The sequence below is a fragment of the Lentzea xerophila genome (genome assembly GCF_051094245.1).
In the GTDB taxonomy this organism is placed as follows: domain Bacteria; phylum Actinomycetota; class Actinomycetes; order Mycobacteriales; family Pseudonocardiaceae; genus Lentzea; species Lentzea xerophila.
On the sequence record NZ_CP194934.1, the window covers coordinates 5,625,296 to 5,740,638 of the forward strand.

The 115,343-nt window shown below is 68.7% G+C and carries 96 protein-coding genes and 7 pseudogenes (1 of these 103 cut by a window edge); 41 read left to right on the forward strand and 62 right to left on the reverse strand.

What is annotated here, in order from left to right:
* Positions 1–758, forward strand: partial view of a putative adhesin gene (locus ACRSBM_RS26845; protein WP_434447230.1) — the 3' end only. Its footprint begins 835 nt before the window's first position; 758 of the gene's 1,593 nt are visible here — the last part of the coding sequence; the start codon falls outside the window, past its left edge; the stop codon is at positions 756–758.
* On the forward strand, positions 698–1,063 hold the full coding sequence (locus tag ACRSBM_RS26850; protein ID WP_434447232.1) for a hypothetical protein: 366 nt from the start codon (positions 698–700) through the stop codon (positions 1,061–1,063). The genes ACRSBM_RS26845 and ACRSBM_RS26850 overlap by 61 nt, the downstream gene beginning before the upstream one ends.
* Before the next feature lie 11 nt (positions 1,064–1,074).
* Here the strand turns inward: ACRSBM_RS26850 and ACRSBM_RS26855 are convergent, their stop codons facing one another.
* Positions 1,075–1,485, reverse strand: coding sequence for an SsgA family sporulation/cell division regulator (locus tag ACRSBM_RS26855; RefSeq protein ID WP_434447234.1), 411 nt, complete (start codon positions 1,483–1,485; stop codon positions 1,075–1,077).
* 233 nt (positions 1,486–1,718) lie between these two features.
* Between ACRSBM_RS26855 and ACRSBM_RS26860 the strand changes: the two genes are divergently transcribed.
* Positions 1,719–3,014 carry a putative adhesin gene (locus ACRSBM_RS26860; RefSeq protein ID WP_434447236.1) on the forward strand — a complete coding sequence of 432 codons (1,296 nt, stop codon included), beginning with the start codon at positions 1,719–1,721 and terminating at the stop codon, positions 3,012–3,014.
* 4 nt (positions 3,015–3,018) lie between these two features.
* Here ACRSBM_RS26860 and ACRSBM_RS26865 read toward each other — a convergent pair whose 3' ends face one another.
* On the reverse strand, positions 3,019–5,901 hold the full coding sequence (locus ACRSBM_RS26865; protein WP_434447238.1) for a non-ribosomal peptide synthetase: 2,883 nt from the start codon (positions 5,899–5,901) through the stop codon (positions 3,019–3,021).
* A gap of 218 nt (positions 5,902–6,119) precedes the next feature.
* On the opposite strand from ACRSBM_RS26865, the gene ACRSBM_RS26870 reads away from it, so the two are divergent.
* The gene (locus ACRSBM_RS26870) at positions 6,120–7,112 is read left to right on the forward strand and encodes a PAS domain-containing protein (protein ID WP_434447240.1); all 993 of its coding nucleotides are present in this window, start codon (positions 6,120–6,122) and stop codon (positions 7,110–7,112) included.
* A 10-nt stretch (positions 7,113–7,122) separates the two neighbouring features.
* Here ACRSBM_RS26870 and ACRSBM_RS26875 read toward each other — a convergent pair whose 3' ends face one another.
* From ACRSBM_RS26875 to ACRSBM_RS26890, 4 genes are all read right to left on the reverse strand, one after another.
* Entirely contained in the window at positions 7,123–7,974 is an 852-nt protein-coding gene (locus ACRSBM_RS26875; protein WP_434447242.1) for a hypothetical protein, read from the reverse strand.
* Between the two features lie 148 nt (positions 7,975–8,122).
* A complete protein-coding gene (locus ACRSBM_RS26880; protein ID WP_434447244.1) occupies positions 8,123–9,379 on the reverse strand; it encodes a sensor histidine kinase in 1,257 nt (418 codons plus the stop codon).
* Positions 9,380–9,394: 15 nt separating this feature from the next.
* Positions 9,395–10,081 (reverse strand): response regulator transcription factor, encoded by a 687-nt coding sequence (locus ACRSBM_RS26885; RefSeq protein ID WP_434447246.1) that lies wholly within the window; start codon positions 10,079–10,081, stop codon positions 9,395–9,397.
* 211 nt (positions 10,082–10,292) lie between these two features.
* On the reverse strand, positions 10,293–11,711 hold the full coding sequence (locus tag ACRSBM_RS26890; RefSeq protein ID WP_434447248.1) for a sigma-70 family RNA polymerase sigma factor: 1,419 nt from the start codon (positions 11,709–11,711) through the stop codon (positions 10,293–10,295).
* Positions 11,712–12,435: 724 nt separating this feature from the next.
* On the opposite strand from ACRSBM_RS26890, the gene ACRSBM_RS26895 reads away from it, so the two are divergent.
* The 4 genes from ACRSBM_RS26895 to ACRSBM_RS26910 are packed head-to-tail and all read left to right on the forward strand — an operon-like array spanning position 12,436 to position 17,249.
* Positions 12,436–13,437: a 3-oxoacyl-ACP synthase III family protein gene (locus ACRSBM_RS26895; RefSeq protein WP_434447250.1), complete on the forward strand. Its 1,002-nt coding sequence runs from the start codon at positions 12,436–12,438 to the stop codon at positions 13,435–13,437.
* Between the two features lies 1 nt (position 13,438).
* Positions 13,439–14,338: a hypothetical protein gene (locus ACRSBM_RS26900; protein ID WP_434447252.1), complete on the forward strand. Its 900-nt coding sequence runs from the start codon at positions 13,439–13,441 to the stop codon at positions 14,336–14,338.
* Positions 14,335–16,218, forward strand: coding sequence for an AMP-binding protein (locus ACRSBM_RS26905; protein ID WP_434447254.1), 1,884 nt, complete (start codon positions 14,335–14,337; stop codon positions 16,216–16,218). Before ACRSBM_RS26900 ends, ACRSBM_RS26905 begins: the two co-directional genes overlap by 4 nt.
* Positions 16,215–17,249, forward strand: a complete 1,035-nt coding sequence (locus ACRSBM_RS26910; protein WP_434447256.1) for an NAD-dependent epimerase/dehydratase family protein — start codon at positions 16,215–16,217, stop codon at positions 17,247–17,249. Before ACRSBM_RS26905 ends, ACRSBM_RS26910 begins: the two co-directional genes overlap by 4 nt.
* A gap of 17 nt (positions 17,250–17,266) precedes the next feature.
* Here the strand turns inward: ACRSBM_RS26910 and ACRSBM_RS26915 are convergent, their stop codons facing one another.
* Both ACRSBM_RS26915 and ACRSBM_RS26920 read right to left on the reverse strand, forming a co-directional pair.
* Positions 17,267–17,956, reverse strand: coding sequence for an ABC transporter ATP-binding protein (locus ACRSBM_RS26915; protein WP_434447258.1), 690 nt, complete (start codon positions 17,954–17,956; stop codon positions 17,267–17,269).
* A complete protein-coding gene (locus tag ACRSBM_RS26920; protein WP_434447260.1) occupies positions 17,953–19,047 on the reverse strand; it encodes an ABC transporter permease in 1,095 nt (364 codons plus the stop codon). Before ACRSBM_RS26920 ends, ACRSBM_RS26915 begins: the two co-directional genes overlap by 4 nt.
* Before the next feature lie 237 nt (positions 19,048–19,284).
* Between ACRSBM_RS26920 and ACRSBM_RS26925 the strand changes: the two genes are divergently transcribed.
* Entirely contained in the window at positions 19,285–19,590 is a 306-nt protein-coding gene (locus ACRSBM_RS26925) for a hypothetical protein (protein ID WP_434447262.1), read from the forward strand.
* A gap of 5 nt (positions 19,591–19,595) precedes the next feature.
* Here ACRSBM_RS26925 and ACRSBM_RS26930 read toward each other — a convergent pair whose 3' ends face one another.
* Positions 19,596–20,309: a response regulator gene (locus ACRSBM_RS26930; RefSeq protein WP_434447264.1), complete on the reverse strand. Its 714-nt coding sequence runs from the start codon at positions 20,307–20,309 to the stop codon at positions 19,596–19,598.
* Complete coding sequence (locus ACRSBM_RS26935) at positions 20,306–22,561, reverse strand: sigma-70 family RNA polymerase sigma factor (RefSeq protein ID WP_434447266.1); 2,256 nt, start codon at positions 22,559–22,561, stop codon at positions 20,306–20,308. Before ACRSBM_RS26935 ends, ACRSBM_RS26930 begins: the two co-directional genes overlap by 4 nt.
* A 251-nt stretch (positions 22,562–22,812) precedes the next feature.
* Between ACRSBM_RS26935 and ACRSBM_RS26940 the strand changes: the two genes are divergently transcribed.
* On the forward strand, positions 22,813–23,436 hold the full coding sequence (locus tag ACRSBM_RS26940) for a LuxR C-terminal-related transcriptional regulator (RefSeq protein WP_434447268.1): 624 nt from the start codon (positions 22,813–22,815) through the stop codon (positions 23,434–23,436).
* Between the two features lie 18 nt (positions 23,437–23,454).
* Here ACRSBM_RS26940 and ACRSBM_RS26945 read toward each other — a convergent pair whose 3' ends face one another.
* From ACRSBM_RS26945 to ACRSBM_RS26975, 7 genes are all read right to left on the reverse strand, one after another.
* Positions 23,455–24,990, reverse strand: coding sequence for a hypothetical protein (locus ACRSBM_RS26945; RefSeq protein WP_434447270.1), 1,536 nt, complete (start codon positions 24,988–24,990; stop codon positions 23,455–23,457).
* 291 nt (positions 24,991–25,281) lie between these two features.
* Entirely contained in the window at positions 25,282–27,309 is a 2,028-nt protein-coding gene (locus ACRSBM_RS26950; RefSeq protein ID WP_434447272.1) for an APC family permease, read from the reverse strand.
* Between the two features lie 198 nt (positions 27,310–27,507).
* The gene (locus ACRSBM_RS26955) at positions 27,508–28,104 is read right to left on the reverse strand and encodes a response regulator transcription factor (protein ID WP_434447274.1); all 597 of its coding nucleotides are present in this window, start codon (positions 28,102–28,104) and stop codon (positions 27,508–27,510) included.
* 14 nt (positions 28,105–28,118) lie between these two features.
* Positions 28,119–28,547, reverse strand: a complete 429-nt coding sequence (locus ACRSBM_RS26960) for a pyridoxamine 5'-phosphate oxidase family protein (RefSeq protein WP_434447276.1) — start codon at positions 28,545–28,547, stop codon at positions 28,119–28,121.
* Positions 28,548–28,551: 4 nt separating this feature from the next.
* A complete protein-coding gene (locus ACRSBM_RS26965) occupies positions 28,552–28,818 on the reverse strand; it encodes a hypothetical protein (protein ID WP_434447278.1) in 267 nt (88 codons plus the stop codon).
* A 119-nt stretch (positions 28,819–28,937) separates the two neighbouring features.
* The gene (gene melC2, locus ACRSBM_RS26970; protein WP_434447280.1) at positions 28,938–29,768 is read right to left on the reverse strand and encodes a tyrosinase MelC2; all 831 of its coding nucleotides are present in this window, start codon (positions 29,766–29,768) and stop codon (positions 28,938–28,940) included.
* Positions 29,765–30,148 carry a tyrosinase family oxidase copper chaperone gene (locus ACRSBM_RS26975; RefSeq protein WP_434447282.1) on the reverse strand — a complete coding sequence of 128 codons (384 nt, stop codon included), beginning with the start codon at positions 30,146–30,148 and terminating at the stop codon, positions 29,765–29,767. Before ACRSBM_RS26975 ends, melC2 begins: the two co-directional genes overlap by 4 nt.
* Before the next feature lie 254 nt (positions 30,149–30,402).
* Between ACRSBM_RS26975 and ACRSBM_RS26980 the strand changes: the two genes are divergently transcribed.
* Positions 30,403–31,998 (forward strand): M4 family metallopeptidase, encoded by a 1,596-nt coding sequence (locus ACRSBM_RS26980; protein WP_434447284.1) that lies wholly within the window; start codon positions 30,403–30,405, stop codon positions 31,996–31,998.
* A 47-nt stretch (positions 31,999–32,045) separates the two neighbouring features.
* Here ACRSBM_RS26980 and ACRSBM_RS26985 read toward each other — a convergent pair whose 3' ends face one another.
* The 5 genes from ACRSBM_RS26985 to ACRSBM_RS27005 form a co-directional block, all read right to left on the reverse strand.
* Positions 32,046–33,191 (reverse strand): hypothetical protein, encoded by a 1,146-nt coding sequence (locus ACRSBM_RS26985; RefSeq protein ID WP_434447286.1) that lies wholly within the window; start codon positions 33,189–33,191, stop codon positions 32,046–32,048.
* Between the two features lie 96 nt (positions 33,192–33,287).
* Positions 33,288–34,418, reverse strand: coding sequence for a hypothetical protein (locus ACRSBM_RS26990; protein ID WP_434447288.1), 1,131 nt, complete (start codon positions 34,416–34,418; stop codon positions 33,288–33,290).
* 106 nt (positions 34,419–34,524) lie between these two features.
* Positions 34,525–35,676, reverse strand: coding sequence for a hypothetical protein (locus tag ACRSBM_RS26995; RefSeq protein ID WP_434447289.1), 1,152 nt, complete (start codon positions 35,674–35,676; stop codon positions 34,525–34,527).
* A 487-nt stretch (positions 35,677–36,163) separates the two neighbouring features.
* Positions 36,164–37,729 (reverse strand): RING-H2 finger protein, encoded by a 1,566-nt coding sequence (locus tag ACRSBM_RS27000; RefSeq protein WP_434447291.1) that lies wholly within the window; start codon positions 37,727–37,729, stop codon positions 36,164–36,166.
* A gap of 102 nt (positions 37,730–37,831) precedes the next feature.
* On the reverse strand, positions 37,832–38,956 hold the full coding sequence (locus tag ACRSBM_RS27005) for a hypothetical protein (RefSeq protein ID WP_434447293.1): 1,125 nt from the start codon (positions 38,954–38,956) through the stop codon (positions 37,832–37,834).
* 157 nt (positions 38,957–39,113) lie between these two features.
* Between ACRSBM_RS27005 and ACRSBM_RS27010 the strand changes: the two genes are divergently transcribed.
* From ACRSBM_RS27010 to ACRSBM_RS27020, 3 genes are all read left to right on the forward strand, one after another.
* Positions 39,114–40,409 (forward strand): sigma-70 family RNA polymerase sigma factor, encoded by a 1,296-nt coding sequence (locus tag ACRSBM_RS27010; protein WP_434447295.1) that lies wholly within the window; start codon positions 39,114–39,116, stop codon positions 40,407–40,409.
* A gap of 266 nt (positions 40,410–40,675) precedes the next feature.
* Positions 40,676–41,335 (forward strand): discoidin domain-containing protein, encoded by a 660-nt coding sequence (locus tag ACRSBM_RS27015; RefSeq protein ID WP_434447297.1) that lies wholly within the window; start codon positions 40,676–40,678, stop codon positions 41,333–41,335.
* A gap of 1,494 nt (positions 41,336–42,829) precedes the next feature.
* The gene (locus ACRSBM_RS27020; RefSeq protein WP_434447299.1) at positions 42,830–43,669 is read left to right on the forward strand and encodes a PrsW family glutamic-type intramembrane protease; all 840 of its coding nucleotides are present in this window, start codon (positions 42,830–42,832) and stop codon (positions 43,667–43,669) included.
* Here ACRSBM_RS27020 and ACRSBM_RS27025 read toward each other — a convergent pair.
* The 3 genes and pseudogenes from ACRSBM_RS27025 to ACRSBM_RS27035 all read right to left on the reverse strand — a co-directional run.
* Positions 43,666–44,118: a hypothetical protein gene (locus tag ACRSBM_RS27025; RefSeq protein WP_434447301.1), complete on the reverse strand. Its 453-nt coding sequence runs from the start codon at positions 44,116–44,118 to the stop codon at positions 43,666–43,668. The genes ACRSBM_RS27020 and ACRSBM_RS27025 overlap by 4 nt on opposite strands.
* A gap of 172 nt (positions 44,119–44,290) precedes the next feature.
* Complete coding sequence (locus ACRSBM_RS27030) at positions 44,291–47,530, reverse strand: DUF7507 domain-containing protein (protein ID WP_434453228.1); 3,240 nt, start codon at positions 47,528–47,530, stop codon at positions 44,291–44,293.
* A gap of 36 nt (positions 47,531–47,566) precedes the next feature.
* Positions 47,567–47,920 (reverse strand): annotated as a pseudogene (locus tag ACRSBM_RS27035) (DUF7507 domain-containing protein); the annotation flags it as partial.
* 283 nt (positions 47,921–48,203) lie between these two features.
* On the opposite strand from ACRSBM_RS27035, the gene ACRSBM_RS27040 reads away from it, so the two are divergent.
* On the forward strand, positions 48,204–48,947 hold the full coding sequence (locus ACRSBM_RS27040) for a hypothetical protein (RefSeq protein ID WP_434447302.1): 744 nt from the start codon (positions 48,204–48,206) through the stop codon (positions 48,945–48,947).
* A gap of 83 nt (positions 48,948–49,030) precedes the next feature.
* Here the strand turns inward: ACRSBM_RS27040 and ACRSBM_RS27045 are convergent, their stop codons facing one another.
* Complete coding sequence (locus ACRSBM_RS27045; RefSeq protein ID WP_434447304.1) at positions 49,031–49,747, reverse strand: glycosyltransferase; 717 nt, start codon at positions 49,745–49,747, stop codon at positions 49,031–49,033.
* Positions 49,748–49,902: 155 nt separating this feature from the next.
* Here ACRSBM_RS27045 and ACRSBM_RS27050 point away from each other — a divergent pair, with 155 nt between their 5' ends.
* On the forward strand, positions 49,903–50,337 hold the full coding sequence (locus ACRSBM_RS27050; protein WP_434447307.1) for a GNAT family N-acetyltransferase: 435 nt from the start codon (positions 49,903–49,905) through the stop codon (positions 50,335–50,337).
* 203 nt (positions 50,338–50,540) lie between these two features.
* Here the strand turns inward: ACRSBM_RS27050 and ACRSBM_RS27055 are convergent, their stop codons facing one another.
* Positions 50,541–52,121, reverse strand: coding sequence for a D-arabinono-1,4-lactone oxidase (locus tag ACRSBM_RS27055; protein WP_434447309.1), 1,581 nt, complete (start codon positions 52,119–52,121; stop codon positions 50,541–50,543).
* Positions 52,122–52,471: 350 nt separating this feature from the next.
* On the opposite strand from ACRSBM_RS27055, the gene ACRSBM_RS27060 reads away from it, so the two are divergent.
* The 5 genes from ACRSBM_RS27060 (at position 52,472) to ACRSBM_RS27080 (ending at position 56,658) form a co-directional block, all read left to right on the forward strand.
* Complete coding sequence (locus ACRSBM_RS27060) at positions 52,472–53,368, forward strand: hypothetical protein (RefSeq protein ID WP_434447311.1); 897 nt, start codon at positions 52,472–52,474, stop codon at positions 53,366–53,368.
* 354 nt (positions 53,369–53,722) lie between these two features.
* Positions 53,723–53,908 carry a hypothetical protein gene (locus ACRSBM_RS27065; protein ID WP_434447313.1) on the forward strand — a complete coding sequence of 62 codons (186 nt, stop codon included), beginning with the start codon at positions 53,723–53,725 and terminating at the stop codon, positions 53,906–53,908.
* A gap of 146 nt (positions 53,909–54,054) precedes the next feature.
* A complete protein-coding gene (locus tag ACRSBM_RS27070) occupies positions 54,055–54,684 on the forward strand; it encodes a hypothetical protein (RefSeq protein WP_434447315.1) in 630 nt (209 codons plus the stop codon).
* Positions 54,685–54,719: 35 nt separating this feature from the next.
* Positions 54,720–55,019, forward strand: a complete 300-nt coding sequence (locus ACRSBM_RS27075) for a hypothetical protein (RefSeq protein WP_434447317.1) — start codon at positions 54,720–54,722, stop codon at positions 55,017–55,019.
* A gap of 526 nt (positions 55,020–55,545) precedes the next feature.
* Positions 55,546–56,658: a hypothetical protein gene (locus tag ACRSBM_RS27080; protein WP_434447319.1), complete on the forward strand. Its 1,113-nt coding sequence runs from the start codon at positions 55,546–55,548 to the stop codon at positions 56,656–56,658.
* A 604-nt stretch (positions 56,659–57,262) separates the two neighbouring features.
* Here the strand turns inward: ACRSBM_RS27080 and ACRSBM_RS27085 are convergent.
* On the reverse strand, positions 57,263–58,549 hold the full coding sequence (locus tag ACRSBM_RS27085) for a hypothetical protein (protein WP_434447321.1): 1,287 nt from the start codon (positions 58,547–58,549) through the stop codon (positions 57,263–57,265).
* Between the two features lie 548 nt (positions 58,550–59,097).
* On the opposite strand from ACRSBM_RS27085, the pseudogene ACRSBM_RS27090 reads away from it, so the two are divergent.
* A pseudogene (locus ACRSBM_RS27090) lies at positions 59,098–59,794 on the forward strand (IS3 family transposase); the annotation flags it as partial.
* 157 nt (positions 59,795–59,951) lie between these two features.
* On the opposite strand, the gene ACRSBM_RS27095 reads toward ACRSBM_RS27090, so the two are convergent.
* On the reverse strand, positions 59,952–61,304 hold the full coding sequence (locus ACRSBM_RS27095) for an FAD-dependent oxidoreductase (RefSeq protein ID WP_434447322.1): 1,353 nt from the start codon (positions 61,302–61,304) through the stop codon (positions 59,952–59,954).
* Between ACRSBM_RS27095 and ACRSBM_RS27100 the strand changes: the two genes are divergently transcribed.
* Entirely contained in the window at positions 61,287–62,306 is a 1,020-nt protein-coding gene (locus ACRSBM_RS27100) for a helix-turn-helix transcriptional regulator (RefSeq protein WP_434447324.1), read from the forward strand. The two genes, ACRSBM_RS27095 and ACRSBM_RS27100, sit on opposite strands and share 18 nt — an antisense overlap.
* 209 nt (positions 62,307–62,515) lie before the next feature.
* On the opposite strand, the gene ACRSBM_RS27105 is transcribed toward ACRSBM_RS27100, so the two are convergent.
* On the reverse strand, positions 62,516–63,514 hold the full coding sequence (locus tag ACRSBM_RS27105) for an alpha/beta hydrolase (RefSeq protein ID WP_434447326.1): 999 nt from the start codon (positions 63,512–63,514) through the stop codon (positions 62,516–62,518).
* A gap of 35 nt (positions 63,515–63,549) precedes the next feature.
* Positions 63,550–63,891: pseudogene (locus ACRSBM_RS27110) on the reverse strand (MFS transporter); the annotation flags it as partial.
* 54 nt (positions 63,892–63,945) lie between these two features.
* On the opposite strand from ACRSBM_RS27110, the gene ACRSBM_RS27115 reads away from it, so the two are divergent.
* Positions 63,946–64,821, forward strand: coding sequence for a helix-turn-helix transcriptional regulator (locus tag ACRSBM_RS27115; RefSeq protein ID WP_434447328.1), 876 nt, complete (start codon positions 63,946–63,948; stop codon positions 64,819–64,821).
* A 112-nt stretch (positions 64,822–64,933) separates the two neighbouring features.
* On the opposite strand, the gene ACRSBM_RS27120 is transcribed toward ACRSBM_RS27115, so the two are convergent.
* Both ACRSBM_RS27120 and ACRSBM_RS27125 read right to left on the reverse strand, forming a co-directional pair.
* A complete protein-coding gene (locus ACRSBM_RS27120; RefSeq protein WP_434453526.1) occupies positions 64,934–65,158 on the reverse strand; it encodes a hypothetical protein in 225 nt (74 codons plus the stop codon).
* A gap of 437 nt (positions 65,159–65,595) precedes the next feature.
* Complete coding sequence (locus ACRSBM_RS27125) at positions 65,596–67,185, reverse strand: alanine/glycine:cation symporter family protein (protein ID WP_434447330.1); 1,590 nt, start codon at positions 67,183–67,185, stop codon at positions 65,596–65,598.
* A gap of 841 nt (positions 67,186–68,026) precedes the next feature.
* On the opposite strand from ACRSBM_RS27125, the pseudogene ACRSBM_RS27130 reads away from it, so the two are divergent.
* Positions 68,027–68,110 (forward strand): annotated as a pseudogene (locus tag ACRSBM_RS27130) (ATP-binding protein); the annotation flags it as partial.
* A 51-nt stretch (positions 68,111–68,161) separates the two neighbouring features.
* Here the strand turns inward: ACRSBM_RS27130 and ACRSBM_RS27135 are convergent.
* The gene (locus ACRSBM_RS27135; protein WP_434453528.1) at positions 68,162–68,587 is read right to left on the reverse strand and encodes a hypothetical protein; all 426 of its coding nucleotides are present in this window, start codon (positions 68,585–68,587) and stop codon (positions 68,162–68,164) included.
* Between the two features lie 994 nt (positions 68,588–69,581).
* On the opposite strand from ACRSBM_RS27135, the gene ACRSBM_RS27140 reads away from it, so the two are divergent.
* Positions 69,582–70,502 carry an SDR family NAD(P)-dependent oxidoreductase gene (locus tag ACRSBM_RS27140; RefSeq protein ID WP_434447332.1) on the forward strand — a complete coding sequence of 307 codons (921 nt, stop codon included), beginning with the start codon at positions 69,582–69,584 and terminating at the stop codon, positions 70,500–70,502.
* 1,098 nt (positions 70,503–71,600) lie between these two features.
* Positions 71,601–71,825: a hypothetical protein gene (locus tag ACRSBM_RS27145; protein ID WP_434447334.1), complete on the forward strand. Its 225-nt coding sequence runs from the start codon at positions 71,601–71,603 to the stop codon at positions 71,823–71,825.
* On the opposite strand, the gene ACRSBM_RS27150 is transcribed toward ACRSBM_RS27145, so the two are convergent.
* The 13 genes from ACRSBM_RS27150 to ACRSBM_RS27210 form a co-directional block, all read right to left on the reverse strand.
* Entirely contained in the window at positions 71,782–73,221 is a 1,440-nt protein-coding gene (locus ACRSBM_RS27150) for a dihydrolipoyl dehydrogenase family protein (protein WP_434447336.1), read from the reverse strand. The two genes, ACRSBM_RS27145 and ACRSBM_RS27150, sit on opposite strands and share 44 nt — an antisense overlap.
* Positions 73,222–73,223: 2 nt before the next feature.
* Positions 73,224–73,790, reverse strand: a complete 567-nt coding sequence (locus ACRSBM_RS27155) for a hypothetical protein (protein WP_434447338.1) — start codon at positions 73,788–73,790, stop codon at positions 73,224–73,226.
* 33 nt (positions 73,791–73,823) lie between these two features.
* Positions 73,824–74,348, reverse strand: a complete 525-nt coding sequence (locus tag ACRSBM_RS27160; protein WP_434447340.1) for a TetR/AcrR family transcriptional regulator — start codon at positions 74,346–74,348, stop codon at positions 73,824–73,826.
* 29 nt (positions 74,349–74,377) lie between these two features.
* Entirely contained in the window at positions 74,378–75,820 is a 1,443-nt protein-coding gene (locus ACRSBM_RS27165; RefSeq protein WP_434447342.1) for an aldehyde dehydrogenase, read from the reverse strand.
* A gap of 221 nt (positions 75,821–76,041) precedes the next feature.
* Positions 76,042–78,360 (reverse strand): hydantoinase B/oxoprolinase family protein, encoded by a 2,319-nt coding sequence (locus ACRSBM_RS27170; protein ID WP_434447344.1) that lies wholly within the window; start codon positions 78,358–78,360, stop codon positions 76,042–76,044.
* A complete protein-coding gene (locus tag ACRSBM_RS27175) occupies positions 78,357–80,474 on the reverse strand; it encodes a hydantoinase/oxoprolinase family protein (RefSeq protein ID WP_434447346.1) in 2,118 nt (705 codons plus the stop codon). The genes ACRSBM_RS27170 and ACRSBM_RS27175 overlap by 4 nt, the downstream gene beginning before the upstream one ends.
* Positions 80,475–80,493: 19 nt before the next feature.
* Positions 80,494–82,134 (reverse strand): FAD-dependent monooxygenase, encoded by a 1,641-nt coding sequence (locus ACRSBM_RS27180; RefSeq protein WP_434447348.1) that lies wholly within the window; start codon positions 82,132–82,134, stop codon positions 80,494–80,496.
* On the reverse strand, positions 82,131–82,919 hold the full coding sequence (locus tag ACRSBM_RS27185) for an alpha/beta fold hydrolase (RefSeq protein ID WP_434447350.1): 789 nt from the start codon (positions 82,917–82,919) through the stop codon (positions 82,131–82,133). Before ACRSBM_RS27185 ends, ACRSBM_RS27180 begins: the two co-directional genes overlap by 4 nt.
* A gap of 67 nt (positions 82,920–82,986) precedes the next feature.
* Complete coding sequence (locus ACRSBM_RS27190) at positions 82,987–84,300, reverse strand: MFS transporter (protein WP_434447352.1); 1,314 nt, start codon at positions 84,298–84,300, stop codon at positions 82,987–82,989.
* A gap of 379 nt (positions 84,301–84,679) precedes the next feature.
* Positions 84,680–85,246, reverse strand: coding sequence for a hypothetical protein (locus ACRSBM_RS27195; protein ID WP_434447354.1), 567 nt, complete (start codon positions 85,244–85,246; stop codon positions 84,680–84,682).
* 596 nt (positions 85,247–85,842) lie between these two features.
* On the reverse strand, positions 85,843–86,607 hold the full coding sequence (locus ACRSBM_RS27200) for a 3-hydroxybutyrate dehydrogenase (RefSeq protein ID WP_434447356.1): 765 nt from the start codon (positions 86,605–86,607) through the stop codon (positions 85,843–85,845).
* Positions 86,604–87,470: a VOC family protein gene (locus tag ACRSBM_RS27205; RefSeq protein ID WP_434447358.1), complete on the reverse strand. Its 867-nt coding sequence runs from the start codon at positions 87,468–87,470 to the stop codon at positions 86,604–86,606. The genes ACRSBM_RS27200 and ACRSBM_RS27205 overlap by 4 nt, the downstream gene beginning before the upstream one ends.
* 108 nt (positions 87,471–87,578) lie before the next feature.
* Positions 87,579–88,007, reverse strand: a complete 429-nt coding sequence (locus tag ACRSBM_RS27210) for an organic hydroperoxide resistance protein (protein WP_434447360.1) — start codon at positions 88,005–88,007, stop codon at positions 87,579–87,581.
* A 204-nt stretch (positions 88,008–88,211) separates the two neighbouring features.
* Here ACRSBM_RS27210 and ACRSBM_RS27215 point away from each other — a divergent pair, with 204 nt between their 5' ends.
* Together ACRSBM_RS27215 and ACRSBM_RS27220 are read left to right on the forward strand one after the other, a co-directional pair.
* Positions 88,212–88,826: a chorismate mutase gene (locus ACRSBM_RS27215; RefSeq protein ID WP_434447362.1), complete on the forward strand. Its 615-nt coding sequence runs from the start codon at positions 88,212–88,214 to the stop codon at positions 88,824–88,826.
* Positions 88,816–89,223: an SDR family NAD(P)-dependent oxidoreductase gene (locus ACRSBM_RS27220; protein WP_434447364.1), complete on the forward strand. Its 408-nt coding sequence runs from the start codon at positions 88,816–88,818 to the stop codon at positions 89,221–89,223. Before ACRSBM_RS27215 ends, ACRSBM_RS27220 begins: the two co-directional genes overlap by 11 nt.
* Before the next feature lie 73 nt (positions 89,224–89,296).
* Here the strand turns inward: ACRSBM_RS27220 and ACRSBM_RS27225 are convergent, their stop codons facing one another.
* The 7 genes and pseudogenes from ACRSBM_RS27225 to ACRSBM_RS27255 form a co-directional block, all read right to left on the reverse strand.
* A complete protein-coding gene (locus ACRSBM_RS27225) occupies positions 89,297–89,467 on the reverse strand; it encodes a hypothetical protein (protein ID WP_434447366.1) in 171 nt (56 codons plus the stop codon).
* Between the two features lie 236 nt (positions 89,468–89,703).
* Positions 89,704–90,291, reverse strand: coding sequence for a TetR/AcrR family transcriptional regulator (locus ACRSBM_RS27230; RefSeq protein WP_434447368.1), 588 nt, complete (start codon positions 90,289–90,291; stop codon positions 89,704–89,706).
* Between the two features lie 174 nt (positions 90,292–90,465).
* Positions 90,466–90,579: pseudogene (locus ACRSBM_RS27235) on the reverse strand (IS982 family transposase); the annotation flags it as partial.
* Between the two features lie 37 nt (positions 90,580–90,616).
* Positions 90,617–91,486, reverse strand: coding sequence for an alpha/beta fold hydrolase (locus ACRSBM_RS27240; RefSeq protein ID WP_434447370.1), 870 nt, complete (start codon positions 91,484–91,486; stop codon positions 90,617–90,619).
* A gap of 224 nt (positions 91,487–91,710) precedes the next feature.
* Positions 91,711–93,315, reverse strand: a complete 1,605-nt coding sequence (locus ACRSBM_RS27245) for an alpha/beta hydrolase (RefSeq protein WP_434447372.1) — start codon at positions 93,313–93,315, stop codon at positions 91,711–91,713.
* 228 nt (positions 93,316–93,543) lie between these two features.
* Positions 93,544–93,864, reverse strand: a complete 321-nt coding sequence (locus tag ACRSBM_RS27250) for a hypothetical protein (protein ID WP_434447374.1) — start codon at positions 93,862–93,864, stop codon at positions 93,544–93,546.
* A 142-nt stretch (positions 93,865–94,006) separates the two neighbouring features.
* Entirely contained in the window at positions 94,007–94,630 is a 624-nt protein-coding gene (locus ACRSBM_RS27255) for a helix-turn-helix domain-containing protein (protein WP_434447376.1), read from the reverse strand.
* On the opposite strand from ACRSBM_RS27255, the gene ACRSBM_RS27260 reads away from it, so the two are divergent.
* Together ACRSBM_RS27260 and ACRSBM_RS27265 are read left to right on the forward strand one after the other, a co-directional pair.
* Entirely contained in the window at positions 94,631–95,668 is a 1,038-nt protein-coding gene (locus ACRSBM_RS27260; protein WP_434447378.1) for a polyprenyl synthetase family protein, read from the forward strand.
* A 10-nt stretch (positions 95,669–95,678) separates the two neighbouring features.
* Positions 95,679–95,984: a hypothetical protein gene (locus ACRSBM_RS27265; protein ID WP_434447380.1), complete on the forward strand. Its 306-nt coding sequence runs from the start codon at positions 95,679–95,681 to the stop codon at positions 95,982–95,984.
* A gap of 82 nt (positions 95,985–96,066) precedes the next feature.
* On the opposite strand, the gene ACRSBM_RS27270 is transcribed toward ACRSBM_RS27265, so the two are convergent.
* Together ACRSBM_RS27270 and ACRSBM_RS27275 are read right to left on the reverse strand one after the other, a co-directional pair.
* Complete coding sequence (locus ACRSBM_RS27270) at positions 96,067–96,702, reverse strand: TetR/AcrR family transcriptional regulator (RefSeq protein WP_434447382.1); 636 nt, start codon at positions 96,700–96,702, stop codon at positions 96,067–96,069.
* Between the two features lie 241 nt (positions 96,703–96,943).
* On the reverse strand, positions 96,944–97,279 hold the full coding sequence (locus tag ACRSBM_RS27275) for an FAD-dependent oxidoreductase (protein WP_434447384.1): 336 nt from the start codon (positions 97,277–97,279) through the stop codon (positions 96,944–96,946).
* Positions 97,280–97,314: 35 nt separating this feature from the next.
* Between ACRSBM_RS27275 and ACRSBM_RS27280 the strand changes: the two genes are divergently transcribed.
* Positions 97,315–97,944 (forward strand): radical SAM protein, encoded by a 630-nt coding sequence (locus ACRSBM_RS27280; RefSeq protein ID WP_434447386.1) that lies wholly within the window; start codon positions 97,315–97,317, stop codon positions 97,942–97,944.
* A gap of 254 nt (positions 97,945–98,198) precedes the next feature.
* Here ACRSBM_RS27280 and ACRSBM_RS27285 read toward each other — a convergent pair whose 3' ends face one another.
* Positions 98,199–98,912, reverse strand: coding sequence for a GntR family transcriptional regulator (locus ACRSBM_RS27285; RefSeq protein WP_434447388.1), 714 nt, complete (start codon positions 98,910–98,912; stop codon positions 98,199–98,201).
* A 13-nt stretch (positions 98,913–98,925) separates the two neighbouring features.
* Between ACRSBM_RS27285 and ACRSBM_RS27290 the strand changes: the two genes are divergently transcribed.
* The 3 genes from ACRSBM_RS27290 to ACRSBM_RS27300 are packed head-to-tail and all read left to right on the forward strand — an operon-like array spanning position 98,926 to position 103,393.
* Positions 98,926–100,293 (forward strand): FAD-dependent oxidoreductase, encoded by a 1,368-nt coding sequence (locus tag ACRSBM_RS27290; protein WP_434447390.1) that lies wholly within the window; start codon positions 98,926–98,928, stop codon positions 100,291–100,293.
* Positions 100,294–100,320: 27 nt separating this feature from the next.
* Complete coding sequence (locus tag ACRSBM_RS27295; protein WP_434447392.1) at positions 100,321–102,036, forward strand: dihydroxy-acid dehydratase domain-containing protein; 1,716 nt, start codon at positions 100,321–100,323, stop codon at positions 102,034–102,036.
* A gap of 28 nt (positions 102,037–102,064) precedes the next feature.
* Complete coding sequence (locus tag ACRSBM_RS27300) at positions 102,065–103,393, forward strand: MFS transporter (RefSeq protein WP_434447394.1); 1,329 nt, start codon at positions 102,065–102,067, stop codon at positions 103,391–103,393.
* Between the two features lies 1 nt (position 103,394).
* Here the strand turns inward: ACRSBM_RS27300 and ACRSBM_RS27305 are convergent, their stop codons facing one another.
* On the reverse strand, positions 103,395–104,426 hold the full coding sequence (locus ACRSBM_RS27305; RefSeq protein ID WP_434447396.1) for an Lrp/AsnC family transcriptional regulator: 1,032 nt from the start codon (positions 104,424–104,426) through the stop codon (positions 103,395–103,397).
* 170 nt (positions 104,427–104,596) lie between these two features.
* On the opposite strand from ACRSBM_RS27305, the gene ACRSBM_RS27310 reads away from it, so the two are divergent.
* Both ACRSBM_RS27310 and ACRSBM_RS27315 read left to right on the forward strand, forming a co-directional pair.
* Positions 104,597–105,934 (forward strand): MFS transporter, encoded by a 1,338-nt coding sequence (locus ACRSBM_RS27310; RefSeq protein WP_434447398.1) that lies wholly within the window; start codon positions 104,597–104,599, stop codon positions 105,932–105,934.
* Positions 105,931–107,424 (forward strand): M81 family metallopeptidase, encoded by a 1,494-nt coding sequence (locus ACRSBM_RS27315; RefSeq protein ID WP_434447400.1) that lies wholly within the window; start codon positions 105,931–105,933, stop codon positions 107,422–107,424. Before ACRSBM_RS27310 ends, ACRSBM_RS27315 begins: the two co-directional genes overlap by 4 nt.
* 122 nt (positions 107,425–107,546) lie before the next feature.
* On the opposite strand, the pseudogene ACRSBM_RS27320 reads toward ACRSBM_RS27315, so the two are convergent.
* A pseudogene (locus ACRSBM_RS27320) lies at positions 107,547–107,690 on the reverse strand (transcriptional regulator); the annotation flags it as partial.
* A 152-nt stretch (positions 107,691–107,842) separates the two neighbouring features.
* On the opposite strand from ACRSBM_RS27320, the gene ACRSBM_RS27325 reads away from it, so the two are divergent.
* Positions 107,843–108,850: a LacI family DNA-binding transcriptional regulator gene (locus tag ACRSBM_RS27325; protein WP_434447402.1), complete on the forward strand. Its 1,008-nt coding sequence runs from the start codon at positions 107,843–107,845 to the stop codon at positions 108,848–108,850.
* A gap of 159 nt (positions 108,851–109,009) precedes the next feature.
* On the opposite strand, the gene ACRSBM_RS27330 is transcribed toward ACRSBM_RS27325, so the two are convergent.
* Both ACRSBM_RS27330 and ACRSBM_RS27335 read right to left on the reverse strand, forming a co-directional pair.
* Positions 109,010–109,828, reverse strand: a complete 819-nt coding sequence (locus ACRSBM_RS27330; RefSeq protein ID WP_434447404.1) for an enoyl-CoA hydratase/isomerase family protein — start codon at positions 109,826–109,828, stop codon at positions 109,010–109,012.
* Complete coding sequence (locus ACRSBM_RS27335) at positions 109,815–110,993, reverse strand: CaiB/BaiF CoA transferase family protein (protein WP_434447406.1); 1,179 nt, start codon at positions 110,991–110,993, stop codon at positions 109,815–109,817. The genes ACRSBM_RS27330 and ACRSBM_RS27335 overlap by 14 nt, the downstream gene beginning before the upstream one ends.
* 406 nt (positions 110,994–111,399) lie before the next feature.
* On the opposite strand from ACRSBM_RS27335, the pseudogene ACRSBM_RS27340 reads away from it, so the two are divergent.
* Positions 111,400–111,876, forward strand: a pseudogene (locus ACRSBM_RS27340) (MFS transporter); the annotation flags it as partial.
* Positions 111,877–111,952: 76 nt separating this feature from the next.
* Positions 111,953–112,684: an MFS transporter gene (locus ACRSBM_RS27345; RefSeq protein ID WP_434453231.1), complete on the forward strand. Its 732-nt coding sequence runs from the start codon at positions 111,953–111,955 to the stop codon at positions 112,682–112,684.
* Positions 112,685–112,963: 279 nt separating this feature from the next.
* On the opposite strand, the gene ACRSBM_RS27350 is transcribed toward ACRSBM_RS27345, so the two are convergent.
* On the reverse strand, positions 112,964–113,563 hold the full coding sequence (locus ACRSBM_RS27350) for a TetR/AcrR family transcriptional regulator (protein ID WP_434447408.1): 600 nt from the start codon (positions 113,561–113,563) through the stop codon (positions 112,964–112,966).
* A gap of 94 nt (positions 113,564–113,657) precedes the next feature.
* Here ACRSBM_RS27350 and ACRSBM_RS27355 point away from each other — a divergent pair, with 94 nt between their 5' ends.
* Entirely contained in the window at positions 113,658–115,166 is a 1,509-nt protein-coding gene (locus tag ACRSBM_RS27355) for a carboxylesterase/lipase family protein (RefSeq protein WP_434447410.1), read from the forward strand.
* Positions 115,167–115,343 lie beyond the last annotated feature (177 nt).

Below are 115,343 nucleotides of genomic sequence, written 5' to 3' on the forward strand. Positions count from 1 at the left end.
TCGACGGGCTGGCGCCCCGCGAGCGCGCCGCACTCGCCGCCGGCTGGCCCTCCCTGGTTCAGGTCCTGGAACAGTGGGCAATCGCGTTCCCCACCGGCCTGACCGCGGAGGTGTTGTGCGACATGGCGTTTGAGCACAACGCGGAAGTCCTGGCCGCGATGATCTCGGATGTCCGCCTCCCGTGCGCCGTCGGACCGGACGTGGTCGTGCTGGCGCCGCAGCTCCTGCGCACCGGCACCGAACACTGGCACCAGGTGCTGGCGCGGGCGATCGAGGACTGGCCGGTACACGATCGGCACTGCGTGGTCGCTGTCCTCCCGGACGGGCTGGAGCTCAGCGGCGCCGCCGTGCGCGCACATCCCGGATCATGGTCCGCCTTCGCCGCGGCACATCCCTCGCTGGGCATCAGAACGACCACCGCACGGCGCAAGCCGCTGGATGTGCGCGACCTGGGGCCTCTCGTCGAACCAGTCGCCCTGCGGGCCGATGCGAGAGCGATCGTCGATGCGGTCGACCGGCTGAACGCGGCGGCCGACGCGCCGGAGCGGAAGCCGCCATCCGTGCCGTGCACACCGCGATGGACGGGTGCGACACCGGGATGCGGCGCGTGTGCCATCTCCTCATCCCCTCGCCGCTGCTCACCTTCGAACTCTGGCGTGGTGGCATCGCCGGTCTGCTGGAGGCCTGCGCGACCGTCGTGGACGAGTTCGGCGAGGAAGGCTTCACCCTCCCGGAGGTCTCCGCACTGCCGGATCTGAGCGACTTGCGCCGCCTCGCCCGCTGGGTCTGTTCGCCCACTTTCGACCGGGCGCTCGACGGCATGGCCGACATCGAGCACCGCGCGGTGACGGTCTACCGCATGTTCGGCGACCTCATCGGCTCGCCTGTCTCCGACGAGACGTACGACCGGCTCACCGCGCTCGTCGGTGAGCTGGAGGAGGCCTGCGAGCACACCGCCGGCCACACGACCGAGGTGGAGGAGGTGCTCGAACGACTCCCCGGCTGGATCAGCGGGCTCCCCCATGCCCTGTCCACTCTGTCCCGCCGGCTCCGCCAGCTCTGAACAGGCCCCGGTCAGTCCGCTCCGGACACGAGCTCGGCGATGTCGCGATCCAGCTCCGCGACGACGTCCTCGGCACCGTCGGCCACGAGCTCGAAGGTCCGGTCCAGGAAGTCGGCCACGACGAGCAGTCGTGCGACGAAGTCGATCGCGCCGAAAGGGGTGGCCAGGCTCAGCAGCACGCGGGCGCCGTCGCCGGACAGCGGGCGCAGCCGCACGTCGCCCTCTCCCACTGGACCGATCAGGCCGGCGGCGAGGAGGTCACGGGCGAAGGTCCACGAGACCTCTCCCCCACTGCCGTGGCAGACCACCGCGACGGCCAGCGGGTCACGCGTCGAATAGCGGAGGTCGGCCGCGACCGGCTTGTGCCCGCCGTCCGGGCACACGAGGCGGAAGGTGGTCGAGCATTTCAGGTCGGTCGGCATGTCGGCTCCCACGGGATCGCCGGCCGGACGCCACCGCCTCCGAACGCTGCTGGCGAGCTCTCCCGGCTTCTGGTCCTGACTCGTCGAGCGTCGCACCTGGTGCCACACCGCGACCTGTGCGCGGGGGAAGCCGACCGGGTGCATCGGGCAGTCCCCCGGTGCCCTCGGTGAGGCCCCCAAGGGCACCTCGGCGCACGTAACGTCGGAGGTGACACGGACGTGGAGGTGCGCGCATGGTCGCCTATGTCTTCGGGCACGGTGAACGCGCTCTCGGCCGGTCCGGCACTTTCGTCCCTTCTGGACGGTCGCTGGCGTTCCTGGCGCCACCAGGAGACTTCGCGACGATGGCCAGAGCGGCTGAGGTGATCTGGTCCGGCGGTGACACAACAGGTTTGGACGTCGTCACGAGCCGGGTGGGAACACCCTGCGCGCCGATCCCGAACTACACGCTGTCGCCTCTCGCAGACCACGAGCGGGCGGTGCTGACTCGTGTGATCGCCGAAGCACCTGGTGCGGCCAACGCCGAGTTCTACTGGGTCGGCGCCGATGTGCCTGCGGGGCCGTACTGCACGGCACGCTGCCGTGCAGCCGAGCGCGAGCACCGCAAGGATTGCCACGGATTCTTCAACGTCGTGTCCGAACCGGACGTGATCACGATCAACTGCCGGGCCGTGCGCGTGAGAGAGGTACTCGGCGCCCTCGTGCCTTTCGTCGCTCCGAATGCAAGGCAGCCGGACGCGTACGACGACGTCCGCGCCGCGGCGCAGGAGGTCCGGCGCTTGGTGGCGCAGCGCCGGCATCTCGACGCATGGCAGGCGTTGCAACGGCTTTCACCGGCAGCACGAGCGCTCGTGGAGGCGTCCGACCACACCGTGGCTGAGTTCGTGCGAGCGATGTCCGAGCGCGCGGCCCATGCCACCGGCTGGATGCCGGACCATGACCAGGTCGGCGTCGAGCCGTTCCGTCAGGGCGAGGTGTGTGGCGACCTCGAGGTCGCGTGGACGAACTACCACTCCGGGACACGGGCGACGCCTCCGCTGCCCGCGGGGCTCACCGACTGCCTCGCAGCGTGGCAGAACGTCTTCCTGGCCTGGCTTCAGGACTCGTCCGACACGCCACTGGCGCTGTACCACCTGGTGCTGCTCGCAACCTCAGAGCGCCGGGCGGCCCTGCACGCACCGCACCTCGACGAGGACGCGAGCACGCCCGCGGCGTTGTACGCGCTGAGCGGCTATGTGGACGACGTACACCGGCTGTGGTGTGGTCCGGGCAGCGAGACGGTGCTCGTGCAGCTCGGCCTCGGTCAGCTGACGCGCTATCCGGACGAGCTCGGCGCATTGGTCGACGAGCTCACCGCGCGATGGGCAGGCTTGCACGAGGACAGCGGTCTGGCCGAGGCGTACTTCGAGGGGTTCGCGATGAGCCGGTCGTTCGTCGACCACGCCCACGACATGCTGCTGGCCGCCTTCGACGAGCACGTCGTGCCGCTGTTCCGCGCGGCGCTCAGCGTGACACCGCGCATCGGATAACCGATCAGGCGGAACAACGATCCACGACCGATGCGATGGTCCGGGGCGTCGGCACCCGCACCATCTCCCTCAGCTCCGCCATGAACGCCGCCTCCCGCTCGGCTCCCACGACGTCGACGGCGACGGCGGCCAGGACCTCCAGCAGCGCCACGGAGGTACCACCGATGCGGACGAAGTCGGTGTCCGCGGTGACCGCACAGGGGTCGACGCCCAGCACCTGCGACCAGATGCGGATGATCTCCAGCAACGTCGGTGACCGCAACGCCTCGACGTCGGTCTTGCCGCTGACGGTACGTGGCAGTTCGTCGACCAGCACCATCAGCTGGGGGACCATGTGCCACGGGAGCAGCTGCGCGAGATGCCGGCGCACCGCCGCCTCGTCGAAGGACGCGGACGCGATCACGTGCGCCTGAAGCACCGGCTCTCCTCGCGACTCGACGGCGGTCACGACGGCACGTGCGACCGCCGGGTGCTGCTCCAGCGCCGCCTCGACCTCGGCGGGCTCCACGCGAAGCCCTCTGAGATTGATCTGCCTGTCCACCCGGCCCAGGTACTCGTACTCCCCCGTCGGCAGTTCGCACACCAGGTCTCCGGTGCGGTATCCGCGTTCCCCGGAGGGCAGCTGTTCGAAGCGCGCGTTCTCCTCCACGGCGCCGAGGTAACCGTTCGCCACCTGTTCGCCGGTGAGCAGCAGTTCCCCGTTCTCGACCTGGATACCGGTGCTCCCCTGTGGACGCCCGATCGGAACCACCGTCCCGCGGTGGCGTTCCTCGTCGTACTCGGCGACCAGGCACTCGACGGTCGCCTCCGTGGGGCCGTAGGCGTTGAAGATCCGGCATTGCGGGCCGAACGAGTGCTGGGCGCGCAGAGCCACGTCGGTGCGCAACTGCTCGCCACCGACCACGAGCAGACTGATGCGGCCTGGCAGGAGCCGCAGTCGGTCGATGAGGCTGAGGTGGGTGGGGGTCAGCTTCAACGCCGTGGCGCCACAGCCCTCGACGACCTCCCGCAGTGACACGTGGTTCACCTCGTCGGGCACCATCGCCACACTGCCCCCCACCAGCAGCGGGAGGTACAGGCCCGTCACCGTGAGGTCGACCGCGAGCGAGGTGAACACCGCGAACCGCGTCTGCGCGCCCACTCCGTACAGGGGCACCGCCCAGTCCGCGTAACTCGCCAACGCCCCGTGGCTCACCACCACCCCCTTGGGCGCGCCGGTCGACCCGGAGGTGAAGATCACGTACGCCGGGTCCGGCGCCGCCGGCCGCCGGCGGAACTCGACCGGCTCCGACGGCCACACGTCCTCCAGCACCAACACCTCGCACGGTGCGTCCACGCGACAGCTCTGCATCCGCTGCGCGAGACACAGCGTGACCCCGGCGACGGTCAGCGTGGAGTTGATCCGGTGTGCCGGGTGCTGGGTGTCGAGCGGCAGGTAAGCTGCACCGCTCTTGAGCACGCCCCACAGCGCCACGACGGCCGCCGCCGACCTCTCGGCCAGCACTCCCACGAGCGCTCCTTGGCCGGCGCCCGCTGCTCGGAGCGCCTGAGCCACGGCATCGGAGCGGCGATCCAGCTCCTCGTAGGTGAGCGTCTGGTCCCTGCCGACCACGGCCACCGCTTCCGGCGTGCGCCGGGCCTGCGCGCAGAAGCGGTCCACCACGGTGGCCTTCGCTGCCGGTGAAGGCCGTGCCGGGGTGTCCAGGGGCACGGCCTCTCCGATCTGGTGCAGCAGAGCCCTCGCCGCCCTGGTGCCCTCACCCGGAGCCGGCCGGCAGGCGAGTGCAAGCTCGGTGCGGCCGTCTGTCTCGGTGACGCACAACGAGATCGGGCTGACCGGATCGTGCACCGGGAGCGAGTACGCCGATGTCGCGATGAATCCCGGCGCGGACATCTCGGCCAGGTCGACATGGCCGACATGCGATACGACCGCTGAGCACAGGTAGCCCTGCTCCGCCGTCCGCGCCGCGACGCGCGAGAGCAACGGACGCAGCGCGCTCAACGGCATCCGCCGGAGAATGCTCCACCACGTGGACGGCACGGCGAGCTCACGCCGTTCGGCCAATGCGGCGAGGAGTTCGCTGTGGACGGATCTCCAGTCCGCACCGGACCGCACGTCCAGCAGCACGGGCAGCGCGAGGTTCGCGGTCGACCGCGCGTAGGTGTGCCTGCGCAGGTCGACGGGGATGATGATCCGCGCCGTGTCCCCGTCCCCGACCGAAGCGAGTGCGGTGGCGATCCGGGCCACGGCACCGGCGTGGTTGCCCGCGATCGTGTGACGCACCCACACCGGGTCGCCCGAACCGTCGTGCGGGCGCCCGGCTCGCAACGGAGCCGGCCACGCGAACCGCAACCGCGGCGATTCGGCGCTCGTCGTCCTCTCGGCCAGAACCGCGGCCTCCGTGTCCGGTGACGGTGCTCCGACAGGCGCCTCACCTCGCAGGACACGGAACACGTCTCGGGCCCAGGCGAGCACGCCCCTGCCGTCCATGACGCCGTGGAAGGCGCGGAACACCACCGAACACCTGCGTCCCCGGACCAGTTCCACCTGGCACGTCGGTCCGCTCACGGCGTCCACGGTCTCGGCGAGGAACGGCAGGTCGGCCAGTGGGTCGGCTTGTCCCGCACCCGCCAGCACCCGCACCGGCGGCGCACTGCCGCTGTCCACCCACGTCCGGCCGCGCCGCACGAGCCTGCTGCCGGGGCACGCATCCGCCGCCACGCGCACCGCGGCCACCACGTCGGCATGGCGGAGATCCCCTCGGCCCTGCACGACGAACTGGATCACCAACGGTGTGGAGGGTCCGGCGGTAGCGACGTAGAGGCGCTCCACGGGAGACAGCGGGCGCTGGAACAGATCATCGCCAGTGCGGCTGTGGTTGGGCATGGGTCCTCGGTTCGGCTCGGGTGACCCAGTTCTACGGAAGGTGCCTACCGCGCGGCACTACCGATCGGGCACACCGGTGTCCTGATGTCGATCAGCTGAACACCGTGCCGATCAGGCAGACGATCGCGACCCGGTGCGGACCGATCGCCGCACGCGCCGGCACCCCCGCCGGTCCGAGCATGAACGGTGATCTGGATCGAACCTGCCGGGGAGACCGAGTGGACCGCAGCAGACCCACCGACGAACGCGTGCTCGCCACGGTTGTGCGAGCGTCACCGTTCCCTGCCTTCCTGCGCGAGGCGACGGGCAGGTACCTCTGGGTCAACGCCGCCTTCGCCGCTCTGCACGGAATCGCCTCGCCCGCCGAGATGCTCGGGAAGCGAACGTGGGAACTCAGCCCTGCCGACGTGGCCGAGGAGCAAGCCGCGGCCGACCGCGCGGCCCGGCGCAGCGGGCATGCACTTCCCCATTCGCTGACCGTGGAGTGGGACGGTCGCCGGTTCGTCCTGCCCGGTCACGTCTTCCGCGTCGCGATGCCGGACGGGGAGGTCGTGGTGGGAGGGATGTACGTCGACACCGCGGCCGCCCGCGTAAGAACACCCAAGACGGGAAACACCGCACCAGCACAGGAGCCGGAGGTGACCACGGCCGCGCCGTGGCGGGCCGCATCCGCGGCGATCGCCATCGTCGACGACGACGCCGTGGTGGTCGACGCGAACGAGGCCTGGCTCGCCCTGCTGGGCAGGGAGGCTGACGAGGTGCTGGGGCAGCCGCTCGGACGTCTCCTGCACGGATCTCACCCCGCGTCCAACCCGTCGTTGCTGGACCACAGCCGCTCGAACCGGCCGTTGGACGCGCAACTGGTCCATCAGGCAGGCACCCTCGTCCCGGTCGAACTGCACATCGTGAACGCGACGCCCGAGCGCTATGTCGTGTGCGCGAGCCAGGTCGGCCCCGCCACCAGCAGTCCGCACGCACTCACCGAGCAACAGGCCAGTGTGCTGGAGCTGCTCGCGGTCGGCAGCGACAACGCTCAGCTGGCGAAGCGAATGGGACTGTCGAGGCAGGGGCTGGACTACCACATCCGGCAGCTGCGCGCCGAGATGGCAGCCGCGAGCCGAGCGGAGATCGTGGCGCGGGCCTACTTCCACGGGGTGCTGGACGTGCGCACCTGGCCGCCGCGAGTGCGCCCTCGCCACGTGCGCGGATGACCCCGCGACGTCACTCGGCGATGCACATGCCGACGACGCGCTGGGGGAATCCGTCTGGCCCCGCGGACGAACGTCCGATGACGCGCACCCAGTTGCCGTGGTGGTCAGGCAGGAACTGGAACCGCTCGTCCATCGGCTTCCCGTGGCGGACGAGCTCGAGCCACGCCGGCATTCCCGAGTCCACGGTCTCGGAGCTCACGATGGCGAGCGCTGCGTCGAAGTTGGGCGGTGTGGTACCACGAGCGATGCCGAAGAGGTCGTACATGCCGTCGGACCACACGATCTCCCCTGACACGAGGTCGACGGAGAAGACACCGATGCCGCTTCCGGCCAGCAGGTCCACCGCCGCGGCGACGACGAGCCGGTCGGCGATCGGCACCTGTACCCCGTCCTGCTCGACGCTGTCGTGCCCGGCGAACCAACTGACCAGAACGAGGGTGCCCGCCGGTGTGGCCCGCACCGAGACAAGCGGCCCGCCGACGAGATCGGTGAGCGGATCCGGTGCGAAGACGTCGGTGGTGATCTTGGCGCCAGCGCGCGTCGCGCGGTCGGCGAGCAGAGCGACATCACGAGCCGTGTCCTCGGCGAACAGGCCACGCAATGCCCCACCTACAGCCCCACCTTCCGCGCGGCGCAGGTGGCGAGCGGCTTCGGCGTTGTGGGCGACCAGGACGTACGCCCCGCGGAGTTCGGCCGGAGCGGTGTTGCGCAGCAGAATCGCCGGCTGGTGCATCAGGTGCATCGCCCGCAGCGCCGCCGCTTCGTCCTCGGCGGCGTGATCAGCGACGCCCGCCTTCCTCCCAGACCGCTCGTCGAGCCTGGTCCGAGCAGGAGGGACGCCCGTCGGATCGTCCTTGTTCACAGCGCACCCTTCACTCCCCCAGCCCACATCCGGCGTCAACCGCCAGTAGAGCGTACTTCCAACCAACATTGTGCAGCAGGGGCTATTCGGCCGATTCGCGGCTTGTCCCAAACTCTACAAGTTCACCACAAAGTGGCTATACCACGCCTCACAGTTCTTTGACGTCACAACCAGTCAATCGCATTTCAGCTCTCTCCGCCTCACCTGGGTCTCCTTCCGGATTGTCGGCGCGGAAGCGATCGCGCCCGATCGGAAGGACGACCGTCGCCTCGGTGCCGCCGCTCGGGCGACGCACGACCGCGAGACGACCTCCCGCACCCTCCACCCGCAGTATGTGGCTGGCCAACCCGACATGACCGTCGGCGAGCTTGCTGGTGATGGCCTCGGGGCGCACGCCGATGCCGTCGTCCACGACCTGTAACCACAGGCGGTTGTCCAGCTGGAACAGGTGCACCGTCACCTTGGTGGCGCCGGAATGGCGTGCGGCGTTACGCATCAGCTCGCGTGCGGCAGAGTAGAGCAGGGACTCGTGCTCACCACCGCGCAGGTCCTCCAGGTCGTAGTCGATTCGCAGACCGGAGCGCGCAGAGATCTGGTCTCCGAGTCCTCGCAGCGCCGCGGGCAGGCCGAGCTCCGACAGAATGCGCGGGTGGAGTTCGAACACAGCATCCCTGAGTTCCCGCAATGTCGTGACCAGCAGCTGTTCGAGTCGTTCCCGAGTCGGCCCCGCGGGCAGATCCTCGAGTTCGAGTTTTGCCGCCAAGAGGTTCTGAATTGTGCTGTCGTGCAGTGAATCAGCGAGTGCGGCCCTCTCACGTTCTTCGGCAGACACCGCGTCGGACAACAGCTGCTCCCGTTGTTCGAGGAGGTGACTGATGCGTTGACCGCGTCGCCGCAACGCAGCGGTCAGGGTCGCGCACACCGCGGTGAACCACAGCAGGTATCCGCAGTAGGTGACCGCTCGGAGAACGTCGTAGACGCCTCCCCGGTGCGGGTCGAGGTTGTCGAAGTCGGCGCTCGTCAGCGGAAACACGGCGAGCAAGCCGTACGCGCTGGTGGCGACGGCGCCGACCGCCGCGGTCGTCCAGGCCTGATAGAGCGGTATCGCCGCGACCGGGAGGAGGAAATACGCATAGCTCACCTCGGCTCCGGCGCCACCCGAGTACCAGGACAGCAGCGTGATGCAGAGCAGGTCCACCCCGATCGGTACGAGGACCCTCCCGGTCTGGTCCACGGCGGGTCCGCGGGCCCACTGGAACCAGCACACGTTCCACAGCGCGTACGCCGCCAGAACCAGGACCAGCACGCGAGGGTGCATGGTCTCGGAGTCGAGCAGACTCGCGCTCATCGGCACCAGAACGCCTAGCCTGGTCCACGCGGCCATCCGGTATTCGGGGTGCTCCACCCGCCCAGCCAACCTTCAGTCCCCGGTGTCGCCGGCCAGCCGATCGGGCAGGAAACCGGCTTCCGCATGTACACCGATCGTCCTGTCAGGCCGCAGCGCGCGGGCGACGAGGAGCGCGGTCTCATGATCTCGGAGCTTCCGCAGCGCGGTGCGGAGATTGCGGCGGACGCTGTCGTCGCTGAGCCCGAGCCGATACGCGATCTCGCTGTTCGGCAGGCCTTCGGCACACAGCCGCAGCACTTCGAGCTGCTGCCGGGTCGGAGGCGGCTTGCGCAAGTCGGTCACAACGTTGTCCTGGCGGTGTCCGGCGGCAGCGAGCAGGTCGAGAACCGCACTCACCTCGCAGTCGCGTGGCACGAGGTCCGCGCATCCGTCGGCGAACACGCGGTCGAGCTCCCGCTTCGCTGATCCTCGAGCCGGGAGCAGCGCCGTGACGCGAACCTCGCGGAACATCCCCGCCAGCAGCCTGCACCCGTAGGTGCCGACATCGGAGTCGAGGTCGACGACGAGCACGTCGACGTTGCACACGATGCACAGTTCGATGGCACGTCGCACGTCCGGCACGACACCCACCCACTCCAGCCGGTGGTCCGCTGCCACCGCCTGTGCCACGCCGGTCGCGAGCAACGGGCAACTCGACAGCAATCCCACTCGCTTGCCGCCGGCATCGCCCCGAGACCTGGCCACGCCGTCCGCCCGCATGGCTACCCCTTCCAACGCCGGCGACGCACGAGGCCGACCGGCAGGCGCCGCGAGAAGTGCGCCGCCAGTGCAGAAGACCTGGGGGGCACGGATGCCTTACGGGCATTGGGCTGCACGTTCGCACCGTTCAGACAGCCGCGCGGCTCTTGTCCACAGCCCTGCGCGGCTGGGCAACCAGGCACTGTGCGGCGGTGGGCACGGCACGAGGACGTCACGCGGCGGAAGGCTGCTCCGCCGTGGCTGCTTGTGAATCAGCGGACTGGTCAGCGTCCGGGTCGGAGCCAAGCTTCAGCGGGGACACGACCACGATACCGCCGGCGAGCTCGACAGAGACTCCGCCGTCGCAGATCTCGCCGGGTACCACGGGCGCCTCGGCGGAGGTCGACGGCGCTTCGGCGACCGGCATCCCGGCCTCCTCCACCTCGACATGTCCGTCCGGCATTGATTTCGCCTCACTGTGGGCGCCGACCGGAACAGGCTCAGGAGACGGGGACACGGGCCGGACGCCAGGCGCCGTGGGCGTAGAGGTTGCGAGGACAGGCTGCGCGGCAGGCACGGAGAGCGCGATCCACGCCGACGTCGAGGACGTCACCGCAGAGCGCCTGGTGACCACCGCGTCCACTTCGGCATCGGGTGCAGGCCGCGCCGCGTTCGCTCCGCCACCAGGCTGCCTCGCCCCCCACGACGTGCCACCGAGGACCGGAGCCGCGAATTCGGCGTCGTCGATGTGCGCAAGCACCGGCCCCACAGCCTTCACCGACCACAGCAGCGCGAAACCCGCGGCGAGCGCGAGAACGCCCAGCCCGGCCAGCTTCCGCGACCGAGGAGGACGGACGATCTCCTCGGCGGGAGAGACGGGCCTGGGCACGGCGGACACGAACCGGCGCATCTGGTTCAGAAGATCGGTCAGCTCGGTCACCGCATCCCGGCACGCGGCGCACCCCTCGAGATGCTCCGCGACACGCGCCCGCTCCGCACGCGCGAGTCTGCCGCACAGCCACCGAGCCAGTTCGCTCGCGGGTTTGCGGCACTCCGCCGGACGCAAGCCGCTGATGTGCAGCTGGAGGTAGGCGAGCCGGAGTCCGTCACGGGCGCGGAACGCGAGAGCCGACACGGCGTTCGCCTTGATGCCGAGCGTCTCCCCGACCGCCTCGGTACTCTGCTGCTGGACCTCGAGCAACCAGAGGACGTGCTGCCAGCGCTCGGGCAGGGAGGCGAACGCCTTCGACGCGAGTTCGAAGTCCAGCTTGTCGACCACGCGCTCCGACATGCCCTGCTCATCGCTGGCGACCTCGTCGAACTCGTCGCAGTGCGAGTAGCGCTTCTCCACCGCGCTGCGCTTGTAGAACGTGGTCCGCACGGTCGCGATCAGGTAGGCGCGGAAGGCCGACACCTGACCGCGGCCGACCGTCATCCGGTCGAAGATCTTCACGAAGGACTCCGCCACGAGGTCGTCGACCTGCTGCCACGATCCCACCAGGACGCGTGCATACGCACGGGCGGCGTCCACGTGTCTTTCGTACAGCATGGCGAACGCCTGTTTGTCGCCCATGGCAACTCTGCCCACCAGCTCGTCATCGGTGACGTCGGACGAGGCGGACTCGTTGTCTTCCCCAAAGGCAGCGGCCATCGCGATCTCTCCACTCCACCAACCCACGCGACCGGCCAGAGCGCTGTTCCAGCGGCGCGAAACACGTTTCGACAATGCCCGATGATGCATAACATCGCGAATGACCATAAAAACGTTACACGGCCATCCAAACGGTTTGTCGCTCTGTTCTGAACGACAACAAAGACGCAGGCCAACCCATCAACCACGACCCCGAAGATCACTTCCAGAAGCCATTTAGGACTATAGCTGCTCTTTCCCTCGATGGCACTAGCGAGAAGTAATCCAAATGGCTTCGATTCATCCCGTGACCAGCATGACACAGACCGTGACAGCGGCCCTGATCGGCGGTTTTCCCGCACAGCAGGCCACCGAGCAGCAACACGGCGTCCACACCGGATCGGAGGGCAGGCCAGAGTGGACAGACGGAATCCCTCCGACGACCACTTGCAGTAACAACGCCAGAACGGACCGCATCACACTTTCGGCCACCCTTGAAGTGTCACGCCGGCGATAACACAAAGGGCGGCCGAGCTGCCGCCAGCCCGATGGCAGCAAACATGAATTCAGCAGGCCTGCACTTCGGGATCTGCCCGATCAGCCATGCCAATCGGGCATCGAGCCAGGTCTGGCCGCAGGCCGATGAGGCAATGCGCCGACTGCGCCGGCCGCGGAAACGTTGGCCGGACCAAAGATCTTGACTTAGGAGCGCCGTGTGACGTTTTCCCGTTTGGAGTCTGTGGGGGTGCACCTTCCACCGAACCTCAGGACGACGGCCGAACTGCTGGAGGCGATGAGCGTTCCTCCGCCGTTCGACCTCGCCGGTGTGACCGGGATCGATGAGCGGCGCGTGAGCACCGAGGACTCCGTGGAACTCGCCGTCAGGGCCGCGCACGACGCGCTCAGCCGCTCTCGTCACGCAGCGGCCGACCTCGACGTCGTCATCTCGTGCTCGATCTCGCGCTTCCACAACGGCACGGAACTGACCTTCGAACCCGCTCTCGCGACTCACGTCGCGCGCCGGATCGGCGCCTCCACCGCGATTCAGTTCGACGTGTCCAACGCCTGTGCGGGCATGATGACCGGCGTCCTGGTACTCGACCGGATGATCCGCTCGGGCGACGTGCGCAACGGACTGGTCGTCAGCGGCGAACGGATCACGCCGATCGCCGACACCGCGGTCCGCGAGATCGATTCGCCCGAGGACCTGCAGTACGCGTCGCTCACCGTCGGCGACTCGTCGGCCGCGGTCGTGATGGACGTTTCGCCCGATGGGAACGACCGGATCCATCATCTGGAAATGATGTCGTGCGCCGAGTACGCCGACTTGTGCGTGGGCATGCCGAGCGACCGCACGCAGGGCGTCGCGCTTTACACGAACAACCGCAGAATGCACGACAAGGACAGGCTGCGGCTCTGGCCTGACCTGCACCGCCTCGTGCTGGACAAGCACGGCACGACCTTCACCGAAGAAGGCTACGACCACGTCATCCACCACCAGGTCGGTTCGGTCGCCGTCCGGAACTTCCAGCGGTGCGGCACACAGGCGTTCGGCACGCCCATGCCGCAGTCACTCGCGGTGTTCGACCGCTATGGCAACACCGCGAGCACCTCACACTTCGTCGTCCTGCACGACCACCTCCGGAGGGAGCCGCTGATCCGGCCCCGCAAGTACCTGTTCATCCCGGCGGCCTCCGGTCTCGTGACCGGGTTCTTGTCCGCCACCGTCACGAACCTGGAGGTGTGAGTTGGGCGTCGTCATCGCACACGTCGGGGTGAGCGAGAGCACCGAACCGCAGGGGTCCACCGCCCATGCCGCTGTGGCCGTCGCACGAGCGTTGGACGGGCTGGGGGTGGCACGCCAGGAGATCGATGTTCTGCTCGACGTCGGCGTGTACCGAGACTCCAACGTCGTGGAACCCGCCAACGCGGCACTGGTGCAGAAGGCCGCGGGCCTCAATCTCGACTTCCCGGTCGCCGCACGGCCCATGTTCTCGTTCGACCTCATCAACGGTGCCTGCGGCCTGCTCAACGCCGTGCAGGTGGCCCGGAGCCTGACGGATTCCGGCACTGCCGAACGCGTGCTGGTGGTCGCCGCGGACGGCCACCCTTCCGGGCAGCAGCAGATCGAGGTGGAAGGTTCGGGGTTCGCACACGCACCCGCCGCGGCCGCTCTGGTGCTCGAGCGTGCGCCTGACGACCGCGGGTTCGGCCCCATCGCCGTCCGCACAGCAGACAGCGACCACGCGGCATCGGGCCACGTCGACATCGCCACCATGGGCTCCGCCGGTCGGTCCACGCTCACCGTGCGGCACACCGCGGCGGCCGAGCGAGCTCAGCTCGAACTCGCCACCGACCTCGCGATCGAACGAATGCGCGAGGAGCAACTGTCCCCGGACCGCACGTTGCTCCTGGCGGGCACCCCGTTTCCCTCGTTCGCCAACGAGCTGGCCTGGCGCATCGGTACGCGGCACTGTCAACCGAGGCTCGCTGGTCCACATAGGACTGTCCACACGGCGGCGCTCGGGTGCGCGTACGACGAGGCGTTGCGCCGCGGCCTGCTCGACGAGTTCGACCACCTGCTCTTCGTGACCGCGGGCGCGGGAGTGTCCGCCGCCTGCGGCTCGTACCGGATCGGCCCGTCATGACCGGCACCCCCACCCGTGGAGGCGTCGCGGCCCGGTTCCACGCTGTCGCCGGCGCGCAACCGGACAAGGCGGCGCTCGTGTGCGGAACCGTCAAGGTGAACGGCGTGGTCGAGTACACGACCACCACCTATGGCGAGCTCGCGGCCACGGCACACCGCTTCGCCGCCGCGCTGACGAAAGCGGGAGTCCGCAAGGCGACGAAGACAGCCCTCGCCTGCCCTCCCGGGCGCGACCTCTTCGCTGTCGTCTTCGCGCTTCTCGACGTCGGTGCGGTTCCGGTGGTCGCCGACCCCGGACTCGGATTGCGTGCTTTGACCCGCGGTTTTCGCCATGTTCGCCCGCAGGCGCTGCTGGGCGGCCCGCAGGCCCACGCTCACGCCAGGGCGAACAGGTTCGCGTTCGGATCGGTCCGGACCTGGCTGACCACCGCCGCCACACCCTGCCCCGGTGCCCGATCGCTGGTGTCGAGTGCCGGGGGCCGGGCGGCGCCGGCGAAGATCGAGCCGGACGACCTCGCCTCCATCGGGTTCACGACCGGCAGCACCGGTCCCGCTCTTCCGGTCGAGACGTCCCATGGCGGGTTGTCCGCCACCGCCGACCTGGTCGCCGAGGTGCACGGTCTGTGCCCGGACGACGTCTCGCTGGTGCTCTCGCCCTTCCTCGCTGTCCTCGACCTGATGAACGGGCTCACCTGTGTGCTGCCACCGGTTCGTCCCGCCGCGCTCGCGTCAGCCGACCCCGCCGTGCTGGCCGACGCGATCAACCGGTTCCGGGTGACCACGTTCTTCGCCTCCCCTCCGGTGCTGGACGCGCTCACCGGATGGCTGCGCGCCAGCGGGACGCGGGTTCCCTCAGTGCGCAAGGTGATCACCGGTGGCGCCCCCGTCCCGCCCGCGTTGCTCGACAGCGCTCGTCCTCAGTTCCACCCGGCGGCGCGGTTGATCACCACCTACGGATCGACCGAGGCCCTGCCGATGTGCTCGTTCGACCAGGCAGGTCTCGCGGCCGACCGATCCGACTGGGGCACGCCGCTGGGCAGCCCCGTACCGGGCACCGAACTGAGACTCGTGGCACCGGACGACGGCCGGCACGGCGATCCGCTCACGCCGGTGGCGACCGGTCAGGTCGGCGAGATCGTGGTCACGGGGCCGCAGGTCAGCACCAGATACCACCGTTCGCCCGAGTCCGACAGAGCGCGCAAGATCGAGCGCGAGGGGCGGACGTGGCACCGGACGGGCGACCTGGGCCGGATCGACGAGCAGGGCGTCGTCTGGTTCCAGGGCCGGATCAGCCACGCCGTGCCCACCAGGTCCGGCCTTGCACTCACCGCGCCGTGGGAGCGCCTCTTCGACGAGCACCCGGCGGTTCGCCGTTCCGCACTGGTGGGCGTGGCCGGGCAGCCGGTCGTGTGTGTAGAGCTGCAACGCGACACACCTCGCTCCGACTGGCCCGCTCTGCGCGCAGAGCTCCAGGCGCTGGCGCAGCGCCACGAGATGACGCGCCATGTCGCGCATTTCCTGCCGCACCGCGGCTTTCCCGTCGACATCCGGCACAACGCCAAGATCCGCCGTGATCTCCTGTCGAAGTGGGCGGCCGAGCAGCTGGCCGGTCGCGGCCCACGGCTGCGCACCTTCCTGCTGCGGCTCGTGCCGGTGGCGGGCTGGATCTACTTCCTGGCCGGTCTCGTCCGGCCCTTCGAGGACCGGCGGCTCAGGGCGCTGTGGTGGTTGGTCGGCCTGCTGTCGACGGCAGGGCACGGAGCACAGCTGTTCGTGGTGCTGCCGCGCGCACGGCGGCTCGGTATCTCCCGTCGTCGTGCGGCCGCCGCGACCATGCTTCTCGGCGCCACGTGGCGCCCCGGCCGGGGAGAACGACGATGAGAGTTCTGATCACCGGCGCGAGCGGGTTCCTCGGTGGTCACGTCGCCGAGGCATGCCATGCGACGGGTGACGAGGTCCGAGTGCTCGTGCGAGAAACCAGCGACGTGAGGCACCTCGCCGTTCTCTCCGGTGTCGACCTGTGCGTCGGCGACCTCACCGACCGCGCCGCCGTGCGGAACGCGGTGCGGGGCGTCGACGTGGTGCACCACGTCGCCGCGCTCGCCACCGGCGCGGGCACGGCTCGTGACCACTGGGACGTCAACGTGGCCGGCACGCGGTCGCTTCTGCTGGAGTCGATGGCGGCGGGAGTGCGTCGGTTCGTACACGTGAGCAGCCCGAGCGTGGTCATGCGGGACGAGGACGCGCTCGGCGTCACCGAGTCGGCGCGCTATCCCGGCCGGTTTCTCAGCGAGTACTGCCGGACGAAGGCCGTCGCGGAACAGATCGTGTTGTCCGGCAACGGTCCTGGGTTCACGACTGTCGCAGTGCGACCGCGGGCGGTGTGGGGGCCCCGGGACCGGAACGGGTTCCTGCCGCGCTTGCTCCGCCTGATGCGCACGGGCCGGCTGCCCGATCTCTCCGGTGGCAGGCGCGTGCTGGCGTCGACCTGCCACTGCCGCAACGCCGCACTGGCGTGCGTGCAGGCGGCGCACGCCAAAGCCGATGCGGTCGGCGGCAAGGCGTACTTCATCACCGACGAGACCGATGTCGACGTTTGGGAGTTCCTCGCCGAAGTCGCGGAACTGTTCGAGGTGTCACCACCAGGACGCCAGGTTCCGCTGTCGCTCATGCGGCCGCTGGCGCGAGCACTGGACCTCGTCTGGCGCCTTCCGCGGCTGGCACGACGCGGTGCGCCGCTCTCCCGCTATTCGTTGGCGCTGCTGACCCGGCACGCCACCTACGACACCAGCGCCGCGAGGACTGAGCTCGGGTACCAGCCCGTCATCACCCGGAGCGAAGGGCTCGCCGAGCTCAGTGACTGGGTGCGCGAGCTGGGCGGTCTGGACGAGCTGCTGCACACGACTCGATGACGAGCGCGGGCGCTTCCTCATCCGGCCGCGAGGTCCGCGGGGGACAGACGGCCATCCTCCATCCGGTGCAGACTGTCCACTTTGGACAGATGCGTGAGGTCGTGGGTGACCATGACTGTGGCGAGAGCCCGCTCGTGCGTGAGCTCCGCGAGCAGTGTCACGATCTGCGCGGCGCGGTCCTGGTCGAGTGATGCGGTCGGCTCGTCCACGAGCAGCACCGCCGGATCGCCGACGAGTGCGCGAGCGATGTTGACGCGCTGCCGTTCGCCGCCGGACAGCTCGTGCGGCCGTCTCCGCAGCTGACCTCCGGCCAACCCCACGGCATCGAGCAGCGCGCGGGCGCGGTCGGCGCGACCGCGGCGTGGTGCGCCCCTCAGGTGGCTCGCCAACTCCAGCTGCTCCGTCGCGGTGAGCGCCGAGATCAGGTTCGACTGCTGGAACACCAGCCCGACGCGGTCGCGCCGCAGCCGCGCACGAGCCTCGGCGCCGAGACCGCGCACATCGGCACCGTCGACGAGCACCTCGCCGTCGTCCGGAGCGAGCAGAGTGCCCGCGACGGCGAGCAGGCTCGATTTGCCGGACCCGGATCGGCCTACGATCGCGGTGAACTCGCCGGGACCGACTACGAGGCCGACGTCGTCGAGCGCCCGCAGCCGAGAGCCCCCGTCGGGGTAGGTGAGCGTGACGCCTGTCATGTGGAGGCTCATCGCGCGGCTCCCAAAGCGATCAACGGATCGACTGCCGTGATGCGCCACACCGCGAGCACGGCGCCGACCAGTCCGAGCGCCACCATCACCGCCATCGGCAGCAGTGTGGTGGTCACGTCAACGGAGAACGGGACGGTGCCGCGGACGAGCAGCCCCAGGCCGAAGCCGGCGGCGCCGCCCGTCCCCACCCCCGCGCAGAGCACCACGAGGGCTTCACCCAGCGCGTCCCGGAGCAGGTAGCGGTTCGACGCCCCCAATGCCTTCAGCACGGCAATGTCCGCACGGCGCTGCACGGTCCAGATCGCGAGGAACGCGCCGACCACGAGGGTCGAGATCGCGAGGAGGAATCCCTGCATCGTGCGTAGCGACCCGTTCTCCGCACCGTAGGAGGAAATCGCCGACGGCGCGTCCGCTCGGCTGAGCGTGCGCGTGCCGATCGCGCGGTCGGCCGCGGCGATGTCGGCGTCACTGGTCGTCAGGTCGATCGCCGTGACGCCCGCACGCGCGCCGCCGCTGCTCCCGCCCAGGGTGTGCCAGACGTCGATGGTGACCCAGACGACCGGAGTGTGGCTGTAGTGGCGGTCCGCGACAGTGCCGCTGACCACGAGCCTTCTCCCTGCGAGCACCACGGCCTCACCGACCGTCAGCCGCGACTTCGCCGCGAGCCCCGCACTCAGCACGACCTGGCCGTCGCCGGGTTGCCGCCCGGACGTCAGCGGCGGCAGCAACGCACTGCCGGGGCGCACGCCGAAGGCACTCACCCCGGTACCCGCCGCGTCCTCCTCGACGAGCCGGACCTGGGCGATGCCGAACGGCTCCGCCCTCACCACTCCGGGCGTGCCCGCCCACCGGGTGACCTGATCGTCGCTGACAGCACTGCTCTCGAAGGTGGGACTGGCGCCGTCCGCGGTGGGAGAGTCGAGCACCACGTGGTCCCCCGGCATCGACGTGATGGCGGAGGTGCTGTCGACCGACAACCCGGACGTCAGCCCGGACAGCAACACGACCAGCAGCGCGACGAGCGCGATCACGCCGGCCATGAGCGCGAACCGCCCTCTGGCGAAGCGGATGTCCCTCACCGCGAGGTACATGGCGATGGCTCCGTATCTCGACTGCGTCGACCGGCACCGGGCATATCGGAAGACCCTGCGTGCCCCGATTCCTTACGCACGGCGGCGATGGCTGGGCCGGATGACACAAGATCGGGTGAATTCTGCGGGAATCCACACTGGAAGCAGGTTCGTTGAGGCATATGCCTGAATGCCTGTCTGTCAATGGCCCTGCTAATCATTGCCCGCTGAACTGACCCCCCTCCCGAAGGTGATGCGTTGAACGACCGCGATGGCGACGGCCCGTCCCTCGAGAATCTGCCGGACGGCGAGTTGCTGCGACTCGCCCGCGCCGGGCACGCAGACGCGCTCCCGGAACTCGAGTCCCGGCACCTCCAGAGAGCTTTCGGCCTCACCGAACAACTGGCCCCCAAGGCCGACCGGGCGGCGATCGTACGCACGGCCGCCGATACGGTGGCGCAGCGCCTGCTCTCGGGCGGAGGTCCCGACGACAACTACGGCGACTACCTGTGCGCGGTGGTGCGCTGGGTGGTGGTGGGCAGTCCCGACGGCCACTTGGAGTAACGGGTTCACTCGATGTAGCCGCGCCGCATCGCCTCGGCGACGACCGCCGCGCGGTCGGAGACGCCGAACTTCTCGTACAGGCGCAGCGCCTGGCTCTTGACGGTGCTAGGACTCAGGTACAGGTTCTTTGCCACCTGCGGGATGCTCAGTCCCGCTGCGAACGACCTCAGCACCTCGCGTTCCCGGTCGGTGAGCACCGGTTGCTGCTCCGACGCACGCATCCGGATCTGGCCTGCGATCGCACTCGCCATGTCCGGCGGGAGGATCGTCTCGCCTCGCGCGGTGCGCAACACCGCGTCGCGAATCTCGTCTCGGCCGACTTCTTTGCTGAGGTACCCGGCCGCACCGCGTTCCAGCGCCCGGTACACCACGGCACCGTCGGTCACGGCCGAGATCAGCAGAACCCGGCAGTCCAGCTTGTCCCGCAGGATCGCCGCGGCCACCTGCCCACCGTCCATGTCGGGCAGGTTGTAGTCGACCAGCAGCACACACGGTGCGTGGACGCGCGCCGTCTCCAGCGCCTCTCGTCCGGTGGACACCTGGGCCACCACCTCGACTTCATGACCCCAGCCGAGGGCACGGGCCAGTCCGTCGCGGTAGATCGGGTGATCGTCGACGACCACGACCCGCACCTTCACGTTCGTCCCTTCCAGATAACCCTTCGCCGGGTCGGCTCCCGCCTCCCGGACCGGCGAAGGGCGTTCGTCCCATGTGGTCACGGAGTGCCCTCGAGGACGAGCGGTCCTATGTGCACAGTGGCCGAGGCGAAGCCGGCGTGCTCGAAACGCAGCTTGTCACCGTTCTGCATGGGCAGTCCCGGTAGTTCGGCCCACAACCGGGTCGTCCCGAAGCCACGGGTGCCGGCCGGCACAGCGGCGGGCGGGCGGTCCTTCAGGAAGTCCTCGTGCCAGGACAGCGGCCACCCGGCCACACTCCACCCGCCACCGCTACGCCCGATCGGCTGCGTCTCCCAGAGGGCGAGCCCAATGCGGGGCGACGTCACGGAGACGAGCCACGGGAGCGCCACCTCCGCGGAGGGCTGTGCCACGCGGTGGACGTCGAGCACTGTCATCTCGCGCACCGGCGCGCCTGCCCTGCTCGTGACGACGTGCAACATCCACCCGGCGCTGACTCCGGTTCCCGTCGCCGAGTGCACGTCGGCGACGGTCACGCGTCCCCCTGCGGATACGAGGTCGGTCACGTCCCGGTAGGCCGAAAAGGCGTTCCCGCTCCTGCTGACGTCCGCCTGCTCCGCCGCGATGACCCGGAGCACGTCCTCGGGTCCGCCGAATCGCACCCGCTCGACGGGGGCGCCTGGTGGCGCAGCCGACGCCGCCCAGAACAGGCCGGCCCAGACCACCCGCTCGTCCGGGGACAGCACGAGGTCGGCCTGGCTCGAGTTCGTCGTGTCCACCACGTCGCGGCGGTGCACCATCGGGAGTGCCGTGCCCTCGGGCACGGCGTCACCGGCCAGTGCGGCACCGCACCGGGAGTCCGCACGGTCGCAGGTCAGCGAACCGTTGCCGACGGTGTGCACCTCGCCGCGCGCGATATCCGCGTACAGCGCGGACGCCGCTGAAGGCGAGGGCGTCACCGGCAGCCGCGTGACGCGCTCGGCCGACAACTGCCCGGGCGAACTCGCGGTCGCGGTGATCCGAACACCCGTGGCAGTCCCGTCGACCCGCAGACGCACGAGGAACGTGCTGTCTCCCGGCACCGCACCGGCCGCGGTGCACCGCACCGCTGGTTCACCCAGCCGGCAGCGCCACGCTCGATCGCCGGACACGGCGACGTCCCGGACGTCCTGAACCGTCGCGCCCTCCAGTGCCAGCGTGAACAACACCGACGCGTCGGGATCTCCCTTGTGGACCAGTTTCTGCACAACCACGCCGATCCGCCCCGGCCGGAGATCGGCGTGCTTCTCGGCGGCCGGAACGACGAACGGGGACCCCGGCTCAGCCGCCACCGCGGGAGGCGTGCGCAAGGGATCTCCGGGGAGCGCCGACCCGCTCGGTGGAGATCCCGGCGGTGTCGAGCTCATTGGTTCTCCTGGATAGACCCCCAGCAGGAGGACGGTGGAGATCGTCGCCAGTACGCCGAGCAACCACGGGAGCCGGGCAGGGGCGACACCGGCTTCTGTCCATGACATGCGTGCGGCCAGCAGGTACTTCGACGCACCCGACGTCCGGAGGTACTGCGCGGCGACCGCCGCACCCCCGAGCAGCGCTGGCACGAGGACAGCACGCATCTGGCCGTTGACCTCGCGGACCTCGTCGGCGAGTTGCGCGCAGTCCGCACAGTTCGCGACGTGCTGGTCGACCGCGGCCGCCTCACTCTTGCCGCTCGCGCCGCGTACCCGTGCGACGAGCTTCGGGCGGATGGCGGCACAGTCACCCGCGACGCCGTCCTTGATGTGCTCGGCCAGATAGGCTCGGCGCAGCCCCTCCCGCGCCCGGAAGGCGAGCGCGGCGACGGCGTTGGCCTTGATCCCCAGCGCCTCAGCCACTCTGGCGAGTGGTTCGTCTTCGACAACCGTGTGCCAAAGCACCGTCTGCCAGCGCTCCGGCAGCGAGCGGAACGCACGGGTGACCGCTCCCCGCTCGAACTCGCCGACAGCGGCGTCCGTCGGGAACACGGCCGCCATGAAAGGTTCGAGGTCGTCCTCACTGGACTCCCGCTTGGCCCGCTCGAACCGGTTCATGCAGATGTTGCGGACCGACATCAGCAAATAGGGGCGAAAGGCACCCGTCGGTCCGCCGCCCGCCAAGAGGATCTTCAGTACGCGCTCGGCCGCCTCCGAGACGACGTCCTGGGCGTCGTGCCTGTTCCGCATCAGCACGACGGCGAGTCTCACCGCCGCGTCGCGGTGACGTTCCCAGAGCCGGCCGTACGCAAGCGTGTCTCCGCGCTCACGCACGGCCTGGACGAGCTCGGTGTCCCCGAGCTCGTCCAGGCCGAGCGACACCGTCACGCCGTCCTCCCACTCGCTGGGCCGCGCTGGACGAGTCGCGTCACAGCAAAGCCCTCACGCGTCACGTACCGACCGCGCCGCAACGGTTCTCACTCCTGCTCACCAGCCCACGCTAAGAGAGCCGCCAGGACCATCGCCGCGCCGAACGGGCAACCCCCCGTGCAGATCTCGGTGAAACTCATTGGCGAACCGCCCGTAAGCACTTCCCTCGAACGCTGTCTTCACCGATGAAACGAGGGCAGGAGGCACCCATGGACCGCATCCCAGTACACGTCCAAAGCATCGACGCGATCTCCAAACTCGGAGTGAGCGCCACGTTGCGCTACGAAAACGCGATCCGGCTCGTCGACGAGCACGAGATCGACGAGCAGACAATTATGATCATCGTCGGCGAGCAGCTCGACGAGAACCTGGAAAGGCTGCTGCGGCGGGCGCACAGCAGCACCCGCAGCCGGATCATCCTGGTGGTCGGCGCGTTGCACGAGGACGAACTCCTGTCCGCCGTCAGCTACGGCGTCTGCGCGGTCGTGTGGCGTCACGAGGCCACCCCTACGCACCTCGTGAACACGGCCACAAGAGTCGCCGCCGGTCAGGCCGCGCTGCCTCCGGACATCATCACACGGCTGTTGCGGCAGATCACCACCATCCAGGGACGTACGACCGCACCGCACCTGCCCTCGACCGCCGGTCTGGACGAGCGCGAGATCTCCGTGCTGAAGCTCATCGCGACAGGCCTCGACACCAAGGAGATCGCGCTGGAACTGTCCTATTCGGAAAGAACGATTAAGAACGTGCTGCACGACATCACCCGCAGGTTCAACCTGCGCAACCGCGCACACGCGGTGGCCTATGCGATGCAGCAGGGTTACCTGTGAGCACCGCGGCGACCACGGTCACCAGCTGCCCTCCGCCGCGGAGTGCAGCCGGGCGTCGATCTCGGTCTGGAGGCGCCGGTCGTCATCGGCCGCCTCGCGCAACAGGACCGGCAACGCGCGGAGCACCTTCGTGCTCGCTTCCACGGGGCCGATCGCGCGGTCCGCCAAGGCACTCAGCGTCGCCTGGGTGCCGGCAGCACGATGCAGCACATCGGCCGCGTCCGAGCCTGACCCGAACTCGTCCCAGCTGCGGTGGGCGGCGTGGTCGATCTCGGCGAGCTCAGCCACACCTGTCAGCAGTTCGGGGTGGTCCACGAGCGCGGCCAGCTCCGACAGGTCCGGCAGCACAGGCAGCGGCGTATGTCCACCCTCACAGGAGATGAGCCCCTGCCGCCAGTCGTCGAGCCGGTCCGCGCATTCGTCCAGGGCGGCGTTCTCAAGGATCCTCGTCCGGTCGACACGAGCGGCGACCGCGGCCACGATCCGTTCCAGCGCCTCGTACGCCCTGGCGTCGGCAGGCCACTGGACCAGTTCGTGGAACCGTTCCACCGCCCGCACGACGGACGCGCTGAGATCACGCATGAACTCGGGTTGGTGCACGGTGCGCAGCGGTGCCAGGTCAAGGGGATCCAGGAGGACACCCACCACCACATCATCGTGCTCCGCCGTGAGCCGGCGCCAGAAGGACCCTTGAGCCAGTACCTCCGCACCCAGCAACAGACGCCGGCCATCCGGAAGGACACGGACCTCGACCGAGTTGGCTTCCACCGGCCATCCGGAGATCACCCGGTGCAGGATCGGATCGTCCACCGCGGACGGGTCCAGCACGTCGCAGGAGGTGCCACGGGCGACGGTGAACGTCTCGTCACTCACCACCGCCCTGATCCGCGCCAAGCACCACCGCGCCACGAGCTCGAGCGCCACGTCGTCGGTGAGCCCGTCGGGATAGAGCTGTGCCCCTTCCTCCACAGCGTCCAACAGCTCAGGACGCTGTTGCCGCAGCACGGCGCGATCGAGATCGTCCAGTTCGGACAAGGCTTTGCTCGCGTCGACCGCGAGCCACGTGCCGTCATCCCACCGCCGGACCCAGTCCAGGGGCGCACGGGTTTCTTCCGGTACGGCGTCGGTCACGACGACGTGCCACTCGACCGCATCCGGGAACAGGCTCAGCCAGCCTCCGCATTCATGACTTCCCCGGCTCGCGCAGTCGGCCGGTTGCTCGCACAGGTCCCGCACCCGGTCATCCAGGTTGTAGCGGGGGTCTCCGGCATGGACCACGACGGTGCCGATCGGGACGTCGGAGGGCAGGACGTGAACGGGCATCACGGAAAGACGGGCATTCGGACAGGTTTCAGGAGCTCCGTCCTGCCCCGACACGAACGAACGGCCGGCACCGGCAGCCCCCAGCGCGGCGTCCGCGATCCGGTGCACGAGCTCGCGCACGTCTGGTACGGACGGCGTGCTCAGATGCAGCGCCCGTCCGGAAGGAACCAGCACCTCGACCGAGGGATCGACGCGTCCCACACCGACCAGCACGACTCGACGCGTGTCCATCCGACGTCCTCCCACCTCACGACATCGCTGCCCGATTCGACGCTAGGAGACGAGACCGTCGCGGAGCTTGCTCGTTCGTGCAGTTCGGCGCGCAGGTGAAGCCCCTGCGCGCCGCGTGGAAGTCGGACGCGCCGCCTGAAGCGTCGGGTCGCCCCAGGCCGGGTCGCTCCGACAACGGTCAGCGGATGAGCCGGCTGTGGCCGGGTGATCAGCACACGTTCGCGCGTCACCGAGCACAGCCAACTCGCGTCGCCTTCGACGACACGCTTCCCGCGAACCTTCGCCGTGGACCTAGCTGATCGGTCCCTCGTCTTCGACGTTGGTGCCGCGCGCGATGCCCAGCCTCAGGTCGCCGGGCCGAGGACGTTCGACCGGGCGGCGCGCGCTCGGTCTGAGGTGCCAGGGCACGTTCGTCACCATGACCCCGCGCTCGAACAACAACCGGCCCTTCAGCCGCAGCGCGCTCTGGTTGTGCAGCAATGCCTCCCACCACCGGCCCACCACGTACTCCGGCAGGAACACGCACACCAGATCGCCCTCGTGCTCCGCACGGAACCCGCGGACATAGGCCACCAGCGGTTTCGCCACCTCCCGATAGGGCGAATCCACCACGACGACAGGAACGTCAGGCACGACCGCCGCCCACTGCTCCCGCAGTGCCTCCGTCGCCGCCGCATCGGCTGCGACGGTCACGGCGGTGATCGTGGCGGGCCGGATCGCTCTGGCGAACGCGAGCGCGCGCAGCGTGGGCTTGTGGATCGCGGCGATGGGAACGATCGCGTGCACGCGGCCCACCGGCCGGTCCTCCGTCCCATCAGGACGCAGCTGCTCGCCCACACGGTCGTAATGCCGCCGAACGGCCGCCATCGCCGCGTAGCACAACGGGATGGCGATGACGACCAGATACGCGCCGTGGGTGAATTTCGTCGCGACGACCACGATCAGCACGACTCCGGTCAGCAGCGCGCCGAAGGCGTTGACGAACCTCGCTCTGCGCAGCCGCGGGCGGTCCGGTCTCGCCGCGGTACCGAGCAACGAGGTCCAGTGCCGGACCATGCCGAGCTGGCACAGGGTGAACGAGGTGAACACCCCGACGACGTAGAGCTGGATGAGGTGCGTCGACGAGCCGTCGAACGTCAGCACCAGTGCGCACGCCACGCCCGCCAGCAACAAAATCCCGTTGGAAAGCGCGAGCCTGCCACCGCGGGCACTGAGCTGCCGGGGCAGGTAGCTGTCCTTCGCGAGGATCGACGCGAGGAGTGGGAATCCGTTGAAACCGGTGTTGGCGGCGAGCACCAGGATGAGAGCCGTGCTCGTGACGACGTAGTGGTACAGCACTGTGTCATGACCACCGAACACCGCGGCTGAGAGCTGGGCGATCACTGTTCGCTGTGGTTCGGACGCGCAGTCACTCGCCAACCCCACCAAGTCGCAGGTGTTCTGCACGTAGTGCACGTCCGCGACGACGGCGAGCGCGGTCACACCGGCGAAGAGCACGACCGCGATGACGCCCATCATCGTCATGGTGCGCGCGGCGTTGAGCGCCTTCGGTTCGCGGAACGCCGGCACGCCGTTCGAGATGGCCTCGACGCCGGTGAGCGCGGTGCACCCGGAGGAGAACGCACGCAGCACCAGCAGGATCACCGCGACGGTGTTGAGACCGACGAGCTCGGGCCGGATCCCGTGTCCCGCGCTCTCGGCGACGGGCGGGGCATCCACCGCCATCCGCACGAAACCGACCGCGATCATCGCGATCATGCCTGCGAGGAACAGATACGTCGGTGCGGCGAACACACGGCCGGATTCCCGGACCCCGCGCAGGTTCACCACGGTCAAGGCGGCGATGATGCCGACGTCGAGCAACACGCGATGCTCGTGCAGCGAAGGAACCATCGAGACGATGTTCTCGACGCCCGCGGTCACCGACACCGCCACGGTGAGCACGTAGTCGACCATCAGGGCACTCGCCACCACAACACCCGCTGACCCGCCGAGGTTGCGGGACACGACCTCGTATGACCCGCCACCGCCGGGATAGGCGCGCACGACCTGCCGGTACGACGTGACGACAACGATCAGCAGGACTACGACACCAACGCCCACCATCGGTGCCAGGTGCAGGAAGGCGAGGCCACCGAGCGTGAGGATCAGCAAGATCTCCTGCGTCGCATAGGCCACCGACGACAACGGATCGCTCGCGAAGATCGGCAGCGCCAACCGTTTCGGCAGCAGCGCTTCCTCGTGCCGGTCGCTGCGCACCGGGCGACCGATCAAGAGCCGTTTGAGACGCGGGCCACCGGTCGTGAACGTTCTGATCACAGTCACCTGCCCCGGTAGCGGCGTAGTGCGGCGGGAGAGCGATGCCGCGACCCCTCAGCTGATCACCTACCGCGGCCGGCGCGCCCACGTCGTCGCGCGGTACCCCCCGCACCTGCTCTCCCGCCAGAAGCCACCGTAGCGACGCGGCAGCGGGTACCTCGTGCCCGTTCGCGCAGCCTGGGGCGCAGCGGCGCCGCATCACCAGGCAACGGCGGAAGCCTTCTCCGCCACCGGGATCAGCCCACGGGCGCAGGCGAGCGCCACGGCGTGCGGCCGGTTCTGCGCACCGAGCTTGGTCAGGAGGTGCTTGACGTGTGTGCGCACGGTCTCCGGACCGACCATCAGCAGGCGCGCCATGTCGAGTGTGTCGTACCCGCCTGCGATCAGCTGCAGAACCTGTGACTCCCGGGGCGACAGCACGTGTGGTCCGTGCGGCGCGATGTCGCGGATCAACTCCACCAGATCCGACCTGGACCCGCGCAGCGAGAGCACGGCGCGGACTCCCCGCGGCACTTCGACGTCGTCCGGGAGATCCGCAAGTCCTTGCAGCAACACCACTTCGGGACGGCGGCAGGAGTTCACCAGCAACTCACACACGCAGAGCTGCGGGTCCGCGCTGACATCGATCAGAAGGAGATCCACCTCACGACGCGCCACCAAGCGGAAGAGGGCCGACGCGCTGTCCACGACACCGCACCACTGCGCGCCGGCGATCACGACGGCCGTCGCGAGGCCGTCCGTGCCAAGCGAAGGCGTGCCGAAGCACAGTGCCCGCACAACGCCAGATCCGCTCATCGCGTTTCCTCCGCTCAGGACGCTGTGCGGTACCCCGGCCGATCGTCGCCCGGCAGTACGTACCCCTTCATCCAGGTGACGTTCATCGTGAGCAGCAGGTGATCATCCACCGGCGCGTCCTCGTCGACCAGCCGCACCCGGCCGAGTGCGGTGGCCCACCAGCCGAAGCCTCCCTGCCCCGTCAGGTCGTCCGCCTCGAACGTCGTCGTCTGTTCGGCACGCGCGGCGGCCACCAGACCGGGATGGGGCGGACACCGCATCAACAGTCCAGCTCCGTCCACGACGTGCTGGACGACCGACACCGCCGGGCGCCCGCCTGAGGTGAAAGTCAGCCTGCCGACCGGTACGTGTGCCAGCAGGTCGAAGAGCCTCGCCGGCTGCAGAGCGTCCCGCTCCGTCAGCGGCCAGGGAACGTCGTGGTCAGCTCGCCATGCCCGAGGCACGTCCCTACCGCCTCTCCCGCAAGGCTGAGGCGACGATCGTCACGACGACCACGGTCACCTGCAGCAGCGCGAGCGCGGTCAGCAGGCCACCGAGGACAATCACGACCATCTCCAGAGTGGACCTCGCGTCCGAGTACGGTCCGGCCAGGAGGCTCACCGCGACCACGATGGTGAATGCGAACACGGCGGCAACGGTGAGGACTCGGCCGACCCGACGGCAGACCTGCTCCGTCTGCGATGGATCCACGTCCAGCTGGGTCAGGGTGTCCAAGGCGTACTCCTCGACGGCGGAATCGGCTGGTTCGCCAGTGCAGACCAGCCGTCCACAAAGCCCTTACGCGCGGGACCCGAGGAATTCCGCCCCGTCCCGCGCCGCCGCCGTCACCTCACTCAGCCGTCGATGTCATAGGCGTAGAACTGCCGGTGATCCAGCATGTCGATCGGCCTGACGTCGTCCCACGGCCTCATCGTGTCGGTCAAGCCCACAACACCCGCCTCACGCCGTCCCGGCTCGTACTGACCGACATCCCCGTGCTCGGCCTGCCACCGCGCCCACAGCAGGTCGATGAAGCAGTGGTGCAGCCAGAAGACCGGATCGTTCGGGGAGGCGCCGGTCGCCATGTGACCCCCGACCCACACGTGCACGCGGTTGTGCAGGTTGGGTCCGCGCCAGCCTTCGATCATGTTGCGCAACCCGGACGCCGACGAGCTGTTCCACGGTCGCGCGTCGTACCGCGTCGCCGCGAGTGCTGTCAGCACGTCCTGGGCGCTGGGCAGAGTGGCTCCGCGCGCCGCGATCGCCCGGCAGAGGAACCGGCGGCTGTCCGTGCGCACCGTGATCTCCCAGTCGCCGGCGTCGCCGGCGAAGGGACCGGTCAGCACCTTGCCGTCGGACGGCCTGCCGTTGCCCCCGAGGAAGTCCGGCGCCCACAACGACGACCGCGGTGAACTGTCCGCGGTCCAATCCCAGTAAGGCAGCGTCACCCCGGCGTCGATCGACTGCAACGCCTGCTCGAAGTCCAGGAGGAAACGGCGGTGCCACGGGAGGAACGACGGTGCCCGATGCGCGACCCGGTCGCCGAAGTCGTTGTCGTTCATGACGAACTCGTTGTGGGTGCGCACGAACTCGTCGTACCTGCCCGACCGCTTCAGCTCGATCACGGCTTCGACGAAGCGCGTCTTCTCCTCGGCGGTCAGACTCGCCTGGTTCTTTCGCGTCACGCCATCGCCTCCACGCTCGCACCCTGCAACGACTCCGCGGCCGCCCGCGCGGCGGCAAGCAACGTCGGGAAGCGTTCGTAGTGGTTGGACGCGGTCGAGTAGCTGCCGTCCGCGTTGCGCACCACATGCAGCGGCACGCCGTCGATAGCGATCACCGGGAAGTGGTGGTGTCCGATCATTCCGTGCTCCTGCCGCTCCAGTTCCTCCTGCGCTCCGGGGCCACCACCCGCGATCCAGCGGCCCTGGTACCGCTCGGCGAACGCCCGTTCGCCCGCTGTGGCTGCCTCGGCACGGTCCAGGTGGTGCACTCCGAGCGCGGCCAGGCCCGCCGCACCGGCGATGCCGCCGACCACCTGCACGATCACCGATCGGCGACTCATCCTGCGTTCCACCGATGTCCTCCACCCGCTGTGACAGCCCGTCATGTTCCGATCACTCTCGGCCTTCTGGCGTCCTCGATCACCGGCCGTTCCGGCCATCACCCCGGTCACCGCGACGCGGTCCGATCGGTTGGCCGATCGGACCGGAGGCACACCGTGTGAGACGACTCGATCAGCTGGTATCGGCGCTCGGCAGCGCCGCGTAGAACTTCGGTCCAACGAGGCCGAACGGCCCGATGATCGAAGGAACACCCTTGCCACACTTGATGAAGCGGCCACTGCTGTCGCTCTCCTGCATCGCGCTCACGGCCTCGCTGTGCACAGCGACGGCACCCGCGGCCGGCGCGACCGACCTGATCACGGACTCCGACCAGCACCACGTCGTGACCTCGCTGAGACCGCACACGGTGAAGGCGACGTCAGCTGATCCCGAAGTCGCGGCCGCACAGCACCTGCCCGCCGTCACGTCGGGCTTCCACGCCGTTCCCGGCACGCTCCACCAGGTCTCGGTCCGCACGCTGGATGGGGGTAGCGCCGTGCGCTACCGGCAGCAGGTGGACGGTGTGCCCGTGCTCGGCGCGGAAGTCGTTCAGCTCCTCGACCGCAGCGGTGCGCTGATCTCCGCCCAGGGCCGGAGCAGCCGAGCCGTGACGGGCGCGTTCAGGAACACGGACCTCGGTGCCGTCGCCCGCGCCGCGGTCACGACCGTCGCCGCTCGGGCAGGGGGCGACCTGACGAAACTGGTCACAGAGCCCGCGCGACGCCGGTGGTACGACGCGACCTTGCTCGGCATTTCGGGAGACGGCGTCGCGCGCCCGGCACACCTCGTCACCGTCCGCGGTGCCGGGCACGGCCAGCGCTGGGAGGTCGTGGTGGACGACGCCACCACGACCGCCGTGACCGCATGGGAATCAGCCGAGTCGGTCAACAACCGCGTGGTCTGCGACGCCCGGCAGAAGGAGGTGTTCACCTGGTTCACGACGCAGGAGCGCCTGCAGGCCGACGTCCGGTGCGGCACCTCGTTCCAGCCGACCCGCGCCGAGGACGACCAGCCGAGCGGCGAGACCGACGTCGACAACGTCTACGACTACCTCGGGCAGACGAGCGCCCTGTACGCCAGGCATCTGCGGGTGGACCTCACGTCGATGCTCGGCGTCGACGTGGGTGACGGCAACGGCAAGGCTTTGCGCGCCACTGTGCGCCTGTGCAGCTTCGAGGAGGGATGCCCCTACCTCAACGCGTTCTGGGACGGCGAGCAGATGGCGTTCGGCGAGGGCGTCACCACCAAGGACGTCACCGGGCACGAGGTCACCCACGGTGTCACCCAGAAGATCTCCGGTCTGCTGTACCGGGGCGACAGCGGCGCCATCAACGAGGCTCTGTCCGACATCTTCGGCGAGTTCGTCGACCAGGTCGGCGCCGGCAAGCCCGCGAGCACGCGCTGGCAGATCGGCGACGGTTCGTCCATCGGCGTGATCCGCGACATGGCCGACCCCCGCAAGTACCGGCAACCGGACCAGGTCAACGGCGAGTTCTGGGTGACTGACTCGAACCCGCACCTCAACAGCGGTGTCGCGAACAAGGCCGCACAGCTCATCACCGACGGCGGTTCTTTCGCGGACGAGCGGATCAACGGTCTCGGACTGGACAAGTCGATCGCGCTGTGGTGGGCGGTACAGAACCAGCTGACCCCCGCCTCGACGTTCCGCGACCTCGGCAGGGCATTGGGCACCGCCTGCTCGCTGAACGCCAGGGCAGGCGTCGCGGGAACCACGGCCGCGGACTGCGACCAGGTGCAGAAGGCGGTCAGGGCCACCCGCATGGACGAGCACCCGAAGCCGGCGGTCTGAGTGACGTGGTGAGTGCTCTCGATCGCCAGAGCGGCCAAGAGCACTCACTACAGCGGGTCGAGGTCGAGAACCTGCCTGGCGGCGTTCATCTGGTCCCGCAGGTAGTAGTTCTCCGTGCGCTGCAACGACAACTGCCACATCACTTCATCGATCTTGGCGAGGTTGGCGGTCACGCCGTTCTTCTCGTCCTCGATCTCCTCCAACATCGCCCGCGCGCGTCTTCTCCGCTCCTCGACGGGATCGGCTGGGACAGGCCTCTTCAGGTACTCCCACATCTCAGCCAGGAAGTCGTTGAACACGCGGATCTCACCGGCCGTGGTGAACCACGTCGTGTCTCCGAGAGTCTCCCGCACCGATCCAAGTTCGGGCACGGGTATCTGCGCGCACGGTGTCTGCATCAACGTCTCCCACGCCGGGAGCACGTCGTCCTCCACACCGAACGCGACTGCCCTGCAAGCGTCGGTCATGGCGTCGACGTGCCGGGCCGCGTTCCTCAGCTGCGGGTCGACCGCCGTCACGAGCGTGCCCACCGCCGCCCTGCGCTGGGCGTTCCCGATGACGAACCCGGTGACGACGTCCATGGCGTGCACGAACCGCGCCAGGTCGTCCGCACTCGGCTGAGCAAGCTCGCCGAGCTGTTCGATCAGGTCCCGGTACGCGTCCACGCCCTCGGTCAGGTTCCTCCCCGCCGCCTCGACGAAACCCCGCATGTCCTCGTTGATCACCGTGGGGATGGTCGTGTCCACCAGGTCGGGCAGTCGGTCGAGCAGGGCCTCGACCAACTCCACCTCCACTGTGTCCACTGCCTGTACCGGTTGCGCCGGGGCCTGCTCGCCCGGCAGCGGCTGCCCGGAGTACGACATCCAGGCATGGCCGGGGTAGCGCACGTAGGTCTGCGAGCGGTCGACCGCGAAGGCGACGTCGAGCAGGTCCGCGCTCACGTTCAGCGCCTCCAGGTCAGCGCGGGAGTAGGCGCCGCGGCAGAACGGGCAGCTGATCGACTGGGACAGCCTGCCCACCTCGTAGTCGGGATGGCTTTGTGTGGGCTTCGGCACGGTCGATTCGCGCACCATCTTGGTCAGGCACGGCAGGCACGCTTGCTTGCCGCAGCGGTGGATGACCAGAAGTTGCGCCTTCGGGTCGTAGCAGAAAATGCACTCCGGCACGTCTTCCTGCTGGTTCGGCATCGTCAACGGGTACCTCCTGGGCGGGAGTGGGCCGTACTCCGGCGATTCTCGCCGCGTTCCGTCGCGAGGGGCGTGCCCAAACGGGCATTCCAACGCTCCCCCTCACACCGGGAGGACCGCGTCGTCGATTCCCAGGACCTGACGGGCGAGGGCCACGCGACCGCACAGCGCGGCGTCTTCGTGGCGCACGAGCAGGCAGTACCAGAGCTTGTTCTCGAGCGCTTCGACACAGCCCAGGAAATCGGTCTCGGTGAGGACGCCGAGCACGGCCCGCGCCCGCGTCCGGCGTTCGGCGACCGGGTGTGCCTCAGGCAGGAAGGGCGTCCCGGTGACTTCCGCCCAGACGTCCGCGACGCGGTGGTTCACCGCCTCGATCCGCGCGGCGAGATCGAACCACCACGTGCCCTCACCCAGGCTGGCAGCCACCGACCGCAGATCCGGCAGCGGTATCCGCACACACGGCGTCTGCGTCAGCAACTCCCAGGTAGGAGGCAGTTCGTCCGCAGTGACCGTGGTGACCTTCTCGCACACGAGCCGCATCGCCGCGAACGACTCGCGGCACGCGGCGGCCATGCCCTCGGGATCGGCGCCGGCCACGGACGTCACAAGGTCCACGACCAGCTCTCTGGCCTGGCACAGCACCGCGATCCGCTCGGTGACGGCGTCGGCCTCACCGAGGAACTCGTCAACCTCCCATCCGGCCGGTGGCGGCAGTGCCTGCACCCTGGTCCCCATCTGCTCGATCAGGTCGCGGTACCGGCGAACCTCCGCCGCCAGCTCGGCGCCCACGTGCTCGATGAAGCCCGTCGCGCGGCTGAGCGAAGGGAAGTGGTCCAGCTCCAACGAGGGCACCTCGTCGAGGATCAGGGCGAGAGGTGACGGCTCGTACGGCTGCCAGTCCTGCCCGGCGTAGCGGACGTAGGGCCGGGAGCGGTCCACCGCACACGCGATGTCCAGCACCGACGCTGACACGTTCACCCGTTCCAGGGCCACGCGGTCCAGCTCACCCCGGCAGAACGGGCAGGTCACCCCCGCAGGCAGCTCGCCCCAGTCCCACTCGTCGTTGCTCACCACCGCGTTGACCGTCGGCACGGCCGACATGAACACCACGTCTTCCAAGCACGGCAAGCAGGACCGCTGTCCACAGAGGTCGATCACCACCGCCGGTCTGCCACCGGCGTACAGCTCGCCGCACAGCGAACACCACCCGTCTTCACCGTTCGGCGCTGCCAACGGGATCCTCCTCGACGAGAACCGGCCCACGTTTGTGATCTTGGGAGGATCGTCGCCGGAAGTCCTGCCCGTACGGGCACCCGCGAGGTTCGAGCCTGTCGCGTGCCTATCCGAGGGCAGGCAGGCCGAACAGCTGTCTTGCGGTGGCCATCTGCTCGTTCAGGTAGTTGTTCTCCCGGCTCACCGTCTCGGCGTGTTTCAGCACCTGGTGCAGTTTCCGCGCGCACTCGCCGAACTCGGTCTGCGCGATGCGCGTCGCCGCACCGTCCGCGCGCCGCCGTCGCTCGTCCACCGAGTCGGCGTCGGGACCGAACGGCTTGGTGGTGATACGCCACACCGACTTCAGCGCTTTGTTGGCGTTGTCGATCTCACTTGCCAGAGCGAACCAGCTCGTATCGGATCCGAGGACCGCGCTCAGTGGGCTGAGGTCGTGCACGGGCAGCACCGCGCACGGCGTCTGCATCAACGTCTCCCAGGAGGACAGCACATCGTCGCCGTTGCGCAGCACCGCCTCGCACGCCCCTCTCATGTCCACGAAGGCGTTCGCCGCACCGATCAGATCGTCGGGCGAAGGCAGGAGGAACAGGACCTCCGCGCGGTGCCGGCAGAGTTGGAACACCTCCCTCGTGACCTGCTCTACGTCGGGTACGAACCGCGCCGCCCAAGTCTCCTCCGAGCCCACCGGCATCTCCGCGAGGCTGTTCACCATGTCGGCCACCAGCCCCTGGTAGGTCCTCAGGGACACGACCAGCCGGGTATCCGCCTCGACGATCAGCCGGACGCCGTCCGCTCCGGCCAAGGCGGGAAGTTCACCGTTGTCGATCCTCGGCAGCCGCGAGAACAACGCTGTGATTCCGTTGTCGTCGTCGTTCTCATCGTCTTCGCTCTCGTCACCGGATTCGTCTTGGATCTCCCAGGGGCCATCACTCTCGTAGCGGACGTACCAGCGCGTGCGATCGACAGCGAAGGCGGCCTCGATGTCGTTCGGCGGCACCTGCGACGCGTCGAGCACCTCACGTGTCAGCGCACGGCGGCAGAAAGGACAGCGGATCTCCGGAGGCAGCCTGCCGAGCTCATAGCCCAGCCCTACGCCGAGAACGGGTTCGACGGTCGGCGTCGAACCCGTCCTCACGATGGAGACCAGGCACGGCAGGCACAACAGGCGTCCACACTCGTCGAGCGTCCTGACCGGCCGCCACTCGTCGGACGTCTCCGCGCACAGATCGCATCGCGCGACGACATCATTCGGCTGGGTCATCGGTCCTCCTCGGCGCACAACACGATTCCGGGCGATTGTCACCACGGCGTCCTCCCGCACACCTGCCCGAAGAGGCAGTCCGGCGGGGCGTTGTCATCGGCGCTCGCGTGCGACGCGCAACCGGCACCTCACGTTCGACGCTCGCCCGCTGACCGCGGCCGGCGTCCCGGCCACCGCGATTCCCAGCGCTGCCCGGCGGGTGGTCGGCGCTGAAGTCGTCGGTCATCTGCCACCGGGCACGGCGCGCGTGTCCATGCCGGACATCAACGCCATCAGGAGTCACCAGATCGACGAACGCGCTGCCACCGGCGTCCACATCGAGGCCGATCACGGCGACGCCGAGATCCCGGCCGTGACCGCGAACGTCAGCTCAAGGGCGCCCGTTCACCGACAACAACAGGCCACCGCCGGGCCGCGCGAGCACAGACCGAGGCACCGCACGCTGATCCTTTCGGCGCCGGCGCCGGATCCCGTCATGCCGGCCGGGTCACGCCTCGCCGACGTGAGCCATCACCGCGGCGTGATCGTCCTGGAGAAGCGCCGAGTACCGGATGAGCGGGGCGAGTTCCGCCTTCGCCGCAAGGGAGATCTGCCTCAAGTGCGCCACCGTCAAGGCGACCTGCCCGCCATCGGGTGGTGCGGCGGCTGACGCCAGGGCGTCGGCCATCTCCCCCACCGCCGCGAGGAGGATGCTGAGCTTCGGTACCACGTACGCGAGCTCATCGTCGAGTTCGGACACCAGCCTCAGGCCAATGCGCACCTGTTCCAGCCGCCGCTCGAGACCGGCGCGCTGGCGGTCGACTTCTCCGAGTGCCATGACGTCCCCGGCAACCACGGCCGTCCACCAGTCCTGCACGGTCCCGATGACGGCGTCGAGCGTCTCGCCCCAGGACGTGAGGTCCTGCGTCGCCACCACACCCAGCAACTCGTCGCGACGTTTGACCGCGCGGCGCACCTCCTCCGCGGCCGCCGCGCGACCGTTCGCCCGTGCAGCGCCGTACCTGCCCACAGAACACCGGACCTCCGCGGCCGACTCCCGTCCGGCAGGCGTGTCCGGCCAGGCCACGTACAACGTCTGCCGCTGCTCCGGAGGGAAATGCTCACGGACGTAGGGTCCGTCGGCGCCGTAGCGAGCCGGAACCTCTTCGAAATCCGGAGCGTGGTCGTCCACGCTGCTCATTCCCAGCGCCGCCGAGTCCACCGGCTGTCCCGCGCGGCACTGCGGACACGTACCGCTCACGGAGAGCCACGCCTGCACGCACGTGTCGTGGTAATGGTGGGCGCACGCCAGCCTGCGCACCATTCCCTCCGACAACGACTCGCAGCAGATGGCGCAGGCCGACTCGGCGATCCGCGCCAGCTCCCCGGCCGGACGCACCAATGCGGTGTGCAGCGCCACCGCGCAGTCACGCAGCTCGGTCGCGTCGTCCCGCAACCCCACCACCTCGGCCAGCACGGACGTCGACAGCCGGTCGGCTTCGGCCGCCCACACGCGGGTCTGCGCCACCACCGCCGCCAGTGCCTCACGCACCTGTTCCTGATCGGCGGCCTCGGCCAGGCCCACGTCCGTGGGCCAGTCACCGGGAAGCTGACGCAGCACGTGCAGCGCTTCGAGATCGGCTGCGGCGGCGGTGCGGCCCTGAGCGGTCAGTGCCTCGGCGACTCTCTGCGATCCAGCGAGGACGGGCAGGCCCCACCGCCCGAACACGACGTCGAAGGAGAGCAGCATGTTCTCGACCGACACGTCGCAGTCGAGCACGACCGCGAAGTGCCCGACCCGCTCTGCCTTTGCGCGCAGCTCGTCGCACCACTCCCCCAGGGCCACGGCGAACCCGTCGAAACACCTGCCCAGCACGTCCGAGTTCTCGTGCAGCACCTGGTTGTGCCGTGCCACCTCGTCCAGCAACCGCTGCGCTTCGCCGACGGAGACTCCACGTTCGCCGACCACCGCGTTGTACGCGGCCGTGGCGTCGACGAGTGCCTGCCGCTCAGAACGAAGTGATGCGGCCGTATAGATCACCGGCCATTCGGCAAGATCCATCTGGAAGGGCATGAAAACCTTTCTCGTCGTACCGGGCGGTCTCTTCGCCGTTCTGTCCCGGTGGGAACAGGCGGCAGGCGAGGTGGTGCGCCGCCGGGTGACCGGCGACCGGGCTCATACCGGCAGCGCCGCGGGGTGCGCCAGACCGAGAACCTCACGGGCGTACGCGATCCGGCCGGTGATGTGCTCGTTCTCCTGCCGCATCACCACGCAGCACCAGAGCGTGTTCTCCAGGTCCGCCATGCACGACCGCACGTCGCTCTCGTCGATCGCCCTCAGTGTCAGGAGAACGTGCTCGGTGTCGCTCTCTCTCGTCCACCCCTCCGCCTGGGCACGCAATGCCGTCCACACCTCCGCGAGATACGCGTTCGTGGCGTGGATGCGTTCGGAGATCTCGAACCACACCGACGTCTGCCCCATCGTCTCCCGCAGGGAGAGCACGTCCGGCACCCACACCTGCAGGCAGGGCACCGCGGCCAGGGTGGCCAGCGCGCCGGGCAGCTGCTCTTCCACACTGAGCTGCAGCTGCATGCAGGCGGAGCGCATGGCACCGAGACCGTTGTGGTGGGCGATCGCGACGTCGTCCGGGTTCTCAGCCCCCGCCACCAGGAAGCGGTCCACCACCTCCGAACGGGCCGCGCAGAGCGAAGTGATGCGGCACGTGAGCGCGTCGAAGTAGACGCGCAACTCCTCGATCTCGGACTCGTTCAACGGCGGCGAGATCTCCATCGACGCCCGAAGCTCCCGCACCGCGCTGTTGTAGGCGTCGAGTTCCCCGCGTAGCGCCGAGTTGACCGCGGGCATGAACACGGTGTCGCCGCCGTACACCGCGGGGAGCACTCCGTCGTCCATCAGCGGCATCTGCTCGGCCTGGGCGGTGAAAGGCCGTGGGACATATGCCTGCCACGCCTGCCCCGCGTAGCGGTAGTAGTGGTGGGAGCGGTCCTGAGCGAACGCGGTGTCGAGCAGGTCCCTGCCGATGCCGAGGCGCGCGAGGTCCGCCTGGTCGAGTTCCGCGCGGCAGAACGGGCACGTCACCCCGGCGGGCAGCTGTCCCCACTCGACCTCGTCGTCGCTCGCAGTGGTCACGACCGTCGGCACGCAGGACTGCCGCACCAAGTTCTCCAGGCACGGCAGGCAGGTCTCCGCGGAGCACCGGGGGTCGACGCGGACCCTGGGCCTGCGCTCACCGTACGGTTCAGCGCAGACCAGACAGGTCAGTTCGTCGGGCGTGGTCAACCGGTACCTCCACAGGATCGCCGCCAGTGGCTCGTCACGGATTGTGGACCGGTGCCCACTCGTCACACGTGCCCGAAAGGGCATCGCCGAGGTGCGTAAGCGGACAGCGAGTCGCTTGTGTGCACTCCGGAGAACCGGCATCGGCGACGAGGTGATGATGTCCACTGCAGATCTGGTGAGCGAAGCGCACGAACCATCCGACGCGGAGCTGATCGCCGCGGTGCGAGCGGGCCGCACCGCCGCGTACGGGGTGCTCTACCAGAGGTACGTGGGAGCCGCCCGCCGCACCGCCGCGGCGATCGGCTTCAACGGGACCGACCGTGACGACCTGGTGGCCGAGGCGTTCACAGCGACGTTGCGCGCGTTGCGGCGTGGCGCGGGACCTGCGGACTCCTTTCAGCCTTATCTGCTGCGCGCCGTGCGGAACCTCGCGATCAACCACCGGCGCTCCGCCGCGAAGATGATCCCGCACGACGACGTGGCGTTGCTGGAGCAGCCGCTCGAACAGGCCGACCCGGTGGTCGAGAAGTGGCACAACGACCTCGTCGCCCGTGCCTTCAGCACGTTGCCCGAACGGTGGCGCCAGGTGCTGTGGCACACCGAGGTGGAGGGCAGCAGCCCCACCGAGGTCGCCGAGGTCATCGGCGGCACGGGAAACAGCGTCGCGGTGCTGGCGTTCCGGGCCCGTGAAGGACTGCGGCGGGCTTATCTACGGGAACACCTGCCAGAGGTCGAGGACCGCCGTTGCCGCGCGGTCATCTCGAAGCTCGGGGCGTACGTCCGAGGCGGCACCCGTGCCGGGGACACCCTTCGCGTTCGGACACACCTCGATGAATGCGCGCGATGCGCCCAGCTGGCGGCCCAGCTCGACCAGCTCAACCACGGGCTCAAAGCCGCGCTTCTGCCGGCGGTGCTGGGTGTTCCGGCATTGACGTCGTCGGTGTTCGGAGGCACACATGGCACATACGCAAGCGTTCTGGGCGCGATGAAGACCGCTGCGGTGGCCGCGCTGGCCGTGACAGGCCTCGCGGTCTGCGGGGGTGCGGCGAAGGTCGACTCCGCTCAGCCGCCACAGCCCCGCGCACAGGCCGTGGCCGGTTCGACCGCCGAACCGGTTCCCGGGCCTCCGGTGAGCAGCGTGGCCGACGACTCGCCGGGGCCCGGAGAGGTCCAGTCGACAGCTCCCTCTCTCCCTCCATCCGGAACGCCGACGAGCGCGATGGCGCCGACCACCACAACCAGCCAGCCAGTACCGCTGGCGAGCACCGGGTCGCCGCCGCCGGTCACCCTGACAGCGCAGGAGGAGACACAACCTGCCGAAAGCACAACAACGACAACAACAACGGAGGTGGACACATCGACGCCGACGCCAACCACGACAACACGGCCGTCCTGCTTCCTCGTCATCGAGACGCCCGGCGGCCCGCTCCTATGCCTGCCCAGACATCGTTGAGGCCCAGTGGCGAAAGGGCAGTTCCCTCTCGGGCAGGCCATGTTCCCCAACTGCACGGCATCCGAGGAAGCCGCGACCTCCGCTGTCTGAGCACGCGTGTCGCCGAACGAGGACGGCCGTGAGCCCAGTGCTGCCTCCAGCTTGCGGCTGCCGCCGTGCGGCCATCAGACCCTGCACGCCGGGCCGGGGAAAGTGTTGTCCCATCCGCGTAAGAAAACCCTCCGAGCGGTGTGTTCCGTGCTGACACCGACCAACGGGAGACAACCGTGACAATCATCGCAAAGGCCATGTCGACTCGTGTGCTGACCACCGCGGCGGTCATGATCAGCGCTATTGGAGGCGCCGCGCTCATGACGGTCCCGGCCGTGGCGGAGCCCGCGTCCGCACCCGTGATCACCATGTCCAGTTCGATCGAGAACTGGGGCTGGAGCGCACGGCACCTCGTCGACGGGCAGACCGGCTCCGGACCGGAAAGCATGGGGTGGAGCAGCGCCGGACACGACCAGGCCACCGCGAGCGAATCGCTCAGCCTCTCCTGGTGGACACCGCGCACCGCCGACCGGCTACGCTTGTATCCTCGGCAGGACGCTCCCGCAGGTGTGATCAGCGCGGGATTCCCCCGCGACTTCACGGTCAAGGTCCTCACGGACGGGGGCGGCTGGACCACCGTCGCCGACGTCCGTGATCTCGCGCCGCCGGCCGGCGGGACGCCGTTCGTCGTGGAGTTCGCCGCGCTGAACGTCCGGTCCGTGCAGATCGACATCACGGAGCTAAGCCCGGTGCCCGAAGGAGACCAACTCGTTCACCGGGCACAGTTCACCGAGGTGACACTGGACACCGCGGGCAAGACATCACCGGAGACGGGCGGGTACTGCGGCGGTGTTTTCGGCCAGCGCTCGCTCGCTGTCAACCGTCAGCCCTGCTGACTGCGCGCCTCGGACCCTCCCGTGCGCCGGTACGGCCAGCGGGAGGGTCCGGTTCCACCATGGATCGCCAACTGGCGGCAGAGTGACCCGCGTCACGACCGCGGTCAGATCCGGCTCAACGTCGACAGTTCCTGGTCCTGGCGAATCGTGGCGATCTGACCGAGCGCGTACCCACTCTCCTCGCGGATCATCCGCACCTGTGCCTGACTTCCTCAACAATCGCGATCAGGTCACCGGCCTCCAGCCGGTTGAGCTCCGGTCAGCACCTCTCCCGCAACGTCCTCGCCTCCTCCAGCCACCAGCGGCCGAGCCGGTTCTGCGAGCTCCTCCAGTGGTGTGCCAACGTCTCGCTGGATGACGCGACCCGCATGGCGAGACTGAACCACTGCGTCTGTTCTCCCAGTACGTCCAACGCGGCGACGAGAACCGGTACCTCTAGCTCGATGCAGGCTCTAGCAGCTCGCTGGCGGCACGCGAGGAGTCGCCCGTTGCGACGTGTGCCCTCGGCAACGGCCGCACGCGTCGCTTCCATGATGCCCGCTGCATCTGCCAGTGCTCGCGGGTACCGCCGCGAGGAGCAGGTTCACAAGGCCGGCGCGATCGGCGCAGACCAACAAAGTTCGAGCAACGCGGCAGCCCGACCTTTCTCATCGAGGCGAAGAAGGCGCAACAGACGGGCCGCGCAAGCACTTCGAGCGCACAGGCCGATCTTTCGACCGCGATGACATCGAGGTCGCCACGCGTACAGAGTGCCGCACCCGCAAGGAGTTCACGACGCTGCCTGGCGTCGCGGTGCCGGAAGGCCGGCTCGGTGAGGTCGTCGTGCTCTCGAGGGACAAGGCGGTCCTGAGTCCGCTCTGGTTGCACACGCCGCCCTCCGACGACCACGCCATCGACATCACCCGGAGGTCGAGTCGATCGAGGAGGCGCCCTGAGCACCACTTCTGGGTCGGCGAGGCACATCTGGCAGCCGAAGCTGTGGGACTTCTGGTTGTACCCGGCGTTGACCGCCTTCTGCTTCGCCCTGATCATCGACGAGGTCACCGAGCCGGTACTCACCATGCCGGGCGTGACCGTGTCGGTCGTACTCGCCACAGTTTCTGCTCGGGCTGGTGATCGTCTTCGTTGTGCTCAGGATCGTCCTGCTCCATGCCACTTCCACACCTCTACTGGCCGCGAGCCTCCTCTGGGGATGCCTTCGTCGCCGCCGGGATCGCCGGATTCGCCAACGGACACATCGCCGAGCTGCTCGCGGACTCGTTCGGCGCGCCGTTAGGCGAAACATGGACACCTCCGGTCGCCGGTGCGTCCCCAAGGAATGGATCAAGCCCTTGAGAGTCGTCTTCATCATCCACAGTGGATGACCGTTCATCCACCGGCCGATGCAGGGATTCGTGCTGGGAGCCTTCACCGGGCAGCTCCACAGCGTGGACGCCGACGACGCCGGCGTTGTGACCCTGGCTTCCGCACGCTCGTGGCCGGGACGTCACACGGATGTACAGCGCGCTCTGCGGCCTCGGCGTGGGCTACGCGCTGACCCGTCCCGACAGATCCATCAGCCGACGCCTGGCCGTGGCGGTGTCGTCGTGCGCGCCGGCGTGGGGCTTGCATTTCCTGTGGAAGGCCGGCGCCCCGGGTTCCGATGCCGCGGCCGCCGCACAGGTAGTGCTGAAGGTGGTCGTGGTCGCGGTGGCCATCGTCCTGGCCTACCGGCGCGCCATGTGGCCGGAATGGCAGTGGTTCACCTCGGTGGCCGACGGTGAGCGGGCCGAGATCCTCACTGCCGAGGAGGCCGTGTCGCTGCGCATTCGCGAGCTACGCCGCAAGGCGTGCAAGGGACTGCACGGAGAGGAAGTGGATGCGTCGCCGCCAGCGCGCACAACTACGCCCGATTCCGATGGTGGGGTTCGACGAGGCTGTGGCCGGGAAGTACCGCGCCCCGATCATGCACTCGAATCCCCACGCACGGGACGAGGCACCGAGCGCTGCGGCCACACGGTGAACGGTTCATCGACCGACCACTCACGTCCGCCGGAGCACGTCGGAGCACGTCGGAGCCGTTCTGCCCCACCAGCGAACGACTCCGACGTGCTCACTCTCCCTCCTCCCGGGAGATCACGGCTCGATCGATGGGCCCAGCGAGTCGCGTGTGGACGGTCGTCGACTCAGCGCGGTCGTGGTGCCCGTAGTGGTAACCAAATCGAACCTGCGACACGCCTCGGCTTGCGCCGCGCTGCCCGGCGAGGTGGCCGCAGGCTTCAGCCTGCACCTGCAATGCTTGCCCTTGCAGCCTTGTCACCTGAGCGTCGGCCACCGGATCGGCCCACGTGCTAGAAGCGGTACATCGGGATGCAGATCGTCTTGATCTCGCCGGACCCGTCCCCGTCCAGCGAGTCAGGGTCCGCGAAGGACGTGGCGACCAACCCGTGGAGGCAACCGCCCTGCGGACGCGACTTCGCCGGCTCCTGGCGAACCTCGGCAACGTGCTCGTCCGGCCGTGCGCTCTCGTGCTCTGCCTTGGTAGCAGGGCTCGCCGCCGTCGCGTACTCGGGCTTGTACTCGGGCTTGTGGTCGTTGTTCTCGGGCTCTCGAAGGAAGTCCTCGTCTGAGGCGTACACCTCGTGACTCGAGGGCGCTTCGTACTTGGAGTAGTAGCCGTAGTCGTCCCCGAAGCTCTCCTCGGGCGAGGCGAGGGCCGAGGACGTTCCGAGAACCGAGCCCAGGCCGAGCGCGAACATCGCGCCGGCGGTGATGGCGAGAACGCGTGCGTGGATCTTCGTCATGTCTTCCCTTTCGTCGCGGTACCCCTCGGCACCTACCCTCTACACAAGCGGGCTGCGCATCCGTTACGCCGATTCGCCGAGAACCAAAGAGAAAATTCGAATCGCATGGGCTGGAGACGACAAACCGGCACACCCTCGCGCGAGGCGAGGGTGTGCCGGTGCGCACCGTCGATCAACGCCGACGGCGCGATCCCACGATCGCGACCGCGCAGACACCGATCAGCAGCAGACCGAGACCCGCGACCCCCAGACGCAGCAAGGAGAACGACGTTCCCGTTCTGGCCAGCGACCCGATCCCGTCCGCGAAGGAGAGCGTGGACGGGGTGGCTGTGGCAGGCCGCAGGGCGGTTGCCGCCGGCGTAGGTGGCTGCGGTGTGGCGCTCTCGCCGGGCGCGGGTGGCTGCGGTCCGGCACTCTCCCCGGGCGCAGGCTCCTGCGGTGTGACACTTTCCCCGCGGTAGTGGGACAGGTCGGAGTCGCTGACAACATCGGCCGCACCGACCGCGGCGGCCGCGACAACCTCGACAGCGCGCCGTGCGGTGACCGACCCCGTGTTCACGTACTGCCCGGCCCGCGCCGTACCGGTCGCGGTGCACGTCATCGCCTCCCCTGTGGACAGCGCGCGTCCGGGACAGACGATCACACCCTCACGGTCGTCGACGACGGCGATGTCCGTCAGGTCCACGCCGCCGGTGTTCGTGATGACATAGGTCCACGTCACCGTCGAACCCGTGGTGATGCTCGGGCCTGGTGCGATGTCGGCGTCGTGCCCGTTCGTCGACTTCTCGATGTCCACGGCGGCGGCTGCGGTCGCCGTGCCGAAGTGATGTGCCGCATCGGCATCCGTGACCGGCGGAGCACCGGGCACCGGCTCACCTGCCAGATCCGTCGGCAGGCCCACGACCTTCCCGATGTTCGCGTACGGTCCCACCTCCACCGTGCCGGTCAGGGTGCAGGTCATGGATTCCGTCTCGGCCAGCGAGGTCCGCGGGCAGGTGATCACGCCCTCCGGCTCGTCGGTCACCTCGACGCCGGACAACGGGGTGTTGCCGGTGTTCGTCACCACGTACGTCCACGTGACCACCGAGCCCGCCGGCACCGGTGGGCCCGAGCCGGTGTCCGCGTCCTCCCCGTTCACCGCTTTCTCGATGTCGATCCCAGGCGAGGCGCCCCGGTGATGCGCGGGGTCGGAGCCGGACACGTCGGGTATGCCCCGCAACGGCGTTCCAGTCCCATCGACCGGAGTGGCGACCACGGAACCGATGTTGACGTGCTGGCCAGGTCGCGCGGTCGCGGTTCGCGAGCACGTCATGGACCTGCCCGCCGCGAGAGCGGTCGCGGGACAGTCGATCACTCCCGCCTGGTCGTCGGACACCACGAGTTCGGCCACGTCGACGTTGCCGTTGTTCGTCACCACATACGTCCACGTCACCGCCGATCCGGCAGGGACGAACGGACCCGTGGGCACATCAGCGTCCTGAGCATTCACCAGCGTCTCGAGCACCAGCGATCCTGCGACACCGAAGTGGTGAGCGGAATCGGTGTCGGTGACGACGAGGTTTCCCGCAAGCGGCGCGCCGGTGGCATCCGCCGCGACTCCCTGGACCGAACCGACGTTCATGTAAGGACCGGCCGCGGCGACGCTGGTCAGCTCGCAGGTCATCGACTCCCCGGCGGCCAGAGTCGTCCGCGGGCAACGAACCTGTCCCTCCCGGTCATCCGCGACCGCGATGTCCGCCAGGGTCGTGTTGCCGGTGTTCCGCACCGAGTACGACCACGTGACCGGATCCCCTGCGGCCACGTGCGGGCCGCTCGACGCGACGTCCGCGTCCTCCCCGTTCACAGACTTCTCGATGTCGACACCGGCAACAGCACCGAAGTGGTGAGCCTCGTCCACATCGGACACAGGAGCTGTGCCCGGCAGCGGAGCCCCGCCCGCCGACGCCGGCGACGCCGTCACTGTTCCCCTGTTCCGGTAGGGACCAGCCTGCACCGTTCCGGTCAGGGTGCACGTCATCCGCTCGTCCTGGTTCAACGACGTGCGTGGGCAGGGAACCGCGCCCTCGCGGTCGTCGGTCACGGCTATCGCCGTGAGCGGGGTGGTGCCCGTGTTGGTCACCACGTACGTCCAGGTCACCTGACCGCCGGCCGTGATGGCCGGGCCCGGTGACGCGTCCGCGTCCTCGCCGTTGACCAGCTTCTGGATGGCGACGGAAGGAGCAGCGCTCTGGATGCCGGTGTAGTGCGACACGTCGCTGCTCGTCACCTGAGCCTGACCGGGCATGGGTGAACCGTTCTCATCTGCGGGAGTCGCGCTGACCACACCGGTGTTCGCGTACGGGCCACTTCGTGCCGTGCCCGTGTGGGTGCAGGTCATCGACTCGCTGACACCGAGGGCGTTGCGCGGGCACGTCACGACGCCTTCCCTGTCGTCTGTCACGACGATGCCGGCCAGCCTCGTGAAGCCGGTGTTGACGACCTCATAGGTCCAGGTGACCTGGCTGCCCTCGGCGATCTCCGGTCCGGGCGCGGTGTCCGCGGCGACGCCGTTCGTGGCCTTTTGCAGACGCACGGACGCCGAGTTGATCCCGTAGTGGTGGGCGGTGTCCGAGTCGGTGAGCCGGGGTACGCCGGGATAGGGCAGGCCCGCGTCGTTGGCGGCGGTCGCGGTCACCGTGCCCACGTTGCGGTACTGCCCCGGTCGCACGGTGGCCGTGTGCGTGCACGTCATGCTCTCCCCCTTGGCCAGCACCGGCTTCGGGCAGGTGATCGCGCCTTCCCGGTCATCGCTGACCTCCACGCCGACCAGGTTCGTCGCGCCGGTGTTGGTGACGACGTAGCTCCACGTCACCAACGAGCCCACCATCACGAGCTGTCCGGGCTCCTTGTCGGCGTCCTGGCCGTTGACGAGCTTGTTCAGGTCGATCGACGGGAGCCCTGGTGGCTGTCCCGCGTCCGTACCCCGGTAGTGGGAGAGATCGGTGTCCGCAACGGCGGCGATGCCGGGCAGCGGGGCGCCGGCGGCATCGGCGGGCGTACCCGACACAGCACCGGTGTTCCGGTAGAAACCCATGCGGGTTGTGCCGGTCCGCGTGCACGTCATCTGCTCGCCCGCGGACAGCGACGAACGCGGACACGTGATCGTCCCCTCCCGGTCATCGGTCACCTGAAGGCCCACCAGGTTCGTGTCACCGGTGTTGCGCACGACATAGGTCCACACGACCATGCCGGGCACCACCAGCTGCGGTCCCGGTTCCTCGTCCGCGTCCTGGCCGTTGGTGAACTTCTCGACATCGACCGCCGGACGGACTCCCACGTGGTGTGTCAGGTCAGAGTCCGCGACCGGAGCGCCACCAGGCAGCGCCACGCCATCCGCGTCAGCAGGCGTGCCGGCAGCCGAACTCGTGCTCACGTGCTGCCCTGCCCGCGCCTCATCCGTAGCGGTGCAGGTCATGGAAGCGCCAGGAGCCAACGTCGTCCGCGGACAGCTGACCGCGCCGGTCCCGGAATCCGTGACCACGACGCCGACCAGGTGCGTGCCGCCGGTGTTGCTGACCTGGTAGTGCCACGTCACCTGTGTCCCGACCACGAAGTATGGCCCGGTCGCAACATCTGCGTCCTGACCGATGACAGTCGTCTCGAGGTCAATGGCCGCCCCATCTGCCGCCGCCTGTGCGACGTTCGTCAGTGGTCCCATCGCCAAGCTGCCGGCCAGCAACAGCAGGGTGGCGAGCAATGCGAGTACCGCACGACCGCCTCCCGCCCCGCTTCGAGTGCCCTCAGTCGGACGCACCGCTGTCATCGCACCTCTCCCGTCCGGTGGTCTTGGCGCGCGACACGCCACACGCCTGACGCAGATCCAGACACCCGTGACGCAGTTGCATTACGGCAACAGCAGCCGCTGCCGTCGCGCCGTCCCTGGCGCGCGACTGTGAACTCTGCCCCCACGGCACAGCCTCCGCGGCTGTCCTGCCCACGATCACCGCCTGGACGGTTTCCCCTCCGGGCAACCGGTGAGAACGCGGTCGCGGTTTCACTTGGTGGTGACCGCTTGTCCGTCTGCCCCGGCAAAGGACGAAGATGCCATGATCCCCTCGACGCGCCTCACCGAGTTTCCGGTGATCCTCAGCGACCTCGGCCCGCTGCACGCCGTCCCCGAGGTGCTCGGCGACCACGTCACCGCACTCACGCACGCGGTCGGCGTGTACAACCAGGTACGCAACGCCGTGGTCGACCGTGTGAGCGGCGGCGCGGAATCTGGCGCAGGCCACAACGATACGTACGGCCAGTACCTCAGCGAGGCGTACGCCGACGTGCTCGCGAAATGGCGCGAGTGCGGCACTGACGTGTTCCTGGAACTCGCCTCCCTGCACGGGACCTCATCGGTCGCCGACTGCCACGCCGCTCACCTCGACCTGATGAGACTGCTGGACGCACTCCGCTCCCCCGACGACGCGATCCACGCTCCGGCGCGGGAAACGCTGCGGTTCTGGCAGCAGGTGGACCTGAAGCTGCCGTTCCCCGACATGCACTCCGGGGCAGGCCGCCCCGGAGAACCGGGCTTCGTCGCGCACTACCGCCAAGCCAACGTCGTCATCGAGCGGCTGTGGACCATGCTGAACACCGACCTGGCGAACAAGAGCGCCGACGTCGTGCGGGAGGAGGCCGACGCGGTGGCTGTGCAGCTGGAGGGCCTGGAGGTCGAGGCCCTGCTGGCCGGTCTGCTCGATGTCGCCGCGCGGTGCGCGGCTGCGCAGGAACAGCGCCAGGCGCTGCGGCGCGAGCTGGCCACGATCTCGGACTGCGTGCGGCAGCTCGCAACCTCCTGAAGACGGAGCACACATGAGGAAGGCGCCGCACAGCGTCATCTGAGGGGCCTCCCCCACCGCACACCCCCAGGGCGGTTGTCACATCACGTCGGCTCACTCGCGCGGCTTCGGTGACGGGAGTCGACCAACGCCCTCACCATCTGCCGGGTGTATCGCACGTAGGCCTTCACGAGGCCTTCGCGAAAAACGTTGTTCGAGGTCTCGACTTTCGGTTGTCTCAGGTGCACGATCTCGCCGAACCTGCACAGCCGCATCGCCAGCTCGGCGTCCTCCACCGCGTCACGACGCACGCTGAACCCACCCGCGGCCTCGTAGCACGAACGGCGCACCGCGAAGCTCGCTCCAAGCAGCGTGTGGTGTCCGAACAGGACGCGGTAGATGCGCACCGCGAGCGCCATACCGATCCTCATCGTCACGTTGGTGATTCGGGTGCCGTCGTTGATGTAGCTCGCCGTCGTGACCGCCGCCGCGGACGGACGCGCCAGCAGTTGGTCCACCATCGACTCGACCCAGCAGTCCGGCACCACGGTGTCGGCATCCGTGGACAACACAATCTCGGACGTCGTGAGCTCGAAGCCACGCCGTCGCGCACTTCCCCGGCCTGCGCGGGGCTCGTGCACGACCAGCAGGTCCAGTTCGTCCGACCAGGAAAGCGCAACCTCGGCGGTCGCATCGGCCGACGCGTTGTCCACCACGATCACGTCGAACTCGTATCTCGTCCGCTGCACGCAAAGCGCTTGCAGGGCACGGCCGACGCGCGTCGCCTCGTCGCGCGCAGGGATGACCACCGAGACCTTCATGTCCGTCACCGGGCCGCTTCGCGAAACCGGCGGGGCCACGCCGTGCGAGATCGCCGGCAGGCTCCGCGGACAGTGGCCGGTTCTGCCCGTTCGGGAAACTCGTGCACTGCACCAAAGGGAAGGCAAGGGCCGCGGTCCCGATCTACGGTCGTGCCATGTCCGTGCTCCGCCGTGCCACGCGTGACGATCTGCCGCTGCTCCACGAGCTGATCCAGGAGTTCTACGCCGTAGATGGTCACCACTACGACCGCGTCGTGGTGGAAAACGCGCTTCTTCCGCTGCTCACCGACGACCTGTTCGGCGAGGTGTTGCTGTTCGACTCCGGTTACGCCGTGGTCACCTGGGGCTATTCGCTCGAGTCCGGCGGCAGACACGCGTTGCTCGACGAACTCTACGTCCGGGAACGCGGACGCGGTGTCGGAAGTCGCGTGATCGAAGAGCTGTGCGGGCGGTGCGCCGCCAGGGGCGTCGACCGCGTCATCCTCGAAACCGAGCGCCACAACGACAACGCGCGCAGGTTCTACTCCCGGCACCGGTTCGTGGCCGAGGAGTCGATCTGGTTCAGCAGACGGCTGGACCAGCGGCGCTGAGAGCTGCTCACCGAGGATCTGCAGCACGCGCGCTACCACCACGAACAACATCGCTTTGCAAGCAACCAGCTGTGCACAAAGGTGCGGCGGCCGGCAGTACCGCACGGCGCTGTGACTCTGCGAAGCCGTCGACGGGGTGCAACCGCCGGCGCAAGCGACCGCGTCCGGATCGTGTCGCCGGAGGTTCGTCTTCGATCGGGTGTTCATACCTGCTCCAGCAGGGAACGGGTGAAGGTGCTGCCGAGCCGTCCGTCCGGGTCTGCCTTCCGCATCACAGCGAGGAAGTCGTCCCAACGCTCGAAAAGCCGCGGGAAGTCGTAGAGTGCAGGTGTGAAGTGTTTGCCCCAGTGAGGTTTCCCGCCCTCGGCGGCCAGCAGCTCCTCCGCCTCCCGAAGCGCGCTCATGGCGTCGCCGGGTAACGAACCGTCGACGGCGCGGTAGACGACGAAGCCGTAGTAGCACGACGGTGTGCCGTGTGCGGGGCTGAGCCACGCTCCAGAAGCGCCCGTCGCACGCACGATCACCGGGTAATGGAGTTCCGGTCGCCGGCGGTCGAACCAGCGTCGCAGCGCCTCCTGTGCCCGGTGGAAGCGTTCGAACGGCAGCGCGACCTCGAGGTTGACCTGGGCGACGGGGATCCCCTTGCACAGCAGCTCATAGAGATCGCCCGTGACGTCACGGAAATCCATGAACCTGGTGACCGTGCGGAACTGGTCACGTGTCGGGTCGGTGGTACGGGTGTGGCGTTCCATCACGTCCATGGTGGCGAGCACCGTTTCGTTGAGACTCCGGTTCTCGCGGGTCAGCTCGACCAACTGATCACCGCTGCGGTGGAAGCGCTCCTGCTCGTGCGGGGCCGCTTCTCTCACGCGCCACACATGCCCATTGCGTTGCTGCGGGAACCACCAGGCCTTGCAGAACTCGTACCGCTCACTCCACTCCGGAAAGCCGCCGAGGAAGTCCTCCTCTCCCACAGCGATCTTTTCGCACGTGTGGACGGTCCACGGCACAGTGCGCACCTCCAGCTCCGTGATCACACCCAGGACGCCGAGATGCAGCTGCAGCGCTCCGAACTCCGGATCGCCCCTGCGGACCACGTGCGGTACGCCCTCCACGTCAACGAGCCGCACCGACTCGATCGCGTCTCCCAGCGTGCTCTGCCGCATTCCCTGGCCGTGTGTGCCGGTCCCGATCGCGCCCGCCAGAGTCTGCATCGCGATGACACCCGGGGAGCAGTCCATCCGCCTGCCGATCGACCGCAACACCGCGTGCACGACTTCCAGCCTGGTGCCGGCACGGAACGTCGCCGTGTCGGCACCGAGTTCCGTCAGCCCTGACATGCGGGTGACGTCGAGCAGAAGCCCAGTGCCCGCGTGCACAAGTCGTTGCCGCGAGTATCCGCCGCCCAGCACGGTCATCGGCGAGGCCCGGCTCCTGCTGAGGACGTCACACAAATGATCTTCCGACGCGACGCGCACGATGCGGTCCGGTGACGCAAGAGTCGACCGAGGCGTCCATTCCTCGGGCACGGAACTGGAGCGTCCGCTGCCTGGCGGCGGCACCGCGCCTCCCGCCCAAAACCGATCAAGCTCGTCCCGTGCGCATCGACCCATACCCTCAGGACCACGAATGGAGTAATGCCTTGCGGGCACTGAATCAATTTGGATGAATTTTCTCCTCGTTCTCCCGGACCAGGCCCTTCCACGGTCGTCGTTCCACGCCTGGCGGCCAGCCGGGGCAAAGCTGCTCGAACGAAACGAACGCTGTACGGGGCCTGTCAGCACGTCCGCCCTCGGCGACACCACTGCGTTCGCGTCGGTCTCGCGGCCACCAGAGTGACGACGGCCTGGCGCGCGCGAGGTCTGAGCACGCTCGTGCGCTCACAGTGACCTCGCGGTTTCCCTCTCGGACACTGAACTCGGCGCGGGCCACGGCCTAGCCTTCCCCCGTGTCCACTCCAGACTCCCGCTGTGGGCGCTGCCTGCAGAACTTCGGAACCTTCAACGAGGTCGCCGCGAGGGGGAGGAGCTGCGGCGGCACGTTCTGCCAGAACTGTGCGGAGGACGTGCTCGTGCACTCCTGCACACCGGTCGCGGACAGGATGCGCGGTACACGTGCTCACAACGTCGGCCGGATGCCTCCCGCGGTTCTGTGCCCGGTGTGCTCGGAAGAACTGGCGGTCTCGGACTTCGAGCACGACCGAGTCGACGTGCGCCTGATCACCACCGCCTACACGACCGATCGCCGCAGGTTCTACATCAGCACGCCCGCAGGTGGCTGGTACCCGCTGACAGGCTTCCAGGTCGCCACGCTGCACGCACCGCGCATCGACCTTTCGATCGCGCAGACCGCGTTCGCCGATCCACGACCGATGCCGGAGCTCCTGAACCACATCGTGCTCACCACCCGGGCGTACAACGAGGCGCTCGGTCACGACGACACGTTGACCGCATCGCCGACTGCGGCCACCCTGCTGCCCGGACGCTTCGCGCAACTGATGTCGGCGACGTCGGTCGCGATCACCACCGCACTCGGGGTGATCAACGCAGTCGAGGAGCTGCTGGCCAGCCACGGCGATCCCGAGCATCGCAGGGCAGTGCTCGAGGTGGTCAACCTTTGCGATGGTTTGACACGAGCCGACGAGCACACCGTGACGGGGACCAGCCTTCTGGTGAACGCCACACCATGCATCGAGCTCGGCGGTCGCTGGCTCACCGATCGTGTCACGGGTGCCGGCGACGGTGCGTGGCATCGGCTGAGCACCCGAATCGCGTCGCTCGACACAGCTCTGAGCGATGCCTGGGAACAGGCACAGATGACATCGCACAACTGGAGCCCGGGCGAGGCCCGCGCATCGGGCGCGATGTTGCTGGGTCTGCTGGGCGAGGCCGCCCGGCTTCAGGCGGAACTGACTGGCTGGCAGAGCTGGGCGACGGTGGTGCGAGGGGAGCTCGGCCGGCTCGAACTGCAGGTGGAGAAGGCGCAGATCGCTCTGGGTCTGCGAGAAGCACCCAGTGCAGCATTCACGTGAGGCATGACGGTTCCTCGTGAGTACGGCGGCGGAAGGCAGTCCGATGTAGCCACGGCAGCCGCACGCGCGCACCAACGAGACCTGTCATCTCCTTGGGCCGAGACGCCGGTCGCGCCGTCGCCGGTGGTCCCGGCATCCGCCAGGATGAAGTCCGGATGCTCGTCGCCACGGCTTCGTCAGCGTGGTGTTGCCGAAGAAGCGCTGGTCCACCGTAGACATCGCTCAGCTCGGCCCGTCGGGCGACAGGACCGGCGGCGACTTCGATCAGGGCACCGGCGTGCCTCGAACGACGTCGACGACGCGAAGAACATGTGGGAATCGTCAGCACCACCCGCAACCGCCGTGCACACGGCCGTGCGGGCCCTCGCCGGCACGGAACCGTCCGACGCGCTCGTCTGCTTCTGCCACACCGTCGCCGAGAAGATGCCTGTCCGGGAAATCGAAGCGAGCTACATCGAGATCACCAGCACTCCCGCGGCCGCCGCCTCACTCGATGCCTCTGTCGCGAGTTTCCCGATCATCAAGCGGAATTCCCGCTGAACGACATAACGGTGCCCAGCATGACCGCACTTTCGGGCAACCACCGTGCATCAGTTGATCCGGACGACCGACTGACACAGCGTAGGGAGGCGCCACTAGTTGAACGTTGCACCACCTGTAACCAGTCATGCACCCAAGGAGTTCTCATGGCTTCATGGTCTCGACACAAGAAGCACAGGCCGGCACTCAGAGCGGGCCCGCTGACACTGTCCGCCACCGCAGCGCTCGTCGCGTCCCTGTTGGTCGCTCCCGCGGCGCACGCCGCGACCGTCTCCACCCTCGATTCGAACAACCGGAACTGTCACTCGTGGCTTTTCGGCATTGCCCACCAGGTGCACCAGGCGAACTACTTCGACTACCAGGGCAATTGGGAGATGGCGCACCGCGCAGACACCGCCGGGTACGAACTCGCCAGCCGTTCGAGCGAACTCGACAAATGCGGGTCACTGCCGGAACCCCAAAGGTCGTCCTGGGACGATGTGCGCAGCACCGTCCAAACCTCGCTCGGCTACGGCAACGGCGCCGGCCAGATCACGGCTTCCCAATGCAACATGTCCTTGAGTATCGACAACCGCTATTGGGTGGACAAGTACGGGGTACAAAGAGACAACTACACCGAGGCGCTCGGTCATCAGAACAACGCATTGGTAGCCCTGCGCCCGTGGACTGGCCTTCCGCGCACCGTGACAGCAAGCACCTCCGTAGAGGGATTCGGACTTGGCCTGTCCCAGGTGCAAGATGTGCTTGTCTCTCACGATTCCGGCTCCTACGGCTGATGACGTACGGCGGGAGCACGGACCGCACGGAGTCGTTGACCCTGGAGTTCTTCTCGAGCACGAAGTCACAGCTGGAGCTGTGGCCCCGCAGCGACACCGCCCGCGGCTTTGGTTTCCCACGGGCGCTGACGCTGTCGGTGCAAACCTCGAGCGGTGGGTGGCAGCCGATCGCTTCTGCGAGCAACCTGGCCCTGCCGTCCAGTGGGCCTTACACACTCTCCTTCCCGCCCACGACCGGATCGATTTTCAAGATCGACTTCACCTCTCTTTACCACAACTACGGAAATGGCATTGACAGTTACATGGCCACCCTGAACGAGGTGCGGCTCCACTGAGCTCACCACCTTCAGCGCGACCACCCATCCGCCGCTCCGCGCACTCGTCGCCACAACACTGCGCAGGGCGGCGGTGCGCCGTGTCGAGCGCCTGACACGCATCGACACCAGTTCCCGCCCACCCCATCCCTCGTGTCCTACACAAGCGAGACAGCACTGGATTACGCGGACCTCGAACAACGATGAGGTAACGCTGCCGCTTCAGCACCACCCACCCAGCGGCGGCGGACCGCCGCTACCTCAAACGTCCCAGGAGCGCCGCACGCGACCTCGAAGACAAGAACGCGGGCCTGCCAACCGGCACTCGCGCCCAGCCGGCGAGATCAAGTCCTATAGGCGGTTCCTCGTCACTGGACATGGAACTCGCCGATCGATCGAAACGCGCCGAGACCCCGTCGGCCTCCCTCCACGGATGCCCACGCGATCAACCCGGCCAGCTCGACTCAACCCCACAGACTGCCCCATCGAGCAATCAGCAGACCGGGGCATCCACTAACGTCGAAAGAGCCCAGCGAGGAGAATTTGAATGCATGTTCCACACCCAGACGCTTTTGCCGAGCTCAGAAACCCGTCACTACCTCTCGCGCATCCATCACTTCGATCATGCTTCCCCAGCGAGATCCCCAGAAACAATTTCATCGACACAGTCGAGTTCGCCAGTGTCTTGGCCGACATGGACCAGGCGTGGAACGTCGTCATCAAGACGACCGCAACGATGGCGGCGTGCGCACGCGACGCACATCAGAACGAGCGAGCGAGCATCCTCAGATCTCAATTCATCGAAGCCAAGAACGAGTACGGCATGTTCCAGACGCGGCATGCGGGAAAGTGGGATGAGCTCCAGGCCGCGCGGCAAGCGTGCGAAAGTGCCGAGAGCTCTGGCGATCCTCGGATGATCGCGGCCAGGAAGGGTGAACTGGAGGAGAGCAAGATCAGGTTTCTGGCGGCCGGCAGGGACGCCGACGAGTCCAGGACACGAGCACTCCGACTGAAATCGGAGTACGAGGAGGTCTACCCGACGAACGAGGGTGAAGCAGAGCAGAGATACGTCGACGCACACGAGTCATTACTGGAAAATTTCGGCTGGCTCTTTCCCAGAACGGAAGCAGCCATCACTTTCCGGGAGCAACTCGAAGGAAGAATCGTGGAGGTGCTCACCAGCCTGCCGGACATCGAAGCCTCGTTCAGGGACGTGTTGCGATGCCTGTTGGACATGAGCAACGCGGCCTTGGCCGGACGTGAGATTCACTTGACGGACTTGCAGCGGGCGTTAGAACACACGATGACAGTTTTGCAGCGAGTCGACCATGGCCTCGACACTTCCTCCGTGACGGAGATTCTGACCCAGACTTGGCAAGACGCACAGCTGGCGTTGCAGCTCGCTCCGAACGACGAGCAGTTTGCTCCCAGCGACCTGATCGTGGAAGGGCAGCAGGTTGCGGTGATCTTCGCACGTTCCACGGAGCTCATGTCCGGGGTCGTCGAGAGGAAGATCACGACGTGGCGTGACACCGGATCTCAGCTGGTGGCGAACCTGAAGAGCTTGCAAAGTCGCCTGAGGGTTTCGGAGTCGAACGTCGAGCTCGTCCGAAAAGTGCTTTCGTTGCCCGCGGAAGGCAACCTCGGTTATGCCGGATGACGGGCACAGCCTGACGCCCGCGGCCCTCCTTGTAGTTGTGCATTCACGTCTCGCCGGGCCTGGTCGGACGAACAGAGCAGGCCGGGCATGACACCTTCCGGCGAGCGCACTGGTTGACGGCTCTGCGGCCGGTCACCTTCATGTCGCATCAATGTCCTGTTCGCAATGCCTGCTGCCAGCGTCTGCGAGTCAGCACGCAACCGCCGCCTCATAAACGGTCTCGCTTCGGCCGACCGGGTGACGCACTCGAACGCGGCACCGCCGGTGGTGGCCCGTCAGGGGTGTTCCAACAAGTCCAATGTAGACATCGCTGCGCATCCACAGCGTTGTTCGTCGAGAACCGCCCGGTCTCGGGGTGCCCCGCCAACAACGGGACCTCGATGCCAGAAGAGACCATCGTCGCGAACTAGCAGTTCGCACCGCCCAAGTGATGGCGATCCCGAAGGCACAGTGAGCGCGCCGGCCAGGACGTGGGATCGGCGAGATCAAGCGGTGACGCTGGGCAACGTGTTCGGTTCCGCTACGACGGCTATCAGGTCATCGGGTCGCACGCCCCCCACACGCAAATCATGACCCGGCTCGTCACCGGCCCTGTACGGGCAGCTCACTGGTCGAAGCTCAGCATCGTCCAGATCTGCCCAACCGCGGCTTGATAACTCGCCGCAACCGTGGCCGCCGTTCGTCCCCACTCCGCCAATGCCTTCAACCGATCAGCCACGCCACGGCGTGGCTCCCGCAGCATCTGCGTGACGGCGTCGGCTGTTTTCACAGCAACATCCTGAGGCGTCGTCGCGTCGATCCGACGCAGAGCTGCCTCGACATTGGCGAAGATGTTGTTCACGTGGTCAACGTCCTCGACGAGGCCCGGCCACTCCGACCTCTCGCCCATCGCCTCTTCGAAGCCGTCCAAGGCAGGCACGCGGAATGTCGCCACCTGCTGGGACAGCTCACCTTCGGTGGGCTCCGCGCGCGTGCCCGGCTGGTACAGCGAGTGCGCCCGCCCAAGCAGGTCGCTCACGTACTTGTCGTCGTCCGGCACCGTGATGTCCGCTGACCTTTTGGCGATCTCCTCGAACGCGACGAAATAGTGATGCAGGTCGTACAGAATGGCGCGCAGATCCGCTTTCCACCGCTCCACCGCCATCGGTGTCTGGTTCGGGTTGTCCCGCACGGCCTGCTGCACGGCCGACAAGTACTCGTCGTACTCGGCCAGCACGCCTGCGCAGGCCTTGCCGAGAGCACCGAAGTACCTGTGCTGAAGAAAATCCCGGATGAACTGGGCGGTGTCGATACGCGGCGCCCCCGCAACCTGGCCGCAGAACGGGTTGTGTGGTATCACCGCCCACGTTCCGTCCTGCAGCCGGTAGTAGTCACGAGAGCGATCGACGTCGTAGACGGAAGCGAGCAGCTCCTTGTCGATGCCCTGATCACTGAGCTTGGAGCGGTCCAGCGGCTGCCTGCACTGAATACAGACCGGGCCGGAGTTCAGTCGTCCGAGCGCCTGCGCGAACTCGTCAAAGCCCAGAGGAACTGGCTCCAGTGTGCTGGCGAGCAGCCTGTGCACGCACTGCGTGCACATGGGTACGTGGCAGCTCACATCTAGTTCCACCGGGGTGAAACCTTCCCGCTGCAGGTTGTCCCAATCGCCCCCGCAGACCGGGCAGTAGGCCAGTCCGTTGATCTCGGTCGGCACTGTTCCCCCTTTCTGGACGCACAGGCCCCAGGCTATTTTTTCGCGCTGCGGGAGATCTGCCCATGTGGGCAGATTGACGAGCAACCCCGCAGGCAGAGACAGCGCCGAGTTCCCTTTTGAAGGAATGACCCGCGCTGATCGAGCAGGCATGCTCACCACGCCCGGGCGCAAGGTCCTGATCTCCGGGGCGAGCGTCACGGCTCCGGTTCTCGCGTTCCGGCTCAACCGTTACGGGTACGAGGTGACGGTCGCCGAGAAGGCGAACGCGCCGCGCAGCGGCGGCTACCCATCGAAATCCGCGGCACCGCGCTCGAAGTCGTCAGGAGATGGGACCGTCCTCCCCGGCTGCAGGACGCGCACATCGACCTGCAGCCGGCTGACCTTCTTCACGGCGACGGCAGCGAGGTGGCGTCGCTTCATCTCCACGCCATCACCCGGCGGTGTGGCGTGGCGGGACCTGGAGGTGCGGCGCGGGGATCTGACCGAGGCGCCGCACACGACCGTCCGGCCGAAGAAGCGATGTCGATCATGTGGAAGGCGGTTGATCGTTCCGCACCGCGCTCACCCGCGGAGGCCACTCCTGGGCGGTAGTTGGTCACCTGGGTGGGCGGTGGAACCGTCCACCCAGGTGACCAGGTGTTCCCCGGTTCGTCATGCTGCAGCCTTGTCACCGGAACAGCCGCAGGCGGAATCGGGTCGAAGGACGAAGGCCAGGTCGTCCAGCAGTAGGGAGATCGCGTACGGAGTTCGGCTACCGGTTCCTGGCCGACGAAGCCCGCGACGCCGGCCTGCCGATGGCGGATCGGACCGCGTGGCGGATCTGCTCCTCGATGGGCTGGTGGAGCGCGTTCGGCAAGAAACGCGGCCGCAGCGGGAAGAAGAGCGGTCCGCCTGTCCACGACGACCTGGTCCGGCGTGACTTCACCGCCACGGCACCGAACCGGCTGTGGCTGGCCGACGTCACCGAACACCGCACCGCACCGCAGAAGGAAAGCTGTATCTGTGCGCGGTCAAGGACGCCTGCTCCAACCGGATCGTCGGCTACTCCATCGAGTCCCGGATGAAGTCCCGCCTCGCCGTCGCCGCGCTCACCAACGCCCTCGCCCGCCGGGATGAAATCGCCGGCTGCGTGGTGCACACCGACCGCGGATCGCAGTTCCGATCAAGGAAATTCGTCCGTGCGCTCGCGCGCCACGGCCTGACCGGTTCCATGGGCCGGGTCGGTGCCGCAGGAGACAACGCCACGATGGAAAGCTTCTTCGCGCTGCTGCAGAACAACGTACTCAACCGACGTGTCTGGTCCACCCGAGACGAATTCCGGACCGCGATCGTCACCTAGATCGAGCGCACCTACCACCGCCGCAGACGCCAGGCTGCGCTCGGCCGGTTGCCCCCATCGAATATGAAGCAATCATGACCACGCCAGCCAGCCGAGCTGCGTGACTGCAACTGTCACCTATCGGCGCAGCAGACCCTTTTGATCATCTCGCGCGGAACCTCCACGGTGGGTGTATTTCCGCGCCGATTTGAGCAACTCCGAGCGCACGTGAGCATCGCTAGAGCATGTGCTCACGTGCTGCCGAAATCCCGAGGTCACTTGTCAGCGGCGCAGCCGGGCGGCTGCGGCCAGGATCGGCGTGGCCACGGTGGTGGCTGCGGCGCCGAGCGCGGTGTCGGTGGTCAGGATCCAGCGGACGGTCTTCATCGCGAGGGTGAGGACCTCGCTGCCACGTTGGCGCATGCCGGCCTCGAACCGGTTCACTGCCTCGGTGAGCGTCGTGGTGCCGTCGGCGGTGACGTCGAGCTGTTCGAGCAGGCTGGCGGCGTCGCGGATGGCCGCGCCGGCGCCCATCCCGGCAGTGGGTGGTGTCGCATGGACGGCGTCACCGAGTGCGGTGATACGGCCCGCGGTCCATGGCGCAAGGTCGGTGGCGCGCGTTGAGGCGGCGTTGAATCGGAACGCGCCCACGCTGTACGAGTCGGCGCGGGCGATGACCTCGAGTGTGTGCTCAGCCCAGCCTCGCCGGCGGAACAGCCCCAGCAGCGCGGCCTGCAACTGTCCGTCGCGCAACTCCCGCAGGGATTCGGTCGCGGCGGATTCGGTGAACATGGCGCCCCAGATATAGGTAGGTCCGGTCGTCACGGACATCCGTAGGTCGGGAGCGTCGAGAGCGGCGTTGCCGACGGGGTCGAGGAAGCCGACGTAGAGCGCCGTGCCCCGCGGACCGATCGCGAACCCTGATCGTGGCCCGAGTCGCCGCTGCTCCACGGGGCTCAGGTCGGTGAGGCAGGTACGGCCGGAGAATCCGATGATGCCCGCGGGACTGTTGGTCGGGCCTCCCGCCAGGTGACGGGCGATCACCGAGTGCGTGCCGTCCGCGCCCACCACGAGATCCGCGGGGACGGCAGTGCCGTCGGTGAACAGCACGCGCGGTGCGCCGCTGTCGTCATGGCCGGCACCGGACACAGTCCGCCCCAGGTGCAGGCCGTCGCCGACGGCTTCGGCCAGCAGCGTGCGCAGGGTGATGCGATCGACATCGACACTCGTGCTGCCGCTGAGATCCGGCCCGTACCCGAGCAGCCGGCCGCGGCGGTCCCAGAAGACGTCACGCTCGCGCAACCGCAGCGCCGAACCGGACGCCAGCAGCCGCCGCATGACCGCCGGCTCCACCAAGCCCTCCAATGCCGACAACGCCCGCTCGTCGAGGGTGATGTGATAGCCGCCTGTCGCGGCCACGTCGGTATCGCGGTCGAACACCGCCACCTCGAACCCCCGCCGGCGCAGTCCCGCCCCCAGTGCAAGGCCACCGATCCCGCCCCCGACCACGACAACGCGCATGTTCGTTCGTCCTCTGCCGCTACTACTTGCCTGCATGAGCGCGACCGTGACACAGGTAGTGGACACGGAGTGTCCACTACCTGTGATCATGGAACGATGGCGAGCACAACACATCGGGCGTTGCGGCTGCTGTCCACGCTCGGAGCGCGCCGGCAATGGCCGTTGCGCGAGCTCGCCACCCGGCTCGACGTCAGCGAGCGCACCATCCGCCGCGACGTCGACACCTTGCGCGAGCTCGGCTACCCGATCACCACCATCCACGGACCCGACGGCGGCTACCGCCTCGGCACCGGGCACACCCTCCCTCCGCTGCTGTTCGACCACGACCAGGCCCTCGCGGTCGCGGTGGCGCTGCAGACCGCGCCCAGCACGGTGTTCGGCCTCGAAGACGACACGGCTCGGGCACTGGCCACGCTGCTCCAGGTCATGCCCGACACGCTGCGCGCCTCCATGGAGTCCCTGCGCCTGACCCGGCTGCAGAACTACTGGGAATTCCCCGCGCCACCCATCGACCCGTCCGCGCTCACCTCCGTCGGGACCGCGATACGCCACCGCCGCGTCCTCGTTACCGAGTCACTGCGCCATGACGGCACACGCCCCACCCCAGCCGACGACGACTTCGAACCCGCCCGCCGCATCGAGCCCCACCATCTGGTCGTCTGGGCAGGACGGTGGTACGTGGTCGCCTACGATCTCGCCGACCGTCAGTGGCGAGTGCGACGCGTCGATCGACTGCACCTACGCCCGACCACGCAGCACTTCTACTCTTGCGCGCTGCCCCAGGACGACCTCGCCCGTTTCGTCATGAGCAGCCACGACCGCGGCGACACCCCTGCGACCTGGGAATGCATCGGCACCGCCCAGCTCAACCTGCCCGCGCACGTCGTGGCCCGCTTCGCACCGGGCGGCTCCGTCGTCGAACACCTCGACTCCGACCACTGCCGGCTGACCCTCGGCGCCTGGTCCTGGGCCGGCATCGCCGGCATCCTCGCCACCTTCGACACCGACCTCACCGACCTCCATCCACCCGAGCTCGTCCAGGCATGTCAGCGCCTCGCGCACCGGTGGGCCATTTCAACGAACGCTCCGCATGCGGCTCACGAAGATCCGGGTTAAGCGCGAACTCGGTAGCGCATGACTGGATTGCGAAAGAGAGCTGCAGAAGATATCCGTGAAGCCACTGCCGGTGTCGGGTCCCTTGAGCTGGTTGATCGGGTTTGTGCGCGCGGTGGGCAATCCGTGCCTGCGGTGGCGTCAGGGAGCCGCGCGGGGTGACCGTCCCGACCGTTCCCCGAGGGCCGCTTCCGCTGCCGGGGCACTTGCGGTCAGGCGAGGTTGGTGGTGAAGAACTCGTCGAGCCTGTCGAAGGGGATGAGGTGCTTGCGGTCGTACAGGTCGACGTGGTCCGCGCCGGGGACGATCAGGAGGTCGACGGTGCCGGGGGCCATCGCCCGGACATCCTCGGAGTAGTAGCGGGAGTGCGCGTCGGCACCGGCCACCAGGAGGGCTTTGCGGGGAGCCAGCATGTCGATGTTGGTCATCAGCGGGAAGGCGAAGAACGACATCGGCGTGGTCGCGGTCCACGCGGTGGTGGAGTTGATCGAGCGCGGCTGGAAGCCGCGGTCGGTGCGGTAGTAGTCGAAGAAGATCCTCGTGATCGGGTCGGCGTCCGGTGGGAGGGTCTTGGGCAGAACGCGGTTGGTCGGGGCGACGTTGCCGTTCTGGTCGAAGGGGACCTCGTGGGAGAGCCGCGCGTAGGTGCCGTTCTCGGCGTCGATCCAGCGTTGCCGGCTGAGGTGGTCGACGACCTTCTGGCGTTGCTCGCGGGTGTAGTAGTCCTGGTGGCCGCGGGACATGCTGCGCGACATGTCGTACATCGAGGCCGTGGCGACCGCCTTGATGCGGCTGTCCGCGGCCGCGGCGGTGAGCGCCATGCCGCTCAGGCCGCAAACGGCCATCGCACCGATCCGCTCGCGGTCGGCGATCTTCCGCAGGCCGAGGAAGTCGACGGCGGCGCTGTAGTCCTCGGTGTAGATGTCCGGTGAGGCCACGTCGCGCACGCTGCCGCCGCTCTCGCCGGTGAAGGACGGGTCGAAGGCGAGGGTGACGTAGCCGCGCCGGGCGAGCTCGTTGGCGTAGAGCCCGGAGGACTGTTCCTTGACCGCGCCGAACGGTCCGCTGACCACGAGGGCCGGCAGCGCGCCCTTGGCGTTCTTCGGCACGTAGAGGTCGCCGGCGACCTTGGATGCCGTAGCGGTTCTTGAACCGCACCGAGGTCCGCTTGACGTTCTATCATGACCGCGATGGATGGGGTGAGAGCGCACACGACCGAGGCGACCGTCATGACGACGATCGAGGCGATCAGCAGCCGCCGCCGGCCGTGCTGGTCGGACACCGGACCGCCGATGAGCTGTCCGAGGGCCATGCCGACGAAGAAGGTGGTCAGAGTCAGCTGGACCTGCGTCGCCGTCGCCGACAGGTCACCCGCGACGCGGGGGAACGCCGGTACGTACATGTCGGTGGCCAGCGGCGCGATCGCGGTCAGGAAGATCACGGTGGCGACCAGGCCGGCGGTGAGCCGAGCCTGGCGACGCACCAGGCCGGGCACGCCCCTGTCGGCCGGCGATGTCGGCGCGGAGGTCAGTGAGGGCATGTGATCGAGCAAACCCGCTGCGGGCGGCACCAAGAAGACACCAGCCATAGGTGTACCGGCAGTACATCCCAGTTCAGCGGGATGCGTCGTACCGTCGAGACCGTGAACAACCGAGCCGAAGTGCACGACTTCCTCACCTCGCGGCGTGCCAAGGTCACGCCCGAGCAGGCCGGCCTGCCGACCGCGGGGCAGCGCCGCGTCCCTGGGCTGCGCCGCACCGAGGTGGCCGCGCTGGCCGGGATGAGCGTGGAGTACTACGCCAAGCTCGAGCGCGGTCAACTCGCCGGGGTCTCCCCCGGTGTGCTGGAGGCGATCGCCCGCGCCTTGCAGCTGGACGACGCTGAACGTGCCCATCTGCTGCGGCTGGCTCAGGAGGCCAACGGCAGCGGCGCGCTGTTGCGTCCCACTCGCACGCCGAAGCAGCGGGCGATCCGGCCGAGCCTGCAATGGTCGCTCGACAGCGTCACCGCCCCGGCGATCGTGGTGAACCTGCGTCAGGACCTGCTCGCCGCGAATCTGCTCGGCCGCGCGATGTACAGCGACGTCTACATCGACTCAGCCGGTGTGCCGAACTTCGGCCGGTTCACCTTTCTCGACCCGGCCGCGCGCCGGTTCTACCCGAACTGGAACGTCGCCGCCGACATGCTCGTGGCCAATCTGCGCACCGCCGCGGGCGTCGATCCGCACGACAAAGGCCTGCACGACCTCGTGGGCGAGCTGTCCACCCGCAGCGACGAGTTCCGCCGCCGCTGGGGCGCGCACAACGTCCGCGTCCATGGCACCGGCAGGAAAACCTTTCACCACCACGTCGTCGGGGACCTCGAACTGGCGTACGAGAGCATGGAACTGCGGGCCGAGCCGGATCTCATCATGACGATCTACACCGCCGAGCCCGCCTCGCCGACCGCGCAGGCGCTGTCGCTGCTCGCCTCCTGGGCAGCCTCCGAGACCAGCATCGTGCCATCGCCCGAGCGCTGAGCACCGGGCGCGACCGTGCGCTTGGCGGATGCCCGCAGACGAGCCGCGACCTGCTGGCCAGGCTCCCCCTGACGTTGGAATTCGAGGAGTTCGCCGGCCGGCAGAAGATCAGCTACCTGACCGAGCCCTCGAGATCGCCTACGCCGAGACCGGCGACTGGTGCTGTGGTGCCGTCGAAGTGCGCATCGACCGAACCGCCAGCGCCCAGGCCGCCGGTCACGTACGTCTTCACGGTGCCGGTCATGCTGGTGTTGTTCCACCACGAGACGGCCAAGCCCTGCAGGCCCTTGAACAGAGGCCACCGCGGGTGGTCGTAGGGATCCAGGATCCGGTGCATCTGGCCAGGAAGTCTGGGTCGGTCGAGGCCTTCCAGGTGGTCGTGGTCTACCACGAGTCGCCACCGGCGTGCAGGATCCGGCGCAGCGTTTCCCAGCTGATCGCGGGTGACCGTGCCGGCGGTCGAGCAATAGTCACACAGCTTTGCGAGTGTCCAGGTGGCGAACGCGGTGATGTCCCAGTCTGCGGGGGACGTCCTGGCGATCAGGCAGATCCGTTCACGGATCTGTTCACCGATCGTTCTCGGACGTCCCCCGCTCCATTTTGGGTCCAGCGCGTCGCCCCCCGCACGTTGAACGCGTGGATCACATCGCGAACATAGTCGGCGCTGACCTGTATCAGCGGCGTGATGTCACGGCGGCAGAACCTGCGGCCACACCAACCGCGGACAAAGACAAACCACCCGCCGACCATTGAGGCCGCGGGTGTCCGACGTGATCACAAACTCGATTTCTCGTTCTTTCGAACCTCTCCGGAACTGACCTTGTCCCGGAAGCTCTTCAGCTCCTCCTTCACCACCGGGGCCAGCAGGTACAAGCCGATGATGTTGAACAGGGCGAGAAGGAACAGCACGGCGTCGGCGAAGCTGAGCACGCTGCCCAGGCTCAGCACCGACCCGGCGACGACGAACAGGCAGAAGATCGATTGGTAGACGCGCTCGCTGACCTGTGACTTGCCGAACAGGTAGGTCCACGCCTTCTGACCGTAGTAAGCCCAGGTGATCAGCGTGGACAGGGCGAACAGGGCCACCGCGACGGTGAGCACATAGGGGAACCAGGGCAACACGGTCTCGAAGGACTCCGAGGTCACGGTGACGCCGTCCGGGACGTCGCCACCCGCGAACACGCTGGCCTGAGCGTCGGTCCAGAACTGGGTATTGGCGATGACGATCGTCAACGCGGTCATCGTGCAGATGACGACGGTGTCGATGAACGGCTCGAGCAGAGCGACGTAGCCCTCGGTGACCGGGTTCCTGGTCTTGACCGCCGAGTGCGCGATCGGCGCGGAGCCCAGGCCCGCCTCGTTGGAGAACGCCGCTCGCTGGAAGCCGACGATCAGCGCGCCGACGGCGCCGCCGACGACGCCCTCCGGCGAGAAGGCACCGGAGATGATGGCGCCGAAGGCGGCGGGCACCCCGGAGATGTTGACGCCGATGACGATCAGGCAGGCGACGATGTAGATGATGCCCATCGAGGGGACCAGCTTGCTGGTCACCCTGCCGATGGACTTGATGCCACCGAAGATCACGGCGCCGACGACGACGGCGAGCAGGACACCGAAGATCAGAGCAGCACCGTCGCCACCGAGAACGCCGTCGTTCCCGCCGGTGACGTTGCGCAGCTGGGCGAAGGCCTGGTTCGCCTGGAACATGTTGCCACCGGAGATGGCGAAGAACAGGATCATCACCGCCGCCAGCACCGCGAGGACCCTGCCGACGGCCTTGCCGCCGCCACCGAACCTCTCGGCGATGCCCTTGCGCAAGTAGTGCATGGGCCCGCCGGAAACGGTGCCATCCTCGTGCATCTCGCGGTAACGCACACCGAGCGTGCACTCGACGAACTTGGTGCACATGCCCAGCAGCCCGGCGACGATCATCCAGAAGGTGGCACCCGCGCCACCGATGGTCACCGCAACGCCGACACCTGCGATGTTGCCGAGACCGACCGTGCCCGACACCGCGGAACTGAGCGCCTGGAAGTGCGAGATCTCACCGGGATCATCCGGCTTGCTGTACTTCCCGCGCACCAGGTCCAGCGCCATCTTGAACCCGCGGAACTGGATGAATCCGAAGTAGACGCTGAAGATGGTCGCGGCGGTGACCAACCAGGCGACGATCCAGGGGAACTCCAAGCCGAAGACGGAGATCTCGGCGAAGACGAACGCGGACAGTCCGTCGGATACCGGATCGAAAACACTGTTGATCCAGTTCTCGACGGCGCCGAGGGTCCCACCCTCCGCAGCGAGAACGTGGGTCGAGTTGCCCGACGGCGGGCTTGTGGCCAACGGATCGGTGCCGATGTTCAACATGGTCCGACAGTGGACCCGAAACACCTGTGTGGTTGCAAGGGTTGGCCCACTGTCGAAAACGAAAAGCAGCATGTCCTGCCCAATCGCACATCTGGCGGCGATGAGATCATTACCTGCGCCTGCCAGCTCTGCTGTAACACACATCACAGTGGCGCCGAACAATGGTGCCGATCTCCACCCGCCTGCGGCACCAGCCAACCTGCGTGGAACCGTGCCGGGCGGCGACCAACAGAATCTCCGGATCACCCGGCGGCGACCAGCCCGGTCGGCGGCAGCGCCGGACCGAGTGCGGGCAACCGCTGTCACAACGTCTTTCGCGTCGCTCGTCCTCCAGTTGTGCGATAGCATCCCAGCCGCGTTGTAGGTCGTCGCGGCCAGCGTGGTGGCGCCCAGGACGTCGATGAGCTGACGGCCGGCGTCGTCGTAGGTGTAGCTGATCTCCTGCGGCGCGCCGGTCGCGTTCGCGGCGGCGATCTCATCGATCATGTCCGGCATCGGTCACGGTTCTCTCCACTGTGGATGTCGCAGGTGGACGGTCAGGCCGGTACCACGCGAACCGTGCCGGCTGCGCCGTCGATGGTGATGAGTTGACCGGTGGCGATCTCACGCGTGGCCAACCCCGAGCGCATCGCCGCACCCGGCCTTCCCAACGCCCCAGCCGCAGCAGCTGTGCTTGATCGTGAAACCGGCCGCGTATCTTTTGAGGATCACGCATACGCCCCGCCGAGCTCTGGACAGCAGTTCGACACGATCGCCGCGCAGCTGTCCCCGTTGCCCGAGTCCCGCTCTGCCGCGCGCATCGAACCGCCAAAGCTCCGGATCGCGTGAACCTCACAAAAGGAGTCCGTTTGGCCGCTGGGGCGAAATCTTCGGCGACGACGCCGTGGCCGCCGCGATGATCGACCGCCTCGTCCACCACGCCGAGCGGCGGCTGGGCCGAACTTCAAGGTGTCCCTGGCCACCAGCTTGTTGGCGGTCAGGCGGTCAGCCGACCTGCCAGGACAAATGCCGTGATCAGCAGACCCAGCGCGACGGCCAGCCAGAAATCGGTTCTACGTGGCCGCAGGGCCGGTCTGCGCCACGTCAGCCGGGCACCGTAGATCGTCGCGAGGGCGCCGCCGAATCCCATCACTCCCGCGCTCAGCGCCGCGAACACGGACATCGGGCCATACGCCGCGCGCTTGGACACCCAGATGAACACCGCGCCGAGCAGGGCGCCGAGAATCGTGAGGCCTCCCAGCCCCTGCAGTCCTTCGATCAGCGAGTCCTCAGCGTCGTCATCGGACACTTCGGCGTCATGCGCCAGTTCAGTGAGCGTTCCGCGATGCCGGGCCAGCTCTTGGTCGGAGTACGTGCTGAACACGATGACGGCAAGAGGAAGGACACAGGCGGTGATGACCATGCCGGGATCTCCACGACCACCCATGTCTCTCCTTCTTCATACCGTGACCCGACGTTACCGGCAGCCCAGCCGTTGCCCCGGCACATGCCGTAGGCGTACGTACCGATGGTGATCTTGGTCAGCCCGCCGGTCGCGGCGGTCCCACTTGTTCCACGACCTGGGTCGTGCGAGTGAGCTGCCTACCGGTCAACGTCGACGACCGCGATACCAGAGAACTCGTCGACCGCTGGAACGAACAGCCCTTCTCCGTCCCGCTCAAGGTCATCGAGTCGCCCTACCGCGAAGTCACCAAACCGGTCCTCGACTACGTGAAACGAGTACGCACCGACAACCCCCGCGACGTGGTCACCGTCTTCATCCCCCGAGTGCGTCGTCGGCCACTGGTGGGAACACCTGCTCCCCAACCAAAACGCGCTCCGGCTCAAAAGCAGGCTGCTGTTCCAACCAGGCGTCATGGTCACCTGCGTCCCCTGGCAGCTCGCCTCCTCAGCCAAAGTCCAGCACCGACCCGAACTGGCACCCGGAGCAATCCGCCGCGGCCTCCACTCCGAGAACGACAACGGACCCAGCCAGAAATGATCAACCCACTTCCCAGTCATACCGGCGCGTTCCTCTGGTGTGCGCGCAGTGGGGGCGGCTCACTCAATGCAACCGTCAGCGGTGTCCAGGCCTACTCGCGGCCGCACGAGCGGTTCCGACCGGGATATCGTCATCGTCATCGACCGGTACCAGCCTGTGAGCCACCAGAAGCCGAGGCAAAAGGGACCTGGCGGGAAGGTCCAGTCGGCACTGAGGGGCGCTGCGAGCCGCAGTGGAGCAGCGGCGTGCGGTGCGCAGGGAAGCTCCGTCGACAATCATTCGTCTCAGCCTGGGAGTTCATCGTGAGAGCTGCAGTGGGCGTCGCCGGTGGTTCGGTAGTCCTCACCACCGGCGAACATCGTTTGCTGTTCGGTTTCCCCGCCCGGATGACGCCGGTGTTCGCCGCGGACATCGCATGACCGCGCCGCGTCAGCTCGCCGTCGTGATCACCGGAGCCGGTTCCGGCATCGGCTTGCGCGCGGCCCGGCAGTTGGCCGAGCGCGGTCACCGGGTGTTCGCCCTGTGCCGTGATCGGCGACGGGGTGAGGACGCGCTGGCCCGCATCAACGCGACCGCGCGGGAACCGGCGCGGCTGGTGCTCGCGGACATGGCCGAGTTGGATGACCTGGACGCCGTCGCGGCCTCGGTGGCGCAGCACGTCGACCACCTCGACGTGGTGATCCACAACGCGGCGAACTTCGACCAGTCGCTGCGCCGGCCCCACCGGGCCGCGGCCGGCCACGAGCTGATCTGGGCGACCAACCACCTGGGGCCCTTCCGGCTGACGGCCGCACTCAGTGGGCTGCTCCGAGCGGCACCCCGCCCGAAGGTGGTCACCGTGGCGAGCAAGGGCCTGATCACCATGCCCCGCATCAGGATTCGCTTCGACCAGCTGGACGGCGCAGGCTGGTACAGCCCCACCAAGGCCTATTACCACTCGAAGCTGGCACAGATCATGTTCAGCCTCGAACTGGCGGCGAGAACCGCGGGCAGCGTGGACGTCACGTGCGTCCGGGTGCCAGCGGTGCGGGTGGACGCCGACCGGCTGGCCGGCATGCCGTGGTTGTTGCGCATGCTGTACATGCCCAAGAACCGGCTGGCAGCCTCGCCGGAGGACCTGGCGGACACCTACCTGCGGATCGCCGAAGGCGACGCTGATCGGCCGGAAGGCCCAGACCGGCCCGGCGGGGGTGTGCACGACATCTACGTGGACGAACGTGGACGATCCGTCAACGCGCCGGCGTTCGCCTATGACCCGGCGGCCCGCGAACGCCTCTGGTCCATCACCCAGGCCTCCGCGGGGGACCCGTCGTGGGCCTGGTGGGACAACCGGTGACGGCGTCGCGGCGTTGGTCGGGTCCCCGTCCGATTCCAAGGTCGGTGGCCGTCGGCGATCAGTGATGGCTGGCTAGCTGGCTGGCCGATGCGGTCGTTGTGCCAGATCGCGGCGGTCAGGGCGAGGATGCGTCGCAGCAACGCGGACGATGACGTCGACCGGGTTGCGTCCGCCGCGGCGTTTCCTCCCTGACCGCCTGACACCCCAGGCAAGATCGGCGTAGCGATCGTGCCGGACCGGATGCTCATGCCGAAAACAGGCTTGAGCGATTTCGGGACGCCGTCGGCGATCATCCATGTCTTGTGGCTGTGCCGGAAGCCGTGGGAGGTCAGTCCGGGTTGGACCGGTTCGATGCGCACGAGCGGTGCGGTGCGCTTGAGGTTGCCGTCGGCGGCGGGCTCCCCCGCCGCCCCGCCATCCAGCTCACCCAGACCGAACCAGCGCAGCCACCCTCCACATCGAACATCATCAGCCTTCGCAGACGAACGGCGGAAGCCCGCACAGCTCGCCTCAGCGAAGACACTCCTCACCGATCGATTTCATCAGGTACGTCAACGAGTCAAGGCGCTACCGATGGCCGCGTGCAACCGGCAGCCGTCACCCTGCACACCTGGTTCACACCTCTGTGCCTCTTTTTCCACCACAATCATCCGACCGACGCCAGGCCCTGCCCGACCGACGCGTCACCCACAGCCTTGGGCTGGCACGTCGACGACACGAGACCTTCGACCGGATCCTCGCCGTGTGCACACCAGCGGAGTGCCCTTCACCGAAGGCACGCCGGAGGAAGCCGCCTTCCGCCGGTCGATCGGCCCGCCGAACCGGTCGGTGCGCGGGAGTGCCGGGCACGGCCGGGGCACGCATCGTCAAATTTAGTGGTCACGGTTACGGCATGCATCGCGCCGCCCGATGCGCGCCGTGACGCCAGTCCGTGCTGGAGTCACCGGCCACCGAACGAATCCGGGACCTCGTCGTTCCAGCACGCGAATGACGTTGCCGGCGAAGATGTCGAGAGCCAACCCGTGTTCGGTCTCCGAGGCCGGCTCGACCGCTCCATCGAGGTGGCGAAGCGATCGGAGCCACCGGACCGAGGCCCTGGTGAGCCCCAACGGCATCCTGCTGGCCTACGACACGGGTGACGGCGTGCACGCCAACATCGCGGGCCAGCAGGCAATCGCGGACTACATCGCCCTGCGCAAGCTCGGCGAGGCAGGACGTGCTGATACCGGTGTCTCGGCCTCGCCGCAGCCCACGGTGGGACGAGACACCGGACCGACGATCAGCGGCCGTACGCCTCCAGCAGCCGCAGCCACACCTCACTGACAGTGGGGAAAGACGGAACTGCGTGCCACAACCGGTCCAGCGACACCTCGCCGACGATCGCGATGGTCGCGGCGTGCACCATCTCCGCGACGTCCGGGCCTGCCAGAGTGAACCCGACGATCACCTTGCGGTCCTCGTCGACGACCATGCGGGCGTGGCCGCGGTACCCCTCAGCGTGCAGCGCGGAGCCTGCGGTGGCGGCCAGGTCGTAGTCGACGACCCGGATTCGCAGTCCGGCGGCCTCCGCGGCGGCCGCGGTCAGGCCCACCGCCCCGATCTCCGGCTCGGTGAAGACCACCTGCGGCACCGCGCGCTCGTCGGCGGTGGACGCGTGCCGGCCCCACCTGCTGTCGTCGACCGGCTCGCCCTTCGCGCGCGCCGCGATCACGTCGCCGACCGCGCGGGCCTGGTACTTGCCGTGGTGGGTCAGCAGAACGCGGCGGTTGACGTCACCCACCGCGTACAGCCAGCCGTCACCGGTCAGCACGCCGTCCTGCCCCACCACCCGCATCGTGTCGTCGACCGTGAGCCACTGGCCCGGCTTCAGGCCCACGGTGTCGAGGCCGATGTCCTCGGTGTTCGGCGTCCGGCCGATCGCGACGAGCAGTTCGTCCGCTTCGATCACCTCACCGGTGGTGAGGGTGATGTGGACCGTGCCGTCTTCATCGCGACGCACCGAGCCCGCCTCGGCTCCGGCGCGCACCGTCACGCCCGCCTCCTCCAGGGCCTCGGTGACCAGCTCGCCGACGAACGGCTCCTGGAGGTGCAGCACTCCGTCACGAGCCAGCATCTCCACGGACGCACCCAAGCCGGCGAACGCGGTCGCCATCTCCGACGCCACGACGCCGCCACCGATGATGGCGAGCCGACTGGGAACCTCCTTCGCGGCAACGGTTTCGCGGCTCGTCCACGGTGCGGCGGCCCGCAGGCCCTCGATGTCGGGAACCAGCGCGCCGCTGCCCGTCGCGACGACAACCGCGTGCCGTGCCGTCAACGTGACGATGGCGCCGTCCTTCGTCGTCACTGTGACGACCCGCTCGGACGCGATCCGCCCGTGCCCTCGGTAAAGGGGAACCCCCACCGACTCAAGCCAGGAAACCTGTCCGTCATCACTCCAGTTGGAGGCGAAGGCGTCGCGGCGGGCGAGCACGGCCCGCACGTCCAGCTCACCCGTCACCGCCTCTCGCGCACCAGGCAGCCGTCGCACCGCTCGCAGGGCAGCAGCACTGCGCAACAACGCCTTGGTCGGCATGCACGCCCAGTATGAGCATTCACCGCCGACCAGTTCACGCTCTACGATGGCGACACTCAAGCCGCCCTGGACCGCGCGGTCGGCGACGTTCTCGCCGACCGGTCCCGCGCCGATGACAACGACGTCGTAAGTCTCAGCAACCATGTTCAGTGCTCCTTGGGGGCGTGGCGCAAACCGTTGCGCCGAAAGAGAGAAGAAACACCGCCAAGGACCGCATGACCGGCCACATTGGACAGTGAAGGATCGGGTGCGAAGGCACCCACGTTGAAGTACGTTCCGACCGGCACCGAGATGACACCGCTGAGGATCATCGGCCGCTGGCCGCCCAGCGCACGCCGGGCGATGGCCACCGCCACCTGAACAAGTCCGGCGACGACCGCCCAAGCACCCCACACCAGCAGGACGGCGTGCACACCGGAGGAACCGGCAAGGCCCAGGCCCAGTGCGGCGAACAGGCTCATCGCGATGTTCAGGCGCAGCCCGAACGCCGAGTCGGTGGTACGGGAGACTCGAAGGTCCGCGATCTCGGCAGCCACGTCGAACAGCGGATACGCGACAAGCGGAGTGGTGCCGAGTGGCCCGGGCCGCGCACCCGCGACGAACAGCAGGCCCGCCCGGAGGACGGCGAAAGCCGACCGCACCAGGTACAACCGGCGCAGAGCCGAGGCGATTCCGCCAGTCGGCGAGTCGACGGTCATGTCGACGATGGCCATCGCGAGCCCTTCAGAGAGACTGAACGTTCTACCTCATCCCAGAATGGGCGTTGCACGGGAAGCTGTCAAGACAGAACGTTCTATCTGATAGCTTGGACACCATGGAGCACAGCGAGCCCGGGGGCCGGCCGTCCGAAGCGAGGTCCCGTCTCCTCGCCACCCGGGATTGCGGGGATCGGGGTACTCCGCGACGGCGTTGAGGAAGGCGCAGCCGCGGAAGCCGGCGCTCTGGATGCCCTGGGCGATCGACCTGCTGATGGCTCGCACGGTGTCTGCCGCGGGAGAACCGTTCACGGCGGCCTGGTCGATCAGATCCCGCACCGCCTGGCCGGCCTCGGTGAGGTAGGCGAGGACGAGTTCCTCCTTGCCGGGGAAGTGCCGGTACAGGGTCGCCCGGGTCACCTGGGCCTCGGCGACGATCCGATCGATGCCGACCGTGTGGATTCCCTCGGCGTAGAAGAGCTTGGCCGCGGGAAGCCGCTCGACCGGCCTGAGGACTGAGCCGCGGCCCGCCGACGCACCTGGCGGGACACGGCGGCTCGGGGGAAACGCCTCCACCCGAACCGCCGGTCGATCGGTCCCCGTGATCAGCGGTAGATCGATTTCAGCTGTTGGAAGTTGAGCAGCGCCCCCGGCCCGAACTCCCTGCCCGTCCCACTCGCCTTGACCCCGCCGAAGGGTGCCGCCGGGTCGACCGTGTAGTGGTTCAGCCCGATGGTCCCCGTGCGGATCCGCCGCGCGACCGCCATACCCCGCTCCTCGTCGTCGGTCCACACAGATCCACCGAGGCCGTACTCCGAGTCGTTCGCGATCCGGACCGCGTCCTCCACGTCCGAATAGGCGACGATGGACAGCACCGGGCCGAAGACCTCTTCACGGGCGATCACATCGGCGTTGTCGACATCGGCGAACACCGTCGGCGCGACGAGAAAGCCTTTGTCCAGCCCCTCAGGTCGTGCACCGCCCACCACGAGCCTGGCGCCGTCGGCCTTGCCTTTCGCGATGTAGCCCTCGACCCGTGCGCGCTGACGCGCGGTCGCCAGCGGGCCGATCTGTGTCTTGGGATCCAACGGGTCGCCGACGGTCAGACCACTCACCAAAGTGGACACGGCGTCGACGACCTCGTCGTAACGGCGACGAGGAGCCAGCACGCGAGTGCTGGCGAAGCAAGCCTGGCCGTTGGCCAGCATGGTCGCGTGGAAGAACGGCTCTGCGATCGCCGTGCCGAGGTCGGCGTCGTCGAGGATGATGGCGGCCGACTTGCCTCCGAGTTCCAGTGTCACCGGCCTCAGCAACGTGCCGCAGGTGGCGGCGATCTGCCGGCCCGCCGCCGTGGAACCGGTGAACGAGACCTTGTCCACATCGGGATGGGCCACGAGGTACGCGCCGACCTCACGGCCGGCGGGCACCACGTTGACGACACCCGGCGGCAGCCCTGCCTCCTCGACCGCTTCCGCGAAGAGGACGGAGTCGAGCACGGTCTCCGGCGAGGGCTTCAGCACGAACGTGCAGCCGGCAGCGAGGCCGGGCGCGTACTTCGTGGCCGAGAGGAGCTGCGGGGCGTTCCATGGCACGATCGCGGCCACCACCCCGACAGGTTCCCGGCGGAGGTGGGTGAAGCCGCCGAACATGCCCGGGCGAATCTCTTCACCCGAGTCCCGACGGATCAGGTCGGCGTAGTACCGCAGCAAGATCGCCGGAAGGCCGCCTTCGATCTGCTCGGCGAGCGAGATCATCATGCCGTTCTGGGCACTGACCGCACGTGTGATGTCGTCCGCGCGCTTCTCCAGCGCCTCGGCGAGACGATAGAGCGCGTCGGCCCGGCGCGCGGGTTCCCACGTCGCCCAGCCACCAGGATCGTCGAACGCGGCCCGAGCGGCGGCCACTGCGGCGTCCACGTCGTGCTTGCCGCCGTCCGGAACGCTGCCGAGGACCTCCTCGGTGCTCGAACCGATGACGGTGATCCTCCCCGCAGACTGGGGCGCCACCCATTCTCCGCCGATGAACAGCGCGTCGTGGTGCGGATTCACGTGTCTCCTCGAGATGATGGGCGCTTTCCGCCGGCCTGCCCGCGAACCGCGGTAGCCGACGAGGACAACGCAAGAGCCGGCTCGGCTGGCAGCTGCTCCAGTTCACCGACGAACTGGGCGCCGGTGCTCACCGCCAGGCAGGGAAGCGAGCTTCCTGGGGGGCAGGTGACCGGACCGATGAACGAATCCAGTCACCTGCTTTCGCGCTGTGCGGACGAATCTCACTTCCAGGCGCGGTACTCGTCGTCCGGGAGCGGATGGCCGACCGGGACGACCCGTGAGTTGACCGCGGTCAGGCAACCGGGGCACAGCAACTGCCGGAAGACGACCTCGACGTCGACATACTGCGACGGGTCGTGCCAGATGTGCGGTCCCGCTTCGGCCGGTACCGTCTCGCGACGAGCAAGCGCGGAGACGAAAGCGCCACCGTCCAACGGGCCGATCTTCGTGCCGCAGTGGAGGCACACCACCGTTTTGCCGTCCGGCGACTCCAGGACGGCGAGGTTGTCGTCGAGTCTGCGGACGTCGGTCAGATCGGCAGCGCCGACCGGTCCGTGCGGGATGCCGGGCAGGCCCGCTTCAGTCGCCCGCCGATGCCGGAGCGACTCGCGGGCAGCCTCGGTGGCGAACAGGTCCACCACGCCGTCATCCAGCAGGACGACTCCGTACACGTCTCGCGCGGCCTCAGCCGACACGCGCGCCTGCTGTACGTCCTCGGCGACGCTGTCCGCCGGGCGCAGCAGTGGGTCGCCGTACCCGCCGCCCGCCTGCCAGTGCAGGTAGAGAGCATCGCCGGGACCGAGGTCCGACTCGCCCTCGCAGGGCAGCACCTCGACCTGACCGCCGAGTTCGTCGAGGCCGCCGGGGATCGATGCCGCCCGCGCGAGCTGCGGACCGTCGATGCCGCGGACGACCAGGTCGAGCTGGGAGTTGCCGGGATAGCCGCCGGCCAGGCCGACGTTCTGGTTCGCCACCTTGCCGTTGCCGGAGACCACCAGCGACATCCGTCCACTTTGGTCGGGATGCTGCACGTAGCAGACCGAGCCGCTCATCCCGCCGCGTTGCCTGCCGGGACCGCCGGAGTCGATCTGCTCGCGGCGCCACAGGGCGATGAGGGGGTAGAGGTACTCGGTCATCTCGACGTCGGGTGCCCGCGCGGACGGGATGATCAACCGGCCGCCGGTGTCGACGCCGTCGTGGTGCACCTGGGCGCCGTAGCCACCGGCCATGACGTCGAAGATGGGCGAAACGAACCGTTTGCTGCCTCCGCCGCGGACGTCCACTCCGGACACGACGCAGAGGTCGGTGGTGCCGTTGCAGATCGACTGGACGTCGGCGCGGTGCTCGGGTTCGGCGTCGAGCATCCTGGCGAGCACCTCGGCGACCAGGTTGCCCGCTCCCCAGGCCGGGCCGAACGGTCCCTTGCCGACCGCGGCGGGGAAGGACGCGTTGGTGATGGTGTCCTCGTCGGTGATGATCTCGAAGCAGCGCATCAACCCGCCGGCCGCCCACGGGATGTCCCCGGCCAGCAACGGCAGCATGGTGAAGACGATCCCGGCCCGCAGTCCGGGGTAGGGGCAGTTGATGATGCCGGTCTGGCCGGCGGTGCCGCGGAAGTCGAAGACGAGCCGGTCGTCCTGCTTGGTCATCGCGACCTTGATCGCGTGCAGGTCACGGTCACCGGTTCCGGACTGCTCCTGGTAGCCGACCGCGGTCCAGGTGCCGTCCGGCAGGTTCGCGAGCTTGGCCCGCAGCCGGTGTTCGGCGTCGTCCATCATCCGGCGCATCACGAGTTTGACGGTGGCGGCGCCGTACTTGGTGATGAGCCTCAGGATCTGCTCGCCCGCGTTCTTGTTCGCGGCGATCTTGGCCCGCAGGTCGAGCCCCACCAGGTGCGGCAGGCGCGACCGGCGCACCCAGGCGTCGGCGATGTCGCGTTGCAGCACACCGCCGCGCACGACCTTCATCGGCGGCGTGGGGACGGCTTCACCGAAGACGTCCTGCGCCGAGGGGCTGAACGAGCCGGGACGTGGCCCGCCGAGGTCGACCTGGTGGGCGATCGCCGTGGTCCAGCCGAACAGCTGGCCGTCGTGGAAGATCGGCGCCAGGATCGCGGCATCGTTCTGGTGCAGCCCGCCGCCGATCCACGGGTCGTTGCACAGGAACATGTCGCCCTCGGCGATGCCGGGGTTGTCGGCGCGGTTGCGCAACGTCCAGGTGATGGCGAGGTCCATCGACCCGATGAGGCCGATGTTGTAGGTGCCGACCTGGACCTGTTCGCCGAGCTCGTCGCAGATGGAGAAGTTGAAGTCGTTGGACTCGGTGACGACGTGCGAGCCCGACATCCGCCGCAGCGTCTCCCCCATCTCCTGGGTGATCGCCCAGAGCCGGTGCCGGACGACCTCGTAGGTCAGCGCGTCGACCTGGGTCTGGTCGTCGATCTGGTGCAACGCAAGGGAAGGCGAGATCTGCCGCAGCAGTTCCTCGCGCGGCAGGGGGCGGCTGGTGAACTCGTCCGCGCCGGGGATCCTGGATGTCATGAGGGCTGTCCTCCCTGGTAGCGCAGCACGAGGTTGCCGAGGTGGTCGACGCGGCCGGTGACGCCGGCGGGGACCACGACGACGGTGGTCGGCACCTCGACGATCGCCGGTCCTTGCAGCACGTGGCCCGCGCGCAGCCGGGCGTAGTCGTAGACGGGCGTCGTGACGAAGCCGAGCCGCGAGTCGAGGCAGACGGACCGCTCCCCCGCGAGTGCCACCACGGGATCGGCGCTTTCGGCCTGCGCGACTTCCGGCAGCGCGACGGGGAAACCGAGGCCCGCCTTGGCCCGCACGCGGTAGGTGATCGCCTGCACGCCGGCCTCGCGGTAGCCGGCGCCGCTGCCGTTGATCCGCTCGTACTGCTGCTCGAAGCGTTCGAGGATCTCGTCACCGGTGTGCTCGGTGAACTTCGTGTCCGGAACGGCCGTCGCGAGTTCGGTGACCTGCATCGAGTACCGCAGGTCGACCTCGCGGTAGAGCTTCACGTCGTGGAACTTGACCTTCTGCCGGTCGAGCGCGCGCCGCAGGTCGGCTTCGAGCCTGTCGTAGTGCGACTCCAGGACCGCGTGGCCGACGGGGAACGACGACGGGTCGGACAGCTCCGCGCTCAGCGCGACGTCCGAGGCGGCGAGCCCGTAGGCGGAGAAGGCGGACGCGACGGGACCGAGCGGGACGACGACCTCCCGCACGCCGAGGTCCTGGCAGTAGCCCGCGCAGTGGGCCGGTCCGGCGCCACCGAAGGCGTAGGCGACGAAGTCACGGGGGTCGTAGCCCGCCTGCACGACGGCCCGGCGCAGGAGGTCACCCGCCTGGGCGTTCTGCACCTCGTGGATGGCGATGGCGGCTTCCTCGACGGTGAGCCTGAGCGGTTCGGCCACGTGCAAGCGGATCGCCTCGCGGGCCAGGTCCATCCGCAACGGCTTGCGTCCGCCCAGCAGCCCGCGTTCGCTGAGGATGCCGAGCACCAGGTTGGCGTCGGTGTTGGTGGGCCTCGTGCCGCCGTTGCCGTAACAGGCCGGCCCGGGCACGGCCTCGGCGCTCTGCGGGCCGAGGCGCAGGTTCCCGCCCGCGTCCACCGAGGCGAGCGCGCCGCCACCGGAGCCGATGGTGTGCACGCGGATGGTCGCCGCGTTGATCGGGAACTGGTTCACGATGGAACCGGGCGCCATCACGGGTTCGCCGTCGACGATCAGCCCTGCCAGGAACGTCGTGCCACCGACGTCGGTGGTGATGACGTTGCGGTGCCCCAGCTGCTCGGCCAGGCGCGTCCCGCCGATGACGCCACCGGACAGCACGGACCCGATCGTGGTGATGGCGTGCTCGGGCGCGCGGTCGGCGGTGATCGTGCCGCCCTCGCTCTGCATCACCAGCAACGGTCCCCTGAGCCCGCCCTCCTCCAACTGCTGCCGCAGCGGCACGAGGTAGGTGCGCAGCTTCGGCCCCACCTGGGCGTTCATGATCGTGGTGGAGGTGCGCGAGAACTCGCGGATGCGCGGGCTCACCTCCGACGACAGCGTCACGTACAGCTCCGGCGCGATCTCGTGGATCAGCTCGCGGACGCGCTGCTCGTGGGCCGGGTTCTTGAACGACCACAACAGACACACGGCGATCGCCTCCACCCCCTGGTCCACCAGGGACTGAGCGGTGCGGCGGACCTCGTCCTCGTCCAGTGGGACGAGGACCTTGCCGCTGTAGTCGATCCGCTCGGTCACCTCGAGCGCCCGGTACTTCGGGATCAGCGGCGCCGGCTTGCGCTGCCGCAGCGTGTCCTGGATCTCGTGGGCCGACCGGCCGAGGGTGCGGCCCTCGGCGTTCATGATGTAGATCGCGTCCCGGTGGCCCTTGGTGGCGATGAGCCCGACGTCGGCCACCTCGCCCTGGACGAGGGCGTTGATCGACGCGGTCGTGCCGTGGGCGATGTAGTCGGTCCGCGAGAGCAGTTCGCCGACGCCGATGCCGAGCTCGGCGGCGAGGTCCTCGATCGCTTTCATGACACCGGCTTCGCGGTTCGGCGGCGTCGTCGGCGTCTTGGCCGAGACGATCCGCCCGGCTCCGTCGGACGCGACGGCGTCGGTGAACGTGCCGCCCACGTCGATGCCCAGTGCGTAAGGCATGTGCGTTCTCCAGGTGGTTCTACCGCCGGAGGGCGGTGACGTGGCCGGTGGCTGTGTGCAGGAGCTCTGCGGGGAAGGCGTCCGCCCCGCCCATCCAGGCGATGTGCTGGTCCGGGCGTACGAGCAGGAGCGGGGCGGGGTATCGATCGGCGTGGTCGTTCACCACTTCGTCAGGCAGATCGACCACGACCAGAGGCACCCCGGTCTCCCTCGCCGCCCACTCCCACGGCCGGGTGTCGACGCTCCGGCCGGTCCGCAGCAACGTGAAGCCGGACCCGAGGAGGTCGAGCACCGACCGGCCGTCGTCGAGCCAGCTGTGCGGCAGCCGGAATCCCGGCTGCGCGCGGTTCTGGTAGCCGCCCATGGTGATGGCGTCGTGCTCCTCGCCGCCGACCACCAGAGGCGAGCGCGCGTAGTGATAACCGAAGCTGAAACCATCAGGCGAGTACCGGGCCGGCTCGGTGACAGCGAGTCGCTGGGCGAACTCCGCGCGCGCACGCACACCTTCCGCACCGGGCAGGTGGATGTCCGGCGAGAACTCGGCCAGGGATTTGCGCGCGGCCGACCCCACCGCCGTGGCGAACTGCTCTCCCACTGGTTTGCGCTCCAGTTCGTAGGCGTCCAACAGTTCCGGTGGCGCCCACCCGAGGCGGACAGCGGCGAGCATCCAGCCCAGCGTCGCCGCGTCCTGAATGCCCGCGTTCATGCCGAACCCGCCGACGGGAATCCAGATGTGGGCGGCGTCCCCGGCGAGGAACACCCGCCCCTCCTGGTAGCGCTGGGCGACCAGCTGACGTCCTGTCCAGCGGACGACGCCGATCACCTCGTGCTCGACGTCGGCTCCCACCGCTTCCCGGAGGAGCTGTTCGGGGTCTTCGGAGTCGGTGTCATGGTCCGGGGAGAACGCGACGTGGTTCAACCACAACGAATCACCGTCGATGGCGATGGTCGAGGCGGGTCTCCTGCCGTGCGTCCAGTAGGTCCACGCCCGGTCACGCGCGGCGATCCTGCCCAGCTCGGGCGACCGGACGAAGGTCGACACGAACTTCTGGATCGCCTCGATGCCCTCATACCGGATGCCCAGCTGACGGCGAACCGCGCTGTGGGCACCGTCGCAACCCACGACGTACGCGCAGCGCAGGACCCGGCGGGCGTCCCCGGACTCGACGACGGCCTCGACGTGGGTTCCGTGCTGCCGGAGCTCGACCAGCGAAGTGCCGCGCTCCAGGGTGACGCCGGGCAGAGTGCGCACGTGCTGCTCGAGGAGAGGTTCCAGGAACAGCTGCGAGATCCGGTGCTGAGGCTCCGGAGTGGGCCACTCCTGCTTGCCCGCACCGGACAGCACTTCGTGCGACGACGCCAGGTCGAGGCGGAAGATCTCCTCACCGAGGAGAGTCGTGCGGTACTGGATCGATGTCGGGTAGTACGACGGCAGCCCGGCCCTCCGGATCTCGTCGGCGAGCCCGAGCCGGCGGAAGATCTCCATCGACCGCGCGGAGGTCGTGTTGCACCGGGGGTTCTCGGCCCGGTGCTCGGACGCCTCCACGACGTGACACGGCACGCCACGCTGGGCGAGGTCGATCGCGAGGGTCAAGCCGGTGGGGCCGGCGCCCACGATCAGGACACCGACCTCCTCCTCACTGCTGATGTGTTCCATCATGCGCTGATGAACTCCCCTACAAGCGTGCAGAACTCCTCAGGCCTGTCGACGTGGATCCAGTGACCGGCACCAGCCACCACCTCGAGACGACCGTGAGGCAGTGCTTCGACGAGCCGCTCGGACACCTCGACCGGAGAGACCCGATCGCACTCCCCGTGCAGCGCGAGGACCGGAGTGGTGATGACCGTCGGATCCACCGGCGGAAGCCCGTCGACGACGGTGGCGAACATCGACCGGAAGACCGCTTCGGCACCGGGAAGCAGCGCTTGACGCAGCCGCACGACCGCGAGTTCGTCGAGCAGTTCGCGGTGATCGGCCTCGTCTGCGACCAGCCTGGCCAGGGTGGCACGCATGGAGTCCTTCGTCGACTCGCCGTAGAAGGGGACCGTGACGGGTAACGGTCCGGTCCCCGCTCCACCCATGACGACGGCGCGACCGATCCGTTCAGGTGCGGCGGACAGGAGCGCCAACGCGGCGGCGCCACCCGCAGCGGAGTTGCCGACGAGGTTCACCCGCACCAAATCGTTGCGGTCGAGCAGGTCGAGGACCTGCCGTGCGCGGGCCTCCGCCCACGCACGCGGTCCGTTGAGACCCTCCGTCCCCGCGGCGAGGACCTGGGTGCCGAAGCCGAGCAGATCCGGGGCTATGCAGTCGAACTCGGTACGGAGCCGGGAGATCGTCGCAGCCCAGTTGCTCACGGCGTCGACACCCGGCCCACCACCGTGGAGGAGGACGAGCGGGAGCCCGGCACCCGTCTCGGCGACACCGTCTGATGTGGCGGACACCTTGAAGCCTCCTCAACTGTGAAATAGCACCATCACCCGTGACGCCGCGAAACGCACGTCGGAACGGTCACACCTCCGCCACCGCCGGTGCCCCGACGGACGCGCTCCCCGTGCCGCGGACCGGACGCCCGAACCGGGTGAGGAGCAACGTCGCGGCGGCCCCGACCAACGCGGGGATCGTGAACACCTGGTACATCGCGCTCGGCTGCCAGCCCGCCTGCACCAGGTAGCCGGCGAACAGCGGCGCCAGCACGGCACCGAGCCTGCTCACCGCGACCGCCATGCCCAGCGCCGTCGCCCGGGCCTCAGCCGGGTAGATCGTCGGCACGATCACGTTGATGCCGGAGATCGTCCCGTTGAGGAAGAGCCCGAGGAGCACGGCGACGACCAGCGCGATCGCCAGCGTTCCCAGCGACAACGAGAAGAGCACGAGTAGCACGGCGGCCAAGCCGAAGTACGCCGCGGTCAGCCGCCGCGCCTCCACTTTGGACACGAGCAGGCCGAGCAAAGCCGCACCGGTGATACCGCCGAGGCTGAACAGGATGCCGCCGCTGATTCCCTGCTGGTTGGACATGCCCGCCTTCAGCAACAGACTCGGTGTCCAGGAGCTCGCGAAGTAGAACGCCGTCTGCGCCGAGGTGAACGCGAGCCAGACCAGTACGGTGCGAACGGCGTTGCCGCCGCGGAACAACGACTCCATCGCGACCTTGCGCGAGGTCGTCGCGTGCGCGGGCAGCTCGTCGACCGGGGTGCGCCCCATGGAGACGAGGATCTTGTTGAACCTCGGCAGAGCGTTGCGGGGACGACGCGCGACCAGGTAGTCGATCGACTCCGGCAGGAACCGCAGTCCGACCAGGAACAGGATCGACGTCGCGATGCCGCCGAAGACGAACACGGAACGCCAGCCCAGCGAGCCGACCAGCGCGCTCGTGGAGAGCCCCGCTGTCACCGCGCCGATGCCGTAGCCGGTGGTGATCAGCGCGACGGCCAGGCCCTTGCGCCGGTTGTTCGCGTACTCCGAGGTGAGCACCGGCAGGCTCGCCGCCATCGTGCCCACCGCCACGCCGGTGACCACTCTGGCGATGAGGAGCTGCGAGAGGTTCTCGGTGAAGGATGCGGCGAACATGCCGAGTGCGGCCAGCGCCAGGCTGCCGAGCGTGATGCGGCGGCGTCCGATGCGGTCGGCGAAGGGCGCCAGGAAGAGCGCGCCGATAGCCATGCCGGCCAGACCACCGCTGAGCAGCACGCCGACCGACGACGGGGACAGTCCCCACTCCTTGGTGATCGCCGGTCCGACGAAGGAGGTGACGAGGAGGTCGAAGCCGTCGACCACGTTCATCACCAGGCACAGGGCGACCGCCTGGACCTGGGCACGGCTCATGGGTGAGCTTCTGATCTGTTCGAGAACGTTCACGGGAACCTCGCTTCGTTGCGACGGTTGTTCAGGCCCCCCGAAAGGACCGCGGACGGCTCTGCGGTGGTGCCGGATCCGCGGACACTCACGTCAATGTATGTAACGTTCACTCTACAAGGCAAACCGGACGCCGCCAATCGTTGAAAATGCAACTTTCGCTGCACCGCCTCGGCAGGCAGACGTCATCCGAGCAAAGTACAGCGAGGAGAGATGTCACGCTGGCCTGAAAACCCTTGCCGCGCCTGGCATTGGCAGAACGGAGCGACGGACGCGGCCACGCCGGGCGGTGGTCCGGTCCGGATCCCACCGCCCGCACGTCACCGCGTCGCGTTCCGGGTGAAACGGTTCAGGCAGCACCGGCGGCCGCGAGGGACTTCTTCGCAGCCGACCCGAGACGAATCGCCGAGACCAGGAAGAAGATGCCACCCAGCGCCGCGTAGCCCGCAACCGTGGTGAGAGCGGCGTTCGGCTGCGACGCCATCAGGACGAAGGACGAGCCGGCGCCCACGGAGAGGCCACCGCTGAGGATCATGGGCCACTGGCCGCCCATCTTGCGCCGGCCGACGCCGACGACGAGCTGGACGATGCCCGACACGATCGCCCACGCACCCCACACCACGAGAATGCCGGGGATGCCGGCCGTCGCGGTCGAGACGGCGATACCCACCGCCGCGGCGAGGCTGACGACCATGTTCACGTACAGGCCCAGCACGTTCTGGGACTGCTTGGACGCACGCGCGTCGACGACGGCGGCGGCCACGTCGAACAGCGGGTAGAGCACGACCAGCACGATGACGATCGGTCCGAGCTCGGCCCCGGTCACGCCCACCAGGACGGCCCAGACGAGCGCGAACGCGGCACGGACGAAGTACAACCGCCGCAAGGACGACGCGGCAGGACTGGTGGCAGTCACAAGATTTCCTTCGGTTCGATGTGAACGGCCTGGCTCATCGCGTCACCGCGCGGCACGGCCGGGTTCTGACCTCGGATCGAGAACACCGGGGCCGTATATAGAACGCTCAATACACAGCTACGATAGCGGCCGTCATTCACGCCGTCAAGACCGAACGTTCTATCTCAGTCGGGAAGGTGACGTCCGGAGGCGGAGCGTGAACCACGTCGCACACTGAAGCCATCTGCCGTCAGATCCTCGATCCCGGCACCTGCCAGGCGCAGCACCGCGTTCCAGCCACCAGAACGACCGCGTTCACCTCACACGAAGGAGAGGCGCGGAACCTGCGCTGTGTAGCGCTCGTTACCTACACGTCGCTCGGAGAAGCCCCGGCCCGATCACGCCCGCGATCATCCGCGGTCTGTCGCCGCGGCTCGCAAAGCGTTGCGCACGCATCTCCCCGCCCAGCAGGCGCACATCTCGGGCGAGAGCTACACGCGCACGGCGGGGCCTCTTCTCAGCGACGCCCTTGCCCACAGCCGGCAATTCCGGCCAAAAGAGTGCGAGCCGCCGCTGGGGAGACGGCGGCCCGCGGCCGAGGGTCCGTCAGGACCCGGTCAGGAAGCGCTCCACCCGCCGTCGAGAACCATCTCGGTCCCGGTCACGGATGTGGCGCCAGGCGAGCACAGGTACGCCACAGCACCGGCGACCTCGCTGGGCTCGATCAGGCGCTTCACCGCAGACCTCGTCAACAACACCTTCGACAGCACTTCGTCGGTGCTCAGCTCGTGCACCTTCGCCTGGTCGGCCAACTGGTTCTCCACCAACGGTGTCCGCACGTATCCAGGGCACACACAGTTGCTGGTCACTCCCCTGCCGGCGCCCTCCAGCGCGATGACCTTCGACAGACCCATGAGGCCGTGCTTGGCACTGACGTAGGCGGACTTGTAAGCACTGGCCCTTAGGCCGTGGACGCTGGAGATGTTCACGATCCGCCCCCAGCCGCGGTCGTACATGCCCGGCAGAACAGCACGGCTCAGCAAAAAGGGCGCCTCCAGCATCAGCCGGAGCATGAAGGCGAACCGCCCGGGGTCGAACTGGTCGATGGGCGCGACGTGCTGGATGCCCGCGTTGTTGACGAGGATGTCCGCGTCGAACTGCCTTTCGGCCAGCTCGGCGGTGTTGCTCAGATCCAGTGTCAGGGCTTCGCCGCCGATCCGTTCCGCGGTCAGCGACGCCCTTTCCCCATCGATGTCGCACACCACGACGTGAGCGCCGAGTGCCGCGAGCCGGGTCGCCACGGCGTCACCGATCCCGCTCGCCGCACCGGTGACGATGGCACGGCGGCCGGCGAGACCGGTCCCTGCGACGTCGTCCGTCATGACTTCGTGGTGGCGAAGGGGTTGGTGTCGGCGTGCTGGTGTCCCCAGACGCTGGCGCGGCCGAAGTCGTGGGGGATCCAGTCGTCGCCGACCTCGATGCCGCCGCAGCCGATCTCGAGGTGGAACCCGCTGGGGTTCTTGACGTAGAAGGAGATGGCTTTGTCGTTCGTGTGCCGGCCGAGGCTGATCGAGATCGGGACCTCGTTGGCTTTGGCGCGGTCGTGGGCGCGGCCGACGTCGTCGATGGAGTCGTGCTCGAACTCGAGGTGATGGATCGACGGCTCCTCCGCTGCCGCCAGCGCGATGCTGTGGTGGGTCGTGTTGCAGCGGAAGAAGTACAAGCCCGGGGCGCGGTAGTCGGTCAGCTGGAACTCGAGCACTGTCTCGTAGAGCTCGCGAAGCTCGTCCAGCTTCGGGCCGGCCAGCACGAAGTGTCCCAGGCCGGTGACTCCGGGTCTGCCGTCATGGCGGTCCGGCGCGACGCGGACTTTGCTCTCGCCGACGGCCAGCTCGACCCGGAAGCCGACGGGGTCGGTGAACCAGCGCAGCTGTGACGCGCCACGCAGCTCCCGCTCCTCCTCGGTGCCGTCCGAGACGGTGAAGCCGGCGTCGGCGAGCCGCCCGGTGAGCCTGTCGAGCTCCCTCGGCGAGTCGACGATCCACCCGATCTCCCTCGGAGAGTCCACCGTGGACGGATAGAGCGCGACGCGGTACTTGAACTCGTCCATCTCGACCAGCGCGATCTCATCGGCACCGAACTTCGCATGGGTGACGCCGACTCCCAACGTTCGCCTCAACAAGTCGGTCCACGCACCGATGTCGGTGACGTTGAGGCCCACATAACCCAGCTTCCTGACACCCACGGTCGGCCACCTCCATCGCCTTGTATGTAACGCTCATTATAGGGCTGCGGGTGGAGGTTTCAATCCCTTTGGCCAGGCCGAGGACTCACGCCGGCCTGGCCGCAGGAGTCACGCGACGGTCGCGTCGATGGTCACCGGAACATTGCCGCGCGTCGCGTTCGAGTACGGACACATCGCGTGGGCGGCCTCGGCGAGCTCGTCGGCGACCGCCTGATCCACGCCCGACAGCTCGACGTGCAGTGCGGCACTCAGAGCGAAACCTCCCTCGGGCGTCGGCAGCACCCGCACCTCCGCGACGACCGCGGAGTCGGTGACCGAGACCTTGCGCTGCGCCGCCACCGCTTTGACCGCCGAGTGGAAACACGACGCCCAGCCCGCCGCGAACAACTGCTCCGGGTTGGTCGCGCCGCCGGGGCCACCCATCTCCTTCGGGATCGCCAGGCCGACGTCGAGAAGGCCGTCGTCGGTCCTCGCCCGGCCTCCGGCCCTGCCGTCTCCAGTAGAGGTGGCGATGCCGGTGTACAGAGGTGCAGTCATGACGGCTTCCTTCCCGATCACATCAGGGTGCGATACCGAACGTTCTGTCTCAATCATCCTGAAGCGTCGTGAACCGTCATGTCAAGACCGAACGGTCTATCTCATTTCGCCCACGACAAGGTGGGCGACCGCTGTAGAGTGATCGCTACATACAAGTACTTCGCCCACGGAACCGGAGGCAGGCAGTTGAGGACGAGGAACAAGGTGGCTCGCGGCATCGCCGTCACCGCGTTGACGGTCAGCGGCGCGATGTCGCCGGCGACTCTCCCGGCCATGGCGGCGAGCGCCCCGGCTGAGACGGAGTCGTCGAGTGCCGCGGCGGCGAACAGGTCGTTCGGCAGGCTGGGCGACTTGACCGGCCTCGTCGTCGAGCGCCTTCGCGTGAGCGACGACGTGGCCGCCTCCAAGTTCGGCACCACCAAGCCGATCGACGACCCAGTCCGCGAACAGCAGGTGCTCGACCAGGTGCGCGCACAGGCCGGCGCGCTCGGGCTCGACCCGGACGCGGCGGCCGCGTTCTTCCAGGACCAGATCACCGCGAGCAAGGTGGTTCAGCGAGGTCTGTTCGCCCGCTGGACGGCCCACCCGGAGGAGGCCCCCACCACCCGGCCGGATCTCGCACAGATCCGCACCCGGCTCGACCGGCTGACGTCGTCGCTGCTCCAGGAGCTCAAGTCCACTGAGGACCTTCGCGCCGAGCGGACCTCGTGCACCGTCCAGCTCGCGCTGGCCGCCGGTTCGGCAGTGTTCCGGGAACACCTGGACGCCCTCCACCGCCAGGGTCTCCGGACTGCGGTGCACTCGGTGTGTGCCACCTAACCGCGGTAAGACCAAGGGCGACATCGTGAACATCGGCTCCCTGAACGCGCTGCGCCACAACTACGGCCAGACCGCGTACAACGCCGCCAAGAGGGCCGCGGAAGGCCTCACCACCAGCATCGCGCTCGAACATGGCGCCGACGGGGTCCGCTCCAACACCGTGCCTCCCGGAGTGACCTACCCGACCGGCATGACCCACCTGATGGCCGAGCACCCTGGGGTCATCGAGGCGTACTCGGCGCACGTCCCCATGCGTCGTCCGGGAACGCCCGACGAGATCGCCTCCGTCGTGGCCTTCCTGGCGAGCAGCGAAGCCAGCTATGCCAACGGCACGAGCATCACCGTCGACGGTGGACTGAGCCAGGTGATGCACCTTCCCCCGTCGGTTGCGCCCTGACTCCCCGAGCTCGGGCCCGATGCCTGTCCTCTGCCGCGGCGAGGATCCTCCTGAAAGAGGGCACGACGCGGCTTCACTCCGGACGTTCAGCGCGCTGGTGCATCAGGTTCACGAGGACCAGTGGGACGAACCCACACCGTGCACCGAGTGAGAGGTGCGTGATCTCGTCGCGCACCTTGTGCGGGAACAGTCGTGGGTGCCGCACGTGCTCGCCGGCCAGACCCTGGACGAGGCCGGCGACCACTACGTCGGCTCCCTCGACATGCGGCTCCGGTCTGCAACGCGCGCCCGTGCCAAAGTCGCCATCTTGCAAGGCCTTGGGCATTGACGGATGGTCCAGGACCCAGCACGCACCTCGTCCTGGCAAGCGCACGCCCGAGCGTGAGTCTTCGGCCCAGACGCGTGGGTCCCGCAGGAGAGAACTGCGAACGCGGCGGAGTCCAACACGGAACTCCCCCGCGTTGGGCCACACGTTCGACCTTATTCGGAGCCGCTGCGGAGCCGGAGCATGCCCTCGACCCCGGCGAGGAAGGTTTCGCCGACCTGCGCCGCATCCGTCAGGCACCCCGCGGCCATGGCTCCGTCGCGCAACATGACGAAGTGCCTGCCCGCCGAAGCGGCCGACTTCCGGTCGGTCTGCGCGAACAGGTCCGTGATGGTGCGCAGGAACCACTCGCGGTGGCCGAGGACGGTCTTGAGTACCGGGTGCGCACGATCCGGGTACTCCGCCGCGGCGTTGAGGAAGGCGCACCCGCGGAATCCGGGCGACTCGATCCCGGCGGCGACGGACCTCGCGATGGCTCGCAGGACGTCGTCAGCGGGCTGACCGCCGGCGAGCGCTTGCTCGACCTGGTCGCGCTCCATCCGGGACACCGACTCCAGGTAGGCGATGACGAGATCGTCCTTGCCGGCGAAGTGCCGGTACAACGTCGCGCGGGTGACCTGTGCCTCCGCCACGATGCGGTCGATCCCGACGGAGTGGAGGCCCTCCGCGTAGAAGATCTGCGTCGCAGTGGCGAGCAAGCGCTCACGCGCTTCGGAGACCTTGCGTCCAGCGTTGTGCACCATTGCGGCAACAATAACAGATAGAACGGTCAGTACAGCCGGTCTGCGAGTCGTGAGGACCGGCGAGTCTGCGGTGTCCACCCGTGTCCGTTCACCGTGGCGAGGTCAGCGAGTGATGCAAGAAGCCAGGGGTGCGAAGGTGGCAGCGCACGCGAGCGCTGCCACCTTCCTCCCAGCGTGCAGGCGCGTTCCCCGGAAGTAGCGGGAATGGGAGGCGCGGTAGCCGTACTCGGCCCACCCGGCCAGGTCCGGGCGGCGCACCGTTTGCTTGGAGCGGCCGCACTCCATCGGGTCGAGCCGACCACCCGCGTGCATCAGGCCACGTGAATCAGGCCTTGGCTGCGTTCGCCGCGATGGCGTCGGCGATCCGGCTCCACGCGCTCTCGGGCAGGTCGTGCCCCATGCCCGGAATGATCAGCAACTCCGCTCCGGGGATCGCCTCGGCAGTGGCGCGCCCGGCGCTCACGTCGACCAACTGGTCGCTGTCGCCGTGGATCACGACGGTCGGGATCTGAAGAGTCTTCAGATCGTCGGTGCGGTTCGGGGTGGTCGCGTTGGCGGCGATCTGACGGAGCGTGCCCGCCGGGTGGAAGGCGCGGTCGTAGGCCGCGGCCGCGCGCCGGACCAGCTCCTCGTCACCGGTCTCGGCTCCGGGCGACCCGATGAGGCGCTGGAGCCGGACGTCTGCGGCGATGGCCGTCTCGCGGTCGGCACCGGACGGCGGCAGCAGGGCGACGGGATCACCGATCGTGGTCCCCCGCAGGGACGGATCGCTCGTGCTCGACGAGATCGAGGCGAGGCTGGCGACTAGCTCAGGGCTGTCGACGGCGAACTGCTGCGCGATGCCGCCACCCATCGAGAAACCGACGAGATGCACGCGAGACAGGTCGAGGGCGGCGACCAGGCCCGCGACATCGGCGACCAGGTCGGAGAGCCGGTAACGCACCGTGGAGAGATCACCCCTGGCCACTCCTGCCAGATCGACCGGGCCGAGCTCGTCGAGCCAGGTCGACAGGCCGACGTCGCGGTTGTCGAACCGGATCATGTGAAAGCCGCGGTCGGCGAGGAGGGAGCAGAACTCATCGGGCCACGTGAGGAGCTGTGCCCCCACCCCCATGATCAGCAGCATCGGCGGACCACTGGGATCACCGATCGACTCGTAGTAGAGCTCGATGCCGTTCGACCGGACATGAGGCATGCTGAATTCCTTCTCTGCTATGTGATGCCGAGCCTCTGGCGTCGAGCACCTTCTTCAACGTGAACTTTGACCGCCAAGCCACCGGAGCCGTGTCCTTCCTCGATCAGCACTCCACGAAGACCAGCCGAGGCTGATCCACTCTGCCGGTCGCGCTCACGCGACCGGCAGAGGTGCACAGTGGGAAGGACTCGCCGGCTCAGTCCCGGCGAGCTGCCTGCGACAGATCAGCTCGACGGGTCGGAAGGCCCTCGCACGGCGGAACAGACCGTGTCCACCGGTGGCAGTGCAAGGGTGGTCAGATAGCTGTCCACCCACTGGTCCACACACGGGCTCACTCCGCTGTAGACGCCCCCGTGTCCGGCGAGGTCCGCGGTGAGCAGCCGGGCGTTGCCGAGCAGGCGGCTGGTGGACACCGCGTCCTCGTAGGGGGTTGCCGGGTCGCCGCGCCGGTTGCCGACGAGCAGCACCGGGTTGGCGGTCTGGCGGTTCCACGGCCCGGTGTAGCGGTCTGGATCGGTCACCGGCCAGCTCGCGCACGGCAGCGAGCGGTAGACCCAGGCCGACGCGAACCCTGGTGCCCGCGCCTCGGCCATGCGGGCGTAGCGGCCGACCGCTCGTGGGTCGCGCGGGTTGTCGGAGTCGGTACAGGCGACAGCGCTCCACCAGGTGTTCCACGCGCGCTGCGGCTCGTCGGCGGGGGCGAACCGCGGCGGTGCCGCTGGGGGAATTCGCACGGGTGCCGCCGCAGTGACCGGACCTTGCGCGGCAAGGTGCAATCTCTGCAGGGTCGGTGTGAGGTAGAGGACCGCGTCCCAGCCGTAAAGCCCGGACAGCATCTGTCCGACCAGGTCCCGATAGGTGACCTCGTGCTGGTCGCCGTGCGAGTCGGTGAAGGTGATCGGTCCCTGACGCAACCGGCTCAGCGGGTGGTCGTACTTCTGCCGCAGACTCTGCTCGGTGGCACCCGGCCCGCCGAACGCGCACTGCACGTGAGCGGCGCACTCCCGCAAGAGGTTCTTCAACGCGTCCTGGGCTCCGAGGTACGGACCCAGCCGGTAGGTGAAGGGCTCCCTGCCCTGGCCCGGCAGCCGGCCGATGGTCCATTCCTGAGGTTGCAGCACACCGTTGAGGACCACGGCACGCACTCGCTGCGGGAAAAGATTGGCGTACACCTCGCCCAGGTGCGTGCCGTAGGAAGGGCCGTAGTAGGTCAGCTGGTCGTCACCGACGGCACGCCGCAACAGGTCCAGGTCCCTGGCTACGTTGGCGGTCGACATGTGCCCCAGCAGTGGCCCGGCGTGCTGCGCACAACGTGCGGTGACCTCACCCACCTGCCGGATCGCCGCGTTCTCCTCGGCCTCGGTGACGGGAAAGGGCGGGCTCAGCTTCGCGTCGTCGGCAGGATCGTCGGAGCAGGTGACCGGGCTGGAGTTGTTGGTGCCGCGTGGATCGAACCCGACGATGTCGAACCGTGACGCCACTGCCGGTGACAGCTTCGGCGGGATGCGCCCTCGATTGCCCGGACCGCCGTCCTTCGTGAACACGGTGCCGATCCTGTGTTCCGGATCGCCGGCGGGCCGCTTCGCCAGTGCCAGGGAGATCTGTGGGCCATCCGGATCCCGGTAGGACAGCGGAACCTGAGCCGTGGCGCACTGCAGACCGGGCGGGGACGTGCAAGGCACCCAGTCGAGCACGGGGGTGGCGGCGCGGTCGGCATCCGGCCCAGCCGATGCGACGGCACCTGCTCCGGCGGTCAGCAGCGCCGACACGGCCAAGGTCACGGTGCTCACCGCAAGGCCGCGCCGGAGTGCGTCGCGTCCTGCCTTCATCTCGAGAGTCCTTTCTTGGTGGAAGTTCCATCGGGGAGTCCGGGTACTACACCGAGGGTCGGCTCCGCTAATGGATGTGATCGGCTTTGCGGCGGAGAAGGTGACCTTCGGTTCTCCTTCAGTGGAAGAAGAAGACCGAGTTGTTGTCGTCCGCGGGACCGGCGAACAGCTCGACGTTGAACGGACCTTTGGCGGAGCCGGTGCCGGCATTGCGGAGGCCCAGCCCGTTCAGCAGCGTCTCAGCCTGGTATGCGCCGAGCCGTCCACCGAAGCGATGATCAGGAGCTTCGCGCCCAGAGCGATCTGGTCCTCGGTCTGCGGCACCTGGTCGGGCGCATTGTTCTCCGCGTACTTCAGGTCGACCCGGTGCCCTCGCGCCTCCAGGTCGCGCTTGATGTTCTGCCCGTCCTGATTCCAGCGCTGCACCGTCGTCGTCGGCATGGTGACGCCCACCAGCGCACCACCGGTGGACTTGTCCTGCCGACCAGCAGTGGGCACACCGCACGCCGCCAGCACGACCACGAGCACCAGGAGGCCCTCCGATCTCATACAGGCTCCACGCGCATATCGAACGTACATTACATCACTTGTGGAATGTACATTCCACACTTTCTGGGTGTGGGGCGTCACGATCGGAATCCGCGACGGACGCGGCCGGGTGTGCGCGGGCACCGCGGGCACTCAACCAAGGTCACCACCTCCAGCTTGGATCGCGCCGCTTCGCATCAGTTCGCCAGAGCGGCAACAGACGAGGCGTCCTCCCGCGAAGAACGCATGCCCCCTTTCGACTGGGACGCGGCCACCCTCGATGTCTCCATCCTCGTCCGTGTAACGCTACATACAGGTGTCGGCGGCCAATCGGACAATTCCATCCTGTTGCGAACCGCCGCTGGTCACCCGACGGGCGACTCGCAACTGACATCGCCCAGGGTCGCCGCGTGATCGGTGAGCTGACATCCGGCTGGGGAGCTGGTGCGCGAAGCCCGCGTCGACCAGAACGACCGAGGAGGCGGTGAACCGTCGGCTTCGGGATCGACACCCGCCGGGCAAGCCGGGAAACACCGAGCACTCCGCTCGCCAACGCAAGGAACCGACTCAAAACCAGACGACCGTCACTGAGTTGTTCAGCAGCAAGGCTCGGCGGCGCGGAGTCAACAGCCGCCTCGAACCGACAGTCCGTCCTTTTGCGATGGAGCGTCAGGTTCTCCGACCTAGGCCGTTCTACGTGCCGGAACGGTCCGTCGCGCGCTTCGTCGTCACTCCCATAACGTGGTGTCCGATCCTGCCGGCACACGCTCTCGGAGGAGTGGGCCACGTGACTCTCACCGACGCAGCAACGGCTTCAGCCGTCGACGCGTTGCACCTCACCTCAACACAGGTCGGCAGTCCACTCAGGTCTGCGCTTTCTCGGCTACCCGCGCAGCTCCGCCTCGGCGCCGAGTTCCACTTCGGCTTCTGCGACGCCGAGGGAACCCCCACGACGGCGTCGCAGGGGAAGATGGTGCGCCCCGCGTTCGCGTTCGCCGCGGCACGAGCGGTGAGCGGCGGTGCCCCCACCGCGTTGGTGCTGCGCGCCGGGGTCGCGGTCGAGCTGGTGCACAACTTCTCCCTCATCCACGACGACGTGATGGACCAGGACCGCGTGCGCCGCGGCCGGCCGACCGTCTGGGCCGAGTTCGGCGTGCCCTACGCGATCCTGCTCGGCGACGCGATGCTGTCGCTGGCCACCCTCGTGCTGACACAGGACGGCGATGAGGACGCGGCCGCGATGGGCGCCGAGCTCAACGCCGTCGTCGTCGATCTCTGCGTTGGCCGGCTCCAGGACATGACCTTCGAGCAGACGCTCCGGGTCTCGCCGGAGGAATACCTCGACATGGCGGGCGGCAAGACCGCCGCGCTGCTGTCCGGATCCTGCGCCATCGGGGCCAGGGCGGGCGGCGCCTGCCCGGACCAGGAGTCGGCGCTACGCAGGTTCGGGCACCACGTCGGTCTCGCGTTCCAGCTCGTCGACGACCTGCTCGGCATCTTCGGCGACCCCAAGGTCACCGGCAAGCCGGTCGGTGCGGATCTCCTGCGCTACAAGAAGAGTATGCCCGTGGTGGCCGCCATGCGGTCCAACTCGGCAGCGGCGGACGAGCTCGCCGAGCTGTACCGGACGCGGTCGATCACCGGTGCGAACCTCGGCCACGCGGTGGCCCTGGTGCAACGGGCGGGCGGCAAGGACTGGACTCAGGCGGAAGCCGTGCGCCAGTACGAACTCGCCATCGAAAGCCTCGACGAAGCGGGTGGAGACCCGCAGGCCTCGGCGGAGCTGCACGCCCTGGCTCGCTACATGGTCAACAGGAGCAAGTGAGGCCGAGGGTGTGACGCTGACGGAGGCCATCGCCAGGGCGACGGCCTTGCGCGATCTCGTGTTCTGCCGCTTTCTGCAGGTGGAGGAGCAGACCAGGCGCGACGGCAGCGCGGCGTTGCACCGGTACCTGCAGGGCCTGAGGTGGGCGGTCCGCGGAAACGCGGAATGGGGACTGACCATCCCCCGCTACCTGAGCACCGGGACTCTCCCGGAGGCCGACTTCACCGCGGCCGACGTCGACTGGGCGGAGCGCCCGACCGAGCACGACGGCCGGCCGGTACCACCGAGCATCGCCTGGTGGCAGGACCTCTCCTGAACTGGGCGTTCACCGCTCACAGACGAGGCGACCCAGTCCCGCGTGCACAGGGGCTGGGTCATCTACCTGATTGTCCGCCGCGTCATTTCGCCGCACTGGCGCGCTGCGCCGCCAGGCCGCGGACCAGAGCGAGGAACGGTTTGACCTTCGAGCTGTACGAGACCTCGTCGAAGCTGTTCGCGACCGCGAGGCCGTCCACCAGCGCTCGGCCCAGAATGGCGAGCTGCTCGACCAGGGCTTTGTCCGCCTTGCGGACCTTCGGCGCGAAGATCGGGGTCAACGCGTTCACCCACGAGGCGTGCGCGCTGCCCCGGATGCGGCGGACGGTCTCCTGAACCGCTTCGGCGTCCTTCTGCGGTCCGACGGCCATCGCGACCAGCAGCCGGAGGTAGTCAGGCCGCTCGTCCAGCCTCCTGCACGCTGCCGACAGCCACGCTTCCAGGCGATCGAGCGGCGCCAGGTGGTCGAACGCCGACGGGCTCGGAAACAGAGCGTGCAGCTCCTCGAACGTGCGCTCGAGGAGGGCCGCGAGCACACCGAGCTTGCTCCCGAAGTGGTAGTAGATCGAGCTGGCCGGAAGCCCGGACTGCGCGCACAGGTCCGAGACGGCCATGCCGTCGTAGCCCTTCTCGTCGATGAGAGTGCGCGCCGCGTTCAAGATGACGTCACGACTGCTCAAGTTCGCGGTAGTCGACGCGGAGCTGGATTCCCTCACCATGGAGTCATGATAGATCCGCTTGACCGTTGATCCGTCAACGGCGTCCCGAGTGTCGGCACATCACACCCCACATGCGGTCCCCGACCCATGAGTCGCAGACCTGCCCGGAAGCAGACAGAGCGGCAAACGAACGCCACCTGCTCCGTGAGCACGCCCCACATGAGCGAGACGACAGCGGTGAGCACACGCTTTGTCGAGGCCGCCCACGCACGACGACGCCGAACCGTCGCTTCAACTCTGGTTACGATCTCGCCGAAGCACTAGAATGAACGCTACACACAGAGACGGGCGAGGCAGTGACGACCACAGTGGATGTCGGCTCACGACGGCCGCCGAAGCCGAACGTGACCGACTCGACCTCGTCGCGAATGGTGATGCCGAGCCCTGCCGGCAGGAACGCCTGGGAACACCCGATGAGCCCGCCCCCACAGGTCTTGTACCGCGGTATGGCCGCACGTTCCAGCAACAGCACGGAGCACCCGGCTTCCGCCGCCACTCTCGCCGCGGTCGCTCCCGCCGGACCGGCGCCGACGACCACCACGTCCCACAACTGCACAACCGATCGAGCCGCTGTCATACGATCACCGTTCCTCGACGGGAAGCGGGCACAATGTGGTGCCCCGCAAGGGTTATCGCCTCGGCACCGCTCGTCGTCGAGCAACCCGCTTCTCGAACGTACCGACAGCGGGAGGAGCCACCGGCCAGCGCATCCGCGCGTTCTCCCGGGAACGACTCCGGGCAGAGCTCGAACTCTTCGCCAAGCACAAGGTGCACACCATCGTGTTGTGCGACGCGAACTTCGGCATCCTGCCGATCGACGCGGAGTTCATAGACGACATGATCGAGGTCCGGAACCAGTACGGCTATCCGCGCGCACTCGAGACCTCGTGGGCGAAGAACAAGTCCAAGTTGTTCTTCGACATCGTCCGCCGCATGAAGGAAGCCGGTATGCGCAGCTCTTTCACGCTGGCGCTGCAAACCCTCAGCGAGGACACGCTGAAGACGATGAACCGGCACAACATGAAGGTCAACGAATGGGAGGACCTCGCCCGGTGGCTCGACCAGGAAGGACTCGACTGCTACGCCGAACTGATCTGGGGAGCGCCCGGCGAGACGGTCGAGTCCTTCATGGAGGGCTACGACCGGCTGTCCCGTCACATGTCGATCGCTCCACTTAGTACAGTCGAGCCCCAGCGAGAGCGGAAAGTCTGGGGCACAAGCGCTCCGCGAGTTCCGGGATGAGGGTGGGACAATCGTCTCCGGCGGACGTGAAGGACTGAACCAGCCGGGGTGCGCACCACCATCGGCATCGTCCGCAAGGTCCCTACGTCGGCGACTCCCGCTATCGCACCAACTTCTCTCCCCCGTTGGAGCCCTACCCTGTCCGAGGCGCGGGACACACCCTGGTGATGTACACGACCGAGCCGGGCAGCTCGAGCGCCGCCGCCCTCGATCACATCAGCCGACGAGAGAGCGGAAAGCCCGCGGCGCGGACATCACGTACGCGACTCCGGCCGGCCGAGGGCGGCATAGGTGAGGTCGGTCAGGTAGTCGTTCAGCGCGAGCGCCGCGGCGACCGCGGCCGTTTCGTCGCCGTGGGCGATCGCTCGCAGCAGATCGCCGTGCAGCCGGGCCGCGGTTCGCACGTCCTCGGCCACGTCGGGCAGGTGAGCGAACCAGAAGCGTCGTGACAGCGACTGCAAGGGCGCCATCGCCAGTTCCAGGTACTCGTTCTGGGTGGCTTCGACGATCAAGGAGTGCGAGCGTTTGAGCAACGTGGCGAACTGCCTGACGTCGGCGCCTTCGAACGCGTCCAGTTCGGTGGCGAGCGCGAGCATCCGCTCCTTCTGCTGGGTTTGCGCGCGGTAGGTCGCGAACCGCGCCGCCATCTCTTCCAGGCCGCGGCGCAGTTCGAGGAGCCGGAAGTGCGCTTCGACGGACACCGCCGCGACGAACACCCCGCGATGCGGGTGGATCTCGACCATGCGCTCCCGGGCGAGCCGCTGCAGTGCTTCTCGCACGGGCGTGCGGCCGAAGCCGGTGCGCGCCATCAACCCGGCCTCGGAGACGGCTTCACCCGGTGCGAGTTCCTGAAAGGTGATCATGTCCTCCAGCAGGGTGTAGGCCTGCTCAGCCTTGTTGATCTGTTCTGCCACTCCCCCATCATCGCTCATCCGGCAGCGAGGCTGGACAACGCCCGCCTCGGCCATGTACAACCGATATATGAGCGATATGTCAGCCGGGTTCCCGAACTGGCGGCTGGACTCCGCAGCATCGGAAGCGGCCGGCCTCCCCGTGCTCGCCGACGTCGACGTGGTGGTCGTGGGTGGCGGGGCCGCGGGAGTCGCCGCCGCGACCGTGTGCGCCGAAAACGGGCTGTCCGTGGTGATCGTCGAGCGCTACGGCTTCTTCGGCGGCGCCGCGGTGGCCGGGATGTCGGGCACGATCTGCGGTCTCTACCTGGCCACGGAATCGGGCGGGCCGCAGCAGGTGGTGCACGGGTTCACCGAACGCTTCCGCGAAGCGCTCGCCGCGCGCGGCGGCGTCACCGGCCCCCAGCGGTACGGGAAGACCTGGACGGTCGCGCACGATCCGCTGGTCTGGCGCGAGGTCGCCGACGACTTCCTCGAACGCGCGGGGGTCCGGATCCTGCTCCACACCGCGGTCACGGGAGTCCTCGTCGAGCACGGGCGGCACGCGGGCGTCGTGGTCGAGTCGAACGCCGGCCGATCGGTGATCCGCGCCGCGCGCACCATCGACGCGTCGGGGGATGCCGCGGTCGTCGCGCGTGCCGGGCACACGACGCGGTTCGGGGACGGTGGCCGCATCCAGAACCCGACCATGTTCTTCCGGCTCGGCAACGTCGACCTGCCGGCGTTCCACGAAGCGTACGGAGAGGACACGATCTGCCCGCCGTGGGTCAGCTCCGCCATCGAGTCCGCCCGCGCGGACGGGCTCGACCTCCCCCGGTCGCACGTGTGGCTCTTCCGGACGACCCGGCCCGGTGAGCTGCTCGTGAACGCGACCCGGCTGGTCGGGCGCGACGGGCGGATGCTGAACGTGATCGACCCCGAGGACTTCACCGAGGCCGAGATCGACGGCCGGCGCCAGGTCCGGGACTACGCCCGTTTCCTGCGGCAGCGGGTGCCGGGCTGCGCCGGCTCGTTCGTCGTCGACACCGGCGTCGAAGCGGGCGTCCGCCAGACCCGCAGCATCGAAGCGGTCGAGGAACTCACCAACGCCGACGTCCTCGCCTGCCGCAAAAGGGCCGACGGGATCGTCCGGTCACCGTGGCCCATCGAACTGCACTCCGGCGATCGGCCGAAGCTGCGCTGGCTGATCGACGACTTCTACGAGGTCCCCTACCTCTCCCTGGTGCCGCGAACCGGCGAGGACATCATCGTGGCCGGGCGCTGCCTCGGAGCACAGCACGAGGCCCTCGCGTCGGCCAGGGTCACCGCCCAGTGCTTCGAGTACGGCCACGCGGCCGCCGCGGCGACCCTGCTGTCGCTGCGGAAGGACCTGCCCTACCGGTCGGTGCCCGGCGCCGACGTCCGAGCGGCGATGCACGCAGCCGGCAGCAGTTTCTGACCCGATCTCCGCGAAAGGACCACTTCCGTGACCGGCCTGCCCGACTACGACCCCGTACGCCAGGGCGCACTGCGCAGCGAGTTCACCCCCGGCAGCACCCGCTGGGCCGTCCGCCGCGCCCAGTGGACGGCGCTGGGCCTCGCCCCGGAAGACCAGGGACGACCCAAGATCGCGATCGTCAACACCTCCTCGAAACTCGGCATCTGCTTCTCCCACCTCGACGGGATCGCCGAGATCGTCGCCGAAGCGGTGTGGGAAGCGGGCGGGCTGCCGTTCGAGATCCGCACCACCGCGCCATTGGACTTCGTGACCAGTGCCGGCCGGAAGGCCCGCTACCTGATGCCCACCCGCGACCTCATCGTCAACGACGTCGAGGCCGCGGTGGAGGGCGCCGTTCTGGACGGCATGGTGTGCCTCTCGTCGTGCGACAAGACCACGCCCGCGCACCTGATGGCCTCCGCCCGGCTGGACCTGCCCTCGATCATCGTGCCCGGCGGTTTCCAAGGGGGTGGCCGCTACGGTGGCTGCTCGGTCGACATCGACACCGTCTATGAATCGGTCGGCGCCGTGCAGGCCGGCACCATGACGGTCGACGAGCTCGGCGAGCTGGCCGACTCGGCGATCCAGGGTCCCGGTGTCTGCGCCGGGCTCGCGACCGCCAACACGATGCACGTCCTGGCCGAGGCGATGGGCATGACCCTGCCCGGAGCGGCGCCGATCCGGGCGGACTCCGACCGGATGCGCGCGCTGGCGGCCGACGCCGGCCGCCGGATCGTCGACATGGTCGCCACGGGGCTGACCGCGCGGAAGATCATCACCGGAAAGGCCGTCGAGAACGGTGTCCGGGTGGCGATGGCGCTCGGCGGTTCGGTCAACTGCGTGCGCCACCTGGCGGCCGTGGCCAGCGAAGCGGACCTGGACCTCGACGTCGTGGCCCTGTTCGAGCGGCTCGGCGAGGACACGGCGCTGCTGGCCGCCATCCGCCCGAACGGAACCCACCAGGTGTGGGATCTCGAACGCGTCGGCGGAGTCCGGGCGGTGCTGCGGACCCTGCTGCCCCGGCTGCACGGTGACGCGCTGACGGTCAGCGGGCGAACCGTGGCCGAGCTGTCCCGCGACGCACCGGAAGCGGACGGGACCGTACTGCGCCGGCTCGACGACCCGGTGCGCCCGGAACCGGGATTGCTGATCCTGCGCGGCTCACTGGCGCCCGACGGGTCGGTGGTCAAGGTCGCGGGCGCCGGCAACGCCCGGCGCCGGTTCGCCGGCCCCGCCGAGGTGTTCGCGGGCGAGGACGACGCGATCGCCGCGCTGGGCACCGGGGACATCGCCGAAGGAAGCGTGATCGTGCTGCGCGGCATGGGACCGCGCGGTGGCCCCGGCACGGTTTTCGCGGCGAGCTTCGTCGCCGCCCTCAACGGCGCCGGTCTGGGCGGGAAGGTCGCCGTGGTGACCGACGGCGAGCTCTCCGGTCTGAACCACGGACTGGTCCTCGGCCAGGTCATGCCGGAAGCCGCCGACGGTGGCCCGCTCGCGGGCGTGCGATCCGGCGACACGATCACCATCGACCTCGACGACCGGACCGTCGACACCGTCCCGCTCCGGCACGGGGAACCGGTCACCTCCGGCAACCCGGCCGAAGAACGGGGCTGGCTCGGGCAGTACGCCGCACTCGTCGGCCCGGTCCAGCAGGGAGCCGTTCTCCGCCGTCCGAAACCCGCCACACCTCCGTCCGGCCACTGACGCGCGCTCCCGACCGAAGGAGAACACCGTGTCCGCAGCAGCCGCCGGCACCGCGCCGGGACAGTCACGGAAGGCGTCGATCGCGGCGCTGGTCGGCACCGTGCTGGAGTGGTACGACTTCATCGTCTACGGCACCGCCGCCGCCATCGTGCTGAACACGCAGTTCTTCCCGTCGCACGATCCGCTCCTCAGCACTCTGGCGGCGTTCGCCACCTATGCCGTCGGCTTCCTCGCCCGCCCAGTGGGCGGGCTCGTTCTCGGCCGGCTCGGGGACCGCGTCGGGCGACGGCAGATGCTCGTCCTGACACTCGTCCTCATGGGCGCGTCCACCACCGCGATCGGCCTGCTCCCCACCTACGCCCAAGTCGGGGCCCTGGCACCGATCCTGCTGGTCCTGCTTCGGCTCGTCCAGGGTTTCGGCGCCGGCGGCGAGTACGCCGGCGCCGTCGTGCTTTCGGTGGAGCACGCCCGCCCGGACCGTCGCGGATTCGCCGGCTCGGCCGCTCCGCTCGGTTACGCCATCGCGACCCTGCTCGGCAACGGCGTGTTCTCCCTGTTCCTGTTGCTGCCCGCGGATCAGTTCGCGTCCTGGGGCTGGCGGCTGCCCTTCCTGCTCGGCGCGCTGTGCCTGCTCGTCGGCTATCTCATCCGGCGCACCGTCGAGGAGCCGCCGGTCTTCCAGCACACCAGGACAGGCCCATCGTCCGGGCGGCCGGGCGGGATCTTCGCCGCGATCCGCCGGCACCCGCGCAGCTTCTTCATCGTCGTCGGCACCCGTATGGGTGAGAACGGCTTCGCTTACCTGCTCCCGGTCTTCGGAGTCGCCTACGTGGCCACGACGCTGGGCCTCGGCCAGTCGCTCGGTCTGGGGGCGGTCATGATCGCCTCCGCGGTCCAGGCGGTGCTGATCCCCCTCTGCGGGCTGCTCTCCGACCACGTCGGGCGCAAACCCGTCTACCTGGTCGGCATCATCGGCTCCGTGTGCTGGATGGTCCCGTTCTTCCTGCTCAGCGATACCCGCTCGGCAGGCTGGGCGATCCTGGCCTTCGTGATCGGGCTCGGCGTGTTCTACCCGGCGATGCTCGCTCCGCAGGCCGCTTGGTACGCCGAACTGTTCGACACCGAGTTCCGCATGTCGGGGTTCGCGTTCTCCCGCGAGGTCGGCTCGGTCCTGGCCGGAGGCGTGGCCCCGTTCATCGCAACCGCGCTGTACGCCTGGGCCGGGCATTGGTGGCCCATTCTCGTGTACATGGCGGCGATGGCGGTCCTGACCGTCGTGGCGCTGGCGCTGGGCCCGGAGACGGTCCGGAACCGGATCGGACGCGAACAAGCAGCCTGGGTGCCTGCGATCCGATGACTCAGGGCGGCTCCGGCAGTCGCGAGTCCTCTAGGGTCTGATCGACCGCCGCCCAGGGGTCGACGGGGACCACGCGGACGCTGCGGCCCAGCTCGTCGACGATGCGTCCGTGCACCTTCACCTGCTGGAGCACCACCCGGCGGTCGACGACCGCCGCCGCCGGGTGCTCCCGCACGATGCGCACCAGCAGTTCGTCGAGGTGCTCCAGCGAGTGCAGGCTGACGACCAGGGCCAGGTTCGCCGGCCCCGGCACCCCCGAGCAATGGCGTGTCTCCGGCATCGCCCCCAGCGCCCGGCCGATCGCCGGGAGGTCACCGTCGGGCACCGACAGCCACAGGAAGGCCATCGAGCCCCAGCCGGTGAGCGGTCGCGCGACGTCGCAGCGGAAGGTGATGTCGCCCTGCCGGTGCAGCCGGTCCAACCGGCGCCTGACGGCCTGCGGCGAGGCCCCCAGTTCCGCCGCCAGGTCCTGGTAGGAACGCCGCCCGTCGTGGCCCAGTGCCAGGAAAAGCCGCCGGTCCCATTCGCCGAACGGACGGATCCGCCCCGGTGGCGGCCCGGCCGGTTCCCGCAGCTGCTCGGTCAGGACACGGTTGATCACTCCCAGCCGCCACACCACGCCCCCGAACAACCCGCTGTAGAGGTGGGAGTGCAGCGCCGTGACGTCGGCGGGGACCGGCAGGGAGCGCACCAGCACGTCGGCGATGGCCGCCAGCGAGGGGGCGAGGACGAGCGCGAACACCTGGAACCGGCCGGTGGTCACGCCCACCGTGCTCACGTGCGGCAGCTCGGCCAGTTCGAGCGCGACGGCCCGCGCGGTGCCCGGACGGCACGACAGTTCCAGCACCGCCCCGCGCATCCGGCGGTCGCTCAGGGCGACCGTCACCCAAGCCGTGCCGTCGTCGACCAGCCGCTGCCATCGCCGCGCCAGCGTGATCGGCGCCAGCTCCAGCGCGTCCGCCAGGCTCGACCAGCTGGCCCGTGGATTGAGTTGCAGGGCGTCGACCAGCGCGAGATCCGTCTCGTCCAGCACGTCAGGCCGCACCAAGGGATCGCCGCCACAAAGTGTCCCGATCGAACATTTCAAGGGTGATCATCGGCTCTTTCCCACCTTTCGGCGCTTGGATCAACGATCTCCCGCACAGTACCGGCAATCGAACGACGACCCACCCAGCTTCGCCGGGCCGACTACGAGGAGTCCGCATGGCCATTGGGAAGGAGGGCGCGACACCGCCGACCGTCGCGCCGCCGGAGCTCTACCGCAGGATCGGGTGGCGGATCCTGCCGCTGCTCGTCGTCTGTTACCTGTTCGCGTACCTCGACCGGGTCAACATCGGCTTCGCCAAGCTGCAGATGTCCGAGGACATCGGCATCAGCGAGTCGGTCTTCGGGCTGGCGGCGGGCATCTTCTTCCTCGGGTACGTGCTGTTCGAGGTACCCAGCAACCTGCTGCTGCGCCGCATCGGCACCCGCAAGACGATCTTCCGCATCATGCTGCTCTGGGGGATCACCTCGGCGGGCATGCTGTTCGTGCACGACGCGACCAGCTTCTACGTCCTGCGCTTCCTGCTCGGCGTGTTCGAAGCCGGGTTCGCTCCGGGCGTCATCTTCTACCTGACGTACTGGTACCCGCGGGCGCGCATGGGCGCGGCGATGTCGGTGCTGATGATCCCCGGTCCGCTGGGCTCGATGCTCGGCGGACCGGCGTCCTCGCTGCTCATCAGCGGACTCGACGGTTCCGCCGGCCTCGCCGGCTGGCAGTGGATGTTCCTCGTCGAGGGGCTGCCCTGCGTCGTGCTGGCCTTCGTCGTCCTGAAGTTCCTGCCGAACGGCCCCGGCGACGCCCGCTGGCTCACTCCCGGCGAGCGCTCGCTGCTCGCCCAGGATCTGGCCGCCTCGCAGGAGAGCGGCGAGCACCGCTTCCGGAAAGTGCTCACCGACCCGCGGGTGTACGGTCTCGCGTTCGGCTATTTCTGCCTGATCAGCGGCCTGTACGGGGTCAGCTTCTGGCTGCCGACGATCCTCTCGGAGAACGGCGTCCGGTCCGTCGTCGCGATCGGCCTGTGGTCCGCGGTGCCCTACGCGGCCGCGCTGGTGCTGATGCGGGTGCTGGCCCGTCACTCCGACGCCACCGGCGAGCGCCGCCGGCACACGGTCGTCCCGACCGTCGTCGCCGCGGCGGGCATGGCCGTCGCCGCCGTCACCGGGTCGGTCTTCAGCATCTCGATGACCGCGCTGATCGTGGCCACCGCCTGCATGTGGGGCGCCTACACCGTGTTCTGGTCCGTGCCGGCCACCTTCCTCAAGGGTGACGCGGCCGCGGGTGGCATCGCGTTCATCAACAGCATCGGCCTGCTCGGCGGGTTCTTCAGCCCCACGCTGATCGGCTACGTGAAGGAATCGACGGGCAGCACCGAGATCGGTCTGCTCACGCTCGTCGGCCTGCTCGTGGCCGGCGCGGTCTCGCTGGCGGTCACGCGAGTACGAACGGAACCCGGCCGGACCGCCCCGGTCGCGAACGGTGCGGAGGTAGCCCGATGACGGACGGCACGACGAGGATCCTGGTCGCCGGGTTCCAGCACGAGACCAACACGTTCGCGCCCACACCCGCCTCCTACGGCAACTTCGCCAACGGCGAGGGCTTCCCCGCCCTGCGCCGCGGTGACGGGGTGCTCGAACTCGAGCCGGTCAACCTGCCGGTCGGCGGGTTCCTCGGGCAGGCCCGTGCCCGCGGCTGGGCGGTGCTGCCGGTGATCTGGGCGGCCGCCGGCCCGTCCGGGCCGGTCACCACCGCCACGTTCGAGCGCATCGCCGGCGAGATCGTCGACGCCGTGCGCCTCAGCCGGCCGGACGCGGTCTACCTCGACCTGCACGGCGCCATGGTCACCGAGCACCACGACGACGGCGAGGGCGAGCTGCTGGCCAGGGTCCGCGCCGCGGCCGGGCCCGGCGTGCCGGTGGTCGCGAGCCTGGACCTGCACGCCAACATGTCGGCCCGGATGTTCGACGCCGCCGACGCGCTGGTCTGCTACCGCACCTACCCGCACGTCGACATGGCCGCGACGGGAGCGCGGGCCGCCGGCCTGCTCGCCCGGCTGCTCGACGGCGAACGGCTCCGGCTCGCGTGGCGACGGGTGCCGTTCCTGATCCCGATCAACGCGGGATGCACCGAGCTGGAGCCCGCCCGGTCTGTCTACGGCGGTCTGGAATCCCTCGGCGGAGACCGCACCACGGTGTCGTTCGCCGCCGGGTTCCCCGCGGCCGACATCCCGGACTGCGGACCGGTGGTGTGGGCGTACGGCACCGGCCCGGCCGAGGAGATCGTCGACCGGCTGTACGGCGAGGTGACCCAGGACGAGGCGAAATGGCGGATCGCGCTGCTCGACCCCGCCGACGCCGTGGCCGCCGGCCTCGCGGCCGACGGCGCCGAGGGCGCCGGCCCGGTCGTCGTCGCCGACACGCAGGACAACCCCGGCGCCGGCGGCTCCAGCCGCACCACCGGGCTGCTCCGTGCGCTCCTCGCGGCCGGCAGCGACGAGCCCGGCGCGCTCGGGCTCATCACCGATCCCGAGGCCGCCGCCACGGCCACCGCGGCGGGCATCGGTGCCACGGTGGACCTGGCGATCGGCGGTGATCCCGCGGTGCCGGGGGACGAACCGGTGCGGGGCCGGTTCGTCGTCGAGGCGCTGTCGGACGGACGCTGCCGCTTCGACGGGCCGATGCTGCACGGCACCGAGGTCGACCTCGGTCCCTCCACGTGCCTGCGCTCCGGGTCCGTGCGGGTGGCGGTGACGACCGGGCGCTCCCAGGTGTTCGACCGCAACCTGTTCCGGATGGTCGGCATCGTCCCGGAGGACCAGCGGCTCCTCGTGGTGAAGAGCTCGGTGCACTTCCGCGGGGATTTCGAGCCGATCGCCCGGAAGATCCTCGTCGCCCGCTCGCCCGGTCTCGTCGCGGCCGATCCCGCCGACCTCGCCTGGCAGCGGCTGCCGAAGTCGGTCCGCGTGACCCCCGGCGGCGGAGCACCGTGACGAGGCACCGGCCGGGCCGCTCCACCGCTCCGGCCGGACCGCTCCACCGCACTCGCCTGCCGCAGCAGGGCCAGTGCCGCCTCCGACGGTGACCCGGCGGGCGTCGTGCACACCACGACGGACTGCCCCGGCGAACGCGCGAGGACGAGGGTCTGCTGGGTGACGGTCACCGTGCCGACGACCGGGTGGCGCAGCTCGTAGGTGGCGGCGTCGCACGGCGTCACCCGGTGGTCACCCCACAACGCCACGAACTCCGGGCTCTTCATCGTCAGCTCGCCGATCAGCTCGCGAGCAGCCGGTCCTCCGGATGACGGCCGACGGCGATCCTCGGATTGCCCACGACCGCGCGCACCACCGGGTCCGGCGCAATCGATTGCCGATCGCGGGGCAATCGATTGCGCCGGGTAGACTCACCGACATGCCCACGCTCCAGGACGTCGCCGACGCGGCCGGGGTTTCCCGCTCCGTGGCGTCGCGGGTGCTCACGGGCGACTCGCGAGCCCGGGTAAGCGAGGCCACCCGCACACGGGTCCGTGAAGCCGCCGAAGCACTGCGGTACGTACCAAGCCACCGGGCCAGAGCCCTGCGCTTCCGGCGCTCCGGCGCCGTCGGCCTGATCGTCCCGGACGTCACCAACGCCGTCTTCGCGGACATGCTCGGGGGTGTGCAGGACCAGGCCCGGGAGGCCGGCATGTCGGTACTGCTCGGTCAGGTCGACCCGCCGCCGTCCGGGCACGGGCGCCTGCGCGAGCTGGTTGCCGAGGGCCGGGTTGACGGCGTGCTGCTGCAACGTCGCGAGGACCTCGACGACGCCGCCCTCGCCCAGGTGCTCGGCGACGACGTCCCCGTCGTGCTGATCAACTCCCGGCTGCCGGGCCGGTCCGGCTCGGTGGTCCTCGACGACGTCGCCGGCGCCCGGCTGGCGACCCGTCACCTGGTCGAGCTCGGTCATGAGCGGATCGGTCACCTCGCCGGCGTACCGCACCACGACACCGCGGTCCGCCGGCACCAGGGCTACCTCGAGACGATGGCCGAAGCCGGGCTGACGGTCGCGCCGGAGTGGGTGGTGCGGGCGGGCTGGGAGGCGGCCGCCGGTGCGGAAGCCGTCCACCGGATCCTGGCCGCGCCGCGGCGGCCGACCGCCCTCGTCGTGTCCAGCGTGAACGCGGCGGTCGGCGCGGTGTCCGCGCTGGGCCGGGCCGGTGTCCGGGTACCGGAGGACATGTCCGTCGTGACCGTGCTGGACACCTGGGTCGCGCAGGCCTGGAACCCGGCACTGACCACGGTGCGGCTGCCGCTGCGCGAACTTGGTCGCGCGGCGTGCGGTGTGCTGATCGAGCACCTCGGCGGCACACCGCTGCGCGATCTCGTGGTGGCCGACCCGGCGCCGCGGCTGGTGCTGCGGGAGTCGACCCGCGCACTCTGACCCGCGCACTCTGACCCGCGCCCTCTGACCCGCGCCCTCTGACCCCGCACTCCGACCCCGGCCTGGGGACGGCCGGTGATCGTGCGCGGCCGTTCCCGCGAACTCGTTGTGGTACCGGCGGGATCGGTCGTGCCGATCCCGCCGGCTTCCGCACCGCGATCAGCGTCCGGTGAACCTCGGCGTGCGCTTCTCGACGAAGGCCGTGATGCCCTCGCGGCCGTCGGCGGATGCGAACAGCTCCCCCAGCGCCTCGCGTTCGCGGCGGAAGCCAGGGCCGTCGGATCCTTCGGGTCCACCGTGGACGGCCGCGACGACCGCGTCCCGGATCGCGGCCACGGCCAGCGGCGCCCGCCCGGCGAGCAGGTCCGCGACCTCCAGCGCCCGCGGGACCAGCTCGTCCCCCTCGCACAGGTGGGTCACGATGCCTGCCGCCTCGGCGGCCACGGCGCCCAGGCGCTCGCCGGACATCGTGAGCCAGCGGGCACGGGTGGGGCCGACGTGCCAGGTCAGCCGCTGGGTGCCGCCCCAGCCCGGCAGCAGCCCCAGGGTGACCTCGGGCAGGCCGAACGCGGCGCCACGCTCGGCGACGACCACGTCGCACGCCAGCACGAGCTCGAACCCCCCGCCGAGGGCCAGGCCGCGCACCGCCGCCACCACGGGTACGCGGCACCGCGCGATCCGGTCGCACAGAGCGTTGCAGCGCTCGGTGAAGGCAGCGAACTCGCCGTGGTCCGCCCGCGCGTAGAAGGCGATGTCCGCGCCTGCGGCGAATGCCTTGCCGGCACCGGTGAGCACCACCGCCCGCACGTTCCGGTCGGCCTCGATCTCGTCGAGCGCGCCGGTCAGCGCGTCGACGGTGGCGTGGTCGATCGCGTTGTACCTCGCCGGCCGGTTCAGGGTGAGGACCGCGACGGCGCCGCGGCGCTCGACGAGCACCGGCCCGGCGGTCCCGTCGACGCCGACCTCAGGACTGGGCACCGAACGCACCCCCCGCGACCAAGGCGTCGACATCGGCCGGGCTGTAGCCGAGCTCCCCGAGCACCTCGCGGGTGTGCTCCCCCAGTGCCGGTGGCACCCGGCGCAACCCTGGGCGCTCCCCGCCGTAGCGGATCGGGTGAGCAGGCACCCGGACGTCGCCGGCCTCCGGGTGCGGGATGGTCAGGATCGTCTCGTTGTGCCGGACCTGCGGATCGGTGGCCACGTCGTCGAAGTCGTGGACCGGCGCGTGCCAGACCCGGAACTCGGTGAACCGCTCGATCCAGTACGCCGTCGGGTGCTCGGCGAGCAGTGCGGCGACCCGCTCGTTCACCTCCTCGCGGCGCGCGTACTCGTCGGCGGGGGCGACGCCGCTGAACCACGGCTCGTCGAGCACCTTCGCCAGCACGTCGGTGCCCGTGAGAGAGATCGTCAGGTACCCGTCAGCAGTGGCGAAGACGCCATACGGCGCCTTGTAGAACCGCGACGAGACGCCGGAAGGGCTTCGCTCGCCGCGAAACCCGTTGAGGTGGTAGGAAAGGGGCTCGACCTGCAGGTCCAAGGCCGCGCTGAGCAGATTGCTCTCCACCCGGGTGCCTTCGCCGGTCCTCGCCCGCCCGTGCAACGCGGCCAGGATCCCGAGCGCCCCGAGCGCCGCACCGTGCGCGTCGACCACGGAGGCGCCGACCGGGGTGGGCGGCCCGCCCGCGGCCCCGGTCGCCGCGGCGAGGCCGGACAGCGACTGGACCAGGACGTCCTGCCCCGGCCGGTCCTTGTAGGGGCCGTCGGACCCATAGCCGGAGAGCGAGCAGTAGACCAGCCGCGGGTTGGTGGTCCGCAGCTCCTCGTAGCCGAGCCCGAGCCGGTCCATCACGCCCGGCCGGAAGCTTTCGATCAGGACGTCGGCGCCGTCCAGAAGCCGGCGCAGCACCCGGCGGCCCTCGTCGGACTTGAGGTCGACGACCATGCTGCGCGCGTTGCGGTTCGCGAGCAGGAAGAACACCGAGACGCCGCCGACGAACGCGTCGGGGCCAGACCAGCCACGCTCGAAGGCGCCTTGCGGCGGCTCGATCTTGATCACGTCCGCACCCAGGTCACCGAGGATCTGGGTGGCGGAGGGGCCCTGCAGGAAGTGCGTGAAACTCACGACTCTGGTTCCGGAAAGCATGTGTCGTCCCTGTCCGTAAGTGTGATGTCCCACCGGCGGCGGAGGGCGCCTGCGAGCGCCGGGTCCGGTCCGTTCCTGGTCTCGGGAACGAGTGAGTGCTCTGGCGACGCTACGTCCGCGGCGGTTCGCCGGTCAAGATGCGCAATCGATTGTTCTACGGGTGAGCAATCGGTTGCGCACCACGGCTCCGGCATGCTTCGATCCTCCGCGAACGAGCGTCCCCGCAGCCGATGCACGCGACGGCAGGCGCAGCGAAACCCCCATGCTTGCCGCCGTGCCCCAGCGGGCGAAGTGCTCGACGGATCGTCCCGGTAGGACATCGACAAAGGAGTCGTCCACGATGCAGAGCACCGAATCCGCGGCCGCACCCCCGTTGACCGGGCCCCGCAAGGTCGTGGCCGCGTCCATGGCCGGCACTGTCGCCGAGTGGTACGAGTTCCTGCTGTACTCCGCGTCGTCGGCCCTGGTCTTCGGCACCGTCTTCTTCCCGGACAACGGGAATCCGCTCGACGGTGTCATCAACGCCCTGCTGGTCTACGCGGTCGGCTTCGTCGCCCGCCCGCTCGGCGGGATCGTCTTCGGGCACTTCGGCGACCGGGTCGGCCGGAAGAAGCTCCTGCAGCTCAGCCTGCTGCTGGTCGGCGCCGCCACCTTCCTGATCGGCTGCGTGCCCACCTACTCGAGCATCGGCTTCTGGGCGCCGACGATCCTGGTGGTGTTGCGCTTCGTGCAAGGCTTCGCGGTCGGCGGCGAATGGGGCGGCGCGGTCCTGCTCGTCGGCGAGCACAGCCCGGACGCCCGGCGCGCCTACTGGTCGAGCTGGCCCCAAGCCGGCCTGCCGCTCGGCAACCTGCTCGCCACGATCGTCCTGCTGTCCTTGTCGTTCTTCCTCACCGAGAGCGCGTTCGCCTCATGGGGGGTGGCGAACGGCGTTCTGGGCATCGGCGATCGTCGTACTGATCGGCTACTACGTCCGGACCCAGGTGGAGGAAGCGCCGATCTTCCTCGACTCGCTGAAGCGGGCAAAGGAGCGCGAGTCAGAGCGCTCGTCCGTCATCGAGGTCCTGAAGCGCTACCCGCGCGGCGTGCTCATCTCGATGGGGGCGCGGGTAGCCGAGAACATCCTCTACCAGGTCGTGGTGACCTTCTCGATCACCTACCTGGCGCTGCGCGTGGGCAGCAGCACCACCGACATCCTGCTGCTCCTGGTGGTCGCCCACGTCGTGCACATGGCGATCGTGCCGTGGTTCGGGCACCTCGCCGACCGGTTCGGCCGCCGCCCGGTCTACCTCACCGGCTCGGTCCTGATGATCGGCTGGGGCTTCGCGGGATTCCCGTTGATGGACACCGGAAACCCGGGACTGATCGTGCTGGCGCTCGTCCTCGGCGTCGTCGTGCACGGCCTGATGTACGCGCCCCAGCTGGCGATGATGGCCGAACTGTTCCCGACGCGGATGCGCTACGCCGGCGTCTCCCTCGCCTACCAGACGACGTCGATCTTCGCCGGGTCCCTCGCCCCGTTCATCACCGCCAGCCTGCTCAAGGCCTACGGTTCCGCGGTCCCGATCGCGGTCTACCTGGCCGGCGCCGCGGTGATCTCGACGGTCGCGGTGCTGGCCGCCAAGGAGACCCGGGGCATCTCCCTGTCCGCGCTGGACGACCTGGACGAGGAGTCACGCGGCCGCAGCTGAACAGCACCCCGAACTGCGTGCTTCCGGCAGCCAGGTCCGGGAGGACCTCGGCGCCGGCTGAACCGCTGACCACGACAGGGACAGCACGACTCAAGTGCGCTCGCAGTCGTTTCGAAGCAATCGAAGATCCACTCCTTCACACCTGCGGCAGGTCACAGCGAGTCCGTCGGGGTGCCCTGGCAGGTGGACACCTACCGAGGTCGTTGCGTCGAGATGGGCCGAGCGACCTGTGTTCTGCAAGTGACGGCGCGGTGCTGATCAGCGCGCCGTCCGGGCAGGTCACGTACTCCTGAACAGCCGGTCCAGATGCACGTCGATCGCGGCGAGCGCGTCCTGGGGCTTGATCACGTCGAGTTCGATCAGGGAGGTGAAGCCGGTGAGGGCGAGGAGCAGGTTGGTCTCGGTCGCCGGGTCGCGGCCGGGGTCGATGTGCCCGTCGGTGATCGCCTGGCGGACCAACTGCTCGACGAGGGCCCGCCCTTGGACGAGGCCGCGGCGCGCCTGCTCGTGCACGGCCTTGTCGTGCAGCGCCTCGAGGACGTAGGCCGCGCTCATCCGGCTGGTCGCGCGGGCGTCGGCGTGCAGGGGGAGCATTTCCGCGAGCGTCAGTCGCAGCACGTCACGGGGGTGCGGACGGTCGCCGAGCTTTTCGAGGCCTTGGTGTACGCGCACCGAGGTCTGCTCGGACGCGAAATCCATGGCGAAGGAGAGCATGGCGGTCCGGGAAGCGAAGTAGTGCTGCAGCTGCCCGAGTGACATGCCCGCCTCCTGCGCCACCACGCGCATCGTCAGCTGCGTGACGCCGCGCTGCTCCACCACCCGCCACAGTGCGCGGGCGATCGCTTCGCGGCGTCCGCGGTGATCCACCTGTTTCGGCATCGCCGGCCTCTTCGTACCCCGCGTTGTTCCAATACAGTTGACATAATACAGCTGACCTACAACATTGGAGTCCACTCGGGGGGAAGGAATCTTCATGTCCGGACAACCGAAGGTACGGACCACGGAAGGCGTGGTTCAGGGGCGCTGGCGGCAGGGGCACGCGGTGTTCCGCGGCATCCCCTACGCCCAGCCCCCGGTCGGAGCGCTCCGCTTCGCCGCGCCCGCGCCGCCGCTCCGCTGGGAGGGGACGAGGCAGGCGGTCGAGTTCGGCCCCGTGGTGCCGCTGTCCCTGCCGATCGACGTGCCCCCGCAGGGCACCGACTGGCTGACGCTCAACGTCGGCACTCCGGATCCCGGCGCGGCGGGACTGCCGGTTCTGGTGTGGATCCCCGTGGGCGGCTACCTCTCGGCGGTGTCGAGCGACCCGATGTACGACCCGGCAGCGCTAACCGCAGCGGGAGTTGTCGTGGTGACCATCAACTGCCGTGTAGGCGCGGAAGGATTCGCGTTCCTCGACGACGTGCCGCCCAACCGCGGATTCCTCGACCAGATCGCGGCGCTGGAGTGGGTGCAGCGCAACATCGCCGCCTTCGGAGGCGACCCCGGCCGGGTCACCGTGGGCGGGATATCCGCCGGAGCGGGCTCAGTCGCCGCCTTGCTGACGATAAAGTCCGCGCGCACGCTGTTCCGGCGGGCTATCGCCCATTCGGTGCCGGGGCTGCACAGCACCCCCGCGCTGGCACGGCGGGTCACCGCCACGTTCACGGACCGGCTCGGCGCGGCGGCCCCCACCGCCGAGGCCCTGCGCGACATCGATCCATGGCACCTGGCCGCCGAGCTCACCTCCTTCAACGCCGACCTCCACGCACACCGGGAGAACTGGGGACGCCTCACGGAGACCGGCACCGCGCTGTGCCCCGTCGTCGACGGCGAAGTCGTCCCGGAAACGCCGTGGCCCGCGCTGACCAGCGCACGCGCGAGCGGGACCGAACTGCTCGTCGGCCACACCCAGAACGAGTTCCGGTACTTCAGCGTCATGAGCGGCCGATACGGGACCTTCACCGAGAAGGACGCCCACGCAGCCCTGGAACTGCTCGCTCCGCAGCCTGACGGCGCGCGCGCCTACCGTGCCGCGTTCCCGAAGGCAGGCCCGGAGGAACTGGTGGAGACGGTGTACTCCGACGCCCTGTTCCGCATGCCGTCAAAGAAGCTGGCCGAGGCGAACGCCGCAGCCGGCGGCACCTCGTACCTGTTCGAACTGTGCTGGGTTGCCCCGGCCCTCGGCGGCATCCTGGGCGCCTGCCACAGCCTCGACTTGCCCTTGGCGTTCGGCACGCTGGACAGCCCCGTCGGCACCCAGCTCATCGGCGAGGAACCCACTCCCGAGGCCGTCGCGCTCTCCCGCGAACTCCAGGAGGCATGGGTCCGCTTCGTCACCACCGGTGACGCGGGCTGGCCCGCCCACCGGCCCGGCGAGCACCTCACCCACGTCCTGGACACCGAGTCGAAGACTCTGCCCTATCCCGAACAGACATCCCGCCAGATCTGGGAAGGCCACTCCCCCGCCCCCTTCGATCTCCCTGTAGATGTCGTACTCGCATGAGCGCACCTTGCCGGCGAACGTGATGGACTGGACCTGGCCGGCCTCGTTGTGGCCGAACGCCTGCGCGGCGCCAGTCAGTCCATCTTGGACGGTTGCGAGCCTGCCCTGGCGATGGGTGTACCTGGCGCTGCCCGACACGTCGACCTGCTGAGTCAGGCGTCCCGACTCGTCGTAGAC

Excerpts from the sequence above, each read along its gene's own strand:
- ACRSBM_RS27135 (WP_434453528.1), bottom strand. The coding sequence starts at position 68,587 with ATGGTCATCACCGCCTGTGTCCTTCCTCTTGCCGTCATCGTGTTCAGC.
- ACRSBM_RS27170 (WP_434447344.1), bottom strand. The coding sequence starts at position 78,360 with ATGACATCCAGGATCCCCGGCGCGGACGAGTTCACCAGCCGCCCCCTG.
- ACRSBM_RS26920 (WP_434447260.1), bottom strand. The coding sequence starts at position 19,047 with ATGTACCTCGCGGTGAGGGACATCCGCTTCGCCAGAGGGCGGTTCGCG.
- ACRSBM_RS27125 (WP_434447330.1), bottom strand. The coding sequence starts at position 67,185 with ATGTTGAACATCGGCACCGATCCGTTGGCCACAAGCCCGCCGTCGGGC.
- ACRSBM_RS27050 (WP_434447307.1), top strand. The coding sequence starts at position 49,903 with ATGTCCGTGCTCCGCCGTGCCACGCGTGACGATCTGCCGCTGCTCCAC.
- ACRSBM_RS27150 (WP_434447336.1), bottom strand. The coding sequence starts at position 73,221 with ATGGTTGCTGAGACTTACGACGTCGTTGTCATCGGCGCGGGACCGGTC.
- ACRSBM_RS27355 (WP_434447410.1), top strand. The coding sequence starts at position 113,658 with ATGTCCGGACAACCGAAGGTACGGACCACGGAAGGCGTGGTTCAGGGG.
- ACRSBM_RS27095 (WP_434447322.1), bottom strand. The coding sequence starts at position 61,304 with ATGTGTTGTGCTCGCCATCGTTCCATGATCACAGGTAGTGGACACTCC.
- ACRSBM_RS27310 (WP_434447398.1), top strand. The coding sequence starts at position 104,597 with ATGGCCATTGGGAAGGAGGGCGCGACACCGCCGACCGTCGCGCCGCCG.
- ACRSBM_RS27190 (WP_434447352.1), bottom strand. The coding sequence starts at position 84,300 with ATGAGCCGTGCCCAGGTCCAGGCGGTCGCCCTGTGCCTGGTGATGAAC.
- ACRSBM_RS27180 (WP_434447348.1), bottom strand. The coding sequence starts at position 82,134 with ATGATGGAACACATCAGCAGTGAGGAGGAGGTCGGTGTCCTGATCGTG.
- ACRSBM_RS27250 (WP_434447374.1), bottom strand. The coding sequence starts at position 93,864 with ATGAGATCGGAGGGCCTCCTGGTGCTCGTGGTCGTGCTGGCGGCGTGC.
- ACRSBM_RS27275 (WP_434447384.1), bottom strand. The coding sequence starts at position 97,279 with ATGACAGCGGCTCGATCGGTTGTGCAGTTGTGGGACGTGGTGGTCGTC.
- ACRSBM_RS26940 (WP_434447268.1), top strand. The coding sequence starts at position 22,813 with ATGGACCGCATCCCAGTACACGTCCAAAGCATCGACGCGATCTCCAAA.
- ACRSBM_RS27120 (WP_434453526.1), bottom strand. The coding sequence starts at position 65,158 with ATGCACCGGATCCTGGATCCCTACGACCACCCGCGGTGGCCTCTGTTC.
- ACRSBM_RS27210 (WP_434447360.1), bottom strand. The coding sequence starts at position 88,007 with ATGACTGCACCTCTGTACACCGGCATCGCCACCTCTACTGGAGACGGC.
- ACRSBM_RS27080 (WP_434447319.1), top strand. The coding sequence starts at position 55,546 with ATGCATGTTCCACACCCAGACGCTTTTGCCGAGCTCAGAAACCCGTCA.
- ACRSBM_RS26860 (WP_434447236.1), top strand. The coding sequence starts at position 1,719 with ATGGTCGCCTATGTCTTCGGGCACGGTGAACGCGCTCTCGGCCGGTCC.
- ACRSBM_RS27230 (WP_434447368.1), bottom strand. The coding sequence starts at position 90,291 with ATGGTGCACAACGCTGGACGCAAGGTCTCCGAAGCGCGTGAGCGCTTG.
- ACRSBM_RS27200 (WP_434447356.1), bottom strand. The coding sequence starts at position 86,607 with ATGACGGACGACGTCGCAGGGACCGGTCTCGCCGGCCGCCGTGCCATC.
- ACRSBM_RS26945 (WP_434447270.1), bottom strand. The coding sequence starts at position 24,990 with ATGGACACGCGTCGAGTCGTGCTGGTCGGTGTGGGACGCGTCGATCCC.
- ACRSBM_RS27285 (WP_434447388.1), bottom strand. The coding sequence starts at position 98,912 with ATGGCCGAGGCGGGCGTTGTCCAGCCTCGCTGCCGGATGAGCGATGAT.
- ACRSBM_RS27155 (WP_434447338.1), bottom strand. The coding sequence starts at position 73,790 with ATGGCCATCGTCGACATGACCGTCGACTCGCCGACTGGCGGAATCGCC.
- ACRSBM_RS26855 (WP_434447234.1), bottom strand. The coding sequence starts at position 1,485 with ATGCCGACCGACCTGAAATGCTCGACCACCTTCCGCCTCGTGTGCCCG.
- ACRSBM_RS27045 (WP_434447304.1), bottom strand. The coding sequence starts at position 49,747 with ATGAAGGTCTCGGTGGTCATCCCTGCGCGCGACGAGGCGACGCGCGTC.
- ACRSBM_RS27040 (WP_434447302.1), top strand. The coding sequence starts at position 48,204 with ATGATCCCCTCGACGCGCCTCACCGAGTTTCCGGTGATCCTCAGCGAC.
- ACRSBM_RS26865 (WP_434447238.1), bottom strand. The coding sequence starts at position 5,901 with ATGCCCAACCACAGCCGCACTGGCGATGATCTGTTCCAGCGCCCGCTG.
- ACRSBM_RS27175 (WP_434447346.1), bottom strand. The coding sequence starts at position 80,474 with ATGCCTTACGCACTGGGCATCGACGTGGGCGGCACGTTCACCGACGCC.
- ACRSBM_RS26975 (WP_434447282.1), bottom strand. The coding sequence starts at position 30,148 with ATGAGTCGCCGATCGGTGATCGTGCAGGTGGTCGGCGGCATCGCCGGT.
- ACRSBM_RS27025 (WP_434447301.1), bottom strand. The coding sequence starts at position 44,118 with ATGACGAAGATCCACGCACGCGTTCTCGCCATCACCGCCGGCGCGATG.
- ACRSBM_RS27350 (WP_434447408.1), bottom strand. The coding sequence starts at position 113,563 with ATGCCGAAACAGGTGGATCACCGCGGACGCCGCGAAGCGATCGCCCGC.
- ACRSBM_RS26995 (WP_434447289.1), bottom strand. The coding sequence starts at position 35,676 with ATGACCCAGCCGAATGATGTCGTCGCGCGATGCGATCTGTGCGCGGAG.
- ACRSBM_RS27010 (WP_434447295.1), top strand. The coding sequence starts at position 39,114 with ATGTCCACTGCAGATCTGGTGAGCGAAGCGCACGAACCATCCGACGCG.
- ACRSBM_RS27315 (WP_434447400.1), top strand. The coding sequence starts at position 105,931 with ATGACGGACGGCACGACGAGGATCCTGGTCGCCGGGTTCCAGCACGAG.
- ACRSBM_RS26890 (WP_434447248.1), bottom strand. The coding sequence starts at position 11,711 with ATGGCCGCTGCCTTTGGGGAAGACAACGAGTCCGCCTCGTCCGACGTC.
- ACRSBM_RS27100 (WP_434447324.1), top strand. The coding sequence starts at position 61,287 with ATGGCGAGCACAACACATCGGGCGTTGCGGCTGCTGTCCACGCTCGGA.
- ACRSBM_RS27070 (WP_434447315.1), top strand. The coding sequence starts at position 54,055 with ATGGCTTCATGGTCTCGACACAAGAAGCACAGGCCGGCACTCAGAGCG.
- ACRSBM_RS26905 (WP_434447254.1), top strand. The coding sequence starts at position 14,335 with ATGACCGGCACCCCCACCCGTGGAGGCGTCGCGGCCCGGTTCCACGCT.
- ACRSBM_RS27290 (WP_434447390.1), top strand. The coding sequence starts at position 98,926 with ATGAGCGATATGTCAGCCGGGTTCCCGAACTGGCGGCTGGACTCCGCA.
- ACRSBM_RS27000 (WP_434447291.1), bottom strand. The coding sequence starts at position 37,729 with ATGCCCTTCCAGATGGATCTTGCCGAATGGCCGGTGATCTATACGGCC.
- ACRSBM_RS26910 (WP_434447256.1), top strand. The coding sequence starts at position 16,215 with ATGAGAGTTCTGATCACCGGCGCGAGCGGGTTCCTCGGTGGTCACGTC.
- ACRSBM_RS27270 (WP_434447382.1), bottom strand. The coding sequence starts at position 96,702 with ATGGTGAGGGAATCCAGCTCCGCGTCGACTACCGCGAACTTGAGCAGT.
- ACRSBM_RS27060 (WP_434447311.1), top strand. The coding sequence starts at position 52,472 with ATGCCTCCCGCGGTTCTGTGCCCGGTGTGCTCGGAAGAACTGGCGGTC.
- ACRSBM_RS27245 (WP_434447372.1), bottom strand. The coding sequence starts at position 93,315 with ATGAAGGCAGGACGCGACGCACTCCGGCGCGGCCTTGCGGTGAGCACC.
- ACRSBM_RS27140 (WP_434447332.1), top strand. The coding sequence starts at position 69,582 with ATGACCGCGCCGCGTCAGCTCGCCGTCGTGATCACCGGAGCCGGTTCC.
- ACRSBM_RS26915 (WP_434447258.1), bottom strand. The coding sequence starts at position 17,956 with ATGAGCCTCCACATGACAGGCGTCACGCTCACCTACCCCGACGGGGGC.
- ACRSBM_RS27335 (WP_434447406.1), bottom strand. The coding sequence starts at position 110,993 with ATGCTTTCCGGAACCAGAGTCGTGAGTTTCACGCACTTCCTGCAGGGC.
- ACRSBM_RS27325 (WP_434447402.1), top strand. The coding sequence starts at position 107,843 with ATGCCCACGCTCCAGGACGTCGCCGACGCGGCCGGGGTTTCCCGCTCC.
- ACRSBM_RS26885 (WP_434447246.1), bottom strand. The coding sequence starts at position 10,081 with ATGCGGGCGGACGGCGTGGCCAGGTCTCGGGGCGATGCCGGCGGCAAG.
- ACRSBM_RS27020 (WP_434447299.1), top strand. The coding sequence starts at position 42,830 with ATGTACAGCGCGCTCTGCGGCCTCGGCGTGGGCTACGCGCTGACCCGT.
- ACRSBM_RS27240 (WP_434447370.1), bottom strand. The coding sequence starts at position 91,486 with ATGCCTCATGTCCGGTCGAACGGCATCGAGCTCTACTACGAGTCGATC.
- ACRSBM_RS26955 (WP_434447274.1), bottom strand. The coding sequence starts at position 28,104 with ATGAGCGGATCTGGCGTTGTGCGGGCACTGTGCTTCGGCACGCCTTCG.